This is a genomic window from Streptomyces asoensis (genome assembly GCF_013085465.1).
In the GTDB taxonomy this organism is placed as follows: Bacteria; Actinomycetota; Actinomycetes; order Streptomycetales; family Streptomycetaceae; genus Streptomyces; species Streptomyces cacaoi_A.
Map to the genome: position 1 here is coordinate 1,537,750 of NZ_CP049838.1, position 115,343 is coordinate 1,653,092.

Below are 115,343 nucleotides of genomic sequence, written 5' to 3' on the forward strand. Positions count from 1 at the left end.
GTGGTCGCCACCCCTCCGAAGCCGGACGCGGCCTTGTTCTCGCCTGTGGCACCGGAGGAGGGGGAGGCTGTCGAGCGGGAGTCCCCGCCTCCGTGGTCCTGGCCGTTCTGATACGTCACCACGGTGACCGACACGCTCACCGAGACGGCCACGGCCGCCAGTACGGCGATCAGCCGGGGGCGCCTCGATCCCTTCCGCCCACCGTCGCCGTCGCCGCCCGGCCCGACGGCCGCGGTCGTACGGCCCGCGTCCCGGACGGGCGGCGGGGCGCCCCCGTACGGCAGAGCCGCATCCCGCGGCTGCGTGTACGGAGAGGGCGACGCATCCCGGTACGACGGAACGGTGGTCATGCCGAGTACCGGTCCGAAGCCGCCGGCACCCGCCTCGACGGTGTCCGGATCGTCGAGATCGACGGCGGCGAGAGCGTCCCGGAACGCGCCCGCGTCGGACAAACGCTGGGCCGGGTCCGAGGCCACGGCGTGCCGAAGAACCGAGTTGAGGGCCGCCGGCACTCCGGGCAGGGCGGGGTACGGCCAGGTGTGGCGCACGATCAGTTCGGCGAGGCTGAGCTGGGTCCCGTCGTCCGGGTAGTGCGGCGGACAGCCCCGCAGCAGGGCGTAGACGGTGGCGGCCAGTGAGTACACATCGCCGGCCGGGGTGGGTTCCGCCAGGTGGAAGGCCTCGGGCGGCGCGTACGCGGGGGTCAGCGCCTCCCGCGTCACGGACAGTTCATGTCCCGGCCGGGGCATGGCCGCCAGCCCGAAGTCGGTGAGGGCCACACCGCCGTACCGGTTGACCATGACGTTTCCGGGCTTGATGTCGCGGTGCAGCACCCCGGCCGCGTGAGCGGCCGCCACCGCGTCCGCGAGGCCCACCCCGATGTCGCGCGCCTCCTTGAGCGGCAGTGGCCCCTGCCGGTGCAGCCGGTCGCCGAGCGAGCCGCCGGGGCACAACTCCAGCACCATGTAGGGGCGGTTGTCTGCAAGGACCCCGGCGTCATACACCGGCACCACATGCGGGTGCCCGGACAACTGCCCGGCCGCAGTGACCTCACGCAGAAAACGCTGCCGGTCGCGCGGTGTGGACAGCACCCTGCTGTCCACCTTCAGCGCGACCTCCCTGCCCACGGCCAACTGCCTGGCCCGGTACACCGTGGCGAACCCACCCTGACCCAGGACCTCCTGGATCTCGTACCCGGGCAGTTCCATTCGTTCGAGCCCCACGTGCCGTACCCCCAGCGCACCGTCCCGGGCAGAACATCCGACCGAGGATGAGGCGAGACTCTAGCCCAGCAGCGGCCGCCGCCCTCGGCGCCGGGTGCGAATCGAACTTCCCGTATTCACCCCAGGAAGCTCAACCGCACCTGCCGGTCGGCATTGTCCTTGTTGGCGTCCACCAAACTCCGTAAGGACAACCCCAGGCTAACCAAAGTGCGAAGGCTCACCCATCGTCGGTTCCGTGGTCATCCCGTCTCGCGACAACCGCGGCGCTTGCAGCGCCAGTGAGGTGCGCAGCAAGTCGACCGCAGTTGATCCGTCGCGCTGACAGCCAGACATCCTTTCCGGACACCGATCAGGAGTCGTGGCGCTTGGCTACCATAACCGTCGTCCCCACGAGCGCCCCACCCACCGGCGTCTCGGCCCACTGGGCAAGCAGCAGCGGCTTCTCGTCCACAGACTTCAGCAAGTGCGCAATGCCGTCGGCGTCCGGTGCAGCGGGAAGAGCACAACTGATCACGGTGTTGCCCGTCGCGCTGCTGTGTTCTCCGTATTCTTCGTCGGGATCGTCCGGCTCCCAACGCCCGATCTCGATCTCCCAGGAGCCGTTGTCATTGTCGGGTTCCGGCGCTTGGACCGTCATGTAGAAACCGTCAGAGTCGTACGGCTCCGCAAAGATCTCGCGGCTGGGGTCATCCAGTGTGGCCCACATACCGGTGCACCGGGAGTGTGCTGTGACCAGCACCCGGAGGTCGGCGACAGCCTTCTCCCGCTCCTCCGTGGTGAACCCTGCCTCACGGCGATCGAGCTGTTCGCGCGTCTCGTCGCTCAGCGTGTCCATTCCGTCGTCATACTTCACGAAGGGATGGCCGAACTCCCAGTGGCGCTCGTTCTCCGTCTCAGGTCCCGAGGAAGTTCCCGAGAAATCGTCGATGGCGGCACGCAACTCGCTTTGTACTACCTCTAGTTCGGAGTGGACCGCCCGGCTGACCGTGTCGGGCACAGTCCCCAAGGCATTTTCCAGATCGGCCAGCGCCTGGTGAAGCCGCAGACAGACGTACTCGTACCACAGACTGTGGGCGCCGCTGAGAAGATCGGCACGGGCAGCAGCGTCCGTCAACGCCGCAAGGTGCTTGCGCGGGTAGTAGTCCACACGCCGTTCCCGGCGGTCGTGAACGCTGACCGGGACGGTGGCGAAGGCGGAGATCCGATTGAGAGCGTCGACGATCGGAGCCGCAAGGCGAGAGTCGCCAAGGCTCGTCACAGTCTTGGATGCGACACCGTCCGGACCCTGGTAGGTCGCCAGGATCTGAGTCTTCCCACGGTTGGCGTGCTGAGAGTAGATGGTCAAGGGAACACCTTTCGCCCGTCCGGCAGACGACAGCCGGACAGGATGGGTGCGTAGGGATGGAAGTAGGTGGTGGCGAGGGCGCTTTCCGACGCTCCGTACCTCAAGATGACCGGCGGTGGCCCAGGTACTGTCCCAGGCTCCTTGCCTGCCCGCAGGTTAGACGGATGGTCGGCGCGCCACAAGCGGATTCACGTCTCTGCCCGGGCAGGGAGGATGGATGGCGTCCGCAATGACTTCGCTTGACGAACCGAACGCGTCCCATTGACTGCAAGTGGCGAAGAGCACCATCGGAGATCGTCCGAGTAGCGACAACGACCGCGATCGACAACTCAATCCGGCCGGTCACGCCATCCTCCAGGACGGCCAGGACATCCAGCGAGGTTGTATCGATCTGCGCCACCTCGCCGGGGGAAGCTGCGGACGCGTCCGCAAGACGATCGAGGTTCACGCTGCCCAGTTGGAGACAAGGCACTGTCCTGTTGAAGTCGTGCGTCCTTAGGATCACGCCATGACTGCCGATGCCCCGCTCCCCCGAGAGTCGTTCCGGCGCCTCCAGCCGATGAGCGCGCCCAGGGCGGTTCCACAGTTGCCCCACCGCATCTGGACTGATGAGACTGGGACCGGATCCGGCCCGCGATCGTCCTTGGTGAGCCGACCGCCGACCTACGGGCCGGACTCGTGGAGCTGACTGCTCGGGCTTCAGGGAAGAGCAATCTTCCTTCGGGTGTGGTGGAACACAGTGCTCTGGGATTGCGTTCTGGATCGTGAGTATCGACCTGACACCACTTCACCAGGCAGGACAGAATGGCGGCATGCAGGTATGGAAGAAGGCCGTGCTCGTCTGCGCTGCGGTGTTTTCGGGTGTCATGGCCATTGCCCTGGTGGCGGTGGCGATTGGGGGTGACCTCGAGACAGCGGATCGTGCAGCAAGCGTGATCGGTTCGGTAGTCGGACTGGCCGGCCTGGTTCTCTCGCTGTGGGCATTGCCGGCCAGCCGGAGCGAGGGCGGGGCCCAGGCGTCAGGTGCCGGCGCAGTGGTGGCCGCAAGGAGCATTGGGCGGGCGGTAACCGGAGATCGGAACCGACTGTCAGGGCCTCCAAGTCCCGTTCCGTCATCGGCAGCCAGCACTGCATCGCCCGCTCCGATCCGGGCTGACGGCGATAGGTCAGTCGCGGCCGGTGAGTCGATTGGTGACGCCATCACGGGCGAGGGGAATATGTTGTGACGCCCCCACTTTGGCGTCGCAAAAGCCACCGTGAGTACCCGACAGCGACGGCCTCCGGAGAGCGTTCGGCAGCCGCGGGCGGCAGCCTAGGTTTTGCCAACACGGGTGACCACAATGTGATTCAGGTCGGACAGGTGGTGACGTACGGGGCAGTGCCTGTGGCGCGCTCGGCCTACTGGGAGCAGGTACGCCGGATCGCCCCGGAGACCTTGATGGAACGCGAACGCGAACTGGAGGAACTCACCCGGTTCTGCACGGCCGAGGATGCGCCCTCCTACGGATGGTGGCGGGCCGAGGCCTGGGCGGGGAAGACCGCCCTGCTGGCGTGGTTCGCTCTGCACCCGCCACAGGACGTACGGGTGGTGCCGTTCTTCATCACCGCACGGCTTGGTGCACACAACGACCGGCTGGCGTATGTCGATGTTGTTCTGGAGCAGCTGGCCGAACTCATCGGCGAAGCACTTCCGGCGCATCTGACCGGACCGACGAGAGAAGCGCACCTGCTACGTCTGTACGGCGAAGCGGCACGCACCTGTGCGCAACGCGGACAGCGCTTGGTTCTGCTGGTGGACGGACTGGACGAGGACCGGACGTGGACCACGAGCCCCGATGCGCACAGCATCGCCAGTCTGCTGCCTGACCGTCTGGAGGCGGGCATGCGGGTGATAGTCGCAGGCCGTCCCCATCCGCCGATCCCCAGCGACGTGCCTGCCCACCACCCGCTGCGCCAGACCGGCATCGCACGGCGGATGGACATCTCGCGGCATGCCCAGATCATTCGCGAAGAAGCCGAGCGAGAACTGAAAGTGCTGCTGGCCGACAACGGCCTTCAGCACGACTTGCTCGGGCTGGTCACGGCCGCAGGCGGTGGCTTGACGGCATCGGATCTGGCCGAGCTAAGCGGCGTCACCCCGTATCTGATCAAAGACACCATGCGGAGCCACGCGGGGCGGACCTTCGCAGTGCGCGAGGGGCATGCTGCGGAAGTTCATCTGCTAGCCCACGAGGAGTTGCAGGACCATGCCACAGAGATGCTGGGCAAGACCGCACTGAGCCGATACCAGCGCATGCTGCACGCGTGGGCGGCTGCGTATGCAGCCCGGCGCTGGCCAGCCGAAACCCCCGAGTATCTGTTGCGCGGATACTTCCATATGCTCAGGGCGGATGGGGACCTCAAGCGGATCATCGCATGCGCGCTGGACGCAGTGCGGCACGACCGCATGCTCGACGTCACCTTCGGTGACGCCGTCGCCTCGGACGAAATCCGGATTGCGGAGGAGCTGATCATCGACGCCGGAGTGCCCGACCTGCTGGACATGGTCCGCCTGGCCATCCGTCGTGATGAACTCGATGCCCGTAATGACCGAGTCAAAAGCACCCTGCCCTGGGCGTGGGCCGCACTCGGCCACGTCCACCGGGCAGAGGCCCTGGCCCGGAGCATCCCGATCCCGGACGAGCGGGCTCTGGCTCTGGTCCGCGTTGCCGAGGAACTCGTCAAACGGGCTGAGATCGAACAGGCCGTCCCCTTGTTGGAAGAAGCCGAAGTCGTCCTCAGCATGGCCGAAGGGGTATGGGAACAGACCGCACCCGCCCTCGCAGGGGCAGTCGCCGCCTGGACACGCATGGGCAGGCTGGAGCGCGCCGAGCGCCTGGTGTCGACCGTAGGAGACATGTGGGACAGGAGGTGGCTGCTACCTGAGCTGGTCGAGGCGTGGGTCCACGCCGAAGCCTTTCACCGGGCCGAAGCGCTAGCTCTGGGCGACACAGACCCGGCGGTGAGGACGTTGAGCACGGCGTCCTTGCTCGCCGCCCATGCCGAAACCGGGCACGTCGACGACGCACGGGCACGGGCGCGTGCCGCGGAACCGGCACACGCCGCTCTTGCCCTCGCCCGGGTCGCCACGGTCCTGCACAGATCGGGGCAACGGGACGCGGCCGAGGTTCTCTGGGTGGAGGCCGAGCAAAGCCTGTCTGCCTCCGGAGCACCTGCAGAAGTGATCGGCCTGCTGGCAAAAGAAGGTGGGTTCGACCGCGCCCGCAACGCCGCCACGCTCCTCACCAACACCGAAGACCGTGACGCTGCCGCGTACCAACTCGTCACCGCGCAAGCCACGGCCGGAGAACACGAAGGCGCCGAAGCGCTTGCGCAAACCATCAAAAACTCCGACATCCGATCGTCGGCACTGCTGGCAGTCGTCGAGGAACTCGCAAGCTCGGAGGCTTTCGAGCATGGCCAGCGGGTCGCCGATAGCATCACCGAGGAGTACCAGCAGCAACTGGCCTACGCCGCCATCGTCGGCGGCCTGGCGGTCGTAGGGGCCTTCGACCAAGCAGAGATATACGCCCGCAGTCATGATCATGCCGATGTGCACCCCCCGATGTGCGAGGTCGTCGAGGCACTCGCGGCAGCTGGCAAGTTCGCTAGGGCTGAGGAGCTTGCACGCACCGTCAGGTACAACCTGGGACCCTCTGCCCTCGCCCGTGGCGCAGTTGCTGCGGCGTCCGATGGTCACATGCTTCGAGCGGTGGAGTGCCTGTCCAGTGTGGAAGCTGAACTCCGGAGCCCGCAGCCCCCAGGATTCATGGACCTGACAGAGACGGCTCAGATTATGGCGGACGCTGGGCAGGCCGAGGCCGCGATGGCATTGATTGAAGACGCCGAACCCCTCCTGTCTCACTTGGAACCAGTTGGTTCTCCGGTCTTCGAGTCCCATAGGCGAGACATCCTGGTGTCAGCGATGGCGGATGTCCTGGCAGACGTGGGCGACATTGACCGCGCGGAGGCGTTGCTGCGCCAGACCGGTGGGGGCCACGGTGTGGTGCGGACATGGCAGGCCATTCTCAGGCGACTGATCCGCGACGGCGAGTTCGATCGGGCCGAGGCTCTGGTGAACTCGGTTGACGACGAGATCGATGACGTGCTGCGGGCCGATGCCGCCGTCGAACTGGCACGGGCGAGTGCGTTCGACAGGGCAGTGGTTTTGGCTGTCAAGGTGCGCCGACCGGACCCGCGTCTCCATGTGTGGGTAGGGCTGGCGGCGGCGCTCGCGTCTGCAGGCGACACACAGGGAGCGCGGTCCGCTCTTGCAGAAGCCGAGGCCGTCCGGACAGACAGTCCCATGCCGCTAGTGGTGGGCGGCAACCTCTTCAAGGCGTATGCAATGGTGGGAGAGGACGAGAAGGCCGACCAGGTACTTGAGGGCGTAGCAGCCCACGCGGATCGGGCGCCAGCCTTCTGCGGCGGCCTGGTAAAAGCCCTGGTGGAGCTGGAGCAGTACGACCGGGCCGCAGACTTCGTCCGAGACATCACTTCGCGGGGAGACCATGAGTTTTTGCAGGTCGACCTTGTCAAGGCGCTCGTCGCGGCGCACGAATACAGCAGAGCGGAAGAGGCGGCCCGCAACATCCCGGCCGCGGGTAGCAACGGAGTACGGTCCGCAGTCAGCCTCGCTCCCGTTGCCGGTCCTTCCCGTGGTCGTGTCCTGGCCGCTCGAGCCCTGCAAAGCGGGGCTTTGCACGAGGCACTGCCCGCAGTGCTGCAACTCGATCCCAAAGCTGCGGCTCTCGTCGTCGAGTCTCTCCGCTCCCGTAAAGCAAGCTCTCCCGCCGCAGCCGTCACCGGCGACGGAGCCACGGCAGGTTAACGGCCAGCTCAGCTTCTGCACAGCTGCCGCCCAGCCATCGAAGAGTCCATCGGCTACCCGTCTGACGTCGCGGCCGAGGCGTGGTTCTGTCCGAACCCGGCCGTACTTTCGCAGCCACTGGACCGGCCGACCAGCCAATGGAGGTCCAGCACCTTGAGATCCCCGATCGACGCGCCCTAGGGACCTCTTGCCCGCAGACATCCTGACCAACAGGCTGCCAAGCAACATCTTCTGCCGGCGTTGCCGCGGTTGGCGCGGCCGGACATCGCCCTACAGTCGTGCTCCACCCGGTTCCGCCACACACCCGGCCGATTGCTGCGGCCGCCCGGTCCGCCAGGACCATGCCTACGCCTACGCCTACGCCGCCAAGAAGGCCGGCATCGACGTGACGGTGGAAGCACCACCTGGGAGGTCATCGAGCCGCGGATGAAGAACGACGCGGTCCTCGCCGGCTTCGGCAGCACCGGCGACCACTGGCAGGGCTGACCACGCAGCTGGAACTGCACGAGCACGGCTCGCGAGCGGCCCGTGGTGGAACATCGAGGACCGGCACCGAAGAAGTGACCACCGCCTCCCTGCCCTGGGGTGCGATGGCCCGGCTGGCGGGACGGCGGACCCTGTTCGCCGTCCCCGTCCTCCTCGTCGTCGCCTTCGGTGTATTCGCCATCGCCGCCGCCTCCCCCTTCGATCCCGTCAAGGCGTACGCCGGCACGGGCGCACTCGGCGCCGACCAGGAAACGCTGGACCGGCTCCGGGACAACCTCGGAGTGGACCAGTCCGTCGCCGTGCGATGGCGGCAGGGGCTGACCGCCGCGCTCTCCGGCGACCTCGGCCAGCCCAGCGTCATGCGGCAGCCGGTGGCCCAGGTCATCGGCGAACGCCTCGTGTGCTCCTCCCTGTTGTGCGCCGTCGCGTTTATCGTCGCCGTGCTGGTCGGCACGCCGCTCGGGGTGCTCGCGCCCGCCGCCCGCCGCCCCGGATCGTGGTTCGACCGGACCGTCACCTCGCTCTCCTACTCCCTCTACTCCCTCTACTGCCTCGAAGTGGCACCCGTGTTCTGGATCGCGCTGCTCGTCGTGCGGCGAGGCCGGTTCGAGCGGATTGGGGAGTGAGGGGCGCGCGTAGGGCTATGCAGCTCCGGATCGGTCGGGCGACGCATTCCACCTCCCCGCTTCGCCCGGACCCCGCGGAACTCAGGAACTTCCCGCGATCTGGAGGCCCGGCGATGATCTGGATTCTTCTCCTTCTGCTGATCCTGGTGGTGTTCGGGTTCGGCTTCACCATGCAGGCCCCTTGGTGGGTCGCCGCCGTACTCCTGGTCGTCTGGATCGTCGGCTTCGCGATGCGCGGGCACGGCGGTGGCGGGCACGGCGGTGGCGGCCGCCGGTACGGCCGCAGTCGCAGGTAGTCCGCACCAGGCGTGCCCCCCTTGGGAGTTGCGGCCTGTATGGCCATCACGCACGAGAGCCCATCCAGCGAATGAGCAGAGGACAGCCATGAGCCGAGAGCCAGAGAAGGCCGCCCTGCTACGCGCGGTCCCGTAACGGTGGGGGGCTTCCCACGACTGTTCGCGGAGAGCCCCCGCAGTGTCACCGCTGTCGGCAGCCGCTCAGCGCAGGCGGTCCTTGGCCTTGTAGTAGGCGCCGCCGAACGGCAGGAACCAGGGGGTGCCGTTGTAGAAGGGGACGGGGACCTTGGGGAAGCCGAGGCCGCGCAGGGGGTTGGCCTCCGGCCTGCCGTCCATCATCTCGGCGACGGCGCGGCCCATGTAGGTGGCCATCTGGACGCCGTGGCCGCAGTAGCCCATGGAGTAGTACAGGCCGTTGACCTCGCCCGCGTGCGGGAGGCGGTCCCAGGAGAAGCCGACCATGCCGCCCCACACGTAGTCGACGCGGACGCCCGCCAGTTGCGGGAAGATCTCCGTCATCTCCTGCTTCAGGATGTCGCCGCTCTTGACGTCGGAGGCGGGGTTGGAGGGGGCGAAGCGGGCCCGGCCGCCGAAGGCGAGACGGTTGTCGGGGGTGAGGCGGAGGTAGTGGCCGACGTTCTTGGAGTCGACCACCAGGCGGGCGTTGGGGATCAGTTCCTTGGCGCGCGCCTCACCGAGCGGCTCGGTGACGATGATGAAGCTGCCGACGTTGATCAGCCGCTTGCGGAACCAGGGCAGCGCCTTGTCGGTGTAGGCGTCCGTGGCGGCCATGACCTGCTTGGCGCGGATCGTGCCGTGCAGGGTCTCCACGAGGAAACCGCCGCCGGAGAGGCGGGTGAGCCCGGTGGCCGCGTTGCGTTCGTGGATCTCCGCGCCGGCGCGTTCGGCGGCTTCCGCGAGGCCGTGGACGTACTTGCCCACGTGCAGGGCCGCGCTCAGCGGATCGAGCAGGGCGCCGTGGTAGTAGTCCGAGCCCAGCTCCGACTTCAGCTCGCTCCGTGTGAGGAGCTGGGTCTTGTGGTCGAAGTTCTCGGCCAGGTCGCGCTGGGTGGCCTTCATCGACTCGAAGTGCTGGGGCTTGAAGGCGACCCCGAGGCGGCCGGAGCGGTGGAAGTCGCAGTCGATCTTCTCGGCGTGGGTGAGCTCCTCGACGACGTCGACCGCCTCGCGGAAGGCGTCGTACAGCTCGCGGGCGCGCTCCTGGCCGAAGCGCTTACGGGCCTCGCCGACACCGATGGTGATGCCCTGGGTGCACATGCTGCCGTTGCGCCCGGAGGCGCCGGAGCCGACCTTGTCCTTCTCGACGAGGACGACCCGGGCGCCCTTGCGGGCGGCGTGGTAGGCGGTGGACAGGCCGGTGAGGCCGCCGCCGATGACCACCACGTCCGCCTCGTCGGGCAGGTCCTTGCCGGACCGGTCGGGCAGGGCGGGGGCTGTGTCGAGCCAGTAGGGGATCTGCTTCATGGCGTGCGTCCTCTGTGTTCTCTGTCCTGTGTCGCCGTGTAGCCGTGATGTCAGCAGCCGAGCAGCTTGGGCAGGCCCGACAGGTCGGTCAGCTCGTCGTAGGGCTGGTAGTCGGCGCTGCCGGGGCGGCCGTAGCGGTTGATCCACACGCGGCGCTTCAGACCGAGGTCGCGGGTGGGGATGTGGTCGTACTCCCAGCCCTGGGCGGTGTGGATGACCTGGGACGGCTCGACGCCCATGGTCTTGAAGGCGTGCTCGAAGGTCTGCCGGTCCGGCTTGTACGCCCCGGCCTGCTCAGCCGTGATGACGTAGTCGAACTCGACGCCGATGTTCTCGACGTTGCGCGCGATCAGGTTGTCGTCGCTGTTGGTGATGATGGCGATCTCGTACTTGCTCTTCAGTGCGCGCAGGGCGTCCGGGACCTCCGGGAAGGGGCCGAAGGTGGGGACGGCCTCGACGAGGGCGTCGCCGTCGGAGGTGCGGTATTCCAGGCCGTGGAGGCGCATGGCCATCCGAAGGCTGGAGTGCAGGATCTCGTGGTAGGGGCGGTATGCCTCCAGGACGGCCTGGAAGCGCATGACGCGGAAGTCGTCGAGGAACTCGTCGACGTCCAGGTTGTCCAGGTCCAGCCGGTCGGAGAGGACCTTGAGGGTGGTCGGGCCGAGCTGGAAGTCGACCAGGGTGCCGTAGGCGTCGAAGGTGACGATCTGTCGCATGGTGTTCAACCTCGGTTTCCGGTTCTTACAGGGAGAGGGGGAGGGTCAGACGATCCGCTCGCCGGGGGTGACGATCGCGTCGAGTGCGGCCAGGTCGGCCGCGTCGGGGAGCCAGTCGGCAGCCGCCGCGTTGGCGGTGACCTGTTCGGGGGTCATCGCGCCGCAGATGACCGAGCCGACGGCGGGCAGGGCGGCAAGTCCGCCCACCGCGACCTGGAGGAGGGTCAGGCCACGCTCGGTGGCGTACGACGTGAGCGCCTCGACCCGGTCGAGGGCCGCGTCGGTCAGCCAGCCCTGCCGCCAGGACAGGCGGCTGCCGGGCGGGGGCTGTTCGCCGCGCCGGTACTTGCCGCTGAGCAGGCCGTTGGCCAGCGGGTAGTAGGGCAGCAGGCCGACGCCGGCGCTCAGGCAGGCGGGGATCAGGTCGTTCTCCGCGCCGCGGTCGAGCAGGTGGTAGCGGGCCTGGGTGCTGACGAAGGCCTCGGACAGGTCCTCGGCCGGAAGGTTGGAGCAGCCGATGTGACCGATCTTGCCCTCGTCGACCAGTTCCCGCAGGGCGGCCACGGTCTCGTCGAGCGGGGTGACGCCGTCCGGCTCGTGGTACTGGTACAGGTCGACACGGTCGGTGCCCAGGCGGCGCAACGACGCCTCCACGGCGTGGCGGATGTAGCCGCGGGCGCCTCGCGGGCCGTACAGATCGGCTTCCCGGCTCATCTCCATGCCGAACTTGGTGGCGAGGACGACCTCGTCGCGGTGGCCCTTGAGGGCGGCTCCGAGGAGGCGTTCACCGTCACCGCGCACTCCGCCCCGGTCACCGAACCCGCCGTACGTGTCGGCTGTGTCGAACAGGGTGATCCCGGCGTCGATGGCCGCGTGGACGACGGCCTTCGTGCCCTCCTCGTCGAGACGGGAACCGAAGTTGTTGCCACCGACGCCCACCACCGAGACGGCCGGCCCGCGTTCACCGAGCGTGCGGTACCTCATGACCGGCTCCCGAATCCGATGCAGACGTTCTTGGTCTGCGTGTAGCTCGCCAGCGCCTCCAGGCCCTTCTCTCGGCCCCAGCCGCTGTGTTTGTAGCCGCCGAAGGGCAGCTCGACGCCGGTGCCGACGCCGGTGGCGTTGACGTAGACCTGGCCGGCCCGGACGCCCTCGGCCAGGCGCATCGCCTTGTCGATGTCGCGGGTCCAGACGTACGAGGCGAGGCCGTACGGACTGTCGTTGGCGATCTCCAGTGCCTGGTCCGCGTGGTCGAAGTCGATGACGGTGATGACGGGGCCGAAGATTTCCTCGCGGGCGCAACGGGCGTCGTTCGTCAGGCCGGTCAGGACGGTCGGCTCCACGTAGTAGCCATCCGCCAGCTCCGGGTCGGAGGGTGCGCCGCCGCCCACGCGGACCGTCGCGCCTTCCTGCCGTGCCAGATCCAGGTAGCCCAGGACCCGGTCGCGTTGCCGGGCGGCGACCAGCGGGCCGATGTCCGGATCCGTCAGGCCGGGGCCGACGCGCAAGGTGGCGATCTTCTCGACCAGCCGGTCCAGGAACTCCTCGGCGCCACGCTGGAGGAGCAGCCTCGTCCCCGCCGAGCACATCTGTCCGGCGTTGCTGAACGACGCGCCCAGGATCGCCTTCAGCGCCAGGTCGAAGTCGGCGTCGGCGAAGACGACGATCGGCGACTTGCCGCCCAACTCTGTGACTGCCGGCACCACGTTGGCGGCGGCCGCCTGGGCGACCTTGATGCCGGTGGGCACGGAACCGGTGAAGGTGATCTGGTCGATGGCCGGGTGCCCGGCGAGGGCCGCCCCGGTCTCGCCGTCGCCGGGGACGACGTTGAGGACGCCCGGTGGGAGACCGCACTCGAGCGCGATCCGTCCGATCTCCAGCGGGGTGATGGGCGCCTCGGGGGAGGGCTTGAGCACCACCGTGCAGCCCGCGGCCAGGGCGGGGGCGGAGCCCCTCGCGGTGTTCTGGAGCGGGTAGTTGAAGGGGATGATCTGCCCGGAGACGCCGATCGGCTCGCGAACGGTGTAGTCGATCAGACCGGGGCCGAGGGGAATCGTCGTGCCGCCGAGCTTGTCGGCGACGCCCGCGTAGAACTCGAAGTAGCGGGCGGCGGCCTCGACATCGGCCTTGGCCTGGCCGAGCGGCTTGCCGACGTCCTGGCTCTCCAGACGGGCCAGGCGTTCGCCCTGGTAACGGATCGCCTCGGCGATCCGGTACAGGATCCTGCCCCGGTCGGCGGCGCGCATCCGCGCCCACTCGGGGGCTGTGAGGGCTGTCCTCGCGGCGCCCACCGCCTGGTCGACGTCCGCCGGGCCGGCGAGCGCCACTTGGGCGATGGCCGTGCCGTCCGAGGGGTCGAGAACGGTGAAGGTGCGGCCGTCGGCGGCGGGGACCTGTTTGCCGTCGACGAGGAGCAACCGCGTGTCGCTGCTCATGGCTGGATCTCTCCCTGCACCTCGCCGAAGATGACGACCTCGTCGCCCGGGCGGACCGTGCGGATCCGGCGCACCCACAGGACGATGCCGTCCTGCGGGGCACGGACCTCCTCCAGCGTGTTGCCGTAGTGGTCGACGATGTGGGCGATCAGGTCGCCTTCCTTGCAGGCCTCCCCCGGCTCGGCGTGGCCGAGGAAGAAGCCGCCGGCGGCGGAGCGGGCGAAGGTGCCCGAGGTGGTCGTGTACGTGTCCCGCAGCTCCGACTCGCCGTCGATCATCTTCAGCTGCCGCATGATGTTGCGGATCGAGTGGATGTGCAGCTCGACGTTGGCCTCGCGGTAGGTGCCGCCGCCGGCCTCGATGGTGATCGCGGGCTTGCCCGCCGCGAGGGTGGGGTGGCGGACCGTGCCACCCCACTTGCCGCCCTTCCAGACCAGCTCGTGCCCGGCCGCGAGGGCGAGGTCCGTGGCCAGCTCCTCGTAGCCGCCCTGGAGGATGACGAGCGGGGCGATCTCGCCGAAGGTGCCGCCGGTGTGCAGGTCGACCAGGGCGTCGATGGCCGGGACGACCTGCTCGACGAAGGTGGCCGCCAGACGCAGCGAGTACGAGCCGTCCGCGTCACCCGGGAAGATGCGGTTGAGGTTCAGGTGGTCCAGGCCGCTGGTGCGGGCCGCCGCCTCGAAGGCCGGGGTGTTCATGCAGGGGATGCCGACGAGGGTGCCGCGCAGGGTGGCCGGGTCGGTCTCGGCGAGGACGCGGCGGATGGCCTCCTGGCCGTCGTACTCGTCGCCGTGCACACCCGCGTCCACGCACAGCACGGGGCCGTCGTGGGCACCGTTGACGACGATCAGCGGTATGCCGAGCTCCACGCCGTAGCTGCTGGTACCGACCGGGATGAGGCCCTGGGCGTGCTCGCCGGGGGCGACGGTCAGCGGACCGATGGAGTACATGAGGGTGGTTCCTTTCGAATGCGGGGCGGGTGCGCGTGTCACAGGCGGGCGGACGCCTCGGCGAGGGTCTCCGCGAGGATGTCGGCGATACGGTCGAGGAGGTGCCGGTCGCTGATCAGCGGGGGCGCGATCTGCACCAGCGGGGCGGAACGGTTGTAGACGCGGGCCAGAAGGCCTGCCTCGCGCAGACGACGCGGGATGAGGTCGACGATCAGATCGGCGCGGGCCCTGTCGCTGAAGCCGCCACCGTCGAGGTCGCCGACGAGTTCACAGGCGTAGAAGAAGCCGGCGCCCCGGACGTCGCCGACGATTCTCAGGTCCCCGAGGGAGGCCATGCGCGTCGCGAGGTGGTCCTGGAGACCACGGACGTTCTCCAGTATCCGGTCCCGCTCCATGATCTCCAGGCTGCGCAGGGCGATGGCCGCGCTCAGCGGGTGCCCGGCGAAGGTGTAGCCGTGGTTGAGGACCGCGCCCGGCTGATTGATGACCTCAACAACGCCATTGCTCACCAGAGTTGCCCCCATGGGCGCGTATCCGGCGGTGATGCCCTTGGCGACGGTGACGATGTCGGGGCGGGCGCCGTAGCGGTCGCCGCCGAACCACTCCCCCAGTCGTCCGAAGGCGGTGATCACCTCGTCGGCGACGAGGAGGAAGCCGTACCGGTCGGCCAGGGCCCGGAGGCCCGGCCAGTAGCCCTGGGGCGGGGTGATGCAGCCGCCCCGGTTCTGCACCGGCTCGGCGATCAGCATCGCGATGCTCTCCGGGCCCTCGGCCAGGATCGCGGCCTCCAGCTCGGCGAGCAGTCGGGTCGCGTACACGTCGTCGTCGATGTACTCGGGAGCGAGGCCGAACCGGTTGGTGTTGGACACGAACCGGGTCTCGATCGCTCCCGGCCCGTAGGGGTCACGCAGGCCGGGGTCGTCGGTCAGGGAGAGAGCCCCGATGGTCAGCCCGTGGTAGGCGCCACGACGGGAGATCGCCTTCACCCGGCCCGGTTCCCCGCGCAGGGCGTGGTAGCGGCGGGCGATCTTCCAGGCGGTCTCCACCGCCTCCGCACCGCCGCCGGAGAAGAAGGTGTGCTCGACGTCGACGGGGGCGATCCACGAGAGCCGCTCGGCGAGTTCGATCGCGGTGGGGTGCGCGGAGGAGGACCAGAGCGGGCTGAAGCACAGCTCGCGCAGCTGCTTGTCCGCCGCCTCCGCGAACTCGGGGGCGTAGGAGTAGCCGAGCTGGCAGCAGTACAGGCCGGACAGGCCGTCGATGTAGCGCTTGCCGTCGGCGTCGTCGACGTACGGGCCTTCGCCGCGCTGTACGACGAAGAGGTTCTCTCCGCCGGGGCCGAGCGAGCCGTTCGGGGTCATGTTCAGGAGCAGGTGTCTGGCCGCGGTGGCGGACAGTTCGCCGGCCGGGGTGCTGGTGCTGGTTGTGGTGGTCATGATGCGGTCTCACTTCCGACAGGGAGGCCCAGTCCCGGTTCTGTGGGCAGCAGGCCGTCCTGCTTGCCGGAGCCGCTGAGCTTGCGGACCACGCCGACCAGCGCGAGAGCCACGACGGCGACGGCGATGAGGATCGCGCTGACGGCGGTCACCGACGGGTCGACGTTGTACTGGAGGACGTTGAACACCTGCACGGGCAGGGTCACGGTGTCCACGGAGGACAGGAACTGCGAGATGAAGAACTCGTCGAAGCTGGTGATGAAGGAGAAGATGCCGGCGGCGACGAGTCCGGGCATGGCCAGCGGGAGGGTGACCCGCCGCCATACGGTCAGTCGGCCGGCGCCCATGCTGGCGGCCGCGTCCTCCAGGCGTTCGTCGATGCCCTTCAGGGTGGCCATGAGGATCATCACGGCGATCGGTGAGGCGAGCACGGTGTGGCCGAGGGCGATGGCGACCGGGCTGCCGAGCATCGCGGCCGGCTCGAAGAGCAGGAACAGGCCGAGGGCGACGACGACTTGGGGGATCACCAGCGGGGCGAGGACCAGGCCGTAGACCGCCGACCGCAGGGGCAGTTCGCTGCGGACGAGGGCGGTGGCCGCGGTCAGACCCAGGATCAGCGAGAAGACCGTGGTCATGGCCGCCACCAGGGCGCTCAGCGACAGCGCGGCGGGCCACTTGCTGCCGTCGGCGAACAGTTGCTCGTACCAGCCGAGGGTCCACGCCTCCGGTGGGAAGGAGCCGAAGGCGTCCTTGCCGAAGGAGGTGACGACGATGACGACGATCGGGAGAGCCAGGAACAGGAGGATCAGCGTGGACAGGACGGCCAGGGTGATGCGTCCGGCCAGGGTGGAACGGAGCTCGATCATGACGCCGTACCCCGATTCCGGAGGGCCTCGCCCGCCGACTGGAGCAGCTTGAGCAGCAGCAGTCCGGCGAAGGTGAGGAGCAGCAGGATGATGCCGAGCGCGGAGGCGCCGTTCCACTGGTTCTGCTTCATGACCTGCTCGTCGATGAGCGAGGCGACCATGGTCTGCTTCTCGCCGCCCATGAGGGCGGGGGTGAGGTAGTAGCCGAGGCAGAGAATGAAGGACAGGATGCCCGCGTTGACCAGGCCGGGGGCCACCAGAGGCAGGTAGACCCGGCGGAAGATGGTGATCCGGCCCGCGCCCATGCCGGCCGCAGCAGCGAGCAGCCGCCGGTCGATGCCCTTCATCACCGCGTACAGCAACAGCACGGTGTACGGCAGCATCACGGCGGTGGTGCCGATGACGACGCCGATCTCGTTGTAGAGCAGCTGGAAGGGCGCGCCCGGGAAGTGGATGTCCGTCAGGACGTTGTTCACCACGCCGTTGTCACCGAGCAGGATGATCCAGCCGTAGGTGCGCACCAGCGCGCTGATGAAGTGCGGGACGACCACCACCAGCATCGCCAGGCCCGCCCACAGGGGCTTGAGCCGGGAGATGGCGGAGGCCAGGACGAAGCCGATGACCAGGGCGAGCAGGGAGGTCTCGGCGGAGATCCGCAGCGTGGTGAGCAGGATCTCCAGGTTGGCGCCCTGGAAGGCGTCGGTGTACCAGTGGAAGGTGAAGCCGCCGCCCTCGCCCTTCAGGCTCAACATCAGGGTGCTGAAGATCGGATAGACGAAGAGGATCAGGAGGTAGACGACGACAGGGGTGGCGTTGAGCAGTCCGAAGCGGGTGCGCCGATCGGACAGCGCGCGGCCCAGGCGGCTCTTCCCCGGGGCGGGTGTGGGCGCCGCTGCGGGTGCCGGGTTGGGTGCCAGTACGGATCCGGCCATCGTCATCCCCCGTGTTCCGCGTCGGGGAAGACGCCGACGTTGGCGGGGTCCGCGGTGAGGTCGACGCGTGCGCCGAGGGCGGGGGCACGGCCGGCGGGCAGTTCCAGCCGGACGAGTTCGGTAGCCGCGCCTCCCAGGGGGCGGACGGTGACGCGTACGAGGGTGCCGACGTAGGTGACCGTCTCGACGGTCCCCGTACAGAACCCGTCGCCCTGCGGGCACAGGGCGAACCGGCCGGGCTGGACCGCCGCGCGCACCCGTGCGCCGTCCGGGACGGCCTGCGGGCGGGCCTTGAGCAGGCCGCCGGTGTCGAGCCGTACGAGCGTGTGGTCCGCCGTCTGCCCTTCCAGACGACCCGGAAGGAAGTTGGCGGCGCCGAGGAAGTCGGCGACGAACGGGGTGCGGGGGCGCTCGAAGAGCTCCTGCGGGGTGTCGAACTGGTCGATCCGCCCGTCCCGCATGACCGCGATGCGGTCGGAGAGGACGAGGGCCTCTTCCTGGTCGTGCGTCACGTAGATGACGGTCAGGCCGAGTTCCTGCTGGATGCGCTTGATCTCGGTCTGGAGCTGGTCGCGCAGTTTCTTGTCGAGGGCGCCGAGCGGCTCGTCCATGAGGATGACCGGCGGGCGGTAGACCAGGGCCCGGCAGAGCGCGACACGCTGCTGCTGACCGCCGGACAGCTCGCGGGGGCGACGGCGGGCCATGGCGGACAGTCCCGCCATCTCCAGCGTCTCGCCGACCCGGCGGCGCTGTTCCGCCTTGGACACACCCCGCAGTTGCAGCGGGAAGGCGACGTTCTCCCAGACCGTCATGTGCGGGAACAGCAGGTACTGCTGGAAGACGAAGCCCAGGCCGCGCTTCTGCGGGGCGAGGCGGGTCACGTCGTTGCCGCCGACGACGATGCTGCCGGAGTCGGGCTCGCAGAACCCGGCGATCATCATCAGGGTGGTGGTCTTGCCGGAGCCGGATGACCCCAGGAAGGTGACGAACTCGCCGGCCGCGATCTCCATGGAGACCTCGTCGACGGCCGTCACTCCCCCGTACGTCTTCCGAAGCCGTGTCACGGACAGGGGCTTGCCGGAACCGGTCAGGCCGGCCGTGGAGGCCAGGGACAGCTCGGGCATCACGTCGGTCTCAGGCATGCGTCCACTCCTGCCAGCGCTTGGACACGGCGTCCTGGTTCTTGATCCACCACTCGACGTCGAGGTCGAAGCCGGACTCCAGGTGCTCGGGCGAGCTGGCCAGGTTGGCGGCCGTGGTGGTGGAGAGCTTCTTGTAGGCCGCGGGCACCGACGGGGCCATCGGGTAGATCTCGGCGTAGGCGGCCTGCACCTCGGGCCGCAGCGCGAAGTCGATGAGCTGATAGGCGGCGTCGAGGTTGGCGGCGCCCTTGGGGATGCCCAGGGCGTTGCTCTGCCGACGGGCGCCGTTCCACTGGTAGGCGAGCGGGGCGCCGCCCTTGATCAGGGCGTCCAGACGGCCGTGCCACACACTGGAGGCGTCGACCTCCTTGCGGCCCAGCAGCACGCCGGGCAGGGCACCGGTGTCCCAGAACTTGCGGACGTGGGGCTTGATCTCGCTGAGGACCTTGAAGGCGCGGTCCACATCGAGCGGGTAGAGCTTGTCCAGCGCCACGCCGTCGGCGAGGAGGGCGAACTCCAGCTCGGGCAGGTCCGCGTCCAGAGCTTGCAGGGCTCGGTTGCCGGAGAAGGTCTTGGTGTCCCAGAAGTCGGCCCAGGAGGAAGGTTTCTTCCCCCCAAAAGCGTCCGTTCGGTACGCCATCACGCTGGCCCAGTAGTTCTTGCCGACCGCGTTGGAGGTCACCAGGGTCTGGGCGATGCCGGAGTCCTTGAAGTTCTTCAGCCGGTCGTGGTCGAGGTCCTCGGTGGCGTCCTGCTGCTTGAAGAGCACGAAGTCGGCCATCGAGTCGTCGATCACGTCGAACTGGGGGCGGCCCTGCTTGATCTGGGCGAGCATCTGGGCGTACTCGATGTTCACCACCTTGACCTGGATGCCGGTCTCCTTGGTGAACGGCTCATAGATCGCCTGCTGGTTGGCGTCGCCGTAGGAGCCGCCACTGTTGCGGACGACGAGGGTCTTGGAGCTCTTGCCGCCGCTGCCGACGGACCGGCTGGTGCCGGTGCCACAGGCGCTGAGCGATGTGGCGGTGGCGATGCCTGCGGCGACGCCGCCGACTCCGCGCAGAAACCCTCTGCGGTCTATCCGGACGTCTCTCACCGGGTGCCTCCTGGTGGTGCGGTACGTGACGAGGGGAGCGTGGGGGTGCGTGCTGGTGGGGTCTCGTTCTGGTCGTGCGGGGAGGGGACTTGCTGGGGGGGTGGGGTCAGTGGTCGCCGGAGTCCCGGGGAGCCGGGGCGGCGATGGCGGCCAGTTCGGCGCCGGGGGCTACGGTCAGGCCGCGCATGCCGTAGAAGATCCGGCCGGTGGCCGGGGCGTGGACCTTGTGCTCCTGGCCGTCGGCCGGATCGACGACGTGGCCGATGACCTGGCCCTCCGTCACGTCGTCGGCGGCGCTGAACTCCGGGTACCAGAGGCCGGTGGTCTCGGCGGTGACGCCTGCGGCCCAGACCCACTCCCGGACGGCCGGCGCCGGGTCCTGGGCCTGGGTGTCGAGGACACCGAGGCGGCTCAGCACCCCGTACAGGCCGCCGACGAGGCGGCGGGCGGTCTCCGCGTCGCGTTCGCCGAGTTGGCCGGTCTCCACGAGGATCGCCGGGACGCCCCGGCGGGCGGCGGCCGCGTGACTGTTTCCGCCGTCGGCGTTCAGGCCGAAGATGACGTCCTCGATACCGAGGGCGCCGGCCATGTCGGCCGTCTTCGCGTCCAGAGCGGGGTCTCCGGTGAGGCGGTAGCCGACGAAGTCCGTGAGGACCTCGTCGATGCCGCCGGAGTGCAGGTCTACATAGGCGTCGGCGCCGTCGAGGAGGTTCGCGAACAGCCAGGCCGCGAGCCGTTCGGTGGGGCCGCCGTCGGGGTCACCCGGGAAGACGCGGTTGATGTTGACACCGTCGACCGGGGAGACACCGAGCCGACCCTGGTACACGGCCGGTGGGTTGGCGACCGGGCAGACGACGACCTGGCCGTGCACCTCGCCGGGCTCCAGCATCGCCGCGAGCCGGGTGACGGCGTCGACGCCGGTGAACTCGCCGCCGTGCACGCCCGCGGTGATGACGACGCGGGGGCCGGGGTGGGCGCCGTTGACCAGGGTCAGCGGGATGTCCACGGTGAGGGCGCCGAGGTCGGCGGGGACGGTGCCGCGGGTCTTGGTCCCGGGCTCGGCGCGCAGGACGCCGACATCGAGGGTGCTGGTCATGGCCGTCACGCCTTTGCTCGGTCGAGGGTGGTGATGAAGTCGACGGGCTGCGGCGAGGCGCCGTCCAACGCCAGGTCGGCCGCGATGTCGCCGAAAGCGGGCGAGAGCTTGAAGCCGTGGCCGGAGAACCCGGCGAGCAGGACGACGTTCTCCGCGCCCGGCAGCGGCCCGACCAGCGGACGGCTGCTCTCGGTGTAGCCCTCCATGTAGACGGAGATCCGGGTCGGATCGGGGTTCAGGTCCGGCATGTGACGCCCGATCAGCTCCGTGAAGATCTCCAGCTCCTCCGGGGCCACCTCCCGGTCGAGCCGGTTCGGGTCGCCGACCGGGCGGTGCAGGGCGCGGGAGAGGCCGAGCTTGACGGAGACGCCGTCCGGAGAGGGAAGGCCGTAGCAGTGGGTGGGCGCCGTGCGGATGAAGGCGGGGCGCTCCTCGCCGAACCAGGCGTCGGTGGTGGGCACGTACCAGGCGCTGATGAGGCGGCGGATGTCCACCTCCCAGGGCAGTTCGGGGAGCAGGTCGTTGACCCAGGGGCCGACGGTGACGACGGCGGTGTCGAAGTGCTCGCTGCCGGCGTCGGTGCGGATCTCGACACCGTTCGCGACGGGCACGATGTCGCGAACGGTGGTGTAGCGGTGGATGCGGGCGCCCAGCTCCTCGGCGCGGCGGGCGGCGGTCTGGATCGTCAGCTCCGGGCGGATGAAGCCGGCGCGGCGGTCGAGCACGGCCGCGTCGCCGTCCTCGATGCGGAACTGCGGGAAACGCTTGGCCAGCAGCTCGACGTCGAGGACCTCGTGGTCCAGGCCGTGCTCCGCGATCGACTCCAGGACCGTGGCCATCTGGTGGTGCCCGGTCGGCCCCATCAGCAGGCAGCCGGTCAGGCGGCGCAGCTCACGGCCGGTCTCCTGCTGGAGCCGCTCCCAGAGGGCGTCGGCGTGCTGGAGCAGCGGCACGTAGCGGGAGTCCTCGAAGTGGGCGCTGCGGAAGATGCGGGTCTCTCCGCCGGCGGCGCTGCGGTCGTGGCCCGGGGCGAAGCGGTCGTAGCCGACCACCTCGGCTCCACGGGCCGCCAGCCGCCAGGCGGCCTGGCTGCCCATCGTTCCGACGCCGACGACGGCGACGCGCTTCCTGGCAGCTGACACAGGACTTTCCTTTCGTATCACCGGGGCGCATGCTGGGCCCCGACGCGAGGCTGGCCGATTCGAGGCGATTTGGGCGGGGGCCTGATCCTTGGGGGATCCACTGCTCGCATCCGTCCGGGGCTCGGAGTTCCGGCTCACTTCTTCGGGTTCTTCCGTCGAGCCGTGCCACATTGTGGAACGCTGTGCTAGAATCTGGCACAGACAATGGCAGTGGCTCGAAGTGGAGTCAAGAGGGTGTCCATCGGAAGTTCCGAGGATTAACAGGGGGAAATCGGATGGAAATGAAGAGCGTCACCAGATCGCTGCGCATCCTGGAGGCGGTCGCACAGCATCAGCCGGTAACGGTCGGGGAGCTGACGAAGCTCTTCGGGCTGCCCAAGTCGACCGTGCAGCGCACTCTGGTCACGCTGGCCGAGGCCGGCTGGCTGCGGGCCAACCGCAGGGACACCACCCGCTGGGAGATCGGCGCACGCGTCCTGGCGGTACGACCCGCCGCCCTCCAGGGGTCCAGCCTGTTCGCCGCCGCCCGCGATCCCATGGTGCGACTGAGGGACAAGGTGAACGAGACCATCCACCTGTCCGTGCCGGACGCCCTCCAGTGCATGGTCGTCGTGGACCGCGTCGACTGCGACCACCCCGTACGGACCTTCCACACCATCGGGGACACCTCACCCCTGCACGCCACCGCCACCGGGCGTGCCGTTCTCGCCCACCTGCCGAAGCGGGACGTCGAGGAGCTCATTTCGCAAGGCCTGGAGCGCTTCAGCGAGACGACACCTGCCGACCCCGAGGAACTGCGTGTCGAACTGCACCGGATCCGCACCGACGGTTACGCGGTCAACCGCAACCAGTACCGGCCGGGCGTCTGCGCCATCGCCGCACCCGTCCTCGACGAGGACGGCACGCCGCTGGCCACGGTGGCCATCTCCATGCCGGATTCACGGTACGACGGCGACGAGCTGCCCGGGTGGGGCCGCCTCGTCGCCGAGACGGCCGCGGAGATCACGGGGCGCCGCCTGAGCACCTGAGTGCGCGGCGGCAGCCCGCATCAGCCCCGCATCGCCAAGGGTCGATTCCCCCACACGGGAGTCGACCCTTGGCGCATTTCACAGCAGGCCCGGCACTGCGCCTGCCAGGTAGTGCCTAGTGCCGGGCGCCGGAGTGCGTGCCATATTGTGGAACGCCATGCTAGAATCCGGCACGATCATGCCCTGCGGCTCCGAGAGCGAGTCAAGAGGTGAGCACGACGAATCCGCAGAACTGAGGGCCCCTGATGGAGATGAAGAGCGTGACCAGGTCGCTGCGTGTCCTGGAGGCCGTGGCGCAGCATCAGCCGGTGACCGTGGGCGAACTGACGAAGCTCTTCGGGCTGCCCAAGTCGACCGTGCAGCGGACCCTGGTGACGCTCAACGAGGCGGGCTGGCTGCGGGCCAACCGCAGGGACACCACCCGCTGGGAGATCGGCGCACGGGTGCTGGCGGTACGGCCTGCCGCCCTTCAGGGGTCCAGCCTGTTCGCCGCCGCCCGCGAGCCGATGGTCCGGCTCCGCGACGCGCTGAACGAGACCATCCACCTGTGCGTGCCGGACGCCCTCCAGTGCATGGTCGTCGTGGACCGAGTCGACTGCGACCACCCCGTACGGACCTTCCACGCCATCGGCGACACCTCGCCCCTGCACGCCACCGCCACCGGACACGCGGTGCTCGCTCACCTGCCGAAGTACGAAGTCGACGAGTTCGCGGCGGGCACACTCGAGGGCTACGGCGAGGAGACCATCACCGACCCCGTGGAACTCCGCGCGGAGCTCCGGCGCGTCAGAGACCGCGGATACGCCGTCAACCACAACCAGTACCGCCCGGGTGTCTGCGCCATCGCGGCCGCCGTCCTGGACGGTGACGGCGTGCCGCTGGCCGCCGTGGCCGTCTCCCTGCCCGATTCACGCTTCGACCCCGACCGGCTCGCCGAGCTGGGGCGCCTGGTGACCGACACCGCGGCGGAGATCACCGCCCGCCACCTGGGCTGAGGGCGGCCGCCGACCGAACGACGGCCCTTTCTCTCCGCCGACGAGCGACAGCACGCCACGGCGAAGGCAGGCCGCCACCCCGTGCACGGCCAGAGGACAGTTCGGCCGGGCACGGGGCGGCCCGTCGCGGTGCGCGAAGCGGAGGAGTCAGGGCATGACCCCCGTCATCGCACGGGCACCGCGAGGTACTGGTACTCAAGGAACTCGTCGATTCCGACCCGGCCGCCCTCGCGGCCGAGCCCGGACTGCTTGACCCCGCCGAACGGCGCGGCCGGATTGGAGACGAGACCGGTGTTCAGGCCGACCATGCCCACTTCCAGGCGTTCACTGACGCGCAGGGCGCGGTCGAGGCCCTCGGTGAAGACGTAGCCGACGAGGCCCCAGGGGGTGTCGTTGGCACGGCTGACGACCTCGTTCTCGTCGTCGAAGGTGAGGATCGCCGCGACGGGACCGAAGATCTCCGTGTCCATCAGGCGGCTGCCGGGATCCACGTCGGTGAGCACGGTCGGCGGGTAGAAGCAGCCCGGCCCTGCGGGCGTACGGCCGCCGACGAGGACCCGGGCACCGCGCTCCACCGCGTCGGCCACCAACTCCTCGACCTTCGCGCGGCCCGTGGCATCGATCAGCGGGCCGACGTCGACGCCGTCCCGGGTGCCGGGGCCCACCACGAGCCCGCCCATGCGCTCGGCGAGCTGCCGCCCGAACTCCTCCGCCACCGACCGATGGACGAAGAAGCGGTTCGCGGCCGTGCACGCCTCGCCCATGTTGCGCATCTTGGCGAGCATCGCGCCGTCCACGGCTTTTCCCAGGTCGGCGTCCTCGAAGACGATGAACGGCGCGTTCCCGCCCAGCTCCATCGAGCTCCGAACGACCTTGTCCGCGCACTGGGCCAGCAGCAGCCGTCCGACCTGCGTGGAGCCGGTGAAGGACAGCTTGCGAATCCTCCCGCCACGCAGGAGCGGCTCGCACACCTCCCCCGCACGGGAGGTGGTGACGACATTCAGCACGCCGTCGGGCAGCCCGGCCTCCTTGAGGATCGCGGCGAGGGCGAGGCTGGAGAGAGGGGTCTGAGGGGCCGGCTTGAGGATCATCGTGCAGCCCGCCGCGATGGCGGGGCCGATCTTGCGGGTGCCCATGGCCAGCGGGAAGTTCCACGGGGTGATGAGGAGACAGGGTCCGACCGGGCGGCGGGAGAGCAGCATACGGTTGCGGCCGTCAGGCAGGACGCCTCCGCCGCCGTCGATACGTACGGCCTCCTCGGAGAACCAGCGGAAGAACTCCGCCGCGTACGCCACCTCTCCCCTGGCCTCGGCCAGCGGCTTGCCCATCTCGGACGTCATCAGGTGGGCGAGTTCGTCGGTGCGCTCGATGATGATCTCGTAGGCGCGGCGCAGGATCTCGCTGCGCACACGGGGTGCCGTACGGGCCCACTCCTCCTGCGCCTCGGCGGCCGCGTCCTCCGCCAGCCGGGCGTCCTTGGCGCCCGCGTCGGCGACATGGGCGATGATCTCACCGGTCGCCGGGTCGTCCACCGGCATGGTTGCGCCGTCCGCGGCGGCCACCCAGGACCCGCCGATGAACAACTGCGTGGGTGTGTCGGTCATGACGTCTCTCCTGGTTGATCGGCGGCGGGGTCGAGCAGTTCCGCGAGATGCAGGGCGCGGACGCCCCGGTCACCGGCGAGGTGGTCGATCTGGGTGGCGCAGCTGAAACCGTCCGCGACGACGACGGTCGGCGTGTCCTGGTCGATGCCGTCGAGGCGTGGCTTCAGCGCCAGGTCGGCGACGGCCATCGAGGTGGCGTAGTGCTGTGCCTCGAAGCCGAAGTTCCCGGCGAGCCCGCAACAGCCCTCGGCCTCCTCGACCTTGCCCGCACCCAGCCGGCGCAGCAGGTCGGCGGGGCGGCGGCCCTTGAAGGTGGCGTACTCGTGGCAGTGGGTCTGCAACACGACGTTGTCCGGCAGCTCGGCCCGGCTCCAGTCCGGGGCGGCCAGGTCGGTCAGGGCGCCCGCGAAGGTGTGGACGCGGTCCGCGACCCGACGGGCGGCGTCCGTCCCGAGGAGCTCGGGCACGTCGCGTTTGAGCGCGGCGGCGCAGCTGGGCTCGGCCACGATGATGGGCCGTTCGTCGCCGTTGTCGAGGTGGGCGACCGTACGGGCCATGATCCTTCGGGCCACTGACAGCTGGCCGGTGCTGACCCAGGTCAGACCGCAGCACAGGCCGTCCTGTGCCGTACAGGGGATTCCCGCGTCGGCGAGGACCCGGCTCGCGGCACCCGCCACCTCGGGACGGAAGGCGCGGGTGAAGCTGTCGACGAAGAGCAGGGCTTTCGCCGGTTCGCCGGCCTTCGCGCTGCGCAGGACCCTGCGCAGCGTGTGCCGGGAGGCGAAGGCGGGGATCCTGCGCTGCGTGGTGACGCCTCCGAGGCGGGCGAGCAGTGTGCCGATCGGTCCGCGCAGCAGGGCGTTGAGGGGTCGGGCGGCGTATCCGGCGAGGGCGGAGGTCAGGGGCAGCCAGCCCAGCGAGTAATGGGACCGGGGTCTGAGCCTGCCTTTGTAGTGCTGGTGCAGGAACTCCGCCTTGTAGGTGGCCATGTCGACCCCGACCGGGCAGTCGCTGGAGCACGCCTTGCACGACAGGCACAGGTCGAGGGCGTCGCGGACCTCCGTCGAACGCCAGCCGTCCTGGACGGTCTCCCCGCGCACCATCTCCTGGAGGAGACGGGCCCGGCCCCGCGTGGAGTCGTTCTCCTCTCCCGTGGCCCGGTAGCTGGGGCACATCACACCGCCCACGTCGCTGCGACATCGGCCGACGCCGATGCAACGACGGGCCGCGCCCGCGAAGCCGTCCTCGTCGTGCGGGAAGGTGAACTCCGTCGCCAGGGGCCGGATCTGGTGCAGCGCGAGATCGGCGTCGAGCGGGGCCGGAGCCACGACGACGCCCGGGTTCAGCAGCCCCTCGGGATCGAAGAGCTCCTTGAACGCGGCGAACGCCCGGATCATCCGGTGGCTGTACATGACCTCCAGCAGCTCACCGCGCGCCCGCCCGTCGCCATGCTCGCCGGACAGCGTCCCGCCGTGCGCGACGACCAGGGCGGCGGCCTCGTGCAGGAAGCGACGGGCGGCGGCGCGGCCCTCGTCCGTGGCGAGGTCGAAGTCGATGCGCACGTGGACGCAGCCCGCGCCGAAGTGCCCGTACATCACGCCCGTCAGGCCGTGCGTGGCCAGCAGTTTGCGGAAGTCCCGCAAGTAGGCGGCGAGGTTCTCGGGCGCGACCGCCGAGTCCTCCCAGCCGGGCCAGGACTCCCCGCCGTCGACAAGGCGGGCGGCCAGGCCGGCCCCGTCCTCGCGGACCCGCCACAGCGAGCGCCGTTCGGCCGCGCCCTCGACCACCCGCCCGCCGGTCGTCCGGCCCTGCGCCTCGAGCACCTCGAGGAGCTGGGCCGCACGGGCGTTCACCGTGGCCTCGTCGTCGCCGTCGAGCTCGACGTACAGCCAGGCACGCCCTTCGGGCAGCCCGGTGACGGAGTCGGGGCCGCGGCGGGCGTGCATGGTGGCGACGATCGCCTCGTCCATGCCCTCCACGGCGGTGGGATTCCACAGCAGGATCTCCGGGACGTCCTCGGCCGCGTCGACGACGTCGTCGTAGCCGAGGGTGAGCAGCGCCGAAGCCTGTGCGGTCGCCACCAGGCGGACCGTCGCGGCGGTGACGACCGCACAGGAGCCCTCGGTGCCGACCAGGGCTCGGGCCATGTCGAAGCCGTGCTCGGGCAGCAGGTGGTGCAGCTGGTAGCCGGAGACCTGGCGGGTGATGCGGCCCAGCTCGGTCCTGATCGGCGCCAGGTTGTCGCCGATCAGGCGCCGTACGTCCGCTTCGAGGCGGGCGACGTGGTCGGCGTCTCGTGGGTCGACCGGATGCAGGCCGGTGCGGTCGGCCACGGCCCGCACGCCGTCGGCCGTCACGATCTCCAGGGCCTCGATGTGGCTGCTGGTCCGCCCGTGCCGCACCGACCGGTTCCCGCACGCGTCGTTGCCGATCATCCCGCCGAGGGTGCAGCGGCTGTGCGACGACGGGTCGGGGCCGAAGGTGAGCCCGTGCAGGGCGGTGGCGCCGCGCAGCGCGTCGAGGACGACTCCGGCCTGGACCCGAGCGGTCCCGGCGACCTCGTCGATGTCGAGGATCCGGTTCATGTACCGGGAGAAGTCCAGGACGACGCCCGGCCCGACCGCGTTGCCGGCCATGCTGGTGCCGCCGCCGCGGGCGGTGACCGGGACGCCCGTCTCCTTGCAGGCCCGCAGCACCGCGACCACGTCGCCGGTGGAGCGGGGGAAGGCCACAGCCTGCGGGGGGACGCGGTAGTTGGAGGCGTCGTAGGCGTACTGGCCGAGGGCGCCCGGGCCGGATTCCACCCGCAGGCCCGGAGCCGTCTCGGCCAGCCGCGCGGTCAGCCGCGCCACACTGTCGCTCATCGTGCCGACGCTCCTGAGGTACCGGTCTCCACCGCCGCCGCCCACGCCTGGAGCCCCTCGTCCACCGCCGCCTCGTCGATCACCAGCGCCGGGATCATCCGCACCACCTGGTTCCAGGCCCCGCACAGCAGCAGGAGCAGGCCCTCGTCGACGGCGGCGCGCTGAACACGGGCGGCGGTCTCGGGGTCGGGACTGCCGTCCTCCGTGACGAAGTCGGTGGCCAGCATGAGCCCCAGCCCCCGCACATCACCGATGCCCGGCGTCCGGTGGGCGACCGCCTCCAGGCCGTGCCGCAGCCGCGCTCCCATCGCCTCGGCGTTCTCGACGAGCTTCTCGTCACGTACGACGTCGAGGGTGGCGCAGGCGGCAGCACAGGCGACGGCGTTCGCGCCGTACGTACCGCCCTGCGAACCGGGCCACGCCTTGGCCATCAGCTCCTCGGAGGCGGCGATGGCGGACAGCGGGAACCCGCTGGCCAGGCCCTTGGCGGTGACGAGGATGTCCGGCGTGACCCCGAAGTGCTCGTGTCCCCAGAAGCGGCCGGTGCGGCCCACGCCGGTCTGCACCTCGTCCAGGATCAGCAGGAAGCCGTGCCTGTCGGCCCGCTCCCGCAGCCCCTCCAGAAAGGCGCGGGTCGCGGGCACGTACCCGCCCTCGCCGAGCACCGGCTCGACGATGATCGCGGCCGTGTCCGCGGGCGACGAGATCGTCTGGAGCGTGTAGTCCAGCTCCTGAAGGGCGAAACGGGTCGCGGTCTCCTCGTCCCAGCCGTAGCGGTAGGCCGACGGGAACGGGGTGACGACCACACCGCTCATCAGCGGCGAGAAGCCGGAGCGGAAGCGGGTGCCGGAGGTGGTCATGGAGGCTGCGGCGACGGTGCGGCCGTGGAATCCGCCATGGCAGACGATGATGTTGGGGCGGCCGGTGGCCTGCCGGGCCAACCGCAGCGCGGCCTCGACGGCCTCACTGCCGGAGTTGGTGAAGAACAGGCTGTCCAGGCCGGTCGGCAGCACCTCGCCGAGCTTGTCGACGAGCCGCCGCAGTGGCTGGTGCATGACCGTCGTGTACTGCCCGTGGACCAGCGTGCCCACCTGCTCCTGTGCCGCCGCCACGACCCTGGGGTGGCAGTGTCCGGTGCTGGTGACGCCGATACCGGCGGTGAAGTCGAGGTAGCGGCGGCCGTCCTCGCCGTAGAGGTGGACGCCCTCGCCCCGGGCCGCCACCACGGGAGTGGCCTGACGAAGGTGCGGCGACAGTGCGGTCATGTTCGTCTCCCGGCGTGGGTCGTCGGACTGGTGCGGTCTCCCGAGCATCTCCGCCGCCCCACAGGGAGCCAACGCGCGATCTGTCCGGCGGGGGCACGGTGTTCGGACGTTCTGTCAGGCGCGGGCCTGAAATGCGGTGCCCATGGCCCCGTACGCCCCCGGCGGAACACCTCTTGCGCAGGTCAGCGAGGCTTGTCAGAGTGACCGGGCACTCAGGGAGACAAAGTGAACGACAGCCCCTCGACGGCGCGACCGCCGGACACGGGCGACCCGGACAGCAGTGCGCCCGGCCGCGCCCTCACCATCGGCGACGTCCTGGCCCTGCCCGTCCTGGCCGCCGGACAGCCCCAGGTCGTCACCGGCGTGACCTGCCTCGACCGGCCGGTTCGCTGGGTCCACATCACCGAGCTGACCGACCCCGCATCCTTCCTCAAGGGCGGCGAACTCGTCCTGACCACCGGCATGCCCCTGCCCGAGGAGTCCGCGGGCATCAGGCGCTACGTCGACGAACTCGCCCGCATCGGGGCGGCGGCTCTGGTCATCGAACTCGTACGGCGCTACCACCGTCCGCCCGACGCCCTCGTCAACGCCTGCCGCGCCCGCGGGCTGCCCCTGATCACCCTCGCCAAGGACGTCAACTTCCTCGAGGTCACCCAGGTCGTCCACGCCCTCATCCTCGGCAACCAGGCCGAGGCGATGCGCCGCACCCAACGCGTCCACGAGGCGTTCACCACACTGACGCTGCGCGGCGCCGGACCGGAGGACGTCATGCGCGCGGCAGCCGAGATGAGCGGCCGCACGGTCGTCCTGGAGAACCTGGTCCACCAGGCACTGATCTGCGAACCCTCCGGCACCACCCTGGAGGAAGCACTCACCGGCTGGGAGCAACGATCCCGAGCGACCCCGCCCGGCGACCGCACGAGCCAACGCGGCCCGGAGGGCTGGCTCACGGCACCGGTCGAATACCAGGGCGAACGCTGGGGCCGCGTGGCCATGCTGCCCGCCCCCTCCACCGAACCGGCCTTCGGGCCGGAGCACATCACCGTCCTGGAGAGAACGGCGATGGCCCTGACGGTCGCCCGCCTCATCCACCCCACACCCTGGGAACGCACCGCGCATCGCAACGCCCTTCGCGATCTCGTCGAGCAGCGCCACCGCTCCCCCGAAGACGCCCACGCCCGCCTGGCCTCACTGGGCCTGCCCACCGAGAACAGCCACTTCCTCACGGTCGTGGTGGACCTCCCCGCAGACGACAGCGCAGCGAATGCCGAGACCCGCCTGTCCCAGGACCTGCACACGACGGGAATCCCGGCACTCGTCGGCGAACTGGCCCCCGGCCGCCTGGGAGTACTGCTCGCCCTGAGCCCCTCGCACCCCTGGCAGCCCGCGGTCGAACGGCTGAGCCGCGCCACGCTCGACCTTTCCCCGCAGGCGGTCGTGAGCGTCGGCTCCGAGGTCGACGACCTCACCGACGCCCCCCGTTCCTTCCACCAGGCAACCCGCGTGGCCGAGGCCACCCCACCCGACCAGCCTCTCCCCCCGGGCCGCTCCTTCCACGAACTCTCCGACGTCGACCTGCGCCGCCTGCTGTACGCGCTCCGCGAGGACACCCGGATCCAGGAATACGCCGAACAACAACTCGGCCGTCTCCTCGATCACGACACCCGACACGGCACCGACCTGCTGACGACCCTCCGCCACTACCTCGACGCCGCCGGCAACAAGACCGGCGCCGCCCGCCGCGGTGGCCTCTCCCGCGAGACGTTCTATCAACGCCTGCGCACCATCGAGCGCCTGCTCGACTGCGACCTCGAATCGGGCGACCAGCGCACCGCGTTGCATGTGGCCCTGACAGCGCTGGACGTCTTGCGCGTCGGGCCTGTTCCTCGGTCGTGCCCCGGCCTTTGAGGCTCTCGGGGTGTGTGAGCGAGGCGTAGCGGTAGAAGGCACAAGCAGGGGCCCAGGCCCGGCGACAGGGCGGTGAAGTCGATGAGCCCCACCGCCACTGGGATCGTCAAGCGGGCTCGTCCGGGTCGGACAGTCCGGCCCTGACCGGCCCGCCGTCAGGGTTCTGTTATGGCTGCGGCGCTTCCCGTCAAACATCCGTCAGCGAGGGGGGCGGGTTCCGGACGGACAGGCACAGCGTCACTGAGGCGCCCGGCCGAAACCGGCCGAGCGGCTCACGTCACCTTCCTGCACCGCCCCGAGGAGCAGCACACATGTCTGAGGTGGACCTCTGCGAAGACCCGAGCCTTCCGAACGCGTCCCGGCCGGACTTGCTCTCCGTTCGAGCGTGCAGAGTACGGAGAATCGGCGGCGGGACCTCCTCGAGCGATCTCGGTCAGCCCAGGAAGCTCAGTCGAACCTGACGGTTGACATTGGAGATGTTCGTGTCCACCAGGCACACCGACTGCCACGTGCCCAGCTCCAGCCTTCCGTCCACGACCGGCAGGGTCGCATGGGGCGGGACGAGGGCCGGGAGGACGTGGTCGCGACCGTGGCCGGGGCTGCCGTGCCGGTGCTGCCAGCGGTCGTCGGCGGGGAGCAGGGTGTGCAGGGCGGCCAGGAGGTCGTCGTCGCTTCCGGCGCCCGTCTCGATGATCGCGATCCCGGCCGTGGCGTGCGGGACGAAGACGTTCAGAAGGCCGCCGCGGCCGACGGCCACCTCACGCAGGAACGCCTCGCAGTCCCCGGTGAGGTCGACGACCCTCTCCCGGGAGCCTGAGGCGATGTGCAGAACTCGGGTGGTGAACGCATCTGACATGCCCCCATCCTGACCCATACGCCGGGTTCCGCACCCGATCTCACCACCGAACCGGGAAGATCCACGCCGACCCTTCCGTTGGTAGATGCGTGAACAACGTGCGTGAGGTCGAGGTGGTCGTCATAGGCGCCGGCCAAGCGGGTCTGGCCGCCGCCTATCACCTGCGGCGCAGCGGTTTCGAGCCGGAGCGCGACTTCGTGGTGCTCGACCACGCGCCCGCCGCCGGCGGTGCCTGGCAGTTCAGATGGCCCTCGCTGACGTACGGCAAGGTGCATGGGATGCACGCGCTGCCCGGCATGGAGCTGACGGGCGCGGATCCCGCCCGACCGTCGTCCGAGGTCGTCGCCGAGTACTTCGACGCCTACGAGCGCGCCTTCGACCTGCGGGTACGGCGGCCGGTCGATGTGCGGGCCGTGCGTGAGGGCACCGGTGGGCGGCTGCTCGTCGAGACCTCCGACGGTACGTGGTCCACGCGGGCCCTGATCAACGCCACCGGCACCTGGGACCGGCCGTTCTGGCCGCGCTATCCCGGCCAGGAGACCTTCCGCGGCCGGCAACTGCACACCGCGCGGTATCCGGGTCCCGAGGCGTTCGCCGGGCTGCGGGTGGTCGTGGTGGGAGGTGGTGCGTCCGGTACCCAGCACCTGCTGGAGATCGCTCCGTACGCGGCGGAGACCACGTGGGTGACGCGGCGGCCCCCCGTCTTCCGCGAGGGACCCTTCGACGAGGGCGCGGGCCGCGCGGCCGTCGCGCTCGTGGAGGAGCGGGTGCGCCAGGGGCTGCCGCCGAAGAGCGTGGTGTCCGTGACGGGACTGCCGCTCAACGACGCGATCCGGCAGGGGCTCGCCGACGGGGTGCTGGACCGGCTGCCCATGTTCGACCGGATCACTCCGGACGGCGTGGAGTGGGACGACGGGCGGCGGGTCGCCGCCGATGTCATCCTGTGGGCGACCGGGTTCCGGGCCGCCATCGACCATCTCGCGCCGCTGCGGCTGCGTGAGCCGGGCGGTGGGATCCGGGTCGAGGGCACGCGTGCCGTCGCCGATCCGCGCATCCATCTCGTCGGCTACGGGCCGTCGGCCAGCACCATCGGCGCCAACCGGGCCGGCCGCGCGGCCGTACGGGACATCAGGCGGCTGCTCGCGGAGGAACCGGTCGCCGCCTGACGCCCCGCCAGGTCACCCGGCCGCCACCGACTGGCTCTTCGGGCTCGGCGGGCTCTTCGGGTTCAGCGGGCTCTGCGGGCCCTGCGAGCTCTGCGGGCTCTGCGGGCTCGGCGGGCCCTGCGAGCTCTGCGGACCCTGCGAGCTCTGCTGGTTCCGGTTGAACTCGGCGACGTTGCGCTGGTGTTCCGCGTAGCTCGCCGTGAAACGCGTGTCGCCCGGCTTGACCGTGACGAAGTACAGCCAGTCGCCGGGGGTGGGGCTGATGGCCGCCCGCATCGCCTCCTCGCCGGGGCTGTCGATCGGCGTCGGCGGCAGGCCCATGCGCTGGTAGGAGTTGTAGGGGCTCTCGACACGGGTGTCGTTCTCCGTCGTCGTCAACGTGAAGCGGTTCAGCGCGTAGTTGATGGTGGAGTCCATCTGCAACGGCATCCCGCGCTCCAGGCGGTTGAACACGACCCGGGCCACCTTGCCCATGTCCGCCTTGGTGGCGGCCTCGGCCTGCACGAGGCTGGCGATGGTGACCGCCTGATAGACGTTCATGGCGTTGCGCTGGGCGCCGGCCGCCGTCGGCGCCCCGTTGAACTTCTTGTTGGCGGTGTCGACCATGTAGGACAGCAGCGTCTGCGGCGTCGCCTTCTTGTCCAGCGGATACGTCGCCGGGAAGAGGTAGCCCTCCGGGTTGCCCTCGGCGTCGTTCGGCAGCTTCAGCCCGGCCTTCGGCAACGCGTTCCTGGTGGTGCCGGCCGGCAGGGCGAGCGCCTTGTCGACGGCCTCGTAGACCTGGCTCGCGCGCCAGCCCTCCGGGATGACCAGGGTCGCCGGCTTCGGCTTCTCCTTCGGACTCTCCAGGCTCAGCAGCGGCACCGCCACGGCGGTGCCGGCCACGATGGCTCCGGTCGCGATGAGGACGAGACGGCCCCGGCGCGTCAGTCGAATCGTGCTCCGTGGCGGAGTGTTCATCTGCATGCGGGCACGGTAACCCTCACATCGTCACAAACCCGGCATAACTTGCCATACTGTCATCTTATCGGCTCCAGGCGGGCATCCCGTCGCACCAGGGCCGCGTACCGCCCGTCCCGCTCCAACAGCTCCTCGTGCGTGCCCCGTTCGGCCGCCTGACCGGAGTCGAGGACCACGATCTGGTCGGCCCCCCGAATGGTGGACAGCCGATGGGCGATGGTGAGCGTGGTGCGGTTGGCCGAGAGGGCGTCGATGGCCTCCTGGACGGCCTGTTCCGTGCGGGTGTCGAGGGCGCTGGTCGCCTCGTCGAGGATCAGCACCGGCGGGTCGCGCAGGATGGTGCGTGCGATGGCCAGCCGCTGCTTCTCACCACCGGAGAACCGGTGGCCACGCTCGCCGACGACCGTGTCGTAGCCGTCGGGCAGGGCGGCGATGTGGTCGTGGATCTGCGCCGCCCGCGCAGCCGCGTGCAGCTCCTCGTCGGTGGCGTCCGGCTTGGCGAAGCGCAGGTTGTCGGCGACCGTGGCGTGGAAGAGGTACGTCTCCTGCGAGACGACGCCGACCGCGCGCGCGAGGGTGTCGAAGTCGAGGTCACGGACGTCGACGCCGTCGAGGGTGACCCGGCCGCCCGTCACGTCGTACAGCCGCGGCACCAGGTAGCCCAGCGTGGACTTGCCGGCGCCGGTCGGGCCGACCACCGCGAGGCTGCCGCCGGCGGGGACGTCGATGTCGATGCCGTCGAGGACGGGGCCGCCCTTGTCGTCGTACCGGAAGGTGACGCCCTCGAAGCGGACCTCGCCCTTGATCCGGTCGAGACGGACCGGGTTGTCGCGCTCGGTGATGTCGATGGGCAGGTCGAGGTACTCGAAGATGCGCTGGAAGAGCGCGAGGGAGGTCTGGATCTGCACACCGGTCGACAGAAGGCTGACGGCCGGGCGGAACAGGCCCTGCTGGAGCGAGACGAAGGCGACGATCGTGCCGAGGGAGACATCGGGGCCGCCGAACTGGAGGGTCATGCCCGCGGTCCAGTAGATGAACGCCGGCATGGCGGACATGACGATCCCGATCACGGCCATGCGCCAGCGCCCGGCCATGTTCGACCGCACCTCGAGGTCGACCAGCTGCTCGGACTCCTCCGAGAAGGCGCGCGTGAGGGAGTCGGAGCGGCCCATGGTGCGGCCGAGCAGGATGCCGCTGACCGACAGCGACTCGGTGACCGTGGCGGCCATCGCGGCCATCTGCTTCTGACGCTGAGTGGTGATCTTCTTGCGTTCGTTGCCGACGCGGCGGCTGATCCACACGAACACCGGCAGCAGGAGCAGCGAGACGACGGTCAGCCGCCAGTCGAGGGCGACCATCGCGATGATGGTGGCGACCACGCTGGTGAAGTTGGAGACCAGGGAGGTGGCGGTGGAGGTGACGGTGGCCTGCATGCCGCCGATGTCGTTGGCGATGCGGGACTGGACCTCACCGGTACGCGTGCGCGTGAAGAAGGCGAGGGACATCCGCTGGAGGCGGTCGTAGACGGCCGTCCGCAGGTCGTGCATGACGCGCTGGCCGACGGTCGTGGAGATCAGGGTCTGAAGGACGCCGAAGACACCGCTCAGGACGGCGCTGAGGATCATGCCGAGGGCGAGCAGGCTCAGCAGGCCGGTGCGCCCCTCGGGAATGGCGACGTCCAGCGTCTCCTTCAGGAGGAACGGGGTGGCGACGGTGACCAGCGAGGCGGCGGCGACCAGCAGGCCGACGACCGCGAGCCGGGCGCGGTAGGGCTTGAAGAGCGTGAGGATGCGGCGCACCTGCCGGGGCTGTTCGGTCGAGGTGCCGGGCGAGGGGGTCCAGTCGATGTGGTCGCGGGGCATGGCTCCTACGGAGGGTGAGACGATGAGGACTGACGGAGCATAGCTCATTGTTACCTATACTCACAATGAACGGCATCCTGATATTGTTCCCGTATGACCACCCCCGATTCCGACAGTCTGCTCGCCGAGCAGCTGCTGCGGCTCACGCGCCGGGTGCACCGCATCCAGAAGCACCATCTGGAGCGGAGCGGGCTCGGCGTCACCCCCGCCCAGGCCCGGTTGCTGCGCACACTGGCGCACTGCGACTCACCGCCGCGCATGGCCGACCTCGCCGAGCGGCTCGAGGTGGTGCCCCGGGCCGTCACGACCCTGGTCGACGGGCTGGAGGGGAGCGGCAAGGTGCGACGGGTGCCGGACCCCACCAACCGGCGGGTGATCCGGATCGAGCTCACGGAGGACGGCCGCAAGGCCCTGCGGCAGCTACGGGGCGCGCGGATGTCCGCCGCCGAGGAGATCCTCGATCCGCTGACGGACCTCGAGCGCCAGGTGCTGAGCGGGTTGCTGGACGCACTGGTGGACGGGACACCGGAACGGACGCCGAAGCACGGACAGGGACAGAGACAGGGACAGGAACAAGGACGGGGGCAGGGGCAGGGGCACAACTGCTGAACCTCGTGCCAACGGGCCGTGGCCGCCCCTCCGTACTGCTGGAGGGGCGGCCACGGCCCGTTGCGTCGGCGCCGTCCGTTCAACTGGTCTCGGGGGCGGTCTCCTTGGCAGGCCCGGCGGAGACGACCACCGGAATCCCGGCCGCCGCTTCCGGACCCTCCGAACCCTCCGGCTGCTCGGAGCCTTCCGGCCGCTCGGACCCCTCCGGCTTCGCGGGGCCGTCCGGCTCCTCGTCCGGCATGGCGACGGTCTCGCCGTCCAGGACCTTCCTGGCCCGCTCCAGGTCGAGCGCGCCCTCCCAGCGGGAGACGGCGAAGACCGCCACGCAGTTGCCGAGGAGGTTGGTGACGACGCGCATCGAGTCCATGATGCGGTCCACGCCCAGCAGCAGGGCGACGGCTCCGGCGGGGATGGCGCCCAGCGAGGAGGCGGTCGCGGACAGGGCGAGGAAGGCCGAGCCGGGGATGCCGGCCATGCCCTTGCTGGTGAGCATGAGCACCAGGATCACGGTGATCTGCTGGCCCAGGCTGAGGTCCACCCCCACCGCCTGGGCGATGAACAGTGTGCCGATGGACAGGTAGAGCGAGGCACCGTCGAGGTTGAAGGAGTAGCCGGTGGGCAGCACCAGGCCCACGGCGTCGTCGCGTGCGCCGGCCTTGCGCAGCTTCTGCATCACGCGCGGCATGACGGACTCGGTGGAGGCGGTGCCGAGCGCGAGGAGCATCTCCTCGCGGATGTAGCGCAGGAACTTCCACAGGCTCAGGCCGGTGACCAGCCGCAGGGCGACGGCGAGCAGCGTGAGGAACAGGGCGGCGGCCGCGTAGCACAGGACGATCAGCTTGCCGTAGGTCTCGATGACGCCCAGGCCGTAGTTGCCGATCAGGACGGCCATCGCCCCGAACACGGCGATCGGCGCCAGCCGCATGACGAAGCCGACGATCGCGAAGATGATCTCCTGAGCCTGCTCGATGGCCGGCAGGACCTTCGGCACCTTGGTGTGGCCGAGGTGCAGCAGCGCGGCGCCCACCAGGCAGGCCAGGATGAGCACCTGGAGCAGGGAGTTCTCCGCGAAGGCGCCGATGAAGCTGGTGGGCAGCGCGTTCACGACGAACTCGGTCGTCGAGGGCAGCGAACCGCCGCCCGTCTTCGCGTCGACCGCCGAGGTGTCGAGCGTGGCCGGGTCGACGTTCATCCCCGAGCCGGGCTGGACGATGTTGGCGGCGAGCAGCCCGATGACCAGGGCGAGCGTGCTCGCGACCTCGAACCAGATCAGGGCTTTGAGCCCGATCCGGCCGAAGGCCTTCAGGTCACCGGCCTTGGCGATGCCGACGACGACCACACAGAACACCAGGGGCGAGATGATCGTCTTGATGAGCCGGGTGAAACCGTCGCCGAGCGGTTGGAGATCCGTGGCCACGTCGGGCCACAGCTTTCCGACGACGATACCGAGGACGAGCGCGCAGGCGACCTGCGCGAAGAGTGAGGTACGCAGTATGCGTGCGACGCGTCGCGGCAGGGACGGGACGGACGGCGGCACGGGCACTCCTTGGGGGGATGGCGGCACGCAGAAGCCCCGACGGGGACTGACGGAACTTCTGCGATGCGGAAAGCGGCTTCCGTAGCGATCACTGTGAAGGTGCCGTTGATCGCGCACGAGACCTGCGCGTTTCCGCTGTGTAAATCCCGCCACGAGTGACGCGTCGCACGCGTTCCGGCTCAGCAGCCTCCGTGATCCTCGGTCAGCACCCCCTGCACCGTGGTCAGTCGTCGGTCGTAGCAGCCGCCCGAGCCGTACAGCCGATAGCGCTCGCTCGTCGTACCGACGGCATGGCGCTGGTCCCGGGGCACGTTGACGGTGAAGGTGGCATCACCCCTGTATGTGTCGTCGAGCCGTGACCACGACGTGCGTCGGCCGTTCCGGGTCGTCACGGAGTCGGCCCGGTCGCCGAGGGTCAGCACGGTGCGGAGCCGGTCGTCCGCGCCGACGGTGGTGGTCCCGTTCATCGTGTAGGTCCGGTGGGTGCGCGTCGTACGGGCCGGTCCGCGGCCGTCGACGGTGACCGACTCGTCGTCCGTCCAGGAGGCGTCGAGGCCGTCCACGGTCTCACCGTCGGTCCAGCGGTGCGCGGAGGTGTTCGCGACGGCGCGGGTCACGGTGGTCCGCACGCGACCGTGCGAGGTGTCGAGGTACCCGGCAACGGTCAGCCGGTGCCCGCCCTCGGTGTCGACGCGGTGCTCCGTGCCCGGCGTGTAGGTGGTGGAGTCGGTGAGTTCACCCGCATCGTGCGTCAGGAGTCCTCCGCCGACGACGGCCTTCCCCGGGTCCTGCCAGACCAGCACGTTGACGGGCGTGCTCCAGCCGCTCTGCCCCTCGGGCACCCCGACGACGGACACCTCCACGCGGTGCGCACGGCCGTCGTTGAGGATCCCGGCGAAGGGGGTCAGGTCGTATTCGATGGGCTTGATGTCGAAGGCCCGGGGGCCCGGAACCACGTACCAGAGGAAGGGGTTGGACCAGCCGCCGGTCCAGACGGTCGGGAAGGGGGCGGCGATTCCGGCCGGTCGGCCGTCGACCTTGACCTGCACCTCCCGATAGGGCCCGTCGTCCGACCGGCACGAGTACGGCGCGGTCGCGGGCACGGTCAGATACCAGTACTCCTCGCACCCGCCGCCGGAGCCGGTGGCGTACACCTCGGCGACGACGCGTTCGCTGTTGCGGGGCGTGGTGAGGGTCGTGCCGCCCGGACCGTCGGTCAGGGTGAGGACACGGTCGGGGGCGGTGGCGGCCGGTTTCCCCTCGTAGAAGGTGAGCGTCACCTTGACGTCGATCACGCCCGTGTAGGTGTCGTCGACGACGTTGCCGATGAGCATCTCCACGTCCCGGACGGAGCGGAACGTGTCGGCGTAGCGGGTGACGTCCTTCTCGACGGACCACGTGATCCCGTCGGGCGACGGCTCGGGCGTCGACGTACGGAAGATCTCCACCCCGCCGACGTGCAGATAGCCGAGCCGGTCGAACTGCCGTCCCTTGACCTTGCCGTCGAGGCGCAGCACCACCTTGCTCCAGCGGTCGCCGCAGCCGTCCGGCGGGGTGTACGAGCCGCGATACGGCGTGAAGTCGCGGAACTGCGCCTCGGCGAGGGTTACCTGGCAGCTCTTGGCGTGGGGCCTGACCACGGGCGGGGCGGCGGTGAGGGGGTCGTGCCAGTCGGTGCCGAACTCGGCGGGGACCTCGACCGGCGCGGACGCGGACGACGGCGACGGGGACGACGACGGGGAGGCGTCCGCTCGCGCCGCGCCGCTCCCGAGGACGGTGCTCGCCAGGAGGATCGCCCCTGTGAGCATGGACATGATGATCCGACTTCTCATGGCCGGTGTTCTACGGGGAGTCGACCGCTCCCCGCAATGACGCCTCCGCCGCGAGAGCCAGGCCGGACACGGCCTAGGCCTTCAGCGCGTCCCTGTCCCCCATGACCACCACCGGATGCCGATCCGGGTCGAGGGTACGCAGCAGATATTCCATCGCCGCCCTGGACAGGCTGACGCAGGCCGACGTACCGCTGCCGTGGTCCATGTGCAGCCAGATGCCCCCGCCCTTCTCCTCACCCTCGGGCCGCGTCGGGTCGTCGGGCGGGGCACCCTTGACGCGGTTGTAGTCGATGGCGATGACGTAGTCGAAGTCGTGCCAGTGCGACCTCGCCCACCAGCGCGGCGCCGCGAAGGAGGCGGACCGCGTGTACGGCAGCCTGGTACCGGGATCGGCCAGGACACCGCCCGCGTCGGTGAGCGTGAACACGCCGACCGGACTGCGGTTGTCGCCGGCGTGGTGCTCGGCGGTCCAGCCCTTCTTGCCGTTGTGCCCCTGCCAGCTCCGGACACGCTCCCAGACCGGTCCCCTTCTGGCGTAGAGCACGACGGTGGCGTCCGCGGAGTCCTTCCCGTCGCCGTACACCGCCACAACCTGGCGTGAAACAGCGGGGATCCGCCGTCGCAGCCGGTCACCGACACCCGGGACGCCGGTGGTCGCGGCGGCGCCCGGCGAGGTCCCGCCTCTCCCGCCGCCCGCTCCCGACGTACCGTCACTCCCGTGTTGCACGGCCGCACCACCGCACGCGGACAACGCCGCGAGCAGGAGGCCACAGATCACCGGCGCGGCTCCCGCGCGCCGCGCATAGCCATGTCGCATCGGCCCATGCTCGCACCACTTTCCGGGCGTCAGCGGCAGGTTCCGGACATCCGGGCTGTGTCGGACAGCTGCCGGATCCGGCCGCCGCCATGGAAAACCGGTTGATTTTGACCACGCTGCGACGCGAACCTTGCACGGTTTGTTGCCGCTCCCCGCGGACCTTCCCGTTCGTCCGCCCCTCCCCCACGCCTCCCTCCCCGCCTCCTTCGCCTCTTTCTCCCTCTCCCTCTACCCGTGACTCGAGCCACTGGGACGTCATGCAGATCCAAGACCTTCCTTACCCCGACCCGGGTGTGCCGGACGCACGCTCGGGACCCCGCTTCCTGTGGTGGCTCGGCCGCAACCAGCTGGGCGGCCAGCTCAAGTCCCTGGCCTGGGGGCTGCTGCACTTCGTCGCCGTCTCGGCGCAGCCGTTCTGCGTCGGGTTCGCCATCGAGGCCGTCGTGGACCGTTCCGGTACCCGGCTCGCCCTCACCGGCGGCGTGATGGCCCTGTGCGGTGCCGCCACCGCGATCGGGGACACCTTCCTGCACCGCACCGCCGTCACCAACTGGATCACCGCCGCCGCCCGGGTCCAGCAGCTGCTCGCCCGCAAGGCCTCGCAGCTCGGCTCCGCGCTGACCCGGCGGGTCGCGGCCGGTGAAGTCGTGTCCGTCTCCACGGGTGACGTCGAGAGGATCGGCTGGTTCGTGGAGGCCGTCTCCCGCTTCACCGCCGCGGCCCTGACGGTCCTGCTGGTCTGCGTCGGCCTGGTCGTCTACCAGCCGGCGCTCGGCGTGGTGGTCGCCGTGGGCCTGCCCGTCGTCGCACTCGCGGTGCTGCCCCTGCTGCCCCCGGCGACGCGACGGGCCGACGTCCAGCGCGAGAAAGCCGGACGCGCCACCGAACTCGCCTCGGACACCGTGGCCGGCCTGCGGGTGCTGCGCGGGATCGGCGGCGAGGAACTGTTCCTCGACCGCTACCGCGGCGCCTCGCAGGAGGTCCGGCACGCGGCCGTGCGCAGCGCCCGCATGTGGTCGTTGATCAGCGCCATCCAGGTGCTGCTGCCCGGCCTGCTGCTGATCACGGTCGTCTGTTACGGCGTCCATCTGGCCCAAGAGGGCCGCATCACCGTCGGCGAACTGGTCACGGTCTACAGCTCCGTCATGGTCCTGGCCTATCCCCTCAGGCACTTCGAGGAGATCGCGATGGCCTACTCCTTCTCGCGCCCGTCGGCCAAACGCGCCGCCCGTGTGCTGTCCCTGGAGCGGGTCACCGACATCGGCGGGTCGCGCGCGGCCGACGCCCCCTCGGGCGACCTGTACGACCCCGCCACCGGGCTGACCGCCCCGACCGCCCGGCTCACCGCCGTGGTGTGCGGCGACCCGGACGCGGCCGGACAGCTGGCGGAGCGGCTGGGCGGGCACCCCTCGGAGGACAGCCCTTCGGTACTGCTCGGCGGGGTCCCGCTGAACGAACTGCCGCTGGGCTCCGCGCGCACCGCAGTCCTGGTCCAGGACAAGGACCCGGTGCTGCTGTCCGGTTCCCTGCGCGACCTGCTCGACGTACCCGCCTCGGGTGCGGTCGACGCGGGTGCGGCGCTGGTCGCCGCCCAGTGCGGGGACGTCCTCGACGCACTCGTGCAGGGCTCGTTGGACGCCGACGACCCGATGGACGCCCGGATCACCGAGCGCGGCCGGTCCCTCTCCGGCGGCCAGCGGCAACGGCTCGCGCTGGCCCGCTCCCTGTACACGGACCCCGAGGTCCTCGTCCTGGACGAGCCCACCTCCGCCGTCGACTCGCACACCGAGGCACGGATCGCCGAGGGGCTGCGCGAACTGCGGGCGGGGCGCACGACGGTGGTGTTCACCTCGTCCCCCCTGCTGCTGGACCGGGCCGACCGGGTCGTGCTGGTGCACGAGGGCGAGGCCGTCGCGGTGGGTCTGCACCGCGAACTGCTGCGCTCCGAGCCCCGGTACCGGGCCGTGGTGACCAGGGAGACCGAAGAGGAAGCCGCGCTGGGCGAGGCCCACAAGGACGAACAGGCCTCCCTGAGCGGTGTGTTGAAGGACCTGGAAGACAACCGACTCGCAGAGATCGAACGCGAAGAGATCGAGGAGACCGCATGATCGGCGTGGCGCCGCCCGCGTACGACCCGGCGGCACCGAAGACGGCGAACACGCTGCCCGTCGGCGCCCCCGCGACCGTCCGCGCCTACGTGGCCGAACTCCTGCGCCGGCACCGCCGCGCCTTTCTGCTCCTCCTGCTCGTGAACACGGTCGCCACCGTCGCCTCGATGGTGGGCCCATGGCTGCTCGGCGACCTCGTGGAGCGACTGTCGGACGGCGCGCGCGAGCTCCACCTCGGGCTCATCGCGACGCTGTTCGTGCTCGCCCTGGTCGTCCAGGCCGCCTTCGTACGGCAGGTGCGGCTGCGCGGCGCGATGCTCGGCGAGCGGATGCTGGCCGACCTGCGCGAGGACTTCCTCGTACGCTCGGTGCGGCTGCCGCCCGGCGTGCTGGAGCGTGCCGGGACGGGCGACCTGCTGTCCCGCATCACCACGGACATCGACCGGCTGGCCAACGCGATGCGCGAGGCCGTGCCCCAGCTGACGATCGGCGTGATGTGGGCGCTGCTGCTGCTCGGCGGGCTCGTCGTCACGGCGCCGCCGCTGGCGCCGGCCGTCCTGGTCGCGGTGCCGCTGCTGGTGGCCGGGTGCCGCTGGTACTTCAAGCGGGCGCCGGCCGGCTACCGCTCGGAGGCCGCCGGCTACGCCTCCGTGGCCGCCGCCCTCGCCGAGACCGTGGACGCCGGCCGCACCGTGGAGGCCCATCGGCTGGGCGACCGCCGCATCGCGCTCTCCGAGCAGCGCATCCGGCAGTGGACCGCCTGGGAGCGCTACACGCTGTGGCTGCGGTCGGTGCTGTTCCCGGTCATCAACATGGTGCACGTCACGGTGCTCGGCTCGGTCCTCATGCTCGGCGGGGCGTTCGTCCTGAAGGGCTGGATCGGGGTCGGCCAGCTGACGACGGGCGCGCTGCTGGCGCAGATGCTCGTCGACCCGGTGAACCTCATCCTGCGCTGGTACGACGAGCTCCAGGTGGCCCAGGTGTCGCTGGCCCGCCTCGTCGGGGTGCGTGACATCGAGCCCGACGGTGGGGACTCCGGGCTCGTGCCGGACGGACGCGACGTGCACGCCGACCGGGTCCATTTCGGCTACCGGGAGGGTGTCGACGTGCTGCGCAAGGTGACCCTGGAGGTCTCCCCCGGCACCCGGCTGGCCCTGGTCGGACCCTCGGGTGCGGGAAAGTCCACGCTCGGGCGGCTGCTCGCCGGGATCTACGCGCCGCGCGACGGCCGGATCACTCTCGGCGGCGCCGAGCTGTCGCGAATGACCGCGGAACGGGTCCGCTCCCATGTGGCGCTGGTCAACCAGGAGCACCACGTCTTCGTGGGCTCCCTGCGCGACAACCTCCGGCTCGCCCTCCCCCACGCGCGACTCGGCTCGAGCGAGGGGACCTCGACGGCCTCGGCTGCCGCGGAGGGCACCGAGAACGCCGAGGACGCCGAGCTGTGGGCGGCCCTGGGCGCGGTCGACGCGGAGGGCTGGGCCCGGGCCCTGGCGGACGGCCTCGACACCGAGGTCGGCTCCGGCGGTGTCGCGCTCACCCCGGCGCAGGCCCAGCAGATCGCCCTGGCCCGGCTGGTCCTGGCCGACCCCCACACACTGGTCCTGGACGAGGCGACCTCGCTGCTCGACCCGCGTGCCGCCCGCCATCTGGAGCGGTCCCTCGCCCGCGTCCTGGACGGCCGGACCGTCGTCGCCATCGCCCACCGGCTGCACACCGCCCACGACGCCGACGTCATCGCCGTCGTCGAGAACGGCCGCATCAGCGAGCTGGGCAGCCACACCGAGCTGGTCGCGGCGGACGGGGCGTACGCGGCCCTCTGGCGATCGTGGCACGGCTGAGGAACGAAACGGCGGGGGCGACCGGTCGGCGCCGACGCGAGGCGTGAGTGCGTCGGCGCCTGGGCCGGCGCCGGTGCCCCGGCCGGCGCCGGTGCCAGTGCCCGGGCCGTTGACCAGTGCCTGGGGTAGTGCCAATGCCTGGCCCGGTGCCCGTGCCGGTACCGGTGCCTGGGTCAGTGCCGGTGCCTGGGTCGGTGCTTGGCCCGGTGCCGGTGCCTGGGTTTCGGTACCGGTACCGGTGCCTGGGTCGGTACCGGTGCCTGGGTCGGTACCGGTGCCCGGGGCGGTACCGGTGCCCGGGGCGGTGCCGGTGCCCTCGGCCGGCCCCTCGCAGGGCAGCGACCTGCGTGCCCCGGGGACGGGGGCGGCCTCGGGTCGCGGCCCCCGCGCCGGGGCGGAGGTGGCCCGGCCCGGCCCTCGTGCGTCCTCTGGCGTTGCGCGGTCCCGAAGCGGGGTGGAACGCTGGATAGCGGCACCCGCGCGGAATGCAGTCGGGATCCCTCCGGAACACACCGCGCTCGACCGGTGCCCCGTGCGACGGCACCCCGCCGCCGACCGCGATGAGTACGGGGCCGTCACCCCCTGGAGGTACCCGTGAACAGTGCCGACGGATGGGGGGACGACGTCTACCAGCCCGACGCGTCCGACATCCAGGAAGACTCGGGACTGCTCGACGCCGAGGACACGCTGGAGAACGACGGCGTCGAGGACCCCCTCGACCGCGGCTGGTCCCCTCCGGACCGACCCTGGGCGGTGGAACACGACGGTGTGACCGCCGCGGAGCGCCGACAGGGCGAGAGCCTGGACCAGCGGCTCGCGGAGGAGATCCCGGAGCCGGATGCGCCGGACGGCGACGGCCTCGGCGATTGCGACGGCACCGACGGGGAACTCCTCGACAACGAGGTCGGCTCCGCACGCTCCGGCAGGCTCGTGGCGCCGGACGAGGGAGCCCACGAGGACGAGGAGAGCGCACTGATCGCCACGGACGTGGGCATCGACGGCGCGGCCGCCTCCGCCGAGGAGGCCGCGATGCACATCGTCGACGAGGACGCCCTGTCCGGCTGACCCGACCACGGCCGACCCGACCGTTCCCGGCCGGTCGCCGCCATCTCCGTCACCATCGCCATCGCCATCGCCACTGTCATCGCACGAGGAGCTCTCATGCAGCAGGACAAGCAGCCCGACTACCACGCGGTCGTGTTCCGCGACCGGACCGCCGGTTACGCCTTCCTGACCCGGTCCACCGCCACCAGCGATCAGACCATCGAGTGGGACGACGGCGAGACCTACCCGGTCGTGGATGTGGAGATCTCCTCCGAGAGCCACCCCTTCTACACCGGCAAGGCGCGCACCGTGGACACGGAGGGGCGGGTCGCCCGCTTCGAGCGACGCTACGGCGACGGCGGGGCGATGACCTGAACCGGTGCCGCCGCCACCGCCGACGGCACCCGTCGGGTCGCTCGTCAGATGTAGTTGAGGGCGGCCGCGCCGCCCACTCCCCCGAGCAGCATGAACACCGGCATCAACACCTTCAGCTCGACCCAGCTGCCGGCCCGGAACCGCATCACCTTGGGCGGACCGATCGGGTACCAGCGCTTGCGCCCGATCGGGATGGGCCACAGGACCGGGCAGCCGGAGACGGTCAGCGCGTCGCCGATGTCGTGCACCAGGGCGCCCAGCACGATCGGCAGCCCCAGCCACAGGTACTGCTGGCCCGGGTCCGTGAACAACCAGTCCGAGCCGTTGCCGGGCTTGTCCAGGACACCGGCGAGGATCCAGGCGCTGGTGGCGGCAAGCAGCCACACCAGCACATCGCTGCTGGATCCCCGGGCCGCCCGCCACAGCAGCCCCTCGATCGCCAGCACCATGTGCACGAAGAGAAGCGCCAGGACCGCCCAGCGGCCACCGGTGATCGCCAGCGCCGAGGCGCCTCCGCCGATCATGACGGCCCACAGCCAGGTGTGCGTCAGGGTTCGGTGGCCTCCGGAGCGGCGCGGGTCGCCCTGCTTCCTGGTGCCCTTGTAGACGGCGTAGGAGAGCTTGTCGACGATCTCGCACAGCCAGCGCGAGACGGGTCCGAAGGCCCGCGAGATGGTGGCTGCCTTGTGGTCGAGGTCCGGGGCGAGCGCGGCTCCGGCGCAGATCAGCGCACCCGCGAGCAGAACCGGCCAGGGCATCGTGTGTCCGGCCGCGGCGGCGGCCGCACCGACGCCGAGCCAGGCGGCCGCGCCCGACAGTGAGTGTGCTGGTCCCATCATGGCCGGTGCCCGCCCTATTCCTCGAATGCCGCTGTCCAGTTGACCGGGTGCGTTGACGCTCCGTCGGCGACACAGCGTAGCGGTCGTGATCTTCGGGCCTGCATCCGATTCCCCCATCAGGGGCGAGGGCAGGCAAGATGGGGGCGTGACCCTCATCGATCAGTTGCCGCCGACCGCAGATCCCGACGCCCTGTACGAAGCCTTCGAGTCCTGGGCGCAGGAGCGTGGTCTGACGCTCTACCCCCACCAGGAGGAGGCGCTGATCGAGGTGGTCTCCGGGGCGAACGTGATCGTGTCGACGCCTACCGGCTCCGGCAAGAGCATGATCGCGGCGGCCGCTCACTTCGCGGCGCTCGCCCGCGACGAGGTCACCTTCTACACGGCTCCGATCAAGGCGCTGGTGTCGGAGAAGTTCTTCGAGCTGTGCAAGATCTTCGGCACGGAGAACGTCGGCATGCTGACCGGCGACGCGTCCGTGAACTCCGACGCCCCGGTCATCTGCTGCACCGCCGAAGTGCTCGCCTCGATCGCGTTGCGCGACGGCAAGAACGCCGATGTCGGCCAGGTCGTCATGGACGAGTTCCACTTCTACGCGGAGGGCGACCGCGGCTGGGCGTGGCAGATCCCCATCCTGGAGCTGCCCCAGGCGCAGTTCGTGCTCATGTCGGCCACGCTCGGCGACGTGTCGTTCTTCGAGAAGGACCTCGCCCGGCGCACCGGCCGCCCCACGTCGGTGGTCCGCTCGGCGACGCGGCCGGTGCCGCTGTCCTACGAGTACCGGTTCACCCCGATGACGGAGACGCTCAGCGACCTGCTGGTGACGAAGCAGGCGCCCGTCTACATCGTGCACTTCACCCAGGCGCAGGCCGTGGAGCGGGCGCAGGCGCTGATGAGCATCAACATGTGCTCGCGCGAGGAGAAGGACCGGATCGCCGACCTGATCGGCAACTTCCGCTTCAGCACGAAGTTCGGCCAGAACCTCTCGCGCTACGTGCGGCACGGCATCGGCGTCCACCACGCCGGCATGCTGCCCAAGTACCGGCGTCTGGTGGAGAAGCTCGCCCAGGCCGGCCTGTTGAAGGTGATCTGCGGTACGGACACCCTCGGCGTGGGCGTCAACGTGCCCATCCGCACCGTGCTGTTCACGGCGCTGACCAAGTACGACGGCAACCGGGTGCGTACCCTGCGGGCCCGTGAGTTCCACCAGATCGCGGGCCGGGCCGGCCGGGCCGGCTTCGACACGGCGGGTCTGGTGGTGGCGCAGGCTCCCGAGCACGTCATCGAGAACGAGAAGGCTCTGAGCAAGGCCGGTGACGACCCGAAGAAGCGTCGCAAGGTGGTGCGCAAGAAGGCGCCCGAAGGATTCGTGGGCTGGGCGGAGAACACCTTCGACAAGCTCATCGAGTCCGAGCCGGAGCCGCTGACGTCCCGCTTCCGGGTCACGCACACGATGCTGCTGTCGGTGATCGCCCGGCCCGGCAACGCCTTCGAGGCGATGCGGCATCTGCTCGAGGACAACCACGAGCCGCGCAAGCAGCAGATTCGGCACATCCGGCGCGCGATCGCGATCTACCGCTCGCTGCTGGACGGCGGGATCGTCGAGAAGCTCGACGAACCGGACGGCACCGGCCGCGTCGTCCGCCTCACCGTGGACCTCCAGCAGGACTTCGCGCTGAACCAGCCGCTGTCCACCTTCGCGCTGGCCGCGTTCGAACTCCTCGACCCGGAGTCGCCTTCCTACGCTCTCGACATGGTCTCCGTCGTGGAGTCCACGTTGGACGACCCGCGTCAGATCCTGGCGGCTCAGCAGAACAAGGCGCGCGGTGAGGCGGTGGCCGCGATGAAGGCGGACGGCGTCGAGTACGAGGAGCGGATGGAGCGCCTCCAGGACATCGCGTACCCGAAGCCCCTGGAGGAGCTGCTCTTCCACGCGTACAACACCTACCGCAAGAGCCACCCGTGGGTCGGCGACCATCCGTTGTCGCCGAAGTCCGTCATCCGTGACATGTACGAGCGGGCGATGTCGTTCACCGAGCTGGTGTCCCACTACGAGCTGGCCCGCACCGAGGGCATCGTGCTGCGTTACCTGGCCGGCGCCTACAAGGCCCTCGACCACACCGTCCCGGACGACCTCAAGTCGGAGGATCTCCAGGACCTGGTGGAGTGGCTGGGCGAGATGGTGCGCCAGGTGGACTCGAGCCTGCTGGACGAGTGGGAGCAGCTCGCCAACCCGGCGGAGATGACCGCCGAGGAGGCCCAGGAGAAGGCCGACGAGGTCAAGCCGGTCACGGCCAACGCGCGTGCCTTCCGGGTGCTGGTCCGCAACGCGATGTTCCGCCGTGTCGAGCTCGCCGCTCTCGACCACGTCGACGAACTCGGCGAGCTGGACGGCGAGTCCGGTTGGGACGCCGACGCCTGGGGCGAGGCGATGGACAAGTACTGGGACGAGTACGACGACCTCAGCACCGGCCCGGACGCCCGGGGCCCCAAGTTGCTCGTCATCCAGGAGGAGCCGCAGAACGCCCTGTGGCGGGTCCGCCAGATCTTCGACGACCCGAACGACGACCACGACTGGGGCATCAGCGCGGAGGTCGACCTCACGGCTTCCGACGCCGAGGGCCGCGCGGTCGTCCGCGTCACATCCGTCGGCCAGTTGTGAGTACCGAAGAGGGCACAGGAGAAGCGCACCGATGACGAATCCGGCCGAGAGGCTCGTCGACCTGCTCGACCTCGAGCAGATCGAGGTCAACATCTTCCGCGGCCGCAGCCCGCAGGAGTCCCTCCAGCGGGTCTTCGGCGGCCAGGTGGCGGGCCAGGCGCTGGTCGCGGCCGGCCGGACCACCGAAGGAGACCGGCCCGTGCACTCGCTGCACGCGTACTTCCTTCGCCCGGGCCGGCCGGGTGTGCCGATCGTGTACCAGGTCGAACGGGTGCGGGACGGGCGGTCCTTCACGACCCGCCGGGTCACCGCCGTGCAGCAGGGGCGCACGATCTTCAATCTCACCGCCTCCTTTCACAAGCCTGAGGAAGGTCCCTTCGAGCACCAGCTGCCGCCGGCTCGCGAGGTCCCGGACCCGGAGTCCCTGCCGACGGTCGTCGAGGAGATCCGGAAGCATCTGGGCGAGTTGCCCGAGCAGTTGGAGCGGATGGCGCGCCGTCAGCCCTTCGACATCCGGTACGCGGACCGGTTGCGCTGGAGCGCCGAGGACGTCGAGGAAGCCGAGCCGCGCAGCGCGGTGTGGATGCGCGCGGTCGGGCCGCTCGGCGACGACCCGCTCGTCCACACCTGCGCGCTGACGTACGCCAGTGACATGACCCTCCTGGACGCCGTCCGCCTCCCGGTCGAGCCCTTGTGGGGTCCGCGGAACTTCGACATGGCGTCGCTGGACCACGCGATGTGGTTCCATCGGCCGTTCCGCGCGGACGAGTGGTTCCTGTACGACCAGGAGTCGCCGATCGCCACCGGCGGACGCGGGCTGGCCCGCGGGCGGATCTACGACCTGGAGGGGCGCCTGCTGGTGTCCGTCGTCCAGGAGGGGCTGTTCCGGGCCCTGTAGATCCGGGCACTGTAGATCCGGTGCGTCACCCGCTTCGGCGGCATAGCCGGCTCAGTAGACCGCGGGTCGGCCGGTCGGGCTCGTCGGGCGGGTCCGGTGGCCCGGCCGGGGGCGTCGGGGCCCTTTTCGAGGCCGGCCGTGGCGCGGGCTGCTCGGCGCGTGCCTCGTCCAGGGTTCGTTCCAGGTCGTACCTCAGCCAGTCGATCTCGTCGGGGTCGTCGGCCGTCATGATCTTCTCCACGAGGTGCGCGGCCGGTGTGCCGGGGGTGCCGTGGGCCGGCGGTCCCGGCCGGAACCTGTTCAGGTGGGAGCGTTCGTAGGGGTCCTTGACGATCGCCGCGACCTGGAGGGGGTCGAGGAACCCGGCCAGGACACCGGCGCGTTGCCAGGGGCCGTCGGCCTGTCGGTGCAGGAAGCCCAGATGGCGTCCCCGCCAGTTCCGGGGCCGCAGGTCGACACCCGCGGCCAGCTGACTCCGCAGCACCTCGGGTGTCCGGCCGGTCAGCAGGAAGGCGTTGGTCCCGTCAGTGGCGAACTGCTTGAGTTCGTCGGCGAGATAGAGCCAGACGACGACTCGATAGCGATTCAGATAGAACCTGACCGGCACCACCAGTCCCAGGCGCGCGAGGCGGGTGAACCGGGCCGGGGGCACGCCCATGATGGCGGCGCCTTCGCTGGTCCCCACGGCCAGCACGCTCGCGCGCAGCGCCTCGGGGAAGCAAGGGTCCGAGCGCAGACGTTCGATCTCCGCCCGGGCCACCCGACGGCCCCCGCCGCCTTCGTCGGGCACGGTCCTGATGCGCCCGAGGTGCACGGCGAGGTCGAACTCGCTCCGCTTCAGATCCAGTTCCCGCGCTGCCCGGCTCGGCGTGCAGGAAGCGGAGTGTGGTCGTGTGACGGTGTTGCCGGACATGGTCGTCTCCCCCGTGGAGTGAAGTGGAGTGGAGCAGGCCCGCACGGTCGGCGGTGGCCTCGGAAAAAAACCGTAGCCGGAATCGCCGACATCGAGGCGAGCCTGTGGATAACTCCACGGAGGAAGGTGAAGGTGCAGGTCAGAAGTCTTCGAGCGGTGCGCGGTCGGGCTGCCGGGCGTCCACGGTGAGGTGCTCTCCGACCCGGTTGACGAGCAGGGTCATCTCGTAGGCGATCTGGCCCATGTCGGCCTCCGCCTCGCTGAGCACGCACAGACAGCTGCCGGTGCCCGCGGCGGTGACGAACAGCACCGCGTCGTCGAACTCGATCATCGTCTGGCGCACTCGGCCCGCGCTGAAGTGACGCCCCGATCCCTTCGCCAGGCTGTGCAGTCCGGACGAGACGGCGGCGAGGTGCTCCGCGTCCTCCCGGAGCAGTCCCGTACTCGCACCCGCCACCAGCCCGTCGTTGGACAGGACGAGTGCGTGCCGTACATGGTCGACGCGCTCCGTCAGGTCGTCCAACAGCCAGCCCAGCCCCTGGTTCTGCGCCATGTCCCGCTCCCCGTGTGACATTCCCCGTGTGACTCTCCGCCTCGCCGGAGAATCTGCCCGCCAGCCTTCCCCAGGAGCGGCCGCGGGAGCAAGGAGGATGGCGGCATGGCACAGAAGATGACCGATGAGGAATGGCGGGCCTTCGTCGCATACGGAACCCGCACCGCAAAGCTGTCCACCGTACGGGCCGACGGAAGTCCGCATGTGGCACCGCTCTGGTTCCTGCTCGACGGGGACGAGGTGGTGTTCAACACCGGCAAGGACACGGTGAAGGGGCGCAATCTGGCGCGGGACGGCCGGGTCGCCCTGTGCGTGGACGACGACCGGCCGCCCTTCGACTACGTGGTGCTGCGGGGCCGGGCCCGCATCTCGGAGGACCTCGACGAGGTACGGCACTGGGCGACTCGTATCGCGGCGCGGTACATGGGTGAGGAGCGGGCGGAGGAGTTCGGTGCCCGCAACGGGGTTCCGGGCGAACTGCTCGTCCGTGTCGCCATCGACAAGGTCCTGGCGCAGAAGGGCATCGCGGCCTGACCGGGCCGACGTGGGCGGGGTCAGCCCACGGAGTCGAGCAGCCGGGCGGTGTGCATCCGCCCGGCGTACTCGACCAGCCGGATCAGTACCTCCTTCCCCGAGTCGCGGTCGCGGGCGTCGCACAGGACGACGGGGGTGCCGCCGTCGAGGTCGAGGGCGCGCGAGACGTCCTGGGCGCCGTATGTCCGCGTGCCCACGAAGCAGTTGACGGCCACCACGAACGGGATGTGCCGGTGCTCGAAGTAGTCGACCGCGGGGAAGCAGTCCTCCAGACGCCGGGTGTCGGCGAGGACCACCGCGCCCAGGGCCCCCTGAGACAACTCGTCCCACAGGAACCAGAAGCGGTCCTGCCCAGGGGTGCCGAACAGATAGAGGGAGAGGCCGGAGCGGATGGTGATCCGGCCGAAGTCCATGGCGACGGTCGTCGTGACCTTCTGGTCCACGCCGTCGGTGTCGTCCACCGACTGTCCGGCCTCGCTGAGCAGTTCCTCGGTGCGCAGCGGCTTGATCTCGCTGACCGCGCCCACCATGGTGGTCTTGCCCACGCCGAACCCTCCGGCGACCAGTATCTTCAACGCCAGGGGAGCGGTGTCGCCGCCCGTGGTGTCGGAGTGTTCGGAGACCATGGATCACTTCTCTCGGGAGTGTCGGCAACGGTCGAGGTCGGTACGTGGGTGCCGTGGCTCGGCGCTGCGGTCGCGCGCGGCTTCGGCGCCGGAGTGCGAAGTCAGCATCATGACAACCGCGGCCCCTTTCCGAGGGGTTCGACCGCTATCTGCCCGATGTGACCGACTCTTGTGTGTTCGGTGTCCGAAGGCGCGCACGAGTCGGTGTGCGGTGGGTCCGTACGCGTCCGGGTCCGTCCGAGGGTCATCTACAGCGCTCGCAACCCCTCGATCACCTCGCGCAGAATCCGTTCGTCGGGCAGCTGCGCGGGCGGGACCGGGCGACTGACGGTGACGCAGCCGAGTTCCAGCAGGTCTCCGAGGAGCACCCGGACCACGCCCACGGGAAGGTCCGCGCCCGCCGAGAGTTCGGCGACGGACTGGGTCTCCGTGCGGCAGAGTCCGATCAGGGCGCGGTGTTCCGGTCCGAGCGCCATGCCGTCCGTGCTCGGCGCGCCCGGATCCAGGGTGACCAGGGCGATCAGGTCGAAGCGCACTCCGGTGGGGCCCGGTTTCGTGCGTCCGCCCGTCATGGCGTACGGGCGGACGAGCGGACCGGCCTCGTTGTCGTACCACTGGCTGCCCAGCTCGCGCGGGGTGCCGGTCATGTCCTCGGTCATCTGCGTGGGTCGCTCTCTGGCCTCATCCGGCGGCGGGTGGGCGCGCGGCGAGCCGTGGCGCCGTGTAGAGGTGCTCTCCGACCCGCTTGACCAGCCGCGCCATCTCGTACGCGACGAGGCCGATGTCGGCGGTCACGGCGGTGAGGACGGCCAGGCAGGAGCCGTCGCCCGCGGCGGCCACGAACAGGAAGCCGTCGTCCATCTCCACCATGGTCTGGCGCACTCCGCCGGCGCCGAAGTGGCGGCCCGCGCCCTTGGCGAGGCTGTGGAAGCCGGAGGCGACGGCGGCGAGGTGCTCGGCGTCCTCCCTCCTGAGATCGGTCGAGGCACCGACGGCGAGTCCGTCGTTGGACAGCACCACGGCGTGCCGTACCTCGCTCACGCGCATCACCAAGTCGTCCAGCAGCCAGTCGAGTTCGCCGGACCGTTGGGCCGACCTCGTGCTCGGGTCCTGGATCATCTGGGGTCTCCTTCGCTGCTGTCGCTGCCCGGTTCGGGTTCCGGGGCGGCTCCGTGGCCGGGCTGCCTGCCGCCGCCGCGTGCCCAGCCCTCCCGGTACGCGGACATCCGGTCCCGTACGAGCTCGGGGGTGCGCCCTTCGTCGCCGCGCGGGCCGGGCGGCTGGGCCGGTTCCTCGGCGAGTGGCCTGCGCAGTTGGGGGGCGAGGTTGGCCTGCCGTACCCGGCGCGGGAGGTCGTCCGATCCTTCGGCGTCGTCCGATCCTTCGGCGTCGTCCGGGGGACGGTGCAGGCGCAAGGCGGTGACTCCGGGAGGCGGGGGGTCGGCGGCCGCCGGTTCGGCGTCGGCCCGCACGGGGGCGGCTCGTACGGGGGCCACCAGCGCGGGGCGGTCGGTGGAGGCGTGGACGGCTTCCTGGCGCCGGTCGGCGGTGTGCCGGTCCGCGGCGGACACGCGCGCGTACACGCGTTCCGCGGGCTGCGGCTCGGTCTCCGTCACCTCACGGGCGGAACGTTCCGGCTTGGCGCTGTGCAGCAGCGCCGTCGGCAGCAGGACCACCGCGGTGGTGCCGCCGTAGGGCGAGGTCCGCAGATGGACCTTGATGCCGTGGCGGGCGGCGAGCCTGCTGACCACGAACAGGCCGAGCTGGTCGCTGTCGAACAGGTCGAGCGCCTCGGACTGCTCGATGCGCCGGTTGGCCTCGGTGAAGGTCTCCTTGCCCATGCCCAGGCCACGGTCCTCGATCTCGACGGCGTAGCCGTTGCCCACGGGTTCGCCGGTGACCCGCACACGCGTGTGCGGGGGCGAGAACTGGGCGGCGTTCTCGACGAGTTCGGCGAGCAGGTGGGTGAGGTCGGCGACGGCGGTGCCGATGACGGCTGCCTCCGGGAGCTGGCGTACCTCCACGCGCGCGTAGTCCTCGACCTCGGAGACGGCGGCACGGACCACGTTGGTGAGGGACACCGGCATGCGCCAGGCCCGGCCGGGCGCCGCCCCGGAGAGGATGATCAGGCTCTCCGCGTGGCGCCGCATGCGGGTGGTGAGATGGTCGAGCCGGAAGAGGTCGCTCAGCTCGTTCGGGTCGTCGGAGCGGCGCTCCATGCTGTCCAGGAGGCTCAGCTGACGGTGGACGAGGACCTGGCTGCGGCGGGCGAGGTTGACGAACACGCCGGAGATGCCGCTGGCGAGTTCGGCGCGTTCCACGGCGGCCCGCAGGGCTGCGCGGTGCACGGTGCCCAGGGCCTGGGCGACCTGGCCGGTCTCGTCCTCGGAGGGAGGTCCCGGCGGCGCTTCGGCGCGGACGTCGATCTCCTCCCCGGCGCGTAGTTTCCGCATGGCCTCCGGGAGTTTGCGCCGGGCGATCTCCAGGGCGCTGTTGCGCAGGCTGACCAGCTCGACGACGAGTCCGCGGCCGATGCGCACGGAGATGACGAGCGAGGCGACGACGGCGGCGAGGCCCAGCAGGACAGCGGCGCCGGCCGAGGTGAGCAGACCGCGGGTGAACGGGTCGGCGCGGTCGGCGACACCGCGTCCGGCGTCCGCCTCGATCGTCCGCATCCCGTTCTGCACGCGCGCGTGGGCCTTGTCCCAGATGCTCGCGGGGGCGGCGGCGATCGCCTTCGCGCCGGGCCCGTCGGCGAGGGCCTTGTCCTCGGCGGCGTGCAGGGCCGCGTAGGCGCTGCCGGCGGCGAGGCGCTGCCAGGCGGTGCGTTCGGGCCCGCGCAGGTCCGCGACGGCCGATTCCGTCAGGGTGCGACGGGTTTCGACGGCGCCGGTGAAGAGCCGCAGGCGCTCTCCGTCGAGGCGTCCGGCGAGGCGCGCGCCGGCGAGCACGACGCCCTCCTGGGCCAGCGCCTCTCCCGCGCGGGAGAACTCGAGCAGCACGCGCGCGTCCGAGCCGAGTTCGGCGTCCTGGACGCCGGAGAGGGCACCGCCGACCGAGAAGGCCGTCGAGATCGTGCTCGTGTACCGGCCGTACGTCTCCTCCCAGCCGGCGCTGCCCTCGAGGACCGCGGTCCGCAGCGAGGGGAGTCCCTCGGCCCCGGAGACGAACGTCTCGAGCCGCTGGGCCACTCCCGTGGGCAGTTCCTGGCCGTCGGCGACGGTGCTGTCGTCGCCGAGCCGTAGCCGGCCCACCGCGCGGTCCGTGCGTTCCGCGAGCGTCTTCAGGTCGTCGGCCTGCCCGGGAGCGGGCTCGGTCGCGTAGCGCACGGCGGCCGCCCGCTCGGTCTGGAGAGCGGCCACCGCGGCTGCCACGGGGGCGCGGACCTGGGAGTCCACGCGCTGCAACTGGCGCAGCCCGGACACGTCCTGGGCGGTGCTGACGGTGGCGTACGCCCACAGGGCGAGCAGGGAGACGACCGGCACCATCAGCAGGCAGACGATCTTGGCGCGTACGGTGCGCGGCCTGATGCGCCAGCGCTCCGCGCGCGGGGGTATCGCGTCCGCCGCTGTGTCGTTCCGCTCGTCCGGGCCCTCGTCGGCGGGGGGTCCGGCGTGGGCGCGGCGCCCGCGCGTGGGGGGCGGCGCGTCGGCGCCTGCCGTGGGGGTCCTACGGGGTGTACGCATGGCCTCCTCGCTCGGAAGGGGTTCAGGGGCGGGCCGGTCGCGTCAGACGGGCCGGGCCTGCTGTCGGACGGTGAGGCTGTCCACGGGTTGCTGGGCCGAGGCGGACGCCTCACGCTCCCCCGTCGTGGGCGACAGCGCGACGAAGGCCGAGGTCAGGAAGAGATAGGAGCCGAGGCCGACGGCGAGGGGGAAGATGAACTGCATCGCCGAGGCCCCCGGCAGCGCCTCCCCGGAGGGCGTGACATGGACGCTCACCGCGAACATCGCGGTGTAGTGCATGCTGCTCACCGCCGCGCCCATGACGAGGGAGGCGAGGGTGACCGCGATCGGCGACCTGATGTTGAGCGCCGCCCAGAGAGCCGCGGTCGCCGCGACGACGGCGATCAGGACGGACAGTGCGACGCGCACGGGGTCGTAGGTCACGTCGGCGTGCAGCCGGACGGCGGCCATGCCCAGGTAGTGCATGCTGGCCACCCCCAGGCCGGTGGTGAGGCCGCCGATCAGCAACGCGCGCGTGCGGTCACGGCTGTAGCCGACGGCGAAGACGCCGGCGCAGACGACGGCCATGGCGACGAGAAGGCTGAGCACGGTCAGCGGAACGTCGTAGCGGATGTCGGTGCCGCTGACGGCGAAGCCGAGCATGGCCACGAAGTGCATGGTCCAGATTCCGGTGCCGATCGCCGAGGCAGCCGTGATCAGCCAGTTGCGGCGCGAGCGTCCGGTGGCGCCGAGCGCGCGCACGGTGCAGCGCAGCCCGAGGGCGGCGCCGACGCAGGCCATCACGTACGACAGCACGGGGGTCAGCCAGCCGAAGGCTGCGTGGTCCAGGTGTCCCATGGCCACGGGAGGCTAGTCGGGACACGGGAGCACAAAGGGGGCGCATTTCGAAAGGTGTTGAAATGTGGCGCAGTAGTGCACCGGAACGATCGGGTCACGCTCGAACATGTGCACCGAGGCGTCGTCCGTGTCGGTGAGGGATCATGCGGAGCATGAGCGACGACCACACACACGTTCAGGAGTTCTTCGGCGCCCGGGCCGCGGACTGGGACAGCCGCTTCCCGGACGACGGTCCCGCCTACGCCGCCGCGGTCGGCGACCTCGGCCTGCGAGCGGGAGACCGTGTGCTGGACGCGGGCTGCGGCACCGGGAGGGCCCTGACGCCGCTGCGTGCGGCCGTGGGGCCGTCGGGAGTGGTCGTCGGGGCGGATCTGACCCCGGCCATGCTGACGGCGGCCGCACGGGCCGGACGCGACCGGGCCGGGCGACTGATGCTCGCCGACGTGACCGCGCTCCCCTTTCGCTCCGCATCGCTGGACGCCGTGTTCGCGGCCGGCCTCATCGCCCACCTGCCGCGGCCGGAGGAAAACCTGCGGGAGCTGGCACGGGTGGTGCGCCCCGGCGGCACGCTGGCACTGTTCCACCCGATCGGCAGGGCGGCGCTCGCGGCCCGTCAGGGAAGGCAGCTCACCCCGGAGGACCTGCGTGCGGAACCCAACCTCCGCCCGATGCTGGCCGGTTCGGGCTGGCACATGACGTCGTACGCCGACGAGGACGACCGCTTCCTGGCTCTCGCCGTCCGCGAGGCCTGAGGGCTCACACCTGCCCGGCGACCGCCCGCACGAAGGCGTCGGGGTTGTCGAACATGACGTTGTGGCCGGCGCCCGGGACCGTCACCACACGCACTCCCGCCGCCTCCAGGGCGTCCGCTCCGTCGAGCTCACCGGTCAGCTCACCCTGGAGGTAGACGCGCTCCACCGCGTCGAGGCCGACCAGGATCTCGCGCATGATCGGGTCGGACCCGCGCCTGAGTCCGACGGCGGTGCGGTGCAGAGCCCGCGGGTCGGCCAGCCGCATGGTCGCGGCCCACATCGGCCCCACCTTGCCCAGCACGCGCGCGTACCCGCTCTCGACGAACTCCTCCTCCGTGTACGAGGCGATCCCGCTGCTCCCCGCGGAGGGCGGCGGAAAGGCGTCCAGATTGGCCTCCGTGAGCACGAGCCGGGCGACCAGGTCGGGCCGGCGGTGGGCGAGGACGACGGCCACGGAGCCGCCCATGCTGTGGGCGACCAGCTCGGCGCCGGTCACCCCCGCCGCGTCCAGGGCGGCCGCCAGGGCGTCGGCGTGTTCGTCGAGTGTGTAGCCGAAGCCCGCGGGGCGGTCGCTGATGCCGTGTCCGGGCAGGTCGACGAAGAGGCTGCGCCGGCCGGCGAGTTCGGGACGGGCGGCCGCATGCGCGTGGTAGACGGCCGAAGCCGCGCCCAGTCCGTGCACGTACACCCGCGCGGGTTCCGCACCCTGTGACTCGGTCCACCGGACATGGCTGCCCGCACCGTCGAACTCGGCCTGCCGCATCGTTTCCCCCTCGGCTCGTCACCGCCGTCGATTCCGGCGGCCCTCAACATACATCGCAACCGAGGTATCTCGTCAACGCTATATTCGGCGACCGATGTACTCGATGACTGAGGTAATGCTGCATCGATGTACCACTGGTATGCGGCAGAATGCGGGCATGCTGGAGCTCGCCATCCTCGGTTTTCTGTACGACGCCCCGCTTCACGGCTACGAGCTGCGCAAACGCATCACGGCGCTGACGGGACACGTGCGTCCGGTGGCCGAAAGCACCCTCTACCCGACGATCAAGCGGCTGGAGAAGTCAGGTCTCCTGGTGCGCACCACCGAGCCCGGCGCCGTCGCCGCTCCGCGCCATGTCCTCAGCCTCACCGACGAGGGCAGGCGCGAACTGCGCCGACAGCTCGCCGAACCCGCCCAGCGCGACATCACCGACGAGAACCGCTGGTTCACGGTGCTCGCCTTCCTCCGGCACCTGGACGACGCCGCCGCCCAGGCGGCCGTGCTGCGCCGCCGACTGGCCTTCCTGGAGGAGCCGGCGAGCTTCTTCTACGAAGGTGACCGGCCGCTGCGGGCAGAAGAGCTGGAGGATCCGTTCCGGCGCGGTGTGCTGACCATCGCGCGTGCCACGTCCCGGGCCGAGCTCACCTGGCTGCGCGACACGCTCGCCTCACTGGGCGGCTGACCCACCCGGGTGCCGGACGGGGCAGCCGCGGACGCCAGGCGCCGGGCAGGTGCCCAGCTCGCCCAGCCGGTAGCCGTTCGGGTAACCCTTGATCTCCCGGTTCTGTCGCGCGTGGTGGGGTGCGCGGCGCGGCGGCAGCAGTCGCACCACGCGTCCACGCGCGCGTACCGCCGCCCGCACCAGCACGCGGGCCATGGGACTCGGAGGGGTGTAGCGAAACGCCTTCAGAAGGTGTGCGTCGAGCAGGGCGAGTGTGGCGTTGCGCAGGACGGGTGCCAGCGGCCTCGGGTACCAGGAGGCCATCAGGGTGAGCGTGGCGTCCGAGACCCGCCGCGCACCCTCGTCCCAGGCGAAGTGGGCCTCTTCGTAGGCGTCGAGACAGGCCTCGAACTCCTCGTAGGTCTCGGGGATGTCCTTGATGCCCATGCGCTGCCCCAGGGCGCGGTAGTACACGGTGCAGGCGACGATCTCGTGGCGCGACAGCCTGCGCCATCCGTAGGCGTCGATCCAACGCTTCGGCATCACGACGAAGGTGCAGAGCACGTACCGCATGTCGTCGTTGCTGATGTCGTACGAGCGGTGCATCTGGTTGATGCGCCCGACGGCCGTCCGGCCCTGCTCGCTGTCGAAGCCGTGCTCGACGACGGCGTCGAGCAGGAGCGAGGTGTCGTCGTAGCGCTTCTGGGCGCGGTCCGTGAGTTCCGCCGTCTCGGCGAGCAGGCGCCCGATGCTCGGCACCGCGTAGGTGCGGTACAGGGCCAGTTCCAGTGCGCGGGTGACGTCCCAGGGGAACTCGTACGCCGCGGTGAGTCGGTAGATCTCGAACGCGTCCTCGTACGGGTCCATCCGCCGGATCTGACTGAGCCGTTCGAAGCGCTTCACCGCACCGTCCTCCTTCTGCCGCCGGAACTCCAACTCTAGGTTGAACAGCAGGAGATGAAGGATCAGTCAGGGCAACTACGCAGGGGGAAGGCGGTCGACATGTTGGACAGGGTCCGCAAGGCCTACGGGAGATTCCGCGACGCGATGCGCGCGCGGTCGCGTCCGGACGGGGAGGGGCGTCCCGAGAAGGAGTCGCGTGGTGGTGGGAAGCGCACCCACAATCTGTTCGAGGCGGCCGCCGCGTACGTCTCGGCGTGCGCGGAGGACGATCAGGACAGGATCGACGAGGCGGCGGGCTGGGTGTCGCCGGAGGCGCTCTCCTTCGGCGTCAACGAACTGGCCTGTCGCGCGGTCATCGCGCTCGCCCGGGAGCGCGACGAGTCGCCCCGTACCGTGGCTCGTGAGCTCCTCGGACTGCCGTCGGCGTGACGCATCCGACGGCCGGGGTGGTCGATTCGCCCCGTCCGACCGGAAAGCCGCAGCTCCGGGTGTGTCGGGGAGTCGTGACAAGCGCCTTCCCGCCGCACTAGGGTGCGCGCCGTTGGACAAACCTATGGGGAGGCTGGGATGGCTGGGACGGACGAGGACGCCGTCGCCGCCGCGGACGATGCGCTCTATGTGCTCACGGCGGTGCTGCTGACGCCGGCGAAGTTCCCGAGCGCGCTGGGCGACGACTACCCGGAGGCCTGTGCGGCGCTCGGCCTCCCGCCGCTCGCCGACGGGTACGGATTGGTGCTGGGCCAGGACGGCGAGGGCGCGCGGTGGACTGTCGTCATCGACGACGTGTCGCTGGTGGCCGTCGCCATCGCGTCGTGGGACTGCGGTATGGAATACGACCTGTCGCCCGGCGAGCGGACGGTCGTCGCCGCCCTGCCCGGCTGGCCGCTGGCGGTCGCCGTCGCGGCTCCCGGCGTGCCCGCGCCGCACGATCCCGCCGCCGAGGTGGCGGACGGCCCCGCGCTGTCGCCTCCGGACACGACCACCTGGGGTCCGGCCCAGCGACGGCTGGGGGCCGACGAGATCGCGCTCCAGTGGGCCCTGTGGCGCGAGCAGATCGACGACGCGGACTTCGCCCGCCCTCAGGAGGGCAGCGCTGCGGATGCGGGTGCCGGCGCCGACCAGGGAGCCCGGGACGACGAGACGGGCGGGTCCGAGGGGGCCAACGGGGCCAACGGGGCCAACGGGGCCAAGAAGGGCACGGTGAAGGGCCACAGCGGCATCCGACGCGTCCTCGCCGAGGTACGCGCCTACGTGGACGCCCCGCCTCCGCTCGGCCGCGTCCGTTCGTCGTTCGCTCCCGGTGACGCGCGCACCCTGCGTGCCGACGGCCCCGGCTGGTCACTGGTGGCCAGGACCGACGACATCGCGTTCGTCCTGCTCGACGAGGAGCCCGGCGAGGTGCTGCCGGTCGGCCGCGGACCCGAGCTGCCCGGACTCCTCGAGGCGCTCGACAAGATGGCCGTACGGCCGCTCTGAGGTCGCAGCGATTCCTCTGCGGCCGTTCGACGCCCATGCCATGGGCACCGACGGCCTGGATGTACGGGAGGACGGGGACCGCGTCGCGGTCCCCGTCACTCAGCGGCCGAGCTCCTTGCGTGTGGCACGGCGCAGCCTGCGCCGCTGAGAGGGATCCAAGGTGAGGTAGGCCGCCGCCGGAACCCCCAGCACGATCAGCAGGGCAGCCCACCAGGGCAGCCAGATCAACAACAGCAGTCCGACCGCCACACCCCCTGCGGCGATCTTCGCGTTTCTCGACATGTGCGTCGCCTCCTTCGCGGCCACTGCCGCTCTCTGCCATGAAAACGGCTCCAGGCCGCCCGCGGTTCCGGACTCGACCCTGAGACGTCCCTGAGGTACAGCCCCGAGACGCCCCTGAGAAGTCCCGCCCCGGGTTGGCGGACCGGAATGGATCCGGGACCGGACCGGATCCATTCACGGTGCGCGTTCCTCGCCGAAGTGCTGTACCCTCGGCGACCCCGCCCCTGGTAGTCAAGTTTGAGGAGTAGTTTCATCGCCGTGCAGAGGGTTCCCGTGGAGACACCGCTCGAGATCTCCGAACTGGCACGTTGCTCCGCCGTGTTCGTGCCCGGCACCCCGGCCCGAACCGGTGGCGTCGCCTTCTGGCGACCCGACGACGACGCGCTTCCCGCCGTAGCGGGCCGACGGGTGGAGGATCTGCCCGTCGTTCGGCCTGCCGGCTCCGGGGTGGCACTCGCGCGCGTACCCGCCGTCGTGCTGCCGGTCGAGGACGCCCTGCCTCTCCTCACCCGCGCGCGTGCCGTGCCGGACGGACACCGGGCCGCCGCTTTCTGGGGCGCGGCCGCCCTGCTGGCCCTGCGGTGTGTGGCGCGCGGTCTCCTGCTGCCCGGTCTGTCACCTGAGGACCACGACGCCTGGCGGATCGGCCCGCTGGCTCCGGAGGACGTGGAGCAGGTGCGCCGACTGGCCGCCTCGATGCCGCCCGAGGCACACGCCGTACCGGTGGACGAAACCCCGCCTCTGCGCCTTCCCGACCCCGAGCGGCTGCTGCGCGCCTTCCTGGACGCCGTGGCGGACGCGCTGCCCCGCACGCCCGCCGCGCCGCTGATGACGGGAGGTCCGGCCTACGCGGCCCCGCAGCCCCGACATCTGCCGGAGCTGCGCACGTGGGCGGCCGACGTCGCCTCGGGCCACGACGCCGGCGTACGGATCTCGCTGCGGATCGAGGTCTGCGGGCTCGAACTGCCCGGGACCGAAGCCCCCAGGTTCCGGGCCGTGCCGCAGGTGCACAGTGTGAGTGACCCCGCGCTCGTCGCGGACGCCACCGACGTCTGGGCGGACTCCGGCGTCACGCGCGGGGTGTTCGGCCCCCGCGCGCGGATGGACGCACTGCTCGCCCTGCGCCGTGCGGCCCGTGCCTGGCCGGCGCTGACACCCCTGCTGTCGGCCACCGTGCCGGATGCCGTCGAACTCCTCGACGAGGAGGTGTCCGGAGCTGCTGGGCGAGGGCTCGCGGGCACTGGCGGGCGCGGGGATCGAGGTGCACTGGCCGAGGGAGTTGGCCCGCACCCTGACCGCCCGCGCGGTCGTGGGGCCGCCGGAGGAGGAACGGGGGCCCGACCGGCTCGGCGCGGACACGCCGTCCTTCCTGTCGGCGGACTCGCTCCTGACGTTCACCTGGTGGTTCGGGCTGGGCGACCAGCAGCTGACGCGCGAGGAGCTGGACCGGCTGGCCGAGGCCAACCGGCCTCTGGTGCGGCTGCGCGACCAATGGGTGCTGATCGACCCGCGGGAACTGCGCCGGGCCCGTGCTCAGCAGGACCGCGGGATAACGCCCGTGGACGCGCTGGGCGCGGCTCTGACGGGCTCGACGGAGGTGGACGGCCGACGGGTCGACGTGCGGCCCACCGGGTGGCTGGCGGCCCTGCGGGAGCGGCTGACGCGCCCCGAGACGCAGGAGCCCGTGGCGCAGCCCGCGGCCCTCGACGCCACGCTGCGCGACTACCAGCGGCGCGGCCTGGACTGGCTGGCCAGGACCACGGCCCTGGGACTGGGGTGCTGTCTGGCGGACGACATGGGGCTCGGCAAGACCATCACGCTGATCGCCCTGCACCTGCATCGCCAGACGGACGCCTCGGCGGCGGGTCCCACCCTCGTGGTCTGTCCGACCTCCCTGATGGGCAACTGGCAGCGGGAGATCGAGAGGTTCGCGCCGGGGACGCCGGTGCGCCGCTTCCACGGCCCGCGACGGGATCTGGCGGCGCTGGCCGACGGCGAGTTCGTCCTCACCACCTACGGCACGCTGCGCCTGGACGCGGGGCGGCTCGGCGAGGCGCCGTGGGGCCTGGTCGTGGCGGACGAGGCGCAGCACGTGAAGAACCCGTACTCGGCGACCGCGCGGGCGCTGCGCACCATCGGCGCACGCGCGCGTGTGGCGCTCACCGGCACCCCGGTGGAGAACAACCTGTCGGAGCTGTGGGCGATCCTGGACTGGACGACGCCCGGCCTGCTGGGTCGGCTCGGCGCCTTCCGTAGCCGGTACGCGCGAGCCGTCGAGAGCGGCGGGGACCCGGCCGCGGTGGAGCGGCTCGGCCGGCTCGTGGGACCGTTCCTGCTGCGCCGCCGCAAGTCGGACCCGGGGATCGCCCCCGAGCTGCCGCCCAAGACCGAGACCGATCGGCCCGTGGCCCTCACGAGGGAGCAGACCGGCCTGTACGAGGCCGTGGTCCGCGAGACGCTCGCGGCGATCGCCGAGGCCGACGACATGGCGCGCCGGGGGCTGATCGTGAAGCTCCTGACCGCCCTCAAACAGATCTGCAACCACCCGGCGCAGTACCTGAAGGAGGAACGGCCGAGGACCGCCGGACGCTCCGGGAAACTCGAGCTCCTGGACGAGCTGCTCGACACCCTGCTCGCCGAGGGGTCGAGCGTGCTGGTCTTCACGCAGTACGTGCGCCTGGCGCGGCTCCTCGAACAGCACTTGGCGGCGCGGGGCGTACCCACGCAGTTCCTGCACGGCGGCACGCCCGTCGCCGAGCGCGAGCACATGGTCCGGCGCTTCCAGGACGGTGAGGTCCCCGTGTTCCTGTTGTCGCTCAGGGCCGCGGGCACGGGCCTCAACCTCACGCGCGCGGAGCATGTCGTGCACTACGACCGCTGGTGGAACCCGGCCGTCGAGGCACAGGCCACGGACCGGGCGTACCGCATCGGCCAGACCCGGCCCGTGCAGGTGCACCGGCTGATCGCCGAGGGCACGATCGAGGACCGCATCGCCGACCTGCTGCGCCGCAAGCAGGATCTCGCGGACGCCGTTCTCGGGGCCGGCGAGGCGGCGCTCACGGAACTGACGGACGCCGAGCTGGCCGATCTGGTGGAGCTGCGAGGGGATACGCGATGAACCGGCACGACAGCGTCGAGGAGCGGACCTTCGCCGCGCTGCCTCCCGCGCGCGGGAGGGGGTTCGCCGAGACGTGGTGGGGACGGGCGTGGCTGGCCGCGCTCGAGGACGGCGCGCTGGACGGGGAGCAGGTGCGGACGGGCCGCCGGCTCGCGCGCGCGGGCGCCGTGGGCGCGGTGTCGGTGCGACCGGGGCGCGTCACGGCCGTCGTCCAGGACCGCGATCACACGCAGCACCGGGCCGACGTGCTGCTCGACAGGCTCTCGGACGACCAGTGGGACCGTCTTCTGGACCTTGCGGTGGAGCGGGCGGGGCACGTCGCCGCGCTGCTCGACCGGGAGATGCCGCCGCATCTGGTCGAGGACGCCGAGTCGGCCGGCATCGACCTGCTGCCGGGGCTGGGCGACCTGGAGGCGCAGTGCGACTGCGACGCCTGGGACCACTGCGGTCACACGGCGGCGGTCTGCTACCAGGTGGCGAGGCTGCTCGACCAGGATCCCTTCGTCCTCCTGCTGCTTCGGGGACGTGCCGAACAGAGCCTGCTGGACGACCTCCAGGCGCGTGGCTCCGCCGCTCGGTCCGAGGCGGAGCCGCTGCGGACCGAAGGTGGGGGTGTGGACGCGGCGGAGGCGTACGCGGCCGGGAACATCCTGCCTCCGCTGCCCGCGGTGCCCGAACTCCCGCCGGAGCCGGGTGTGCCGCCCTCGTTGGACACCGATGCCCCTCCCCCGGCCGGGGTCGAACCGGCCGCGCTGGAGATCCTGGCCGCCCGGACGGCCGCCGCGGCGCACCTGCTGCTCGCGGAGGCACTCGGCGAAGGGGCGGAGCGGCGTGCGCCGACGGCACGGTTGACCGTCGGCCAGGACGCCGTACGGCTGGCGGAGGGGGCTCTCGACGTACCTGGGACGGTGGATCGCCCCGGCGAGGCCGTGCTGGGCCGTCTCGCCACCGGATCGGAGCGCTCCCGGGCGGAGCTGGCCGCCGCCGTCCGGGCGTGGCGACACGGCGGGGTGGCTGCCCTGTCCGTGCTCGAGGAGGAGTGGGCCGTGGAGGGCGAGGCGTTCGCACGCGCGCGTGCCGCGCTGGACTCGGCCTGGGAGGAGGACGATCGGCCGGTGCTGCGGGCACGGGGGAACCGGTGGACGGTCGTCGGGACGGCCTGCCAACTGCGGCTGGGGCGGGACGGCAGATGGTGGCCGTACCGCGAGGAGGGCGGCCGCTGGATGCCGGCCGGGGATGCGGCCCACGACCCGGCGACGGCTCTGGCCGGGGCCCGGCCCGACAGCGAGGAAGCGCTTTCCTAGGCCCGGGGCTCCCTACGGCGCCAAACGGGGCGTCGGTCCGACGGGCGGCCGACGCCCCATGTTCACCCGGAGGTCGTACGGCGTTCGGGGCGTGCCCCAACTCTGGCCGCTGTCAGCGAACTTGTCGCATCTCTTCTCCTCAGGAGGCCTGATGTCCCCGCACGCCACCGGTCGGCGCCGCGTCCACCGTTCCGTCGCGGCGGGCGTACCGCTCGCCGTGCTGGCCGCGCTCGCCACCGCCGGACCGGCCACCGCGGGCACGCCCGCCCAGGAGGCGCACGTCACGCGGACCGCGACGCTCGGCGACATCCCCCTCGGGGCGTTCAGCAACGCGCTGCTGCCCGGCACGGTGGCCGACGACCGGGGCGTGGACCTCGGCGGCATCGGCAGCGACATCTTTCCGGCGGGCCGCAAGGGCGAGTTCTGGACAGTCACCGACCGCGGGCCCAACGGACAGACCAAGGTGGGCGGCACCAAGCGCCGTACGTTCCCCGTGCCCGGGTTCGATCCGGCGATCGTGCGGATCCGGGTGTCCGGCGACACGGTCAAGGTGCTCCAGGCGATCCCGGTCACCACGAAGTCGGGCAAGCCCGTGACGGGCCTGTCGAACCAGGCGGCGCGCGACGAGGCGCCGTACTCCTACGACGCGCAGACGCCTGTGCCGTACAACCCGAACGGGCTGGACACCGAGGGCATCGTGCGGGCGGCGGACGGGAGTTTCTGGCTCGTCGACGAGTACGGGCCCTCGCTGGTGCACGTCTCCGCGCGCGGGAAGGTGCTGACGCGTTACGTGCCGCAGGGGCTGAAGCTCACGGGCACGGACTACCCGGTGGTGGAGGCGCTGCCGGCGGTCCTGCTGCACCGGAAGATCAACCGCGGCTTCGAGGGCCTGGCCCAACTCCCGGGCGGCGACCTCGTCCTGGCGGTGCAGAGCCCGCTGTCGCTTCCGGACACGGACGCGGGAGAGAGTTCGCGGACCACGCGTCTGCTGCGTTTCTCGCCGAAGAAGAAGGCCGTCACCGCCGAGTACGCGTACCGCTTCGACCCGGTCGACGTGGTCGACCCGAGCGAGGACGACACCTCCGAGCTCAAGATCTCCTCGGTGGTCGCCGTGGGCGACGACCGGCTGCTCGTGGAGGAGCGCACCGACAAGGCCGCGCGACTGCACCTGGTACGACTGAGCCGGGCGGCGAACATCCTGGGCAGCCGCTGGGACGACGACGCGACGTCCCCGTCGCTGGAGCAGCTGAACGACCCCGCGGCCTCCGGAGTCCCGGTGCTGTCGAAGCGCCTGGCCGTCGATCTCGGCACGGTCGCCGGAGTGCCCGGGAAGATCGAGGGCGTCGCGCTGGTGGACCACTCCACGCTGGCCCTCATCAACGACAACGACTTCGGGATGACGGACGGCGCCGGCGCGTTCGACGCGCAGGGCCGGCTCGTCGACAGCGGTATCGAGACGACGGTCACCTACGTGCGGCTGCCGCGGGGCGTGTGAGCCACGGCACCTCGGCACGCGCGCGTGCGCTGACCGGCGGCCACGCGCACGTGGCCGCTAGGGCAGCAGCTCCTCCAGGGACGGCAGCAGTGACTCGAGATCGCTCGGCAGATCGCTCGGCAACGCGGTCGGCAGTTGGCTCGGCAGTCGGGTGGGGAGCTGCGACGGCAGTTCGGTCGGCAAGCCGCTGGGCAGCTCGACCGGAAGGCTGAAGGACGGGGCGGGAGTGGCGCCGCTGCCGGTGCTGTCGCCGCCGTTCGGCTCGTCGGCCGGTGAATCGTCGCCTCTCATCAACACGACGGCGACCACGGCTCCGGCGGTGACGAGCAGCGCGAGGACGACGAAGAGGGGGTTCCGCCGCCTTCCGGGCCCGCCCGGCGGACCCGATGGTGGTGGCGGCGACCAGCCGCCCCCGCCCGTCCCGTCGTCGGGTCCGTAGCCGGAGCGGGGCGGTCCGAAGCCGCCCGGAGGCGGCATGTCGCCCGGCGGTCCGGGCGGTCGAGGCGGTACGGGCGGCATGGCCATACCGTCCAGCGTCGCGGTGAACCGCTCGCGGCGCGAGCCCCGCACGGAAGTTGATACCGACTCATGTCATGGACCGCATGATTCCGGCGTATTCCGCGCGGAGACCGCTCGAAGCCGCGCGGAGACCATGGCGAGGACCGAGAGAGACCGAGCGCAGACCGATCGTTCGACGGCACGCGTGTGTGCACGCTCACCGGCACACACACGCGTGCGTGCCGGTTCAGCCCCGGGCGCCCAGCAGGTGGTCCATGGCGAGCTGGTCGAGGTGCTCGAAGGCCATGCCGCGGGCGGCGGCCGTCTCGGCGTCGAAGTCCTCGAAGGCGGTGCGGTCGGCCAGCAGGCTCTCCAGGCCGTCGGCGGCGGTGGCCTGGGCGAGCTCGTCCAGACGGGAGGCGCGCAGGGCCTCCTGGACCTCCGGGTCGCTGCGGAACGCGGCCGCACGCTCCTTGAGGATCAGGTAGTTGCGCATGCAGCCCGCGGCCGAGGCCCACACACCGTCGAGGTCCTCGGTGCGCGGCGGCTTGAAGTCGAAGTGCTTCGGGCCCGCGTAACCGGCGCTCTCCAGCAGGTCGACCAGCCAGAACGCGGAGCGCAGATCGCCCGCGCCGAAGCGCAGGTCCTGGTCGTACTTGATGCCGGACTGGCCGTTGAGGTCGATGTGGAAGAGCTTGCCCGCCCACAGCGCCTGGGCGATGCCGTGCGGGAAGTTCAGCCCGGCCATCTGCTCGTGGCCGACCTCGGGGTTCACGCCGTACAGCTCCGGGCGCTCCAGGCGCTCGATGAAGGCCAGGGCGTGGCCGACGGTGGGGAGCAGGATGTCGCCGCGCGGCTCGTTCGGCTTGGGCTCGATGGCGAACTTCAGGTCGTAGCCCTGGGAGGTCACGTACTCGCCGAGGAGGTCGAAGGCCTCCTTCATGCGGTCGAGGGCCACCCGTACGTCCTTGGCGGCACCGGACTCCGCGCCCTCACGGCCGCCCCAGGCGACGTAGATCTTCGCGCCGAGCTCGACGGCCAGGTCGATGTTGCGGATCGTCTTGCGCAGGGCGTAACGACGCACGTCACGGTCGTTCGCCGTGAACGCGCCGTCCTTGAAGACGGGGTGCGTGAAGAGGTTGGTGGTGGCCATCGGCACGGTCATGCCAGTGGTGTCCAGAGCCTGGCGGAAGCGCTTGATGTGCTCCTCGCGCTCGCTCTCGGAGGACCCGAAGGGGATCAGGTCGTCGTCGTGGAAGGTCACGCCGTAGGCGCCCAGCTCGGCCAGGCGCTGCACCGATTCGACCGGGTCCAGGGCACGCCGCGTGGCGTCACCGAACGGGTCCCTTCCCTGCCAGCCGACGGTCCACAGGCCGAAGGTGAACCTGTCATCGGGGGTGGGCTGGTAGCTCATGCCGCGGCTCCTTGCTTGAAGACTGTGTCGCCAACTATTTCGTCATGGCAGTTTACAAATTAGTATGCGAACGCATCTCTGGGAAGACAGATCCCGCAGAGCCGCGGAAAAACTTGAGGGAGAGCCCGATGTCAGCAGCCGAGGGTCCGCTCGTCGTCGGCGTGGACACGTCCACCCAGTCCACCAAGGCGCTGGTCGTCGACGCGGCCACCGGCCAGGTCGTCGCGAGCGGCCAGGCACCGCACACGGTGTCCTCCGGGGCCGGCCGCGAGAGCGACCCCCGCCAGTGGTGGGACGCCCTGCGCGAGGCCCTGCACCAGTGCGGTGACGCGGCCCGCGAGGCCGCCGCGGTATCGGTCGGCGGGCAGCAGCACGGGCTCGTCACCCTGGACGAGCGCGGCGAGCCGGTCCGCCCGGCGCTGCTGTGGAACGACGTACGCTCGGCCCCGCAGGCCCGTCGGCTGACCGAGGAACTGGGCGGAGCGAAGTTCTGGGCGGAGCGCACCGGGTCCGTCCCGGCCGCGTCCTTCACGGTCACGAAGTGGGCCTGGCTGGCGGAGCACGAGCCGGAGGCCCTGCGCGCCACGAAGGCCGTACGTCTCCCCCACGACTACCTCACCGAGCGCCTCACGGGTGAGGGCACCACCGACCGCGGTGACGCCTCCGGCACCGGCTGGTGGGCGTCCGCGACCGAGTCGTACGACGCGGAGATCCTCGCCCACGTGGGGCTCGACCCGGCGCTGCTGCCCCGCGTGGTGCGGCCCGGGGAAGTGGCGGGCACCGTGCGCGACAGCCACGACCTGCCCTTCGCCAAGGGCACCCTGGTCGCGCCGGGCACCGGCGACAACGCCGCGGCGGCGCTGGGCCTCGGGCTGCGCCCCGGCACGCCCGTGCTGAGCCTCGGCACGTCGGGCACGGTGTACGCGGTGGCGAAGCGCCGCCCCACCGACCCCACCGGCACCGTGGCCGGCTTCGCCGACGCGCACGGCGACTGGCTGCCGCTGGCCTGCACCCTGAACTGCACGCTCGCCGTCGACCGCGTCGCCGCCCTGCTGGGCCTGGACCGCGAGGCCGTGGAGCCCACCGCGGACCTCACGCTGCTGCCCTACCTGGACGGCGAACGCACCCCGAACCTGCCGAACGCCTCCGGCCTCCTGCACGGTCTGCGCCACGACACGACCGCCGGCCAGCTGCTCCAGGCCGCCTACGACGGCGCCGTGCACTCCCTGCTCGGCGCGCTGGACCTGGTCCTCGACGAGGACGCGGACCGTTCGGCTCCCCTGCTGCTGATCGGCGGCGGCGCCCGGGGCACGGCCTGGCAGCAGACCGTGCGCCGACTGTCCGGGCGGCCGGTCCAGGTGCCCGAGGCCAAGGAGCTCGTCGCGCTGGGTGCCGCGGCACAGGCGGCGGGCCTGCTGACCGGCGAGGACCCGGCCGCCGTCGCCCGCCGCTGGAACACCGCCCGGGGCCCGGTGCTCGACGCCGTCGAGCGGGACGAGGCGGCGCTCGCCAGGATCGCCGGGGTACTCTCCGACGCGGCCCCGCTGCTGGAACGGGGCACGGACACCCACTGAGCATCGACGAATCGACGGAGGCATGACCGCACCGCTGCACGAGGCCCGGCCGACCGGCCCGGGGCGCGCACTGCCCGACACCCAGCAGGGCATGCGCCGCCGCAACCTGGCCCGGGTGATGCACGCCGTCAGCGCCGAGGGACCGCTCTCGCGCGCGGCGGTCGCCTCACGCATCGGCCTGACCCGGGCAGCGGTCTCGACCCTCGTCGACGAACTCATACGCACCGGACTGCTCGAAGAGCTGGGCCCCGAGCGGCCGGGCCGGGTGGGCCGCCCCGGTTCGGCGCTCGCGGTGAGCGGGCGCGGCCCGTCGGGCATAGGTGCCGAGATCGGCGTCGACCACCTGGCGGCCTGCGCCGTCGACCTGCGTGGCGAGGTGCGGGCCCGCGCCGTGCGGCACGGCACGAACCGGGGCCGCTCCCCCGAGCCGGTGGTCGAGGAACTGACCGGCCTCGTGCGCCAGGTGGTCGCCGAGGCCGAGCGTGAAGGGCTGTGGCCGGCCGGACTCGCCGTGGCCGTCCCCGGCCTGGTCGCCCGCGACGCCCGTACGGTCGTCCGCGCGCCCAACCTCGACTGGCAGGACGTCGATCTCGGCGCGCTGCTGCCCGGGGAGTTCCCGCTGACCGTGGACAACGAGGCCAACTTCGGCGGACTGGCCGAACTCTGGCTCGGCGCGGACACTCCGGGAGACTTCCTGCACGTCTCGGCGGAGATCGGCATCGGCGCCGCGCTGGTCGTGGACGGCAGCCTGCTGCGCGGCACCCGCGGCTTCGCCGGTGAGCTGGGCCATGTGCCGGTGCACCCCGACGGACCGGAGTGCGTGTGCGGCGGGCGCGGATGTCTGGAGCAGTACGCCGGCGAGGAAGCCGTGCTGCGCGCCGCCGGGCTGGAACCGGGCGAGGACCGCGTCGGACTCCTCGCGGGACGCGCCGCGGACGGCGACCCAGAGGTACGGCGGGCGCTGCGCGAGGCGGGAACGGCTCTCGGTATCGCTCTCACCGGCGCGCTCAATCTCCTGGACCCGGAGGGCGTCGTGCTCGGTGGCGCCCTGGCCGGGCTCGCGCCGTGGCTGCTGCCGTCGCTCGAGACCGAGCTCGCCCGGCGTACGGCGGGTCCCGCCCGTCCTGTGTCCGTCTCGCGGCTGGGTCCCGAGGGCCCGTTGCTGGGGGCCGCGCACTCGGTGGTGCGGGCCGTGCTGGACGATCCCGCGGCGGTGGCGGAGCGGGCCTGAGCGGACGGGGCCATGGACCGGTCGCGTCGCCGGCCGGCCTCCGCCCTCGTGTCGGCCGAAGGGCCGATGGGACCTGGAACTCCCCGTTCGGGTGAGCGAGTTGTCCACAGTTCCACGCTCGTCCACCGAATCCCGGCGTGTCCTCCTGCCCGACCCGCAGGCGCCGTAGCGTAATGCGTGCGGGACACAGCCGCCGCATGGTGACGGCAGTGGCCGGCCGGTAAGCGATCACGGGTTCGGCGAGTCGGACGCGTACCGGATCGACCGACGCCCCGCACGCGCTCCGGTGCCGCCCGCCGGACGTCCGAGACCCCGAAAGGCAGCACCTCTGTGGAACGAGCGAAAACCCTCCCCGGCCGACGCCGGATCCTGAAGGGCGCCGCCCTCGCCGCCGTTCCCTACGTGCTGCTGCCCGACGCGCGGGCCGACGCCGGGCCCCGGACCGTCGACTACCCGCTCGCCGAGTGGCAGCCCGCGACCCCCGCAAACCGCACCGCGGCGAACCGCCCCACCACCCATCCCGTCGACCGCGTCGTCATCCACGTCACACAGACCCTCTGTGCCAAGGCCCTGACCGTCTTTCAGAACCCGCGGAAGAAGGTGTCCGCCCACTACGTCGTGCGCTCCGTGGACGGTCATGTGGCGCAGTGCGTGCGCGAGTCGGACATCGCCTGGCACGCGGGGAACTGGGACTACAACACCCGCAGCATCGGTATCGAGCACGAAGGATGGGTGGACAGACCGGCCTACTTCACCGCCGCCCTCTACGAGGGGTCCGCCCGGCTGACGGCGTCGGTCTGCGACCGGTTCGGCATCCCGAGGGACCGGGCGCACATCATCGGCCACTACGAGGTGCCGGGCACCGATCACACCGATCCCGGTCCGAACTGGGACTGGGGCCGCTACATGAGACTCGTCGGGCGCGCGTAACCCGAACCGGACCGAAAGCGGATGGCCACCTTCGGGATGACGTCGTCCAAACGGTTGTCGGTCCGCGCACCCGGAGTGACGATGTCTCCAGCCGTATCGCCTTCCGGGAGGACGAGTTGACCGATCCCTGGGTGGCCCTGGAACCGGGTGCCGACCCTGCCGAGCGGGTGCGGATCCTGCGGCGGGCGCATGAGACGTTCACCGAGGCGGGCACCGTGCCGCGGCCGGTGCGTGCCGTCGTGGCCGACTCCTGGCGGCGTTCCGCGCGGGCCGGCGTCGGTCCCGACGGCACGGCGAGCGTCGAGCTGACCGACGGAGATCTCGGCGCCTACCGGTCCGAGCATCCGCTGGCGCCGGTGATGCCGTTGTTCCGTGAGCTGATGGGCACGTTCGCGGCCGACGGAGAGCATCTGCTTGCGGTGTGCGACGCGCACGGCAGGCTGCTGTGGGTCGAGGGTCACGCCGCGACCCGGCGACAGGCGGGGCGGATGAACTTCGTGCCGGGTGCGCGATGGGCGGAGAGCGCGGTCGGGACGAACGCGCCGGGCACCGCGGTCGCCCTGGACCGGCCGGTGCAGGTGTTCGCGGCCGAGCACTTCATCCGGCGGGTGCAGCCATGGACGTGCGCCGCCGCCCCGGTGCACGATCCGCGGACCGGGCGGGTGCTGGGTGCCGTGGACATCACGGGCGGGGACGGACTGGCGCATCCGCACAGCCTGGGCTTCGTGCAGGCGGTCGCGCGGGCCGCGGAGGCACACCTGGCGCTGCTCGCCCCGGAGCGGCCCGCCGTCGACGCACCGCGCCTGACCGTGCTGGGCCGGGACGAGGCGCGTCTGGTCACCGGCGGCCGTGACATCAGGCTGAGCCGTCGGCACAGCGAGATCCTGGTGCTGCTGGCCCGTCATCCCGAGGGCCTGACGGGCGACGAGCTCCTGTGCGCGCTGTACGAGGACGAGTCGGTCACCCCGGTGACGCTGCGGGCCGAACTCGCCCGGCTGCGCGGGGTGCTCGGCCCCGGACTGCTGGCCTCGCGCCCCTACCGGCTCACCCCCGCGTGCGAGTCGGACGTCGCCGTCGTCGAACGAAGGCTGGCGGCCGGCGCGGTCACCTCGGCCGTGACGGCGTACACCGGGCCACCGCTGCCGTCGTCCCAGGCACCGGCGGTGGCACGGCTCAGACACCGTCTCGCCGAGGGTCTGCGCGCCGCGCTGATCGCCTGCGGCGACCCCGATCTGCTGGCGGACTGGGCGTACGCGCCGTGGGGCGAGGGCGACCTCGACGTGTGGCGGGCGCTCGCCGCGGCCCGCCCGACGGCCGCGATACGGGTTCGCCTCGCGGCCCTCGAGTCGGAGCTGTCGGCGCCGACCGGATGGCCGCACCCGTAGGCCCGGTGAGGCATCCACAGGCGAGGCGCCGACAGGCAGCGCGTCCCGGCGGGCGCCGCAACGTCGATGCAACGTCCGCTTCCCTAGCCTCCGCGAAGAGCTGCCCAACGGCGGGCAGCGCTGCTGAGGGAGGCAGAGCAGGATGACCCGTTACGCGGCGCCCGGCACCGAGGGCGCGATCGTCTCCTACCAGACGCGTTACGACCACTACATCGGCGGCGAATACGTGCCCCCGGCTCGGGGGCAGTACTTCGACAACCCGTCACCGGTGAACGGCGAGACGTTCACCGAGGTGGCGCGCGGTACGGAGGAGGACGTGGAGCGGGCCCTCGACGCGGCGCACGCGGCCGCGCCGGGCTGGGGCCGCACCTCGGCGACCGAGCGCTCCGACATCCTGCTGAAGATCGCCGACCGCATGGAGGCCCATCTGGAGCCCCTGGCGGTCGCGGAGAGCTGGGAGAACGGCAAACCCGTCCGCGAGACGCTGGCCGCGGACATCCCGCTGGCCATCGACCACTTCCGCTACTTCGCCGGCGCGGTCCGGGCCCAGGAGGGTTCGCTCAGCGAGGTCGACGACGACACGGTGGCGTACCACTTCCACGAGCCGCTCGGCGTCGTCGCGCAGATCATCCCGTGGAACTTCCCGATCCTGATGGCCACCTGGAAGCTCGCGCCGGCCCTCGCCGCGGGCAACACGGTGGTCATCAAGCCCGCCGAACAGACCCCGGCCTCGCTGCACTACTGGATGAGTCTGGTCGGGGGCCTGCTGCCGCCGGGCGTGGTGAACATCGTCAACGGCTTCGGGCCGGAGGCGGGCAAACCGCTCGCGTCCAGCCCGCGGGTGGCGAAGGTCGCGTTCACGGGCGAGACGTCCACGGGCCGGCTGATCATGCAGTACGCGGCGGAAAACCTGAAGCCGGTCACCCTGGAGCTCGGCGGCAAGTCGCCGAACATCTTCTTCGACGACGTGTGGGAGAAGGACGACGATCTGCGCGACAAGGCCCTCGAAGGCTTCACCATGTTCGCGCTGAACCAGGGCGAGGTCTGCACCTGCCCGTCGCGCGGCCTGATCCAGCGCGGCAACTACGGCGACTTCCTTCAGGCGGCCGTCGCCCGCACCCAACTCATCAAGCCCGGCCACCCCCTCGACACGGACACGATGATCGGCGCGCAGGCGTCCGGCGACCAGCTCGCGAAGATCCTCTCCTACATCGACATCGGCCGGAAGGAGGGCGCCAAGATCCTCACCGGTGGCGAACGCGCCGAGTACGACGGCGAGTTGAAGGGCGGCTACTACGTCCAGCCGACGATCTTCGAGGGTGACAACCGTATGCGGATCTTCCAGGAGGAGATCTTCGGTCCGGTCGTCTCGGTGGCCTCGTTCGACGACTTCGACGACGCCGTCAAAATCGCCAACGACACGTCGTACGGCCTCGGGGCCGGGGTGTGGACCCGGGACATCAACACGGCGTACCGCGCGGGCCGGGCGATCCAGGCGGGCCGCGTCTGGACGAACTGCTACCACGCGTACCCGGCACATGCGGCGTTCGGCGGCACGAAGCAGTCTGGAATCGGCCGCGAGAACCATCGCATGATGTTGGACCACTATCAGTGGACGAAAAATCTGCTTGTCAGCTACTCGCCGAAGAAGCTCGGATTCTTCTAGAAATCTCCGGTAGTTGACGTCGAAGCCTTCCCTGTCGACGCCATCTGAATCGGCTGGTGTCTGTACATCTCTGGTGATCTCCAAACTGCGCCGCATGCGGCCTCGCACAGCACCTCAGATGTGCCTGCACCGCGTACGGAGCTGAGTAGAACTTCGCACGTGACTCGGTCACGTACGGAGCTGGATAGAAGCTCGGACACGCCGCCTTCGGCGGCTACAAGCAGTCGGGCATCGGTCGCGAGACGCACAAGATGATGCTGGAGCACTACCAGCAGACGAAGAATATTCTTGATTCTTATAGCCCTCAGAAGCTCGGCTTCTTCTAGGGCCTCAAGTGGGTTGCCTGGAAGCACTGTTACGCTCCAGGCAACCCGCCACAGACAATACCCACCGCAATCAATGAATCTCTTAAGGCTACATTCTGATCTCCAAGAGGGCTTCCCACCGGACCATTCGCGGACCAAAGAGCACCGAAAGAGACAACCCATAGCCGCCCGCTCGTGAGCGCAACGATCTGTCGAGACAGGCAAGTAGCGCCGAACCGTCGGCAGCACTCAAATAAACGTCGGCCACGATGCACGCCGCTGGCACACAGCAATTGGGCAAGCACGGTTCGGTTGTACGGACCTTCTTCAGGAGATCGCTGCCGCCCAACGGCACCCTCGATATCGGCCCCTCTGAAGATGGGTCCGGCGGATCATGAGCGCTTCGGCATCCAGCGACGTGACTGACGTATCGACTGCGATCAACTATCCGCGACGGGTGGTGCGGCTGAGGGTTACGGCGCTGTTCGCGGGTGCGGTGGTCCTGATGGCCGCGCTCAACGCGGATGCCGGGGCGGAGAGCGTCACCCACACTGCTGCTGATCCGCCCCGGCCAGGGCGCGCTGGCGTCTCAGCTCGGCGCGGTCACCGTGTCCGCGGTGCCCGAGGCACAGAGCGCCGAGGTCTGCTGCGTCCAGCACGCCGTCACAAACTCGGCGCCTGCTCGACACGGCACTCGCCGGATCGATCCTGATCGCCACGACGGCGTCCCACCTCACCACCGTGCAGGACAATCCGGAGATCCCGTCCAAGGTCAAGGACCAGGCGATCGTCGAACTCGACAGCGGCGTACCTTTCCTGTCGGACGCCCAGCTCAAGTCCGCCCCCGAAGAAGCGGGCACGAGCAAGAAGGAGACCGAAGCGGCCCTCGACGCGAACGAAACGGCCAGGATCAACGATCTGCGCGCGGCACTGGCCATCGTCGCCCTCACCGCACTCCTCTCGCTGTTCTTCACCACACAGATCCCGAACACCCAGCCCGGCTCTGCGAAGCCCTGACCGCGAAGCGGCTCAAACCGAGCCGGGTCCGCTTGGCCGCGCCAACCGCACCGGAGCAGCTGATCCACACGGGCACACGGATGCGTGGCGCCGGGACGCCCACAGCCCGTCACCCACGTACCGGCGACACCACATCCCCCGGCATGGGACTTGACACCCCCTCAGAAGCTGCCGACCGGGGGGCATCGGCACCGCCGTCGACCCCGTTGGGGCCCGGCAGTGGCTCGACGGGGGGCTGCGGGCGCCGGTTCCAGGCCTCGTTCGCCAGGAGGTGCAGGATGTTGATGGTGACGATGGCCGGGGCGAGGAGGGCGACCGTGCGGGGCAGAGCCGGCTTGAGGGACAGGGCCAGGACGATGGCGGTCACGCCGTTCTGCTGGCCGAGTGCCAGGGAGACGCGGTCGAAGCGCCCCAGGTTCCGGGCGATGAACCAGCCGACGATCATCTGCGCGACGAAGGCGGCCACTCCCAGCGCGATGCCAGGTCCTGGCTCCACGCCATCGACGAGCAGCATGCCCAGGCCCAGCAGGGCCGCGTAATAGGCGGCGCGCACGATCCGGTCCATGGCCGCGAGCAGCGCGGGCGGGCGGTAGAAGAGGCCGACGACCGCCACACCGAGCATCCACCCGTAGGCGGTCGCCGCGGCGAGGATGCCGCCGAGCACCATGAGGGAGGCGGTGCCACGCCACCAGGAGGCCCGCCGGTCGTCCCGTCGCCGCAGGACATACCAGGCGAGCGCGGCCACGACGGCCAGGCCCGCGTTCCCTGCCGTGGTCAGGGCGTACGAGGTCGGTGGCACGGGGAGTTCGGAGGCGTCGCCGCCGCTCAGGGTGCTCAGCGCCAGCGGCGCCAGGTAGGCGGTGAGCAGCACGGTAACCGGGTCGTCGAAGGCGGCCCAGACGGACAGCACGGTCTTGGCCCGCTCGGACATCCTGGACCGGGTCCGGAGCGCGGCCACCGACAGGGGGTCGATCTGGGCGACCGTGATCGCGAGGAGGACATAGGCCGGCTGGTCGACGGCGAGCCACAGCACGGGAACGATCAGTGCCGCCTTGGCGAGGACCCCGACGGTGACCGCGAGGATCAGCGTGCGCAGGTCGTCGCGTGCCTCGGCGAGATCGATGCCCGAGGTCGATCCGAACAGTCCGACCGCGAGCAGCGCCGCGATGGCGAGCGAATAGGCCGCGGTGTCGGTGAGAGTGTCGAGGCCGGTGGCGGCGGACACAACCCAGCCGAGGCCGAGCACCGCGAGCATGACACTCAGATGACGTGCGGCTTTCAGCGTGCTTGTCACGGCTCGCTCCGATCCGGCCGACTCCCCACAGCGATGAGCATCCCAGCCGGGGGTACGCGCCGGGACCGAATGCACGCGGTTCGCACGTACGACGTACCCGCGTGAGCGTTTGGTCACCCGTGGCGATCTGAATCAGAACTTTTCGTCCGGTTCTTCACCCGGTGTGGCCGACATGCTCTGCACGAACCGGTTCATCTGCTGGTCGGCCAGAGCCACTCGGCTCTGGTCGAGGGTGACGCCCAGCAGGAAGTGGCCGTCGGCCCGGTCGACGTAGAACACGGCGCCCTCTTCCACGTCGAGCACGACACGCGTGAGTTTCCCCGGCATCACCGCGCGCAGGGACTGGTTCAGCCGGGCCACCACGTAGTGGAGGCGTTCGCCCAGCTCCGCGTAGCGGGTGCGGCGCTCGTCGCGGGTGAGACCGTCGAAGAACGCGGACAGGTCGGGATGGTTGAAGGCGTCCGCGGTCAGGCGGCCGATGCCGGGTGCGAAGTAGCCGGCGTAGTGCAGTGCCTGCGCGGTCACCACGTCGCGGCAGTGGTCGAGGACGGGGGAATCCGACTCCCCCCACTCTCCTTCTCTGACCAGGTGCCGTTTTTTCGTGGAGAGCCACTGGTCCGTCCGCGGAGGGGACGACTCGGTGAGGAAGCCGCCCGGGTTGGGCCTGGGGACGCCGATCCGGTCGTTCAGCGCGCCTACGAGGTCGGCCATGGCCCGGTCGCCCGTCTCGACGGCGTTCGCGCCGAGGGAGACACCGGTGAAGTAGTTGTCCGCGCGGAAGTGGTAGTGAAAGACCGCTCCGTCGCCGAACTGAAGCACGCTGCGGATGAGCCGTCCGCTGTCGACCGAGCGCAGCACGTGGTCCATGCGGCCCAGGATGTAGTGGAGCTGGCGGCCCAGGCGGACGAACGTCTCCCGTCGGTTCTCGGTCTCCGTACCGCCGAATCCGCTGCCTGCGGAGGCGGGGAGCCGGTCCAGGATGTCGACCGAGTAGTTGAAGACGCCCCAGCGGTAATCCGCGACGTGATGGAGACCGTTCTCACTGAGCGTCGTGGCACACAGCCTGATGTTCGCGTTGCTGTCGTCGGTCACATGAGGTGCGCGGCGAACCTCCGGTGGTGCCGCGGAAGGCTGTCGTCCCCTGGTGTCACTCATCTCTCCCCCATGACCCGTCGTTCAGAACATCCGGCCACAGTGCCAGCAACTGCTCGCACAGAGCCTGAAGAAGTGGGCTTGTCGTGCGCTCCGGCAGCCGCCCCTGGGCGACCGCGTCGGCGGCGCTGCGGTCGTACGGCAGCCGCATCAGCGCGGGGCCGGCCTCGGCGGAGCAGGCCGGGCCCGGGTGTGTGCCGCTCGGATCGTTACACGCCCAGCCGAGCACCTTGCCGCCCAGGCCGTGTTCCGTCAGCCAGGACAGGAGCCCGGCGGTGTCATCGCCGCCCTGTGGGCCGGGCCCGCCGATCACGATGATGTGCTCGAGCCGACGGCACACTTCCAGGGTGAGCGAGGTACGGCCGGCGCCGCAGTCGACGATCAGGCAGCCCTGGAGCTCCGCCAGTCTGGTGAGCGCGGCGCCGACGACTGGCAGGAGCGTCTCGTCCGACGGGAGTCCGTGGAGCTCGTCCTCGGGGCCGAGGGCGAACAGTGCCATGTCCTGACGCCGCGAACCCGTGTAGACGTGCCGCATGTAGGGGAGCACAGAGCGCTCGGCCAGTCCGATGCGGTCCCCGGCGAATCCGAGGAGACCGTCCACCTCGGCGTCGGACACCGTCTTCCAGAAACGGGTCAGCTCGGTCAGCCCACCGCTCTCGGTCTGCGGGTCCGTGTCCGTGTCCATCAGGATCACGGACTGTCCTACGCGGCCCACCGCGTAGTCGATGAGCAGACCGGCCGCAGCCGTCAGCAGCGTCGCCCCACTGCCAGGTGCGGCGGAAACCACTGCCACCGCGTGCGGGACACCGATGGACGTCGTCCACGGGTACTCCATCGGATACTCCTTGCTCTGTGCGGTTTCCTCAGATGGTGGGGATGTCCAGTTCGACGCCGACCCTGCCGTCGGTGCGAGCTCGGCCTCCCGCCTCCTCCCCCAGCCCCAGCTGTGCGGCCACGGCCAGGGTCAGGGGGTGCTCGGTGCCGAGCCTCTCCCGCAGGTCCCGGTGGGTGCGTTCGTACAGTTCCCGTGCCGCCAGCGAGTTGCCGGCGAAGACCAGCATGTCGGCGTGGCACACGGCGGCCTTCAGGACGAGCGGGTGGCGCGGGTCGACGTGCAGGATCCGGCGCAGGCCGGTCAGGCCACGCTCGCTGTACTCGGCGGCGGTCTCGTCCTCGGCGTCGCGCAGGCACAGGGCCAGGTTCACCTGGCAGACATGGGTGAAGAGGTGCTCCTCCCCCCATGTCCGGTACGCCGCGAGGTTCCGCTCCGCCCTGTCGATCGCTTCCGGCATCCGGCCCACGAGCCGCAGATCGGCGGCGAGTGCGACGCGCGCGGCCAGTGTCTCGGGGTGATCGGGACCGCCGTACGCCTCCAACCCGTCCACGGCCTGTACGTCGCACATCCGGGCGGAGTCCGCCTTGTCGAGTCGTTCGTCGTCGGACAGGCCCGGCAGGAGCGCGGCGATATGCCGCAGTGTCGAGCCCAGCGCGAAGGCGGTGCGCAGGGTGATCAGGTCGGACGGGCCGAAGTCCTCATGGCTCCTGGCGATCCGGTTGATTTCCTGCAGACGGGTCAGCGATGCCTCGTAGCGGCCGACTTCGAGCAGCCTGCTGCCCACGTAGAGGGACGAGAGCAGAGTCAGTGGATGCTGCTCGCCGCTGACCCTTGTCCGGCGTGCGTGGACGTCCTCGTGCTGCTCCATGGAGTCCTGGGGCAGGCCAACCATGGAGAGGGACAGGGCGAGGTTGTGCGACGCCATCAGGGTGAAGTGGTTGTCCAGGCCGTAACGGGACCGCAGGACCTCCCAGGTCGACTGTTCCTCGGCGAGCGCGTCCTGGGGCCGGCCCAGGGCACGCAGCTGGGCTCCGCGGGGCAGGGCGCTGCGCAGGGTGAAGTGACCGTCCAGACCCTGGAGCCGGCGCAGTTCCTCCAGCGCCTTGCCGTTGACGCGGTTGGCATCGGCGTAGCGTCCGGCGTCCATGTGGATGTTGGCCAGTTCCGCTCGCAGCCGCATCAGGAGCAGCTGCTGGGCGTCGTCGTCGGGATAGGACCGGGCGGTCCACACCTCGTCCAGGCGGCGGGCCAGCGTGAACGCGGCCTCGAGGCGCTGGCTTCGGCGCCGGTAGCGCACCTGGTTGACCAGCCAGCGGCGCACCTCCAGGCTGTCGTCCTCAGCCGCTCCACTGGGGTCGACGTGGGCGTCCAGTTCCGCGTAGCGCGGGTTCATCTGCTGGTCATCGACGCGGTCGTCCGGTGGCGAGTAGGCGGCCAGGACCTGTCGGACGCGCGAGGCGAGCTCCGCCGCCTCCTGGTCCGTGAGGGCCTGACGCTGCGAGGCGAGGTTCATTCGGGCCGCCCTCAGCCGCTTGCCGTTCTCGCACACGCGCCCCTGGGACCGGCTGACGAGGCCGCGCGCCGCGAAGCCCAGCTGGCGACGGCCGTCGGTACCCTCGGGCAGCCCCAGAAAGTGCAGGGCGGCCGGTGATTCCAGCAGCTCCCAGCCCGCCCCCTCGGGGGACAGGACGGTCAGCATCTTCAACAGGTCCAGCGTGGCCGGACGTTCCTTGCCCAGGTCCTCGACGACGGACTGCCACACCGCCGAGGCGTTGTGCTGGCCCACGGCCTGTCGGCTCTCGATCGACTGGGCGAGCTCGGCCACCACTTCCTGCACGGGGCGGGCGGTGCTCCTGAGATAGGCGGCCATCTGGTCCAGCAGCTGCGGCAGAGGCTCGCCCAACTGCACCAGTTTCTCCGCGAGTTCGGGGCTCAGGTCGGGGGCTTTGCGTCGCAGGTACCGTACGGCTTCGGGCGCTGTGGGCGGTTCGACGTCGATACGGCGGCCCAGGGCTCCCCAGTCCGGATGCTCGGATGTGATCAACAGGTGCACGTGGGGGTTGTTGATCAGCAGGCTGGCGATCATCTCCGGGTGACGGGCGTCGTCGTAGACCAGGAGAAGGCGTTCGGCGCCGGCGCGGCGGCCCTCGAGCTGCTCGCGCAGCGCCTCGACGGCCCGCGGTGAGGACGGCTGGGCGGCACCGAGGCGCACGCTCAGCCGCACCAGTTCCCGCTCGACCCGATCGGCGCTGTCGGCCGGCATCCACCACACGACGTCGTAGTCCGCGCCGAAGCGGTAGACGTACTCCGTGGCGAGGGTCCGCTTGCCCACCCCGGCCTGCCCATGCAGCACGACCGGCTGGGCCGCCTCGCCGGACTGCAGGGCGTTCCGCAGGGTGCGCAGATACTCCTCCCTTCCCAGGAACTCGCCTTGGCGCTGATGCGGAACGTGCCATACCCGAGGATGCCTACGGGGAAAGCGCGGTCCGCGCCCGAGTCGGTCCGCCCAGGCCGCGGGACGCCGCTCGGCGGAGATGTAGTGGTTCAGCAGGGCGCTACGCGCGGACGCCTCGTCAAGCGTGTACAGCTTGGGGCCCGGCCGGTTGCGGAACGCCTTCTGGACCTCGACGTCCTCGAGCCAGGCGACGTCCACCCACGCCCCGTTGGCCAGGGCGTCCTGCTTGGGCAAGTGCGCTGCCAGTGCGGTGAGCTGCGGGGAGGAGACCATGGCAGAGGACATCAGGACGAGGAAGGTGCCCGGCGCGTCCGTGCGGCCGGCCCTGTCCCCGGGGCCCGGGTCGAAGTCGCAGGGCACCGCGTTCGCGTTGAGCTCCGCACGGATCCAGTCCGCGTAGGCACGGTCTTCCGGCTCGAACACCAGGCGCACCAGGCGGGGAGGTGCGGGCACCTCGGTGAACGCCCGTATGTACTGGGAGCGGACGCTGTCCGGGAGGGGCGCGAAGCGCAGCGTGGGGTCGCCGCTGATCTCCTGGGCGAGACGTTCGTACGCCTGCTTCTGCACCGAGGGCTCGAAGTTCGGCAGCGCGAACGGGATGAGTACCTCCTCGTAAGCGAGGCTCGGCAGGTGCTTGATTTCGACCTCGCGCCAGTACTGCAGGTCACCGCTGTGCAGAATCGGCCCGAACGCGCCCTCGAACTGACTCCTTGCGCGTGCCCTGCGCCGCTCGGCCTGTTCCGGTTTGGAGTCGTCCACGCGCATGGGGACCGGCAGGACCCTGACGTCCCCGGCGGACCGCTCCCGCACTTGGCGGGCGACGGAGGCCGAGCCGTCGATGGACTGGTTGCTGAGGTTGAATCCGACGACGACCACGTCGGGCAGAATCAGCGTGCACAGGCTCGCGTTGTCGGAGTGGCCGGTACGGCTGTCGATGAGGACGTAGTCGTAGTCGCTGGTGCGCAGGCTCTCCCGCAGTGCTTCCGCGAAGCGCCTGCCCGCCTGCTCCCGGTAGAAGCGGTTCCACTCGAAGGTCGCGACCCGTTCGCTGTAGAGGCTGTCCTGAAGACCCGGCCCGAGGAAGTCCATACGGCCCTCGGGCCGCGTGAACCGGTACTTGAGCCGATCGGTGTGGTTGCCGACCTGGGTGTGCCGCTCCAGCAGCTCTGCCAGCCGGGCGTTGAACACCTCCCCGGACAGCTCCCGGGCCTCCAGGGCGTCCACGGCGTGGCCGTAGTCCAGGATCATCTCCACCACGCCGGTGGACTCGCGCAGTTCGCGGTCGGGCAGGAACGGCCGAACGAAGCGGTTCAGCCCGGGCGATTCCAGGTCCCAGTCGACGATGAGGACCCGATAGCCCGCATCGGCCAGGAGCCAGGCGACGTTGGCCAGGGCCATGGTCCGCCCGACTCCGCCCTTGTGCGAGTAGAAGGTCACGACAGTCGCCCGGTTGCGGCCCTGTTCGGACCCAGACTGCGCGGCACTGCTCATCGGTTGTCGCTCCAACCTCGGTGCGTCAGCTGTGAGGCCCCCGCAGGATCGGCCGGTCGTCGTTCTCCACGAGGGAGAACCACGATCTGTGGGGGGCTGCGTCCCGCCGGGGTACCGGGTGAAGGGACGGTCGTGCGGCGTGCGTTGGCTGCCACGGTACCCGTACCGGCGCGTAAGTCATATTGGGGAAGCAACTGTCCGAGAGCGAAATTCGCGGCATTCCCGATACCTGTGGGGACAGGGTGAAGCAGAGGTCCTGGGGGTTCATGACGGGAGGCGAGAGACGGGCTCCGGTGACGATCCGTTCGACGACCGCGCGCAGCACTCTGAGGTATCCGCCGCGTGCGTGCGGGGCCCCCACCAGATCGGCCAGGCCGGATGTGGTGTAGTCGCCGACCGGCACGGCCACGGTGTCCGGATCCCGGCGCGGAGGCAGTCCCTTGGTGGTCCACAGGATCGGAATCAGAGCCGTCGAGCGCTGTCCGGTCTGGTGCTGTTCCCACAGCAGCCGTCGGCGGAACACCGCGAGGTCGCGCAGTGTGCGTGGTTCCTTGTAGTAGCGCTCGGTGAGCAACACGAGCAGAGTACGGCAGCGCATGGCGGGCGTGACGTCGCACTCCCCCGGCGTGGGGTCGCGGGAGGGTTCGGGGAGCAGGCCGGTGTGGCTCGGGTCGGGGCCCAGGCGCCGGTGTATCTCGGCCTGGAGGTCGGTGTTGAACATCCGCAGCCATGGATCCGTCGGCGCGGGCAGAGCGTGGCTGACGTAGTAGTAGGGGGCGCCGGGGCTGCCGGTCATGCGCTCATCCCCTTTCGGTCAAGACGCGCGCGCAGGGAGATGACGCCGTTCGTCAGCCGTTTCCGCGCGTGGTCGATCAGAAAGCGCAGGTCCGGGCAGTAGCACGAGGGATTGTCGAAGCCGTTGTCCGGGCGGTGGCGATGGGCGCGCAGCCCACCCCCGCAGATGTCGACGACCGGGCAGGACCGGCACTGTCCGCAGAGCCCGGCGAGACCGGCGCGCTCCGCGGCGAACCCGGGGTCAGCGGCCGCGCGGTCGAAGTCGTGGGCGGCGATGTGCAGCGGGGAGCGGCCTGCCAGTGAACTCACCGTCTTGAGGACGTCGTTGTACTCGATCAGCCCGGACGGCTGGATCACCACCACGTCCGCCCCGTACTGCCCCCACATCTCACTGCTGCTGGTGCCGCCCAGCTGGACGTCGAGCAGGGAGTCGAAGAGCCGGACCGAGGTCTCCCGGCGGGCGGCGTCGAACCAGCGGTCGAACATGGCGGCCAACCAACGGCCGTACGGCGCGTCTTTGGCGCCCGGCGGACGGTGCGGAGGGAACTGCCAGGTCGCCAGCGGCAGCAGCAGGTCGACGGCGGGTGGTTCGTGCTCCAGGAGCGCCTCGTACGTGGCCACCGGATCGGCCTCGATGTCGATGACGCACAACAGCCCGCGGTACAGGGGTCGGTGACGTGGTGTGCGCAGCAGCGACAGCGCACGGGACACCTCGGCATAGGTGCCCCGGCCGCCTCGGTCGGGGCGGCGCCGGTCGTGAGATTCCGGGGTGCCGTCGACGCTGACCCCTACGGTGATGCCGTAACGGCGGAAGACGTCCAGGAAGGCGCGGTCGAGGAGCGAGGCGTTGGTCTGTACGAGGAGGTCGACCTCGGTCGGCAGTCCCTCGGTCTCGTCGCGCAGGCCGCGGGCGAAGCGTTCCACGGCCGAGGGTCCGGCCAGTAAGGGTTCGCCGCCGTGCAAGGCCACCTGAGCCCGTTCCGGGCGGTGGCGGCGCAGGTGCTCGGCGATCCTGACGCACAGCCGCCGCATCGTGGCGGGGCTCATGACCAGCGGCTCGGCTCTCCAGCCGCGGTCGCGGTGCTCGTAGACGTAGCAGTCGGGGCAGCCGAAGTTGCAGCGGCTGTAGAGCTTGACGACGAACTGGGTGAACATCGCGGCCGGTTCTTCGGACGGCGCGGTGGCGGGGGGCGCGGTCTCACACCGCACTGAGCCACCTCGGCCGCTCGGGTCCGCCATCCTGGCCCGCGTGGCGCAGCAGGGCTTCCACGAGTGCGGTGCGGGGCAGCCCGAGCAGATCCAGAGCGTCCGGAAGTGCCTGCACGGTTCTCTCCGCGGACGGCCCCGGTCCGTCCGCCGCGCGCAGTAAGGTCTCACGTCCCATCATGCAGGCTCCCCCCGACTGTCCCGGACCCGCGCGATTCAGCGAAGTCCGAACAGGAGGGTGCGAACAAACGGACGAGGCGCCAGGGGAGTCGTGTGGTTGCTGCTACAGTCCAGGACTCGTGCGTCCTCGGACCGCTCGCCCCCGCTCGGCGAATACCTCGACGCGCTTGCCGAACGCTCCCGTTCGGACACTTCGGAGTGTATCGGTGGCATCCAAGTAAGCCTATCCTCACGACTACTGGGGGTAGGTGAACCGGCCTCCGAGGAGCCGTTGCTGACCGATCGGGCAACAGTTCTGACCGAGTCTGCGCGAATGTCCGTCCTACCGGACTGCCGGCGTACCTTGTGAGGGGCTCGTGGATCCAGCCGCTTTCTTCTATACGAGTTGTGTACGGGCTGACGGCTGGCGTGCGCTGACGCGTTTTCACACCGACCTGGAGTACCACCTGCGGATCCAGGAGGGGTTCGGCGTGAGCGGCGTCATCGGGGCGCTGATGGAACCCGAATCGGCCCGAGAGTCCGACGTGACCAGGGCCGGAGTGATGATCGCACTGTACTCGCCCCGGTACTTCAAGGACCGTGGAGCCGGCCTCGAATGGGCGATTTTCGGGGCCCGGATGCGCCATCACGAGGACACCCGGGGCATGGTGGCCCGTGGCTGCCTGATCCCCCTGTGCTGGAAACCCGTCCACGACGGCGACGTACCGGAATCGGTACGTCAATCGGTGGAACAGCCCGGTCCGTTCGACTGGCTGCGGCATGACGGCCTGGAGTCGCTGGCCGCGTCGACGCAGGCAGAGGCGGAAGTACGGTACTACGCCCTGGTCGAACAATTGGCCAAAACTATTGCCGAGTCCGGGGGCACGGAACTGGAACCACTGGGCGTGACCGACGCGCGGACGCTTCCTCCGGCGTTCGGCAGGGAGAGCGCGACTCCGCCCGGACAGCTGCCGGAAGGGGCGGCCGGCGAGCGGTGGGCGCGTCGCTGGCTCGATGCCCGGGACCCCGCTGCCCGCGGCCACGGGCCGGGGTCGGTCGCGATCAGTTATGTGGGCGCCGACCAGCCATGGGCCGACTGGATGATGGAGGTGCTGGAGCAGCGGGGGCACGAGGTCGAGCTGTGGCGCTGGCGGGCCGGCCGGGAGCGGCTGCCCGACGCGGTGGCCAGGGCACGCAATTCAGCCGAGAGCCTGCTCGTCATCTTCTCGCACAACTACTTCGCCGCCGGTGACACCGCCCCCACCGAATGGGAGGAGGCCTTCCTCCCCATCTCCGGCTGGCCGTCGCCTTCCGTGCTGGTCCAGATCGACGCCGCTCCCCGGCCGCTGCTGGTGCGGGACGCACAGGTCGTCGTCCTGGCCGGAACGGATCTGGCGGAGGCCGAGCAGCGGATCGGTGAGGTACTGCCCAGAACGCGCCGGCAATCACAGGATCGTGGGAGCGGCCGGTGAGCGTGCCAAGACGCCAGCCCCGGCAGCTTCCGCCGATATCCAACCTCCCCCCGCTTCCTGCGCCGTTCGTCGGCAGGGATGAGGAGATCGCGGACACCCACCAGCGGCTCACCGACCATGTCACCGTGCTGGTGCACGACCCGGAGGGCCGCCCCCACGGCTACGGCACATCCCACCTGGCCATCTCCTACGGTCACCTCTACACCCTGCACTACCAGCTGATCTGGCTCTTCGACTGCGGCCAGGAGACGGAGCCGGCGAGACTGGCGGACCTTCTCGCGAAGGAGACGAAGCGGCTGAGCGAGGCGTTCGAGAAGAGCCTCGGTGAGCCGCTGGTCGGTCCCACGGCCGCCGACTGGCTCTTCATCTACGACAACGTGGCGGAGCCCGACGCCATACGGCGCCACTTCCCGGAGGGCAACGCCCGCATCCTGGTCACCTCACGCTTCACCGGCACGTGGGACGAGCGGCAACGGGTGAGCGTGGGTCCGCTGGGCCGTGCGGAGTCGGTCCGGCTCCTCAAAGAGAACATGAGCCTCGACCAGTTGCAGGCCGCCTGCCTGGCGGACACCTTCGGCGGCCACCCGAAGCAGATCGTGCGGGCCGGTGAGGCCGTCCTCGCGGGCCGGGTCACCACGGAAGAGATCGCCACCGTGGTGGAGATCGCCTGGCTGGCACCCCCGCTGCGCCGAGCCGGCGTGCCGGACGAGGTGCGCACGAGCCTGCGCTCCTGTCTGCTGCGTTCGGCGGTGTGCCGGGACTCCGGCAGCTACGGGCGCTTCACGGAGGCCCTGCGCCGGCGGACGACGGGAATCGTCCCACGCGATGTGCTGACCTCGGACATGACCATGGCGGAGCGGGTCGATGTGCTGCTGGACGCCGTGTTCGAGCAGGAGGACCCGGCAGCCCTGCGGGTCATGGCGGACGCCGTGGAGGAGGAGACGGAGAGTTCCGGCTCCGGTCGGCAGATGGCCACCACCGTACGGCGGATCGTGGACGAGCTGATGGAGGACCTGCGCGGCACCCCTGCTCCCCCGACGGCACTCGCTCGTCACCCGGCACGAGCCCGCTCCGTGCCTGCGTCGGGGTCCGTGCCGGATCCGGTCGCCGAGAAGGAGTACCCCTTCTTCTTCACCAGCTGGCACAACCGGGACGCCGACGGAGACGAGGTGCAGTACTTCCACAAGTTGCTGGAGAAGGAGGTGGCGGTCAAGCTGCCGGCCAGGCTCGGGAAGACCGGATTCCTCGACTGGAACATGGAGCCCGGCACGAAGTGGGAGTCCCTGCTGGTCGAGGCGATTCGTACCACGCGCATTCTGGTCCCGCTGGTCACCGAGGACTACTTCACCCGCGAGTGGTGCCGGCGCGAGTGGGCCGTCATGGTGCAGCGCATGGCGAACGTCGACTCCGCACAGGCCCAGGAGCCCATCGCCATCCTGCCGGTGTTCTGGGTCAGGCCGATGGAGGGGTGGCGGACGCCGGACGACTTCGGCCTGTACCAGCACCGGGTGCGCTGGGACGGTGAGAAGGCGTACGACGGGCACGTCTACGACCTGGTGAGGGACAAGGGCCAGCCGCTCACGGACTACGTGCGTTCGCTCGTCAGGGCCATGGTCAAAGCAGCGGCCACACCGCTGCCCCCGCTCGACCGGCCCAAGGTGATGCGGGTCCCTCTGGCGTTCCGCGACGTCAACGAGGGCAGTCGCTGACGCCTGCGCCCTATCGTCGGCACATGACTCCCGATCATCACGACGCCGACTGCCTCTTCTGCGGGATCGCCGCCGGGTCCGAACCGGCCCGTGTCGTCACCGAGACCGCGGACACGCTGACGTTCCTGCCCCGGAATCCGGTGCACCCGGGGCATGTGCTCGTCGTGCCCCGGCGCCATGTGACGGACATCTGGGACCTCGACACGGCCACGGCGGCGGCGGTCGGCGCGGCGGTGCTCAGGGCCGCCCACGCTGTGCGGGCCGTCCACCGCCCCGAGGGCCTCAACGTCATCCAGTCGTCCGGGGCGGCCGCCACGCAGTCCGTACCCCATCTGCACGTCCATGTCGTGCCGCGCTACGAGGGCGACCGGATGCCCCGGCTGTGGCCCGAGCACATCGAGCCGGAACCCGAGCTGCTCGACGACTCCGCGCGCAGGCTGCGTGCGGAGACCGCGTCACCGCACGAACAGCAGGGCGAACGCCAGGGCGAGAACCAGGCCGCCGTAGAAGCCCGACACAGTGGGAGAGACAGCCGCTCGTAGTATGCCCGCCTCCTCTCGGCCCGGTGTCACGTCCATCGCGAACGGCTCGACGGAGGCGTCCTGGCGCCGCACCCGGTCGTACAGCCGCCGGAACAGCCTTTCCTGGTAGAGGAAGTAGCCGTCCAGGAGCCAGAAGGCCACCACGGGCAGGAAGCTCACCAGGGCGACGGAATCCTTGTCGTTCCCGACGGCGTAGGCGAGCAGCGCACCGGTGACCGTCAGCGACCAGCCCTTGATCAGGAACGAGTTGTTCCCCATCCGGGCCACGATCGTCTGGATCAGCTCCAGATGCCGGATCCGGCCGTCGTCCAGTCGTGCCTGATCGTCTGCTGACATCGGCCCCCCACAGAGTCAACTCGTGTGCTGTGCAGCTTAGTCAGTGCAGGAGGCCCCCCAGCACGACCGGTCGTTCGGGTTGTCCGGCGTGCGGCCGAAAAGCCGGAGGTCTCACAGGATGGTGACCCGGAAGCGCGCCTTGGCCTCGGGGCGGACGGCAGCGGTGCCGTCCTCGGAGAAGTCGGCGACGCCGGCGCGCCGGCAGACCCCGAGGAAGTCCTTCAGATCCAGGAGGGAGAAGTCGGCGCGGACGGCCGCAGGCAGCAGGGTGTGCATCTGCTCCGGGGTGAGTCGGCCCTCCACGACATCAGGGTGGCGGACGAGTTCGGCCAGTACACAGCCCTGGCTCTCGCTAAGGCGAACGCGGCGCACGTCGAAGAGCAGGGGTACGACCGTGGTGACGACGGCGGGGGCGACCTGCGGTGCGCCCAGGAGGACCAGGAGCCCGGCGACGAAGGCCATGGCAACGGCCGTCCGTGCGGCGCCCTGGCTCAGGTCCACCTCCCAGCCACCAGGACGGATTTCGAGCTCCGTGTCGGGGGCGTCGTGTGCGACGGCATGTGCCACTCCCTCAAGGAAGGCCGCACAGCCGATCTCTGAGGAGTAGTCGTCAGGAAGCAGGTCGAACCAGATGGAGCGAAGATCCTCCTGAGTGACGACGGCTCCCTCGCCGCCCTTCCGCATGAGCAGAAAGGGGGCGATCTCCTGGCTCATGCGCGGCCGTCCTTCCAGTGGTACGCCGAAACATCAAAGTGGTGCTCCTCTACGAGGAGGTGACTGACCGTCGCCTCCACGATGGTGCTCGCGTCCGTCAACACGGCGGGATCGAAGCGGGCAGCGGGGTAGTGCGTGGCCAGGTAGCTGGCCAGTACGTCGCCCATGGTGTCCGAACAGGGCAGTAGCAGCCGCAGGTTGGTGTCGCCGACAACGCAGGCGAAGAGTGCGGCGGGTTCGTCGGTGCCGTCGCGGACGGTGGCCTGTGCGTAGGTCAGCGACTCACCCGTGTCACGCCACAGATCGAACTGAGCCAACGGCGCGAGGTCGACAAGGCCGGTGACACGCGTGCGCGTCAGCACGCCGGACCATCGGTCACGCCAGGGGATGTCTCCGAGCGAGGACAGCGCCACGTTGATCAGCACGGCCTTGCGCCTGGGCATCGCCGAGCACACCATGTCCAGTTCGCCCGGGTCGGCGAGCAGTGTGCACTCGACCTCTCCGTCGTCGTCGATCGTGCGCAGGAACACCACGGTCTCGGCACCCTTCTCCTCGAGGGTGCCGCGGTCCTCGGCGGAGAAGGCGAACTGCTGAACGAGCCGGAAGGCCGGACGCGCGGTGCCGAACACATGCGCGCGCTCGCCATCCCCGGAGACCAGAGCAGCCCGGCCTGCGACGGCCAGTTCCCGCAGTGTCCGTATGACGGCCCGCCGTGGTGCCTCGCGCACCACAAGACGTTCGCGGCGCCACACTTCGTAGGCTTCGACGTCGACCTCGGCCGAATCCTGTGACGCGAGCAGTCTGCCGGTGTGATGAGGAGCCCGAGCCTGCAATGTGTCGATGGCGTGCGCAGTGAACTCGCGGTGTTCGTCGTAGGCCAGCACGGTCGCGCCATACCTGCCGAGCAGACCTGCCATCTGGTCGTGCAAGGCGTGGGTGACAGCCTGCCAGACCGCTGGGTCGTCCGGGGCCTCGGCATCCAGCAGGCGCGTCCAGCCGGCGCCTGCTTCGCTGCGGCACCTGTCCCACGCCGGAGTCCAGAAGTCACCGTCCGCGTGGGCCTGAACGAGCCGAAACCGCTCGTCGGGGCGCTCGAAACGCGGAATATCGCTCGTGGATTCGGGACTTAGACCGGCCTCCAGTACACGCTCCAGCGCGGGGGTCTGCATGCACACACGTGCGGTCGTCTCCACCGCCAGCTCCTGCAGACGCTTGTGCGTGGTGCGCTGGGCGAGGTTGGCCGCGGCCTTGTAGTACCGCTGGTACGCGGGATATCCCGCCAGCATCGCGGGGTCGCCGTCGGCCACCAGGGACAGACTCTGATAGGTGGCGAAGGCTTCGTGTACACCGCGGCACCATGTCACCAGTCGCTGGAGTGCCGCGCGCTGCTGGTCGTCGTCCAGCGCCAGGACGGCGTACACCGCCAGCGCGATTCCGTAGGAGGTGCAGTCGTTGAGTGCCGCGTGCTGCACCTCGTGCACGGTCACGAGGCGCGCGGCGGGGGAGGTCGCGATGCTGCCTCCCAGGTGCACGGTCCAGGCGTCGTGACTGTTGTAAGCGCCTCGGGCCTCGCCTGCGGCACCGCGCAGCAGACTGTCGAAGAGGTGTGTCTCGGGGTCCGGCAGCGGTGGTGCCGCGGAGTCGGATTCCTCATCGCCTGATGAGCGTGCAGCCTCGTCCAACGTGCCCACTCCCCCAGTGGCTCCGCATCGAGCAGCTTCCACCAGTCTAGGGGACATCGCCGGTGCCATCGTGCGGAATGTCTTCGCGCCGTCCTGGTAGACGTCGTTCGCTTCCCGGAGCATGCTCCAAAGAGGAGGTGGAGCGGGACGTGTCAAGGGGCCCGCTCCGCCCACGCATGACGACGCCGCAGCGCCGCACAGCGGTTCCTGACGGCGTGACACCCGCGTACGCGACCAACTCTGGGACGCCGTAACCGGCGTCGTCGCAGACGGCGCCGCCGTTCTCGTGTACCGCCATTCGAACAGCCGGCACCCGACAACGTGTCCACACCGACTTCGACGGACTCACCCTCATACGGATGAGCGCGGCCACGCAGCCAGAGCTAGCAACAGGAAGGCAAAGCGGGCGCTGGGCTGCAGGCTCGAGCAGAGACAACAACCATCACCCAGGCACCCTGAAAGATCACGCTGAAGTCTTCTGCAGACTCATCGAGGAGGCCAGCGCCCGGGCCTTCGGCACACACCACCCCCTCCGCGACCTGTTCTGATGCATGTCACCGGGCGCCACCCGCGCCCGGCGTTGAACGCACCGAACAGCAGGATTCAAGCCCAAGTCCATCAGACGCAGCCGTGCCCACCCCAGTCCGTCCTTGATGTCCCCGTCCGTCAGCCGCTACTCCCTTGATGCCTTGCTCCCCCGCGTCGGGTGCGCCCTCACATCTGCACTGCTGCGCCCGCAGGAAGAGTCAGATGGTACGTGGCCCCACTGTCACCTCGTTGCCGTCTTGATCCTCCAGGGCCACTGATGCAGCATGAGAGCACACCGAGGCACCGTTCCAGATCTCGCTCAGGGCGGCAGCATCAGCGGTCACGCCCGAACCGTATCCTCGTCCGGCCCCACCCGGGATCAAAGGCCTGGGGCCCTGCAGTGTGGCTGAATGGCCGGGGACGAGTCGGCGGACCATGATGCTGTTCATTGCCCAACGGATCATGGTCTCGGAGTGGGCGGGGTCCTGCTCGTAGTCGCGGGCGAGGCGCCGGTGCGCGGTGATCCACGAGAAGCGCTGGTCCCGGGCCTTTGCACACGATCTCCAGCTCGCGGCCGAGGGTCGCCCGGGCCCAGTCCACGAGGCGGCCGGGTGAAGGCCAGGCGGGCCCAGATCTTCTGAACTCCCGGACGGTCCATCCGATTCCAGCGCAGCGGGTGCTTCGCGTCGTCGCGGTCCTGAATGTTCGCGGCGGCTGCGTGGACGGCCAGGAGCAGGCCGAGGGTGTCGGTGGCGATGAACCGCTTGCGGCCCTTCATCCTCTTGACCACAACGGAGCCCCTCGTACCGACGGGGACGGTGTCGCGGTGTGCACGGACTGCGAGTCGATCAGCCCCGCGCCCGCTTCACGCTGCGGCCGTCGGCGGCGGCCCGGACTTGACCGCGCAGGCCGTCGCGAATCCGCTCGACGGTGCCGTCGTCGTGCCATTACGTGTAGTAGCAGTACACCGTCGGCCATGGCGGGGCCACGGGCAACTGCCGCCAGGCACAACCGGTGCAGACCACGTAGAAGATCGCATCCACGATCCGCCGACGCGGGTGCTTCTCACGTGGTCAGCCCTTGGGATCCACCCGCGCGGGTGACAACGACGCCTCCACGAACGCCCACTGCTCACCCGTCAAATCCGACGGATACCCGCCCCCAGCCCCGGTCACGCCAAGCGCAACTCTGCCGACAAATGACGAAAAGCAGTGGAAGCGCACTCACAGCCATACGCGCCGGCGCCGCCCCTTCGCATCGTGGTTCGGCGACCATGACCCAGGGGCGTCAGAGGGTCGGGAGGCACAGGTAGGCACTGATCAACCCGCCGCCGCGACTCCTCGGCCAACCGAGACCCCACGGGACGAATGTCAGCGGTGTCGTCACGGTCCTGCGAGGACACTGCCACGGCTGTAGGGCCGGGCCGAAGAAACGGCCGCCGGCCTCCGCCAGCGTCGGATCCAGCCTTGGTAGCCCGGTGGACGGTCCCCTTCGAACGAAGATCCGGACCATACCCGGGCCAGCCGCATGCAGCTTGTGGCGACCGGAACTGTTTACGCTGGTCAAACTACCTCTGAGCCGTGTACCACCAGCAGACGAAGAACATTCTTGTTTCATACAGCCCGAAGAAACTTGGGTTCTTCTAGAGCTACAAGTCGGTTGTCCGGAGGGAGCTTTCAGACATCCGCGGAGTGGAGCCAGGATGATCCTGGCTCCACTTCGTGGTGCGGGCCTGTCACCGGAACTGTGCGAAGAACCTCCAGATCTCTGCTTTGGTCCAGGTGGCGACGCCGCTTTCGCCGGGGGAGCCGTCGACCGGACCGGGTATGTGGTCTCCGTCGAACGCAGCCCATTGGACCGGGTATCCGGCACGGCAGCCCGAGTAGGTGGTGGTGATGTGCGTTCGGCTGCCCGGCGCGGGCTCGCGCGGGCTCTGGTGGGTGCAGCCGTTGTTGCTGACGAATCTGTCGCGCAGGGACCGTCCTTGCGCGATGTCGAGGACGGAGTCGCCGACGCCGTGGATTCCGAAGTAGGCGATGGGCTGGGTGCCGCCACTGCACCCGCTGATCTGAGCGCCGGAGATGACCGCGACGGCCCTGAAGACGTTCGCCCGGCTGCATGCGAGTGCGTAGCTCATACCGCCACCCCAGCTGAATCCCGTGGCGAAACGCTGTGCCGGGTTGACACAGAGGCCGCCCTCGATTCGCCGGATCATGTCGTCGACGAAGGTGATGTCCTCACCACCCGAATCGGCCCAGCCGTTGCCCAGACCCTGGGGGGCGACGAGGATCGCGTCGTTGTTCGACTGTTCCTGTTGGCCGTAGTAGGACCAGGCGTTCCCGCTCGTGCCGCCCGAGGCGACGTCGGCGGCGGTTCCGCCCCGCCAGTGGAACGCGAAGATCAGCCGGTAGGGGTGGCTGTTGTCGTAGTTGGCGGGAACCCTGAGGATGAAGCTGCGGCTCTTACCGCCGCTCTGCATCGTGTGCGTACCGCTCGCCAGAGTCGGGCTGCTGCCGCATCCGCCGCCGCCTGCCGACAGTTTGGTCATCTGCCATTGCTGGTTGGCGCCGCCCCAGTCGGTGTACTGGACGACGTTGCCGCCGTCGGCGGTGGAGGCACCCTGCACCTCCACCGCCTTGCCGCTGGTGCGGTTGATCAGCCGGACGTGGCCCGCGTCCGAGTCGGTCAGGCGGAACTGCTGGTTGGCCCCGTTGTGGTCGGCCCACTGCTGGATCGCGGCACCGTCTGCGGTCGAGGCGCCGGCCACGTCGAGAACCTTGGCCGAATGCCGGGCCTTGAGGCGGTAGAAGCCGTCGCCGGAGTCCACGAACTGCCACTGCTGGTTGGCTCCGTCGTTGCGCGTCCACTGGCTGACCCGCGCGCCGTCGGCGGTGGACGCGCCAGAGACGTCCAGCGCCTTGCCGCTGTTGCGATTGACCAGGACATACCAGGCATTGGTGTCCACCGTCGCCGCCTCGGCGGGCGCCGGATTCACCGCGGCGAGCATGCCGATCGCGAGGGTAGCCGCCACCACGGCGGCGACCCTGGACCACCAGCGATGTTTTCGTGGAGGGGCGGGGGAAGCCGCACCTTGGGTCGTCATCGATTCGCCCTTTCGTCTGTGGCAGGTCCCATCAGGTGCGGGCCCAGCGTTGGTTGCTGCCGTTCGAGCAGGAGTAGAGCTGGATCAGGGTGCCGTTGACGGTGCCGCCCGCGACGGCGTCGAGGCAGAGTCCGGACTGGACGCCGACGATGGATCCGTCGGAGTTGAGGCGCCATTTCTGGTTGTCGGCGCCCCAGCAGCTGTAGATCTGGACTTTGGTGCCGTTGCCGGTGCCGCCGGCGTCCAGGCACTTGTTGCCGTAGACCCTGAGCTCACCGGCGGCGGTGTACGTCCACTGCTGGTTGGTGCCGTTGTTGCAGTCCCACAGTTGGAGCTGGGTGCCGTCGGTGGTACTGCTGCTGGGCACGTCCAGGCAGCGGCCCGACCCCACGCCCTTGATCGGTCCGGAATCCGAAGGGGGCGTGGAGGTGGTGCCGTTGAGTGCGTCGAGGACGGCGGTGTAGGCGGGCTTCTTGCTGCCGTCGCCGTTGAACAGCAGCGGCGTTTGCTCCGATCGCCAGGAGTCGGTGTCGCGCACACCCCAGACGGTGATGCCGAGGCAGCGCGGGACGGCCAGGCAGTCGTTGGTCACGTTGGCGTAGGTCGTGGCCGGGGCGCCCTGGATGTCGAGTTCGGTGATGGCCACGTCGACGCCGAGGGCGGCGAAGTTCTGAAGGGTGGTGCGGAAGTTGCTGTTGTAGGGACTGCCGCTGTTGAAGTGCGACTGGAAGCCGACGCAGTCGATCGGCACGCCGCGCTGCTTGAAGTCTCGGACCATGGCGTACACGGCCTGGGTTTTGGCCCAGGTCCAGTCCTCGACGTTGTAGTCGTTGTAGCAGAGCTTGGCGGCCGGATCGGCGGCGCGCGCGGTGCGGAAGGCGACCTCGATCCAGTCGTTGCCCGTGCGTTGCAGGTTGGAGTCGCGTCGGGCTCCCGAACTGCCGTCGGCGAAGGCCTCGTTCACGACGTCCCACTGGGCGATCTTGCCCTTGTAGTGGGCCATCACGCCGTTGATGTGGCCGATCATCGCCTGGCGCAGCGTGCTTCCGCTGAGGCTCTGCATCCAGCCGGGCTGCTGGGAGTGCCAGGCCAGGGTGTGGCCGCGCACCTGCTTGCCGTTCTGTACCGCCCAGTTGTAGACGCGGTCACCAGCGGTGAAGTTGAACTGGCCCCGCTGCGGTTCGGTGGCGTCGATCTTCATCTCGTTCTCGGCCGTCACCGAGTTGAACTCACGGCCCGCGATCGTCGTGTACGCCGAGTCGCCCAGCCTGCCCGAGGCGATGGCGGTGCCGAAGTAGCGGCCGCTCTGCGCCGCCGCGGCGCCGAGCGTGTTCTCGGCGGCGTGTGCGGTCGGCGGCGCGACCAGTGTGGCGACGGTACCGAGGACGCCGACGACCAGCGCCAACACCAGGCCGCGGATCTTCCGGCGGACACCGGGTCCGGGAAGGGCATACGAGCCCATGACTGTGCCTCCAAGGTAGAAATCACGGAAGGACTGAAGCGCAGGGGGAATGCGTCGTCCGCTCCCACTCGGCAGACGGACGGGGCGGGCCGGAACCCGGGCAGCACGGAATCACCGGAGACCGCGGTCATGGGACCGGGACGATCTCAACCGGCACGGACGGCACCCGATCGGCGGTCGGGTGCCTTATGGCGGGGTGGCGCAGGTGCTTTGGTGCGCGGATCTGTCGGGCAGCTGTGCGTGGATCTGCCGTGCAGCACAGATTTCTCAGGGCCGACGTGGTTCGATATCTCGAACTTTGGCCGGGTTCTCAGACAGGGATGATTGAGGTATTGACGATGGATCGTCAATACTCCCCGCAGAAGAAGTTTCCGTTCCTCGCCCGAAAATTTCCGGAATCCCGGCGAGCCGAACGGCGAAGCCCGGACGCCGCGTCGGCGGATGCCGTACGGCCGGGGCCGGGACGAGGGTGTTGACGCCGCCAGTTCGACTTCTCACCTCCGCGCGGACGCCCTGGACTGGCGAGCCGTATCGCAAACGCCGGAGCGTTTCCGGTCGGCGCGACAGCTTGTCAAGCTCGACGTGACAACCTGTCAAGCCCGAAGGGGAGGCGCTGTTTGTGGACAGATCGGCGACAGGCCTTGACCAGAGGGCTCCACATTCCTAGCTTGTGGCGTCGAAGTATCCGGGAATTCTTCGAATGTTTCGAGATCGTCCCTGCCCCCCGGCACGTCCGCCCCGCGGTTCATCGGGGTCACCTCACCCCCGCCCCCTAGGAGGCCCTCTGATGTGGTTTCGCCACCCGTCCCCGGTCCGTCCAGGACGCTTATTCGCCGTCCTTGCGCCCTTGCTTCTCGTGGCCACCTTCCTCGGTGCCCAGCCCGCCGACGCCGCGACCGTAGACCCCAACGCCTCGTATGTGCTGGTCAACCGCAACAGCGCCAAGGCCCTGGATGTCTACAACCTGGCGACCGATGACGGCGCCCGCATCACCCAGTGGTCCAGAAATGATCAGGCCCAGCAGCAGTGGCAGTTCGTCGATTCCGGGGGCGGCTACTACCGCATCAAGTCCCGCCACTCGGGCAAGGTGCTGGATGTCCACAACTGGTCCACCGCGAACGGCGGCGCGATCGTCCAGTGGACCGACCTGAACGCCACCAACCAGCAGTGGCGGCTGGCCGACAGCTCGGACGGCTACGTGAGGCTCATCTCGCGCCACAGCAACAAGGCCCTCGAAGTTCAGGGCGCCTCGACCGCCGACAACGCGAACGTCGTCCAGTACGACGACTGGGGCGGCACCAACCAGCAGTGGCAGCTCGTCAAGGTCGGCGCCGACACCCCTGGCACGTGCGATCTTCCGTCGACGTACCGCTGGACATCAACGGGCGCGCTGGCCCAGCCCAAGTCTGGATGGGTCTCGCTCAAGGACTTCACCGTCGTCCCCTACAACGGCAGGCAACTCGTCTATGCGACGACGCACGACACGGGGACGAGTTGGGGTTCGATGAACTTCGGCCTGTTCACCAATTGGTCGGAGATGGCCTCGGCCGGCCAGAACACGATGTCGGCTTCCACCGTCGCGCCCACGCTCTTCTACTTCGCGCCGAAGAACATCTGGGTGCTCGCCTACCAGTGGGGCGGGACCGCCTTCTCCTACCGGACGTCGAGCGACCCCACCAACCCCAATGGCTGGTCATCCCAGCAGACGCTCTTCACCGGAAGCATCACCGGCTCCGGAACCGGACCCATCGACCAGACGCTCATCGCTGACGGCACGAACATGTACCTGTTCTTCGCCGGTGACAACGGCAAGATCTACCGGGCCAGCATGCCGATAGGGAACTTCCCGGGCAACTTCGGCTCGTCGTACACGACGATCATGAGCGATACGACGAACAACCTGTTCGAAGCCCCGCAGGTCTACAAGCTCCAGGGCCAGAACCGCTACCTCATGATCGTCGAGGCGATCGGCTCGCAGGGCCGCTACTTCCGCTCGTTCACGGCCACCAGTCTGAACGGCTCATGGACACCCCAGGCCGCGACCGAGAGCAACCCCTTCGCCGGCAAGGCCAACAGTGGCGCCACCTGGACCAACGACATCAGCCATGGCGAACTGATCCGCACCAGCGCCGATCAAACCATGACCGTCGATCCCTGCAATCTACAGTTGCTCTACCAGGGGCGCAGCCCCGACTCCGGCGGCGACTACGGCCTCCTGCCCTACCGTCCGGGTCTGCTGACACTTCAGCGCTGACGGCGTGACACGAGTCCGGCTCCGGTAGGGAGCCGGCGTGGCGGGCTCGGCGGAAGGCCGAGCCCGCCCGGGTCACGCGACAACGCCGGCGCTCATACGGCCACGGAGCGCGGGGTCGGGCAACGCGCACCAGCCCGAGGGGTCGTGGGCGGCGATGCGCTCGTACACGCGGCGATGGCCGCGGTCGGAGGCTTCGCACAAGGCGCGCTCGGGCCGGCCCGTGTACCGCGCGGTGTTGACGACCTGGCTCTCCAGCGCGCGGACCACCCCACTGCGCCCATGAACGCCGGTCCGGCCGGCCCGAGGGCGACCGGATACAGTGCGAGGGACGGCAGCCTGGTTTGTGAGGGAAGCGTGACCGACACCAGCGACACCCGCCCCGCCGACAGTGAGGCGAAAGCGCCGCGGCAGAGCCGACTGCACCGCCTGATGCGCTACATCCCCCTGATCGCCCCCATCCTGCTGTGGGCCGTGCCGTGCTGGGTGCTCCTGCACACCGGCCAGCACTGGCCGTTGCCCGTCACGCTCGCCGGTACCGCCCTGTTCGCCCTCGGCCTCGTCGGTATGCCGCTCGCGATGGTGCGCGGCCACGGCCGGCGCCAACAGGACCGGGCGGCGATCTTCGGTGACACCCTGCTGGGCATCAGTTGGGTCCTGTTCACCTGGTCCGTTCTGCTCGGCGTCTTCTTGCGGCTCGCCCTGACCGTGGCCGGCGTCGGCGAGGGTCAGGACCGGGCCCGAATCGTCACGTGGGCGGTCCTCGGCACAGCCGCCGTGCTGCTCGCCTGGGGATACGCCGAAGCCCGCCGTGTGCCACGCGTGCGCAGCCTCGACGTGCAACTCCCGCGACTGGGTGCCGGGTTGGACGGCCTCCGCGTCGTCCTCATCACCGACACCCACTACGGTCCGCTCGATCGCGCCCGCTGGTCGGCACAGGTATGCGAGACGGTGAACACCCTGGAAGCCGACCTGGTCTGCCACACCGGCGACATCGCGGACGGCACGGCCGAACGCCGTCGCGCCCAGGCCGCCCCACTCGGTACCGTGCGGGCGACTCAGGCCCGCGTCTACGTCACGGGCAACCACGAGTACTACAGCGAGGCCCAGGGCTGGGTCGACCTGATGGACGAGCTGGGCTGGGAGCCGCTGCGCAACCGCCATCTGCTGCTGGAACGCGGAGGCGACACCCTCGTGGTCGCCGGCGTGGATGACGTCACCGCCGAGTCCTCCGGCCTGGCCGGCCATCGCGCCCACCTCGCCGGAGCCTTGAACGGCGCCGACCCCGACCTACCCGTCCTGCTCTTGGCACACCAGCCCAAGTTCATCGACCGGGCGGCAGCCGACGGCATCGACCTCCAGCTCTCCGGCCACACCCACGGCGGCCAGATCTGGCCCTTCCACCACCTGGTCCGCATCGACCAGCCCGCCGTCGCCGGCCTCAGCCACCACGGCCCCCGCACACTCCTCTACACCAGCCGCGGCACCGGCTTCTGGGGCCCGCCGTTCCGCGTCTTCGCCCCCAGCGAGATCACCCTGCTCGTGCTCCGCTCCCCGCAGCAGCCCACCTCGATGTAGCACTGGACGGGCCGGCACATCCGCCAGGAGCGGTCCACGAGCCGAGGGACGCGGCGTCGACGGACTGGCAGGGACTACCAACTCGCCTGCCCTGGAGAGGGCTTCTCGGACACCGTCTGATCTCCTGATCCTGGGAGAAACGAACGCCTTTGCCGTGACTGCCGCCCAGTACGTGGCAGCGCTGCCCCAGACGGGCGAGGTCGCGAGCGTCCGGACGATGGCGCGGCGGCGGAGGCCGTAGCGGCCTCGGCCCCACCAGCTCCTGTTACCGGCGCTCCGGTCCACCTTCCGCGCCGGCTACCGGTGGTCCGCCCCTCGAACCCGTTCGCCCAGTACCGCCCCCTCAGCGACAGGTCGAGAAGCATCTCGGTGACCGCCTCGGGCGACAGTGGGCGCGGATCGGTCTCCAGCCACCACTGGAGTACGGAGATCTGCTCGCCGGCCCAGGCGCGGGCGAGCACCTCGACGTCGATGCAAGGTGGCTCTCGGGTCACTCGGCATCCCGCTCGCCGCCCGGTCGGGGTATTTCCCGCTGCCCCCATGGAGTTGGGGATGGCGTCTGCTGTTCGGGAGTGCAAGTGGTCCCTGACAGCCATGACACAGACAGCCGACGGGACATACCGCGTCAGCGTCCCCTTCCCTGCGGACACGAGCATGGCCTGGTACGTGAAGCTGCGGCACGCAACCCCGTCGGATCCCGGGTTCGTCACCTCGGCGGTCAAGGTCGAAGGGTCTGGGGTTTGAGGGGGAATTTCCCGCCCGGTGTCATGGCCTGGCGGCAGACAGGTTCCGTGCGGCCTCGTCGCCGGAATACCGCGAAACGGGGTTATACGGTGGCGGAACAGGGCCAGTCACCCGACCGAGGAACCCGAATGACCAACAGTCCGACAGTCATCGTAGAAGCGGCGTTTCAGTACTACAGGTCCCAGGACCGCGACGCGGCCTTCCCTCTCTACGCCGGTGATTTCACGTTCACGAGTCCGCAGGACGATCACATCGACAAGGCGGCGTTCTTCGAGCGGTGTTTCCCGACCGCCGACCGGTTCAGGGAGCAGCAGTTGTTGCACGTCACCCCCGCAGACGAAGAACTCGTCTTCGTCCAATACGAGTACGAGCTCACGACGGGCGACAGGCACCGCAACATCGAGGCGATCACTGTCCGGGACGGACTCATCCGGGAGGTGCAGGTCTTCTTCGGCGGCAAGGTGTGACGAGACGTCGGCCTGCCGTGCCAAGCGGGTGACGGGGGCCGGGGGCCGGTTCACCCTGCGGTGGGAGGGAAGAAGGCGGTGCTGGTCAGGAAGCCTTCGAGGTTGAGGCGCCACGCGAACCAGCTGTGGCCGCCGTTGACGAAGCCGGGTACGACCGGGACACCGAGGCCGGTCAGGAGGGAGATCTCACCGGCGTGGTAGTCGTGGCTCGGGTCCTGCCACCCGCCGCCGACGTAGACGCGCGCCTGTCTGAGCGCGGCCACCTGGGTGCCGGTGACGGACGCCGCGTCGGGCAGCGTGTAGTTGCCGCGCCGGCCAGGGCTGAAGACCCCGTACGAGCCGAACTCGGCGGTGTGCCCGAAGAGCAGCGAGTTGGTCAGGGACGCGCCGTAGCCGAGTCCGGCGGCGGCGCGGTCGGTGGCGGCGGTGGAGACGCGGTAGCGGGACTCCACGTACGGGACGATCGTGTCGGTGAGGTTCCGGTCGAAGGACGCGTAGCCGGTGGAGTCGGGGAAGCCGGCCGTGTTGGGCATGACGACGACCATCGGGGGGATCTGCCCGGTGGCGATGAGGTTGTCGAGGATGTGGCCCGCGTCGCCCTGCGTGCTCCAGTCCATCTCGGTGGCGTCGCCGCTGAAGAGATAGAGCGTGGGATACGGCTTGGCCCGACCGGAGTCGTAGCCCGGCGGCGTGTAGACGGAGAGGTGGTTCTCGCCGGGCGGGCTGACCGAGGTCGGGGCGGGATACGTGACGTGGGTGAGCGTGCCGTGCTCGCCGGTCGGACCCGGGCCCTGCCAGGCGTAGTCGACCGTCCCGTACGACGGGTCCGAGGGCACGTACACCTGGCTGGTGCGCTCGGTGGTCCCGGAGATCTTGCCGCCCTTCTCGTTCCACGGCGGGTTGGCCGGGTCGGAGACAGCGGTGCAGGTGGCCTGGGTGTCGTCGGCGCAGTCCACGTAGAAGGAGTACGTGAAGACCCCGGACGGCAGCGGTGTGCTGTACGTCCACACGCCGTCGCGGCCCTTCTTCATGTCGACCACGGGCCAGTTGGCGGCGGGAGAGTTGGGGTACGCGACGGGAATGTCGCCGGGCTGCCAGTGGGCGGGCAGCGTGCCGGGCGTTTCGAGGGCGGTGCCGTCGTCGGTGGTGAGCGCGGACAGCTCGTAGGGGTCGGCGAAGTACCACTCGCCCTTGATCTGCACGCGTTCGGCGTCGGAATCCTTGAAGTGGAAGGCCACCCGGTATCCGGTGGGGCCGACGCCGGTGTGCATGACCTGCGGGGAGAAACGGTGTGTGCCGGCGGATGGGGCACTGCTGCCGCCCGCGGTGAGGACAAGGACGGTCATCAGGGCGGCGAGGGCCCGTATGACCGGTGTTCCGCGGCGCGTTGTGGTGTGCGACATGGAGATTGGTCTCCCGGAAGTGGACGGCGGGGAGCCGAGTGCCATCACTTGGCCGACGCATCAGGGGGCTTGTGTGGGCGACGGTGCGTACGAGAACGTAGCCGCGCAGCAATATTGTGAGCAATATGCGTGACAAAAGTTCCTACAACTCTTGAAGCGGCTTGCGGCGAGGGTCGGCGTGGCGTCAATCCGTCGGACATCGAGGTGTGACGCACCCCGACGGTGCACGCAGAGAGAAGGAGAGGTCCGCTCGATGAGTGACAGCCCGTACGTTCCGTCTGCCCTCCGACCCCGTTCGAGGACCGGGACACCGTCCCGCAGAACGTTCCTGGGAGCTCTGGCGGCGTCTGCCGCCGCGGGAGTGCCGCTGTCGGCCGCCCCGCCGGCCGAGGCCGCGCCGAACGGGGTGGCCGACCTCCTCTATGTCGGCACCTGGGGCGTCGGCCAGGTGCACGCGCTCCGGTTCGACCCCGTCCGAGCCACGATGACACCGGTCGGGCCGGTGGCGCAGGTCAGCTCGAACTGGGTGGTCGCCCACCCGACCGAGGCGGTCCTGTACGTCGCCGGCGGCGAACCGGGCGGGATCATCCGCGTCTTCCGCATCGACACCGCCTCCGGTGCGCTTCACCAGTTCGGTGAGATCGAGACGGAGAGCACTCCGGTGGGCGGCCTGGCGTACATGGGAGTGGACGTTCGCTCGAAAACGCTTCTGGCCGCGGACTTCCCGGCCGGCACCGTCGTGTCCGTCCCGATCGGCAGGGACGGCGGCCTCGGCGCCGTGGCGTCCCGGGTGCAGGACACCGGTTCCGGACCCCACCCACGACAGCAGGGTCCGCACGCCCACCACGTGGTCACCGACCCGAGCGGCAGGTTCGCCCTGGTCCCGGACTTCGGCGCCGACCGGGTCTTCGTCCACCGCTTCGACCGGGACACGCGCGTGCTGTCCGCCGGTACGCCCGACGGCTCGCGCGCCTACGCGACGGCGCCGGGTTCGGGGCCACGGCGCGTGTCCTTCCACCCGAACGGCAGAACCGTCTACCTTCTGAATGAGCTGACCGCGGACATCCAGGCCCTGGACTGGAACGCGGACGACGGCGTACTGACCCACCTTCAGAGCCTGTCGACCGACGCACCCGGACACACCGGCGCCACGAGCGCCGCCGAACTGGCCATCAGCCGTGACGGCCGCTTCGTCTACACCTCCAATCGCGGCGAGAACACCCTGGTCGTCTTCTCGACGGATCGTAGGACCGGCCTGCTCACCCAGGTCCAGCGCACCCCCTGTGCGGGACTCGTACCGTGGAGCTTCTCCCTTCACCCCGGTGGGAGATGGCTGTTCGTCGCGAACCAGGCCGGCAACACCGTGAACCTCTTCAGCGTCGACCCCGGATCAGGGCAACTGACGGACACCGGCGCGTTCGTACCCGTGCCGAAACCCGACTGCATCACGTTCAGCCGCCGCTGAGCCCGTTCACCGCGAGCGCAGCAGTTCGGCGAGCCGTTCGCCGAGCGGAGCAGGGTGCTGTCAATCCCATGGGGTGCAACTTGAGGGTGCGCTGCGGAAGCTGTGAGTCCGAGTGACACCGCTTGTTTCGGTTGTTGAACGCCAACAGCATGAGGCGACCCCACCGCAGGCGGGACGGACGCCGAGCCGTGCACCTGAGACGTCCGCTCCGCCATTCCGACAGGGAGCCCCTGTGAGCTCGAGAGACGTCCCCCACCCCGACCACGACACCGAGGGCATCGGCCGCCGCGGTTTCCTCGGGAGCGCCGTCGGCGCCGCGGTCGGCGCCACGCTGCCGGCCGGCCTGACCGCCGAGCCCGCGTCGGCCGCCTCCCGTGCCGCCGCAGATCGTCCGGTGCGTACCCGGTCCGGCCTGGTGACCGGTGTCCCGGCCGCCCTGGACGGGATCACCGTCTACAAGGGCATCCCCTACGCGGCCTCGACCGCCGGCGAGAACCGCTGGCGCGCGCCGCAGCCCGCGCCGTCCTGGAAGGGCGTACGCGCCGCCGATGCCTGGGGCGCCGCCTGCCCCCAGCCCGTCACCGGCATCGCAGCCGACAAGGTGCCGCCGCTGAGCGAGGACTGCCTGAACCTCAACATCTGGACGGGCGCGGTCGGTTCGAGCGAGCGCCGCCCGGTGTTCCTGTGGATCTACGGCGGCCGCAACTCCGCCATGTGGGCCTCACAGCCGGTCTACGACGGCGCCAATCTGGCAGCCAAGGGCGCGGTCGTCGTCACCTACAACCACCGCGTCGGCGCCTTCGGCAACCTCGCCCACCCCGAGCTGAGCAAGGAGGGCGGACACGGCGGCTCCGGCAACTGGGGCGTGCTGGACACGGTCGCGGCACTGAAATGGATCCGGAGCAACATCGCCGCGTTCGGCGGTGACCCGGACCGGGTGACCATCGCCGGCTGGTCGCACGGCTCGTCGTTCGTCAACATCCTGATGATCTCGCGGCTGGCCCGGGGCCTGTACCACCGGGCGCTGCTCGCGGCCGGCGTGCAGTACACCAAGGACCCGGCGCTCGGCCGGGTGGCGGGCGGCTACGACACGCTGGCGGTGGCCGAGGCCAACGGCACCGCGTTCGCCGACTACATGGGAGCCTCCTCGCCGGCCGGCCTGCGGGCGCTGACCGCGGACGAGATCGTGACGAAGGTGTACGCGCCCGGCGCGCCGGCCACCGGCACCGACTTCGGCAACGTCCTGGACGGCTATGTCCTGCCGACCACCTACACCGCCGCCATGGAGTCCGGAGCCGAGGCGGACGTGCCGGTCCTGACCGGCAACAACAAGGACGAGAACGGCGCCTCACCCACGCTCGCGATGACCGTCGCCCAGTACCAGGCGTACGCGGGCACCACCTTCGGCGACCGGGCGGCGGAGTTCCTGGCGCTCTACCCGGCGAGCACCGACGCGGAGGCTGCCGCGCAGTACAACAACTACGCGCGGGACGAGGAACGCGTCTCGACCTTCCTGTGGGGCACCCAGTTCCGCAACACCGCCGGGAACCGCAGCCCGGTCTACAACTACTGGTGGACCCACGTCCCGCCGGGCTCCGACACCACCAACCCGATCGAGCCCGCGAACGGCGCGGGAGCCTACCACGGCGCGGAGAAGTACTACCTGTTCGGCAACCTCTACGGCACCGACCGCCCCTGGACCGAGGCGGACCACGCGATCGCCGACACCACGTCCTCGTACGTCGCGAACTTCGTGGCCACCGGCAACCCCAACGGCCGCTCCCTGCCCGCCTGGCCCGCCCTGCGCACGACGAAGCCGCTCTCCATGGAACTCGGCGACCGCTTCGCGACCCTCCCGGCGGCCGACAGCGACGCCAAGTACGCCTTCCTGAAGGACTGTCTGAAGTCCCAGACGACGTCATATTGATCCTGCGGGGGTCATCAGGACAGCGGCGGCCGTGCGTCTGTGAGGACAGGGTCGCCGCCGTCCAGCCGCTCGGCTGCGCCGAACTCCGGATCAGGCCCCGTTGAGGCCCAAGTCGGCGCGTAGTGCGTAGGCACCACGACACGTGCGTGGCTGGTCCGGGTGCACCAGAGGAAGACGGCGGCTGGGGACGATGCCCGGCGGGGCGCCCGAGGGAAGGGTGGGAGGCGCGTGAATCGCGCGCACTCCGCGCCGCCCCCGACGACCGCACCGACCGCACCGACCGCACCGACCGCACCGACCGCCTGTCGTAGTCCTCCGGTGCGGCCGGCCAAGCCGAGTGCGGCTGCCGCAGCGGGAGCGCGGGCTCCACCACCGACTGCAAGGTGCCGAGGGCGAGTTCCACACCGGTTGATCACTCCAGACACCGCTGGGCAGGGGCTCCGGCGCCACGACCTGATTCGAATTCGTGGCGCGCGATGGATTGACCTGGCCTCACGGAGAGCACAAAATCACGCCTGCAAAGCACGAATGAATCGATTCAAAGAGCGTTCTGGAACGGAAACCCTCGATGGAGAACACAAACCGCCGCTCTGTCCTGCGCAGCGCCATAGCCGTGGCTCTCGCACCCACGTTGAGCTCACTGCTGGTGCCGGGGCTGGCGCCCACGGCGTCCGCGGCGGACTCCTGGACCGCGAGGTGGATCTGGGCGCCGTCCAGCGCGGCGAACCAGTGGGTGGCCTTCCGCAGATCGTTCGCCCTGGGGTCCGCACCGTCCTCGGCCGTGACCCGGATCGCGGCGGACTCGAAGTACTGGCTGTGGGTGAACGGCACGCTGGTGGTCTTCGAGGGCCAGCTCAAGCGCGGTCCGAACCCCACCGACACCTACTACGACGAGATCGACCTCGCCCCGTACCTCACCAGCGGCGGCAACACCGTCGCGCTGCTGGTGTGGTACTTCGGCAAGCAGGGCTTCTCGCACAACAGCAGCGGCAAGGGCGGACTGCTGTTCCAGTCCGAGATCGTGACCGGTTCCACCACCACCGAGCTGGTCAGCAACACGAGTTGGAAGCACACCGTCCACCCGGGCTACTCCGACAACACCAGCGGCATCCAGGCGAACTTCCGGCTGCCCGAGTCCAACATCTCCTACGACGCCCGCAACGCCACCGCCATGGCCGGCTGGCAGTCATCCGGCTTCGACGACAGCGCCTGGACGGCGCCCACCGACTTCGGCGCCACGGGTGCCGCACCCTGGAACGCCCTGGTCAAGCGGCCGATCCCGCAGTTCCGGTACTCCTCCCTCAAGTCCTACGGCAACGCCGCCTCACTGCCGGGCACCGGCCAGGGCCCCACTGCCATCTCCGCCACCCTGCCGTCCAACCTCCAGGTCACGCCGTACCTGAAGGTGGACGCCCCGGCCGGTGCCGTGATCGGCATCCAGACCGACCACTACGGCGACGGCAAGAACCTGACCGGCATCGACCCGGCCACCGGCTACAACGTCCGGTCCACCTACGTGTGCGCCGGCGGGGTCCAGGAATTCGAGTCGCTGGGCTGGATGAGCGGCACCGCCGTGCAGTACACCATCCCCGCCGGCGTGAGCATCGTGGACCTCAAGTACCGGGAGAGCGGCTACGACACGGACTTCGCCGGGTCGTTCACCAGCAGCGACGCCTTCCTCGACACCCTGTGGGGCAAGGCCGCCCGCACCATGTACGTCAACATGCGGGACAACTACATGGACTGCCCGACCCGCGAACGCTCCCAGTGGTGGGGGGACGTGGTCAACCAGCTGAAGGAAGGCTTCTACACCTTCGACACCAGGTCCCACGCCCTCGGCAAGAAGGCCATCTCGCAACTGACGTCCTGGCAGAGGTCCAGCGGCGCACTGTACTCGCCGGTGCCGTCGGTGATCTGGACCGCCGAACTGCCCGTCCAGATGCTCGCCTCGGTGTGGTCGTTCTGGACGTACTACCTCCACACCGGCGACGAGAGCGCGGTAACCGGCGCCTACCCCGCGGTGAAGCAGTACCTGAACCTGTGGAGCCTCGACAGTGACGGGCTGGTCAACCACCGTGCCGGGGACTGGGACTGGGAGGACTGGGGCAGCAACATCGACGCCCGTGTTCTCGACAACTGCTGGTACTACCTGGCCCTGGACACCGCGGCTCGACTGGCCGACCTCAGCGGCAACAGCGGCGACGTCGTCGGATGGCAGGCCCGGCGCGACAGCATCAAGACCAACTTCGACCGCGTGCTGTGGAACTCCACGAAGAACGAGTACCGCTCCCCCGGTTACAACGGCGACACCGACGACCGGGCGAACGCACTCGCCGTGGTCGCGGGCCTGGCCACCTCCGCCCACCACCCGGCGGTCACCGACGTGCTGCGCACCCACCTCAACGCCAGCCCCTACATGGAGTTCTACGTCCTCGAAGCGCTCTACCTCATGGGCGCCGCCACCGTCGCCGAGGAACGGATGCGCAACCGCTTCGCCGCCCAGGTCGCCGACCCCGCCTGCTACACCTTGTGGGAACTGTGGACCAAGGCCGACGGCACCGACAACCACGCCTGGAACGGCGGCCCGCTGTACGCGCTGTCCGCCTACGCCGCCGGCGTACGCCCCACCCAGCCCGGCTGGACGACGTACGAGGTCGTTCCGCAGACCGGCACCCTCACGACGATCAACTCCGTCACACCCACCGTCAAGGGCGACATCCGCCTCGGCATCATCCGCGATGCCGACAAGGTCACCCTGACCCTCACCTCCCCCCACGCGACCACCGCCCGCGTGGGTGTCCCCGTCTACCGCGGCTCCCAGCCGGTCATCAAGGCGAACGGCACGACCGTCTACACGGGCGGCGCCCCCGTCGGCAGCGTCAGCGGACTGACCTACGCGAGCGCGGACTCCCACTACGTCTACTTCACTGTGCAACCGGGAACCTGGGAGCTGACCGCAACCGGCACCGGCCGTCTCGACAACCTCGCCCAGGGCCGGACCGTCACCAGCAACAACAGCCTGGAGAACGGCAATTGGAGCAAGACCCGCCTCACTGACGGCATCCTCACCAGCGTGACCGGGGCCAAGGGCTACACCAGCAACGAGTTCGGCTCCCCCGACGTCAGCGCGAACCCGGTCCAGGTCGAGGTGGACCTCGGAGCCGACACCGACCTCGACGCCGTACGCCTCTTCCCCCGCACCGACACCCCCGCCACCGGCGGCGGCACGGCCGGCTTCCCCGTCGACTTCACCCTCCAGACCCGGGCCGACGGTGCCACCGCCTACACCACCGCCCGCACCATCACCGCCGAGCCGAACCCGGCCGGGCTCCCACAGACGTACGGCTTCAAGACCACCACCGCCCGCCATGTGCGCCTACAAGCCACCAGGCTCGGCACCCCACCCACCGACGAGACCACCAAGTACCGCCTCCAGCTCGCCGAACTCCAGATCCCCACCGCCGGGATCACCGTCACCAGCAACTGCACGCTGGAGAACGGCGACTGGGGCAAGACCCGAGTGCGGGACGGCACCACCACCAGCGTGACCGGGGCCAAGGGCTACACCAGCATCGACTTCGACTCCGCCGACATCAGCACCACGCCCGTGTGGGTCGAGATCGACCTCGGCACCGACCGGACGATCGGCTCCGTCACCCTCCACCCCCGCACCGACACCACCACGACCGGCGGCGACACCGCCGGCTTCCCCGTCGACTTCACCCTCCAGACCCGGGCCGACGGTGCCACCGCCCACACCACCGCCCGCACCGTCACCGGCCAGGTCAACCCCAACGGCGTCGCCCAGACCTACACCCTCACCTCCGCCACCGGCCGCTACCTCCGTCTGAGGGCCACCAAGCTCGGCACACCCGCCTCCGACGAAAGGACCCGCTACCGCCTCCAGCTCGCCGAAATCCGGATCAGGTAGGGCGAGGAGGCCGTCCAAGGGAGCCTCCCCCCGCCGTGGCCCGACCTCCACACCCGTTCACCTGCATTGCGGTTCACGCATCCGGCGAAGGTCACCGGGGTGCGGGGCCGGGCCAGATGGCCGAGGCGTCGTCGCGGTGGGGGTCGGGCAGCCGGATCGGGCGTACCGGGATCGTACGGCTGTGTTCCTCGGTCACGGCTGTCCACCGGGCGGGGCGCCCGGAGTAGCACAGGGTCGTGAGGGCGAACACGTTGTCGGCGTAGACCTCGATGTATTCGCCGATGGTGAGAATGCGCAGGGTGCCGGCGGGTTCGGTCAGGACGGTCTCGCCGAGCCGGACGCCGCCGGGACCAGTGATCCAGAGGTTCTTGCCGTCGCAGCCGACGGCGAGGGCGGGGCCGTCGTCCGGGGAATCGGTGCGGAGGGTGATCTCGACGGACCCGGTGATGTCGATGTCGCCGACCGCGTGTAGGGCGGGGCGGTCGGATTCCTCGCCGAGCCAGCGGTCCAAGCCGTCCCACCATTCCAGTCGTGGCGCCGAACCTGGCTGTGCGACAAGGGACTTGGGCTGGGCGAGCATGCCTCGGCAGCGGTCGCCCGTGTCGGTGAGGCCGACCTGGCGGGGGGTGGTGTGCAGGACGACTCGGGAGCCGTCGGGTGCGGCGATGACGCGAGGGGCGTAGGAGCCGGTCGGACCGAGGGGGCCGCGGCGGGTCCAGGGGCCCCGCAGGCTCGGGGCGGTCCACGCCTCGAAGTTGCGGGTCGCTCCGATCGAGCCGAGCAGCAACCAGCTGCCGTCATCGAGGCGTTCCAGGACCGGGCACTCCAGTTCGTCGACGTCGCCGGGTGAGACGAGCGGCGGGTGGACGGTCCAGTGCTCCAGGTCGTCGGAGGTGGCCCAGGCGACGCAGCCGCCGATCTCGACCGGGAGGGAGGCGTCGCTGGCGCAGACGACCATCACCCAGCCGTCCGACGCGTCGTCGCGTACGACGAAGGGGTCGCGCCAGGCCATCCGCTCGCCGGTGCGGTACCAGCACGGGTCGGCCTCGACGACCGGACCGCTGCCGTGGCGCCGCCAACCGGTGCCGTCGGTGCGCTCGGAGTACGCCAGTCCCACGGACTGGAGCGGCCGGCCGCCTGCCGTCAGTCCGCTCACGCCCGTGTAGAACATCGCCATTCCGTCGCCGTGCCGCAGCGGGTGCATGGTCCACACCGCCTGATGGTCGAAGCGGCCCGGCATGCCGACCCCGAACACCGGTCCCTGGGGCTGCCAGCCGACCAGATCCGTGGAGGTGGCCCGGCCGAAGGAGGTCTCCATCCGCAGGTGGTCGAACTCCGCCGTCCAGGGCCCCTGGAGGTGCAACACCGCGTACGTGCCGTCCTCGTCCCGCAGCAGGGCGAAGTCGTTCACGCAGAGGCCGGGAGGGGCGTATCGCATGCGCAGTTCCTGTCGGCTCACAGCGCCCAAACGCGTGCGCTGACCATCGAAAAAAGGCGAACCCTCTTGAGG

At 70.2% G+C, this 115,343-nt stretch carries 86 protein-coding genes and 5 pseudogenes (1 of these 91 running past the window's edge); 40 read left to right on the plus strand and 51 right to left on the minus strand.

Annotation, left to right across the window (positions count from 1 at the left end):
- Both G9272_RS06830 and G9272_RS06835 read right to left on the minus strand, forming a co-directional pair.
- On the minus strand, positions 1-1,223 hold the 5' portion of the coding sequence (locus tag G9272_RS06830) for a serine/threonine-protein kinase (protein ID WP_253267742.1). The gene continues 415 nt to the left of window position 1, outside the view; the window shows 1,223 of its 1,638 coding nt (coding positions 1-1,223); its start codon is at positions 1,221-1,223; its stop codon lies off the left edge, out of view.
- A gap of 349 nt (positions 1,224-1,572) precedes the next feature.
- Positions 1,573-2,568 carry a hypothetical protein gene (locus G9272_RS06835; protein ID WP_171395692.1) on the minus strand — a complete coding sequence of 332 codons (996 nt, stop codon included), beginning with the start codon at positions 2,566-2,568 and terminating at the stop codon, positions 1,573-1,575.
- Between the two features lie 764 nt (positions 2,569-3,332).
- On the opposite strand from G9272_RS06835, the gene G9272_RS06840 reads away from it, so the two are divergent.
- The 5 genes and pseudogenes from G9272_RS06840 to G9272_RS06855 all read left to right on the plus strand — a co-directional run bounded on the left by G9272_RS06840 (position 3,333) and on the right by G9272_RS06855 (position 8,846).
- A complete protein-coding gene (locus tag G9272_RS06840) occupies positions 3,333-3,794 on the plus strand; it encodes a hypothetical protein (RefSeq protein ID WP_253267743.1) in 462 nt (153 codons plus the stop codon).
- 116 nt (positions 3,795-3,910) lie between these two features.
- On the plus strand, positions 3,911-7,438 hold the full coding sequence (locus G9272_RS06845) for a hypothetical protein (protein ID WP_171395693.1): 3,528 nt from the start codon (positions 3,911-3,913) through the stop codon (positions 7,436-7,438).
- Positions 7,439-7,757: 319 nt separating this feature from the next.
- Positions 7,758-7,909 (plus strand): annotated as a pseudogene (locus G9272_RS45175) (ABC transporter substrate-binding protein); the annotation flags it as partial.
- A gap of 119 nt (positions 7,910-8,028) precedes the next feature.
- Positions 8,029-8,517 (plus strand): annotated as a pseudogene (locus G9272_RS06850) (ABC transporter permease); the annotation flags it as partial.
- A gap of 146 nt (positions 8,518-8,663) precedes the next feature.
- Positions 8,664-8,846 carry a hydrophobic protein gene (locus G9272_RS06855; RefSeq protein ID WP_171395694.1) on the plus strand — a complete coding sequence of 61 codons (183 nt, stop codon included), beginning with the start codon at positions 8,664-8,666 and terminating at the stop codon, positions 8,844-8,846.
- A 201-nt stretch (positions 8,847-9,047) separates the two neighbouring features.
- On the opposite strand, the gene G9272_RS06860 is transcribed toward G9272_RS06855, so the two are convergent.
- The 12 genes from G9272_RS06860 to solA all read right to left on the minus strand — a co-directional run bounded on the left by G9272_RS06860 (position 9,048) and on the right by solA (position 22,142).
- Positions 9,048-10,331 carry an NAD(P)/FAD-dependent oxidoreductase gene (locus tag G9272_RS06860; RefSeq protein WP_171395695.1) on the minus strand — a complete coding sequence of 428 codons (1,284 nt, stop codon included), beginning with the start codon at positions 10,329-10,331 and terminating at the stop codon, positions 9,048-9,050.
- Between the two features lie 50 nt (positions 10,332-10,381).
- Positions 10,382-11,047: a haloacid dehalogenase type II gene (locus tag G9272_RS06865; protein ID WP_171395696.1), complete on the minus strand. Its 666-nt coding sequence runs from the start codon at positions 11,045-11,047 to the stop codon at positions 10,382-10,384.
- 45 nt (positions 11,048-11,092) lie between these two features.
- Positions 11,093-12,031 carry an aldo/keto reductase gene (locus G9272_RS06870; RefSeq protein ID WP_171395697.1) on the minus strand — a complete coding sequence of 313 codons (939 nt, stop codon included), beginning with the start codon at positions 12,029-12,031 and terminating at the stop codon, positions 11,093-11,095.
- Positions 12,028-13,482: an aldehyde dehydrogenase family protein gene (locus tag G9272_RS06875; protein WP_171395698.1), complete on the minus strand. Its 1,455-nt coding sequence runs from the start codon at positions 13,480-13,482 to the stop codon at positions 12,028-12,030. Before G9272_RS06875 ends, G9272_RS06870 begins: the two co-directional genes overlap by 4 nt.
- Positions 13,479-14,432: a succinylglutamate desuccinylase/aspartoacylase family protein gene (locus G9272_RS06880; protein ID WP_171395699.1), complete on the minus strand. Its 954-nt coding sequence runs from the start codon at positions 14,430-14,432 to the stop codon at positions 13,479-13,481. Before G9272_RS06880 ends, G9272_RS06875 begins: the two co-directional genes overlap by 4 nt.
- Positions 14,433-14,470: 38 nt before the next feature.
- Positions 14,471-15,868, minus strand: a complete 1,398-nt coding sequence (locus tag G9272_RS06885; protein WP_171395700.1) for an aminotransferase class III-fold pyridoxal phosphate-dependent enzyme — start codon at positions 15,866-15,868, stop codon at positions 14,471-14,473.
- Positions 15,865-16,734 (minus strand): ABC transporter permease, encoded by an 870-nt coding sequence (locus G9272_RS06890; RefSeq protein ID WP_171395701.1) that lies wholly within the window; start codon positions 16,732-16,734, stop codon positions 15,865-15,867. The genes G9272_RS06885 and G9272_RS06890 overlap by 4 nt, the downstream gene beginning before the upstream one ends.
- Positions 16,731-17,666, minus strand: coding sequence for an ABC transporter permease (locus G9272_RS06895; protein WP_253267744.1), 936 nt, complete (start codon positions 17,664-17,666; stop codon positions 16,731-16,733). Before G9272_RS06895 ends, G9272_RS06890 begins: the two co-directional genes overlap by 4 nt.
- A 2-nt stretch (positions 17,667-17,668) precedes the next feature.
- The gene (locus tag G9272_RS06900) at positions 17,669-18,808 is read right to left on the minus strand and encodes an ABC transporter ATP-binding protein (RefSeq protein ID WP_171395703.1); all 1,140 of its coding nucleotides are present in this window, start codon (positions 18,806-18,808) and stop codon (positions 17,669-17,671) included.
- On the minus strand, positions 18,801-19,904 hold the full coding sequence (locus tag G9272_RS06905) for an ABC transporter substrate-binding protein (protein ID WP_171395704.1): 1,104 nt from the start codon (positions 19,902-19,904) through the stop codon (positions 18,801-18,803). Before G9272_RS06905 ends, G9272_RS06900 begins: the two co-directional genes overlap by 8 nt.
- A 106-nt stretch (positions 19,905-20,010) precedes the next feature.
- Complete coding sequence (locus G9272_RS06910; RefSeq protein ID WP_253267745.1) at positions 20,011-21,000, minus strand: succinylglutamate desuccinylase/aspartoacylase family protein; 990 nt, start codon at positions 20,998-21,000, stop codon at positions 20,011-20,013.
- A gap of 5 nt (positions 21,001-21,005) precedes the next feature.
- Positions 21,006-22,142 (minus strand): N-methyl-L-tryptophan oxidase, encoded by a 1,137-nt coding sequence (solA, locus tag G9272_RS06915; protein WP_171395706.1) that lies wholly within the window; start codon positions 22,140-22,142, stop codon positions 21,006-21,008.
- A 281-nt stretch (positions 22,143-22,423) separates the two neighbouring features.
- Between solA and G9272_RS06920 the strand changes: the two genes are divergently transcribed.
- Both G9272_RS06920 and G9272_RS06925 read left to right on the plus strand, forming a co-directional pair.
- On the plus strand, positions 22,424-23,170 hold the full coding sequence (locus tag G9272_RS06920) for an IclR family transcriptional regulator (RefSeq protein WP_171401888.1): 747 nt from the start codon (positions 22,424-22,426) through the stop codon (positions 23,168-23,170).
- 251 nt (positions 23,171-23,421) lie between these two features.
- Positions 23,422-24,165, plus strand: coding sequence for an IclR family transcriptional regulator (locus G9272_RS06925; RefSeq protein WP_171401889.1), 744 nt, complete (start codon positions 23,422-23,424; stop codon positions 24,163-24,165).
- A 164-nt stretch (positions 24,166-24,329) separates the two neighbouring features.
- Here the strand turns inward: G9272_RS06925 and G9272_RS06930 are convergent, their stop codons facing one another.
- Genes G9272_RS06930 through G9272_RS06940 form a run of 3 tightly spaced genes read right to left on the minus strand, consistent with a single transcriptional unit; the run spans position 24,330 to position 29,898 of the window.
- A complete protein-coding gene (locus G9272_RS06930) occupies positions 24,330-25,769 on the minus strand; it encodes an NAD-dependent succinate-semialdehyde dehydrogenase (protein WP_171395707.1) in 1,440 nt (479 codons plus the stop codon).
- Complete coding sequence (locus tag G9272_RS06935) at positions 25,766-28,633, minus strand: FAD-binding and (Fe-S)-binding domain-containing protein (protein WP_171395708.1); 2,868 nt, start codon at positions 28,631-28,633, stop codon at positions 25,766-25,768. Before G9272_RS06935 ends, G9272_RS06930 begins: the two co-directional genes overlap by 4 nt.
- Positions 28,630-29,898, minus strand: coding sequence for an aspartate aminotransferase family protein (locus G9272_RS06940; RefSeq protein WP_171395709.1), 1,269 nt, complete (start codon positions 29,896-29,898; stop codon positions 28,630-28,632). Before G9272_RS06940 ends, G9272_RS06935 begins: the two co-directional genes overlap by 4 nt.
- Positions 29,899-30,123: 225 nt before the next feature.
- On the opposite strand from G9272_RS06940, the gene G9272_RS06945 reads away from it, so the two are divergent.
- Entirely contained in the window at positions 30,124-31,806 is a 1,683-nt protein-coding gene (locus tag G9272_RS06945) for a PucR family transcriptional regulator (RefSeq protein WP_171395710.1), read from the plus strand.
- A 433-nt stretch (positions 31,807-32,239) separates the two neighbouring features.
- On the opposite strand, the gene G9272_RS06950 is transcribed toward G9272_RS06945, so the two are convergent.
- Entirely contained in the window at positions 32,240-32,662 is a 423-nt protein-coding gene (locus G9272_RS06950) for a secondary thiamine-phosphate synthase enzyme YjbQ (protein WP_171395711.1), read from the minus strand.
- 89 nt (positions 32,663-32,751) lie between these two features.
- Between G9272_RS06950 and G9272_RS06955 the strand changes: the two genes are divergently transcribed.
- Positions 32,752-33,828: an NAD(P)-binding domain-containing protein gene (locus G9272_RS06955; RefSeq protein WP_171395712.1), complete on the plus strand. Its 1,077-nt coding sequence runs from the start codon at positions 32,752-32,754 to the stop codon at positions 33,826-33,828.
- Positions 33,829-33,840: 12 nt separating this feature from the next.
- On the opposite strand, the gene mltG is transcribed toward G9272_RS06955, so the two are convergent.
- Complete coding sequence (gene mltG, locus G9272_RS06960; RefSeq protein ID WP_253267746.1) at positions 33,841-34,794, minus strand: endolytic transglycosylase MltG; 954 nt, start codon at positions 34,792-34,794, stop codon at positions 33,841-33,843.
- Positions 34,795-34,847: 53 nt separating this feature from the next.
- Positions 34,848-36,650, minus strand: coding sequence for an ABC transporter ATP-binding protein (locus tag G9272_RS06965; RefSeq protein ID WP_171395713.1), 1,803 nt, complete (start codon positions 36,648-36,650; stop codon positions 34,848-34,850).
- A gap of 93 nt (positions 36,651-36,743) precedes the next feature.
- Here G9272_RS06965 and G9272_RS06970 point away from each other — a divergent pair, with 93 nt between their 5' ends.
- Positions 36,744-37,259 (plus strand): MarR family winged helix-turn-helix transcriptional regulator, encoded by a 516-nt coding sequence (locus G9272_RS06970; protein ID WP_171395714.1) that lies wholly within the window; start codon positions 36,744-36,746, stop codon positions 37,257-37,259.
- Between the two features lie 79 nt (positions 37,260-37,338).
- On the opposite strand, the gene G9272_RS06975 is transcribed toward G9272_RS06970, so the two are convergent.
- From G9272_RS06975 to G9272_RS06985, 3 genes are all read right to left on the minus strand, one after another.
- Positions 37,339-38,796 (minus strand): cation:dicarboxylate symporter family transporter, encoded by a 1,458-nt coding sequence (locus G9272_RS06975; RefSeq protein ID WP_171395715.1) that lies wholly within the window; start codon positions 38,794-38,796, stop codon positions 37,339-37,341.
- Positions 38,797-38,975: 179 nt separating this feature from the next.
- A complete protein-coding gene (locus G9272_RS06980) occupies positions 38,976-40,628 on the minus strand; it encodes a peptide-N4-asparagine amidase (RefSeq protein WP_367398544.1) in 1,653 nt (550 codons plus the stop codon).
- A 73-nt stretch (positions 40,629-40,701) separates the two neighbouring features.
- A complete protein-coding gene (locus G9272_RS06985) occupies positions 40,702-41,445 on the minus strand; it encodes a L,D-transpeptidase family protein (RefSeq protein WP_171395717.1) in 744 nt (247 codons plus the stop codon).
- Positions 41,446-41,702: 257 nt separating this feature from the next.
- Between G9272_RS06985 and G9272_RS06990 the strand changes: the two genes are divergently transcribed.
- The 4 genes from G9272_RS06990 to G9272_RS07005 all read left to right on the plus strand — a co-directional run bounded on the left by G9272_RS06990 (position 41,703) and on the right by G9272_RS07005 (position 46,813).
- Positions 41,703-43,553: an ABC transporter transmembrane domain-containing protein gene (locus G9272_RS06990; RefSeq protein ID WP_171395718.1), complete on the plus strand. Its 1,851-nt coding sequence runs from the start codon at positions 41,703-41,705 to the stop codon at positions 43,551-43,553.
- Positions 43,550-45,394: an ABC transporter ATP-binding protein gene (locus G9272_RS06995; RefSeq protein WP_171395719.1), complete on the plus strand. Its 1,845-nt coding sequence runs from the start codon at positions 43,550-43,552 to the stop codon at positions 45,392-45,394. Before G9272_RS06990 ends, G9272_RS06995 begins: the two co-directional genes overlap by 4 nt.
- A 594-nt stretch (positions 45,395-45,988) precedes the next feature.
- Positions 45,989-46,459: a DUF5709 domain-containing protein gene (locus G9272_RS07000; protein ID WP_171395720.1), complete on the plus strand. Its 471-nt coding sequence runs from the start codon at positions 45,989-45,991 to the stop codon at positions 46,457-46,459.
- A 96-nt stretch (positions 46,460-46,555) separates the two neighbouring features.
- A complete protein-coding gene (locus G9272_RS07005) occupies positions 46,556-46,813 on the plus strand; it encodes a type B 50S ribosomal protein L31 (RefSeq protein ID WP_171395721.1) in 258 nt (85 codons plus the stop codon).
- 44 nt (positions 46,814-46,857) lie between these two features.
- Here the strand turns inward: G9272_RS07005 and G9272_RS07010 are convergent, their stop codons facing one another.
- The gene (locus G9272_RS07010) at positions 46,858-47,652 is read right to left on the minus strand and encodes a metal-dependent hydrolase (protein WP_057605439.1); all 795 of its coding nucleotides are present in this window, start codon (positions 47,650-47,652) and stop codon (positions 46,858-46,860) included.
- Between the two features lie 145 nt (positions 47,653-47,797).
- On the opposite strand from G9272_RS07010, the gene G9272_RS07015 reads away from it, so the two are divergent.
- Entirely contained in the window at positions 47,798-50,311 is a 2,514-nt protein-coding gene (locus G9272_RS07015) for a DEAD/DEAH box helicase (protein ID WP_171395722.1), read from the plus strand.
- Positions 50,312-50,342: 31 nt separating this feature from the next.
- Complete coding sequence (locus G9272_RS07020; RefSeq protein ID WP_171395723.1) at positions 50,343-51,209, plus strand: acyl-CoA thioesterase; 867 nt, start codon at positions 50,343-50,345, stop codon at positions 51,207-51,209.
- 25 nt (positions 51,210-51,234) lie between these two features.
- On the opposite strand, the gene G9272_RS07025 is transcribed toward G9272_RS07020, so the two are convergent.
- Positions 51,235-52,122 (minus strand): DUF6397 family protein, encoded by an 888-nt coding sequence (locus G9272_RS07025; RefSeq protein ID WP_171395724.1) that lies wholly within the window; start codon positions 52,120-52,122, stop codon positions 51,235-51,237.
- A 139-nt stretch (positions 52,123-52,261) separates the two neighbouring features.
- On the minus strand, positions 52,262-52,675 hold the full coding sequence (locus G9272_RS07030; RefSeq protein WP_171395725.1) for a roadblock/LC7 domain-containing protein: 414 nt from the start codon (positions 52,673-52,675) through the stop codon (positions 52,262-52,264).
- 105 nt (positions 52,676-52,780) lie between these two features.
- Between G9272_RS07030 and G9272_RS07035 the strand changes: the two genes are divergently transcribed.
- Positions 52,781-53,209, plus strand: coding sequence for a PPOX class F420-dependent oxidoreductase (locus G9272_RS07035; protein WP_171395726.1), 429 nt, complete (start codon positions 52,781-52,783; stop codon positions 53,207-53,209).
- A 20-nt stretch (positions 53,210-53,229) separates the two neighbouring features.
- Here the strand turns inward: G9272_RS07035 and G9272_RS07040 are convergent, their stop codons facing one another.
- The 5 genes from G9272_RS07040 to G9272_RS07060 all read right to left on the minus strand — a co-directional run bounded on the left by G9272_RS07040 (position 53,230) and on the right by G9272_RS07060 (position 58,358).
- Positions 53,230-53,835 (minus strand): GTP-binding protein, encoded by a 606-nt coding sequence (locus G9272_RS07040; RefSeq protein WP_020125830.1) that lies wholly within the window; start codon positions 53,833-53,835, stop codon positions 53,230-53,232.
- A 248-nt stretch (positions 53,836-54,083) separates the two neighbouring features.
- Complete coding sequence (locus G9272_RS07045; protein WP_171395727.1) at positions 54,084-54,494, minus strand: DUF742 domain-containing protein; 411 nt, start codon at positions 54,492-54,494, stop codon at positions 54,084-54,086.
- 22 nt (positions 54,495-54,516) lie between these two features.
- The gene (locus G9272_RS07050) at positions 54,517-54,954 is read right to left on the minus strand and encodes a roadblock/LC7 domain-containing protein (protein ID WP_171395728.1); all 438 of its coding nucleotides are present in this window, start codon (positions 54,952-54,954) and stop codon (positions 54,517-54,519) included.
- Complete coding sequence (locus G9272_RS07055; protein WP_171395729.1) at positions 54,951-57,521, minus strand: sensor histidine kinase; 2,571 nt, start codon at positions 57,519-57,521, stop codon at positions 54,951-54,953. The genes G9272_RS07050 and G9272_RS07055 overlap by 4 nt, the downstream gene beginning before the upstream one ends.
- A gap of 42 nt (positions 57,522-57,563) precedes the next feature.
- Positions 57,564-58,358, minus strand: coding sequence for an MHYT domain-containing protein (locus G9272_RS07060; protein ID WP_171395730.1), 795 nt, complete (start codon positions 58,356-58,358; stop codon positions 57,564-57,566).
- A gap of 152 nt (positions 58,359-58,510) precedes the next feature.
- On the opposite strand from G9272_RS07060, the gene G9272_RS07065 reads away from it, so the two are divergent.
- The gene (locus tag G9272_RS07065; RefSeq protein WP_171395731.1) at positions 58,511-59,110 is read left to right on the plus strand and encodes a class I SAM-dependent methyltransferase; all 600 of its coding nucleotides are present in this window, start codon (positions 58,511-58,513) and stop codon (positions 59,108-59,110) included.
- Between the two features lie 4 nt (positions 59,111-59,114).
- On the opposite strand, the gene G9272_RS07070 is transcribed toward G9272_RS07065, so the two are convergent.
- Positions 59,115-59,873 carry an alpha/beta fold hydrolase gene (locus G9272_RS07070; RefSeq protein ID WP_171395732.1) on the minus strand — a complete coding sequence of 253 codons (759 nt, stop codon included), beginning with the start codon at positions 59,871-59,873 and terminating at the stop codon, positions 59,115-59,117.
- Between the two features lie 157 nt (positions 59,874-60,030).
- On the opposite strand from G9272_RS07070, the gene G9272_RS07075 reads away from it, so the two are divergent.
- Complete coding sequence (locus G9272_RS07075; protein ID WP_171395733.1) at positions 60,031-60,555, plus strand: PadR family transcriptional regulator; 525 nt, start codon at positions 60,031-60,033, stop codon at positions 60,553-60,555.
- Here the strand turns inward: G9272_RS07075 and G9272_RS07080 are convergent.
- Positions 60,541-61,437, minus strand: a complete 897-nt coding sequence (locus tag G9272_RS07080) for an oxygenase MpaB family protein (protein WP_171395734.1) — start codon at positions 61,435-61,437, stop codon at positions 60,541-60,543. The genes G9272_RS07075 and G9272_RS07080 overlap by 15 nt on opposite strands.
- A 99-nt stretch (positions 61,438-61,536) precedes the next feature.
- On the opposite strand from G9272_RS07080, the gene G9272_RS07085 reads away from it, so the two are divergent.
- Entirely contained in the window at positions 61,537-61,866 is a 330-nt protein-coding gene (locus tag G9272_RS07085) for a hypothetical protein (protein ID WP_171395735.1), read from the plus strand.
- A gap of 138 nt (positions 61,867-62,004) precedes the next feature.
- Complete coding sequence (locus G9272_RS07090) at positions 62,005-62,913, plus strand: hypothetical protein (protein ID WP_171395736.1); 909 nt, start codon at positions 62,005-62,007, stop codon at positions 62,911-62,913.
- A 99-nt stretch (positions 62,914-63,012) separates the two neighbouring features.
- Here G9272_RS07090 and G9272_RS07095 read toward each other — a convergent pair whose 3' ends face one another.
- On the minus strand, positions 63,013-63,195 hold the full coding sequence (locus tag G9272_RS07095) for a hypothetical protein (RefSeq protein WP_171395737.1): 183 nt from the start codon (positions 63,193-63,195) through the stop codon (positions 63,013-63,015).
- 258 nt (positions 63,196-63,453) lie between these two features.
- Between G9272_RS07095 and G9272_RS07100 the strand changes: the two are divergent.
- The 3 genes and pseudogenes from G9272_RS07100 to G9272_RS07110 all read left to right on the plus strand — a co-directional run bounded on the left by G9272_RS07100 (position 63,454) and on the right by G9272_RS07110 (position 69,112).
- A pseudogene (locus tag G9272_RS07100) lies at positions 63,454-66,313 on the plus strand (DEAD/DEAH box helicase).
- Positions 66,310-67,617 (plus strand): SWF or SNF family helicase, encoded by a 1,308-nt coding sequence (locus tag G9272_RS07105; protein ID WP_171395738.1) that lies wholly within the window; start codon positions 66,310-66,312, stop codon positions 67,615-67,617. Before G9272_RS07100 ends, G9272_RS07105 begins: the two are co-directional and overlap by 4 nt.
- A gap of 151 nt (positions 67,618-67,768) precedes the next feature.
- Positions 67,769-69,112 (plus strand): esterase-like activity of phytase family protein, encoded by a 1,344-nt coding sequence (locus G9272_RS07110; RefSeq protein ID WP_171395739.1) that lies wholly within the window; start codon positions 67,769-67,771, stop codon positions 69,110-69,112.
- Positions 69,113-69,169: 57 nt separating this feature from the next.
- Here the strand turns inward: G9272_RS07110 and G9272_RS07115 are convergent, their stop codons facing one another.
- Both G9272_RS07115 and xylA read right to left on the minus strand, forming a co-directional pair.
- On the minus strand, positions 69,170-69,637 hold the full coding sequence (locus G9272_RS07115) for a hypothetical protein (protein ID WP_253267747.1): 468 nt from the start codon (positions 69,635-69,637) through the stop codon (positions 69,170-69,172).
- A gap of 220 nt (positions 69,638-69,857) precedes the next feature.
- On the minus strand, positions 69,858-71,024 hold the full coding sequence (xylA, locus tag G9272_RS07120; protein WP_171395741.1) for a xylose isomerase: 1,167 nt from the start codon (positions 71,022-71,024) through the stop codon (positions 69,858-69,860).
- Between the two features lie 128 nt (positions 71,025-71,152).
- On the opposite strand from xylA, the gene xylB reads away from it, so the two are divergent.
- The 7 genes and pseudogenes from xylB (at position 71,153) to G9272_RS46155 (ending at position 79,132) form a co-directional block, all read left to right on the plus strand.
- Positions 71,153-72,598 carry a xylulokinase gene (gene xylB / locus G9272_RS07125; RefSeq protein ID WP_171395742.1) on the plus strand — a complete coding sequence of 482 codons (1,446 nt, stop codon included), beginning with the start codon at positions 71,153-71,155 and terminating at the stop codon, positions 72,596-72,598.
- A gap of 22 nt (positions 72,599-72,620) precedes the next feature.
- Positions 72,621-73,829 carry an ROK family transcriptional regulator gene (locus G9272_RS07130; protein WP_171395743.1) on the plus strand — a complete coding sequence of 403 codons (1,209 nt, stop codon included), beginning with the start codon at positions 72,621-72,623 and terminating at the stop codon, positions 73,827-73,829.
- A gap of 330 nt (positions 73,830-74,159) precedes the next feature.
- Entirely contained in the window at positions 74,160-74,759 is a 600-nt protein-coding gene (locus tag G9272_RS07135) for an N-acetylmuramoyl-L-alanine amidase (RefSeq protein WP_171395744.1), read from the plus strand.
- Between the two features lie 116 nt (positions 74,760-74,875).
- Positions 74,876-76,144: a GAF domain-containing protein gene (locus G9272_RS07140; RefSeq protein ID WP_171395745.1), complete on the plus strand. Its 1,269-nt coding sequence runs from the start codon at positions 74,876-74,878 to the stop codon at positions 76,142-76,144.
- Between the two features lie 142 nt (positions 76,145-76,286).
- Positions 76,287-77,810 (plus strand): acetaldehyde dehydrogenase ExaC, encoded by a 1,524-nt coding sequence (gene exaC / locus G9272_RS07145; RefSeq protein ID WP_171395746.1) that lies wholly within the window; start codon positions 76,287-76,289, stop codon positions 77,808-77,810.
- A 197-nt stretch (positions 77,811-78,007) separates the two neighbouring features.
- Positions 78,008-78,136 (plus strand): annotated as a pseudogene (locus G9272_RS46150) (aldehyde dehydrogenase family protein); the annotation flags it as partial.
- Between the two features lie 720 nt (positions 78,137-78,856).
- The gene (locus tag G9272_RS46155; protein ID WP_171395747.1) at positions 78,857-79,132 is read left to right on the plus strand and encodes a hypothetical protein; all 276 of its coding nucleotides are present in this window, start codon (positions 78,857-78,859) and stop codon (positions 79,130-79,132) included.
- Between the two features lie 109 nt (positions 79,133-79,241).
- On the opposite strand, the gene G9272_RS07160 is transcribed toward G9272_RS46155, so the two are convergent.
- The 7 genes from G9272_RS07160 to G9272_RS07190 form a co-directional block, all read right to left on the minus strand.
- The gene (locus G9272_RS07160; RefSeq protein ID WP_171395748.1) at positions 79,242-80,426 is read right to left on the minus strand and encodes a hypothetical protein; all 1,185 of its coding nucleotides are present in this window, start codon (positions 80,424-80,426) and stop codon (positions 79,242-79,244) included.
- A 132-nt stretch (positions 80,427-80,558) separates the two neighbouring features.
- Positions 80,559-81,518 carry a hypothetical protein gene (locus G9272_RS07165; RefSeq protein ID WP_171395749.1) on the minus strand — a complete coding sequence of 320 codons (960 nt, stop codon included), beginning with the start codon at positions 81,516-81,518 and terminating at the stop codon, positions 80,559-80,561.
- A 55-nt stretch (positions 81,519-81,573) separates the two neighbouring features.
- Entirely contained in the window at positions 81,574-82,413 is an 840-nt protein-coding gene (locus G9272_RS07170) for a hypothetical protein (protein WP_171395750.1), read from the minus strand.
- Between the two features lie 28 nt (positions 82,414-82,441).
- Positions 82,442-86,359, minus strand: a complete 3,918-nt coding sequence (fxsT, locus tag G9272_RS07175; protein ID WP_171395751.1) for an FxSxx-COOH system tetratricopeptide repeat protein — start codon at positions 86,357-86,359, stop codon at positions 82,442-82,444.
- A 25-nt stretch (positions 86,360-86,384) separates the two neighbouring features.
- The gene (locus G9272_RS07180; protein ID WP_171395752.1) at positions 86,385-87,155 is read right to left on the minus strand and encodes a hypothetical protein; all 771 of its coding nucleotides are present in this window, start codon (positions 87,153-87,155) and stop codon (positions 86,385-86,387) included.
- On the minus strand, positions 87,152-88,309 hold the full coding sequence (locus tag G9272_RS07185; RefSeq protein ID WP_171395753.1) for an FxsB family cyclophane-forming radical SAM/SPASM peptide maturase: 1,158 nt from the start codon (positions 88,307-88,309) through the stop codon (positions 87,152-87,154). Before G9272_RS07185 ends, G9272_RS07180 begins: the two co-directional genes overlap by 4 nt.
- A 43-nt stretch (positions 88,310-88,352) precedes the next feature.
- Positions 88,353-88,541, minus strand: coding sequence for a hypothetical protein (locus G9272_RS07190; RefSeq protein WP_171395754.1), 189 nt, complete (start codon positions 88,539-88,541; stop codon positions 88,353-88,355).
- A 355-nt stretch (positions 88,542-88,896) separates the two neighbouring features.
- Between G9272_RS07190 and G9272_RS07195 the strand changes: the two genes are divergently transcribed.
- From G9272_RS07195 to G9272_RS07205, 3 genes are read left to right on the plus strand one after another with little or no spacing between them, the layout of a single operon-like run.
- Positions 88,897-89,991, plus strand: coding sequence for a toll/interleukin-1 receptor domain-containing protein (locus G9272_RS07195; RefSeq protein WP_171395755.1), 1,095 nt, complete (start codon positions 88,897-88,899; stop codon positions 89,989-89,991).
- Entirely contained in the window at positions 89,988-91,700 is a 1,713-nt protein-coding gene (locus G9272_RS07200; RefSeq protein ID WP_171395756.1) for a TIR domain-containing protein, read from the plus strand. The genes G9272_RS07195 and G9272_RS07200 overlap by 4 nt, the downstream gene beginning before the upstream one ends.
- Positions 91,701-91,723: 23 nt before the next feature.
- Positions 91,724-92,242, plus strand: coding sequence for an HIT family protein (locus G9272_RS07205; protein ID WP_171395757.1), 519 nt, complete (start codon positions 91,724-91,726; stop codon positions 92,240-92,242).
- Here the strand turns inward: G9272_RS07205 and G9272_RS07210 are convergent.
- The 6 genes and pseudogenes from G9272_RS07210 to G9272_RS07235 all read right to left on the minus strand — a co-directional run bounded on the left by G9272_RS07210 (position 92,156) and on the right by G9272_RS07235 (position 100,067).
- The gene (locus G9272_RS07210) at positions 92,156-92,578 is read right to left on the minus strand and encodes a hypothetical protein (RefSeq protein ID WP_171395758.1); all 423 of its coding nucleotides are present in this window, start codon (positions 92,576-92,578) and stop codon (positions 92,156-92,158) included. The genes G9272_RS07205 and G9272_RS07210 overlap by 87 nt on opposite strands.
- A 111-nt stretch (positions 92,579-92,689) precedes the next feature.
- Entirely contained in the window at positions 92,690-93,292 is a 603-nt protein-coding gene (locus G9272_RS07215; protein WP_171395759.1) for a hypothetical protein, read from the minus strand.
- Complete coding sequence (locus G9272_RS07220; protein WP_171395760.1) at positions 93,289-94,974, minus strand: hypothetical protein; 1,686 nt, start codon at positions 94,972-94,974, stop codon at positions 93,289-93,291. Before G9272_RS07220 ends, G9272_RS07215 begins: the two co-directional genes overlap by 4 nt.
- Before the next feature lie 1,475 nt (positions 94,975-96,449).
- Positions 96,450-96,560: pseudogene (locus G9272_RS46160) on the minus strand (transposase); the annotation flags it as partial.
- 677 nt (positions 96,561-97,237) lie between these two features.
- The gene (locus G9272_RS07230) at positions 97,238-98,536 is read right to left on the minus strand and encodes an RICIN domain-containing protein (RefSeq protein WP_171395762.1); all 1,299 of its coding nucleotides are present in this window, start codon (positions 98,534-98,536) and stop codon (positions 97,238-97,240) included.
- A 100-nt stretch (positions 98,537-98,636) separates the two neighbouring features.
- Complete coding sequence (locus tag G9272_RS07235; protein WP_171395763.1) at positions 98,637-100,067, minus strand: endo-1,4-beta-xylanase; 1,431 nt, start codon at positions 100,065-100,067, stop codon at positions 98,637-98,639.
- 787 nt (positions 100,068-100,854) lie between these two features.
- Between G9272_RS07235 and G9272_RS07240 the strand changes: the two genes are divergently transcribed.
- The 3 genes from G9272_RS07240 to G9272_RS07250 all read left to right on the plus strand — a co-directional run bounded on the left by G9272_RS07240 (position 100,855) and on the right by G9272_RS07250 (position 105,107).
- Positions 100,855-102,321 carry a non-reducing end alpha-L-arabinofuranosidase family hydrolase gene (locus G9272_RS07240; RefSeq protein ID WP_171395764.1) on the plus strand — a complete coding sequence of 489 codons (1,467 nt, stop codon included), beginning with the start codon at positions 100,855-100,857 and terminating at the stop codon, positions 102,319-102,321.
- Between the two features lie 354 nt (positions 102,322-102,675).
- A complete protein-coding gene (locus G9272_RS07245; RefSeq protein WP_171395765.1) occupies positions 102,676-103,896 on the plus strand; it encodes a metallophosphoesterase in 1,221 nt (406 codons plus the stop codon).
- 872 nt (positions 103,897-104,768) lie between these two features.
- Positions 104,769-105,107, plus strand: coding sequence for a nuclear transport factor 2 family protein (locus G9272_RS07250; RefSeq protein ID WP_171395766.1), 339 nt, complete (start codon positions 104,769-104,771; stop codon positions 105,105-105,107).
- Between the two features lie 50 nt (positions 105,108-105,157).
- On the opposite strand, the gene G9272_RS07255 is transcribed toward G9272_RS07250, so the two are convergent.
- Complete coding sequence (locus G9272_RS07255) at positions 105,158-106,510, minus strand: alpha/beta hydrolase-fold protein (protein ID WP_171395767.1); 1,353 nt, start codon at positions 106,508-106,510, stop codon at positions 105,158-105,160.
- Between the two features lie 253 nt (positions 106,511-106,763).
- Here G9272_RS07255 and G9272_RS07260 point away from each other — a divergent pair, with 253 nt between their 5' ends.
- The 3 genes from G9272_RS07260 (at position 106,764) to G9272_RS07270 (ending at position 113,833) form a co-directional block, all read left to right on the plus strand.
- Positions 106,764-107,975 carry a lactonase family protein gene (locus G9272_RS07260; protein WP_171395768.1) on the plus strand — a complete coding sequence of 404 codons (1,212 nt, stop codon included), beginning with the start codon at positions 106,764-106,766 and terminating at the stop codon, positions 107,973-107,975.
- 232 nt (positions 107,976-108,207) lie between these two features.
- Positions 108,208-109,902, plus strand: coding sequence for a carboxylesterase/lipase family protein (locus tag G9272_RS07265; protein WP_171395769.1), 1,695 nt, complete (start codon positions 108,208-108,210; stop codon positions 109,900-109,902).
- Positions 109,903-110,470: 568 nt separating this feature from the next.
- Entirely contained in the window at positions 110,471-113,833 is a 3,363-nt protein-coding gene (locus G9272_RS07270) for a galactose-binding domain-containing protein (protein ID WP_171395770.1), read from the plus strand.
- Between the two features lie 91 nt (positions 113,834-113,924).
- On the opposite strand, the gene G9272_RS07275 is transcribed toward G9272_RS07270, so the two are convergent.
- Complete coding sequence (locus G9272_RS07275) at positions 113,925-115,271, minus strand: mucin-1 (protein WP_171395771.1); 1,347 nt, start codon at positions 115,269-115,271, stop codon at positions 113,925-113,927.
- Positions 115,272-115,343: the final 72 nt, after the last annotated feature.

Excerpts from the sequence above, each read along its gene's own strand:
- G9272_RS06855 (WP_171395694.1), top strand. The coding sequence starts at position 8,664 with ATGATCTGGATTCTTCTCCTTCTGCTGATCCTGGTGGTGTTCGGGTTC.
- G9272_RS06860 (WP_171395695.1), bottom strand. The coding sequence starts at position 10,331 with ATGAAGCAGATCCCCTACTGGCTCGACACAGCCCCCGCCCTGCCCGAC.
- G9272_RS06865 (WP_171395696.1), bottom strand. The coding sequence starts at position 11,047 with ATGCGACAGATCGTCACCTTCGACGCCTACGGCACCCTGGTCGACTTC.
- G9272_RS06870 (WP_171395697.1), bottom strand. The coding sequence starts at position 12,031 with ATGAGGTACCGCACGCTCGGTGAACGCGGGCCGGCCGTCTCGGTGGTG.
- G9272_RS06875 (WP_171395698.1), bottom strand. The coding sequence starts at position 13,482 with ATGAGCAGCGACACGCGGTTGCTCCTCGTCGACGGCAAACAGGTCCCC.
- G9272_RS06880 (WP_171395699.1), bottom strand. The coding sequence starts at position 14,432 with ATGTACTCCATCGGTCCGCTGACCGTCGCCCCCGGCGAGCACGCCCAG.
- G9272_RS06885 (WP_171395700.1), bottom strand. The coding sequence starts at position 15,868 with ATGACCACCACAACCAGCACCAGCACCCCGGCCGGCGAACTGTCCGCC.
- G9272_RS06890 (WP_171395701.1), bottom strand. The coding sequence starts at position 16,734 with ATGATCGAGCTCCGTTCCACCCTGGCCGGACGCATCACCCTGGCCGTC.
- G9272_RS06895 (WP_253267744.1), bottom strand. The coding sequence starts at position 17,666 with ATGGCCGGATCCGTACTGGCACCCAACCCGGCACCCGCAGCGGCGCCC.
- G9272_RS06900 (WP_171395703.1), bottom strand. The coding sequence starts at position 18,808 with ATGCCTGAGACCGACGTGATGCCCGAGCTGTCCCTGGCCTCCACGGCC.
- G9272_RS06910 (WP_253267745.1), bottom strand. The coding sequence starts at position 21,000 with ATGACCAGCACCCTCGATGTCGGCGTCCTGCGCGCCGAGCCCGGGACC.
- G9272_RS06920 (WP_171401888.1), top strand. The coding sequence starts at position 22,424 with ATGAAGAGCGTCACCAGATCGCTGCGCATCCTGGAGGCGGTCGCACAG.
- G9272_RS06925 (WP_171401889.1), top strand. The coding sequence starts at position 23,422 with ATGAAGAGCGTGACCAGGTCGCTGCGTGTCCTGGAGGCCGTGGCGCAG.
- G9272_RS06930 (WP_171395707.1), bottom strand. The coding sequence starts at position 25,769 with ATGACCGACACACCCACGCAGTTGTTCATCGGCGGGTCCTGGGTGGCC.
- G9272_RS06935 (WP_171395708.1), bottom strand. The coding sequence starts at position 28,633 with ATGAGCGACAGTGTGGCGCGGCTGACCGCGCGGCTGGCCGAGACGGCT.
- G9272_RS06940 (WP_171395709.1), bottom strand. The coding sequence starts at position 29,898 with ATGACCGCACTGTCGCCGCACCTTCGTCAGGCCACTCCCGTGGTGGCG.
- G9272_RS06950 (WP_171395711.1), bottom strand. The coding sequence starts at position 32,662 with ATGTCAGATGCGTTCACCACCCGAGTTCTGCACATCGCCTCAGGCTCC.
- mltG (WP_253267746.1), bottom strand. The coding sequence starts at position 34,794 with ATGCAGATGAACACTCCGCCACGGAGCACGATTCGACTGACGCGCCGG.
- G9272_RS06965 (WP_171395713.1), bottom strand. The coding sequence starts at position 36,650 with ATGCCCCGCGACCACATCGACTGGACCCCCTCGCCCGGCACCTCGACC.
- G9272_RS06970 (WP_171395714.1), top strand. The coding sequence starts at position 36,744 with ATGACCACCCCCGATTCCGACAGTCTGCTCGCCGAGCAGCTGCTGCGG.
- G9272_RS06980 (WP_367398544.1), bottom strand. The coding sequence starts at position 40,628 with ATGAGAAGTCGGATCATCATGTCCATGCTCACAGGGGCGATCCTCCTG.
- G9272_RS06985 (WP_171395717.1), bottom strand. The coding sequence starts at position 41,445 with ATGCGACATGGCTATGCGCGGCGCGCGGGAGCCGCGCCGGTGATCTGT.
- G9272_RS06990 (WP_171395718.1), top strand. The coding sequence starts at position 41,703 with ATGCAGATCCAAGACCTTCCTTACCCCGACCCGGGTGTGCCGGACGCA.
- G9272_RS06995 (WP_171395719.1), top strand. The coding sequence starts at position 43,550 with ATGATCGGCGTGGCGCCGCCCGCGTACGACCCGGCGGCACCGAAGACG.
- G9272_RS07005 (WP_171395721.1), top strand. The coding sequence starts at position 46,556 with ATGCAGCAGGACAAGCAGCCCGACTACCACGCGGTCGTGTTCCGCGAC.
- G9272_RS07010 (WP_057605439.1), bottom strand. The coding sequence starts at position 47,652 with ATGATGGGACCAGCACACTCACTGTCGGGCGCGGCCGCCTGGCTCGGC.
- G9272_RS07020 (WP_171395723.1), top strand. The coding sequence starts at position 50,343 with ATGACGAATCCGGCCGAGAGGCTCGTCGACCTGCTCGACCTCGAGCAG.
- G9272_RS07025 (WP_171395724.1), bottom strand. The coding sequence starts at position 52,122 with ATGTCCGGCAACACCGTCACACGACCACACTCCGCTTCCTGCACGCCG.
- G9272_RS07030 (WP_171395725.1), bottom strand. The coding sequence starts at position 52,675 with ATGGCGCAGAACCAGGGGCTGGGCTGGCTGTTGGACGACCTGACGGAG.
- G9272_RS07035 (WP_171395726.1), top strand. The coding sequence starts at position 52,781 with ATGGCACAGAAGATGACCGATGAGGAATGGCGGGCCTTCGTCGCATAC.
- G9272_RS07040 (WP_020125830.1), bottom strand. The coding sequence starts at position 53,835 with ATGGTCTCCGAACACTCCGACACCACGGGCGGCGACACCGCTCCCCTG.
- G9272_RS07045 (WP_171395727.1), bottom strand. The coding sequence starts at position 54,494 with ATGACCGAGGACATGACCGGCACCCCGCGCGAGCTGGGCAGCCAGTGG.
- G9272_RS07050 (WP_171395728.1), bottom strand. The coding sequence starts at position 54,954 with ATGATCCAGGACCCGAGCACGAGGTCGGCCCAACGGTCCGGCGAACTC.
- G9272_RS07055 (WP_171395729.1), bottom strand. The coding sequence starts at position 57,521 with ATGCGTACACCCCGTAGGACCCCCACGGCAGGCGCCGACGCGCCGCCC.
- G9272_RS07060 (WP_171395730.1), bottom strand. The coding sequence starts at position 58,358 with ATGGGACACCTGGACCACGCAGCCTTCGGCTGGCTGACCCCCGTGCTG.
- G9272_RS07065 (WP_171395731.1), top strand. The coding sequence starts at position 58,511 with ATGAGCGACGACCACACACACGTTCAGGAGTTCTTCGGCGCCCGGGCC.
- G9272_RS07070 (WP_171395732.1), bottom strand. The coding sequence starts at position 59,873 with ATGCGGCAGGCCGAGTTCGACGGTGCGGGCAGCCATGTCCGGTGGACC.
- G9272_RS07075 (WP_171395733.1), top strand. The coding sequence starts at position 60,031 with ATGCTGGAGCTCGCCATCCTCGGTTTTCTGTACGACGCCCCGCTTCAC.
- G9272_RS07085 (WP_171395735.1), top strand. The coding sequence starts at position 61,537 with ATGTTGGACAGGGTCCGCAAGGCCTACGGGAGATTCCGCGACGCGATG.
- G9272_RS07090 (WP_171395736.1), top strand. The coding sequence starts at position 62,005 with ATGGCTGGGACGGACGAGGACGCCGTCGCCGCCGCGGACGATGCGCTC.
- G9272_RS07095 (WP_171395737.1), bottom strand. The coding sequence starts at position 63,195 with ATGTCGAGAAACGCGAAGATCGCCGCAGGGGGTGTGGCGGTCGGACTG.
- G9272_RS07105 (WP_171395738.1), top strand. The coding sequence starts at position 66,310 with ATGAACCGGCACGACAGCGTCGAGGAGCGGACCTTCGCCGCGCTGCCT.
- G9272_RS07110 (WP_171395739.1), top strand. The coding sequence starts at position 67,769 with ATGTCCCCGCACGCCACCGGTCGGCGCCGCGTCCACCGTTCCGTCGCG.
- G9272_RS07115 (WP_253267747.1), bottom strand. The coding sequence starts at position 69,637 with ATGGCCATGCCGCCCGTACCGCCTCGACCGCCCGGACCGCCGGGCGAC.
- xylA (WP_171395741.1), bottom strand. The coding sequence starts at position 71,024 with ATGAGCTACCAGCCCACCCCCGATGACAGGTTCACCTTCGGCCTGTGG.
- xylB (WP_171395742.1), top strand. The coding sequence starts at position 71,153 with ATGTCAGCAGCCGAGGGTCCGCTCGTCGTCGGCGTGGACACGTCCACC.
- G9272_RS07130 (WP_171395743.1), top strand. The coding sequence starts at position 72,621 with ATGACCGCACCGCTGCACGAGGCCCGGCCGACCGGCCCGGGGCGCGCA.
- exaC (WP_171395746.1), top strand. The coding sequence starts at position 76,287 with ATGACCCGTTACGCGGCGCCCGGCACCGAGGGCGCGATCGTCTCCTAC.
- G9272_RS07170 (WP_171395750.1), bottom strand. The coding sequence starts at position 82,413 with ATGGAGTACCCGTGGACGACGTCCATCGGTGTCCCGCACGCGGTGGCA.
- fxsT (WP_171395751.1), bottom strand. The coding sequence starts at position 86,359 with ATGAGCAGTGCCGCGCAGTCTGGGTCCGAACAGGGCCGCAACCGGGCG.
- G9272_RS07180 (WP_171395752.1), bottom strand. The coding sequence starts at position 87,155 with ATGACCGGCAGCCCCGGCGCCCCCTACTACTACGTCAGCCACGCTCTG.
- G9272_RS07185 (WP_171395753.1), bottom strand. The coding sequence starts at position 88,309 with ATGTTCACCCAGTTCGTCGTCAAGCTCTACAGCCGCTGCAACTTCGGC.
- G9272_RS07190 (WP_171395754.1), bottom strand. The coding sequence starts at position 88,541 with ATGATGGGACGTGAGACCTTACTGCGCGCGGCGGACGGACCGGGGCCG.
- G9272_RS07205 (WP_171395757.1), top strand. The coding sequence starts at position 91,724 with ATGACTCCCGATCATCACGACGCCGACTGCCTCTTCTGCGGGATCGCC.
- G9272_RS07210 (WP_171395758.1), bottom strand. The coding sequence starts at position 92,578 with ATGTCAGCAGACGATCAGGCACGACTGGACGACGGCCGGATCCGGCAT.
- G9272_RS07215 (WP_171395759.1), bottom strand. The coding sequence starts at position 93,292 with ATGAGCCAGGAGATCGCCCCCTTTCTGCTCATGCGGAAGGGCGGCGAG.
- G9272_RS07235 (WP_171395763.1), bottom strand. The coding sequence starts at position 100,067 with ATGGGCTCGTATGCCCTTCCCGGACCCGGTGTCCGCCGGAAGATCCGC.
- G9272_RS07240 (WP_171395764.1), top strand. The coding sequence starts at position 100,855 with ATGTGGTTTCGCCACCCGTCCCCGGTCCGTCCAGGACGCTTATTCGCC.
- G9272_RS07250 (WP_171395766.1), top strand. The coding sequence starts at position 104,769 with ATGACCAACAGTCCGACAGTCATCGTAGAAGCGGCGTTTCAGTACTAC.
- G9272_RS07255 (WP_171395767.1), bottom strand. The coding sequence starts at position 106,510 with ATGTCGCACACCACAACGCGCCGCGGAACACCGGTCATACGGGCCCTC.
- G9272_RS07260 (WP_171395768.1), top strand. The coding sequence starts at position 106,764 with ATGAGTGACAGCCCGTACGTTCCGTCTGCCCTCCGACCCCGTTCGAGG.
- G9272_RS07270 (WP_171395770.1), top strand. The coding sequence starts at position 110,471 with ATGGAGAACACAAACCGCCGCTCTGTCCTGCGCAGCGCCATAGCCGTG.
- G9272_RS07275 (WP_171395771.1), bottom strand. The coding sequence starts at position 115,271 with ATGCGATACGCCCCTCCCGGCCTCTGCGTGAACGACTTCGCCCTGCTG.